This window comes from Pseudoclavibacter endophyticus, assembly GCF_008831085.1.
GTDB classification, from domain to species: domain Bacteria; phylum Actinomycetota; class Actinomycetes; order Actinomycetales; family Microbacteriaceae; genus Pseudoclavibacter; species Pseudoclavibacter endophyticus.
The window spans coordinates 517,205-632,547 of the sequence record NZ_WBJY01000001.1 but is presented as its reverse complement, the minus strand read 5'-3'; the positions used below and the strand labels follow the sequence as shown (position 1 = coordinate 632,547).

The following is a 115,343-nucleotide window of genomic DNA, read 5'->3' as shown; positions in this document are numbered from 1 at the left end:
AGTCGGTCGAACGTGCCGCTGCCGGACAACCCGGGGCGACCGCGCCGCAGGCCGCACCTGCGCAGAGCCCGGCCGCGCCCGCGGATGAGCCCGCGCCAGCCGACAGGTCCCCCGCATCGCAGCCTCCTGCCGCTGCCGCACCGCAGCAGCCGCCCGCCGACGCCGCTGCGGCCGTCACGGCACAGGCCGCTGACCGCGGCACCACCCAGCAGGCTGCCCACGCCCCCGCCTCGTCGGTGCACGCCCCCGTCACGGCGCCCCCGGTGCGCGCGTCGAGCTTGCCCATCGCGGCACCCTCGCTTCGGCCGGCGATGCCGCTCAGCGACAACCCGAACTTCGCCGGTCTCGGTCTCGCGCAGCCCGACCACACCCCGCCGCGGCTCCTCGAGCCCGAGGCGGCGCTGACCGATGACGCTCGCGACGAGCTCACCGCGATGCTGCTCGACATGTTCGGCCCGACCGGCCGCTACCGCCTCGAGTGGCGGGCCAATCGCGAGCCTGGCGACGACGCCATGTTCTCCGAGATCATGGTGGCCGATCTCGTGCGCCGCATCCAGAACTCGATCGCCGTTGCGAGCGACCTCGAGCTCCGCGCGGCTCCCCTCCGCCTCGCCATTGAGGCGATGCACCAGCGTCGCACGGGCGGTGACGACCCGAACGACTCCAAGGCCGACGCCGACGCCGACGCGTCGGATGACGCGGATGCCGAGGGTCATGAGAGCGCGGCGAACGGCGCCGACGCGGAACCGGCCGACGCGGACGTGGATCGCGTCGCCGCCGACTCGGACGCTTCCGACGACCGGCCGACCACGCACGGCGCGGCACCGGTCGAGCAGACCGCCGGCGAACAGGCCCGCGCGGCGGCGATCGCCGAGTTCGTGACTCCAGCGCCCTCGCTCCACGACCTCGCCGCAGCCGCCGAGCCGCCCCGGCCCCACCTCGGCATGCGCGACACGGCCGACCGCCGCATCGCCTGAGACAACGCAACGGCGGCTCGGCACACGAGCGCGACGCACGAACGGCACCGGATGCATCCGGTGCCGTTCGTCATTCGCTGCGTCGGTCGCTCAGATCAGCGAGAGCGCGATGACGTTCCACATGCCGGCGACCACAAACCCCGCGACGGCGAGGTACCAGATGATGACGACCGTCACGGCCCACGGGGCCAGCGCCCGGCCGGCGCGGACGGCTCCCGGCCCCAGGTTGCCCTGGGCGAGGTTGAAGATCGTCGTGAGGGCGACGAGCGGGATCGTCGCGGCCCAGATGATCATGCACCACAGGCAGAGCCGCGCGAGCTCGTAGCCGCTGTACCACTGCAGGAAGGTGATGAGCACGGCCCCGCCGATGAGGCCGACCTGGAATCCGACCCAGAACCAGCGGGCGAAGCGCGCCCGCGCGAACAGGCCCATCGCGATCGTGACCGTGACGCCGAAGGCGACGAGGCCGATGATGATGTTGGGGAATCCGAGGATGCTTCCAGCCCACGATGACATCGCCGGCCCGCACGTCATGAACACATTGATGTCGCACACAAGCGCGGCGGTGGGCTCCCGCAACCGGTGCAGGTACTCGATCGTGAGGAAGAAGCTCGCGAGGAGACCGACACCGCCGAAGACGAGCAGCGCCCAGGCGAGATTGCGCCCGTCCCGGATCAGCCACGGCAGCCCGTCGTCCGCGCCATCGCCGCTTTGCCCGGCCAGGTCGGCGTCGTCGTCGAGCTCGTCGACGCCGGCCACGCCGGGACGACCCGTGTCTGCCACAGATGCCGCCATCGCTACGCGGCGGGGGCGCCGTCGGACTCGGTTGCCGGCTCCCCACCCGTCGTCGGCGGAGTCACATCTCCGCCGTTCGCGTTGACGAGCGCGTAGATGTCCTCGCCGACGGGGATCTCGGCCTGAATGGTGCCGTTCACGCCGATCGACGGGGTGCCTTCGACACCGTCCGCGCGCGCATCGCGCGTGGAGTCGTTGACGATCCGCAAGTACGTGCCCTCGTTGATGTCGGCGAGTGCCTGCTCGTCGGTCACGCCGAGCGTGGGCGCGATCGAGGCGTAGTCGCCGGTGCCCCACGACTGCTGCTGCTCGGCGGGGACCGAGAACAGGGCGTCACTGATCGTGAAGTACAGCTCGGGCTGGTGCTGGACGGCGGCGAGCACCGCCGCGCCCGCCTGCGCGCCGTACGGCGCCACGTAGTTGATCGGAATGTACTCGACCTGCACCTGGCCGCTCGCGATGAGGTCCTGGTAGATGCCATTCGTCTGCGCGTGGTAGTCGATGCAGTGCGGGCACGAGTAGTCGTACCAGTACTGGATCGTCACGGGGGCGTCGGTCGCGCCGACGAGGATGCCGCGCTCGGTCGTCGAGATCGGCTGCTCGACCGCCTCACCGGCCGAGTCGGCCACCTCGACGGTTCCCGCCGCCTGGAAGTCCGGGCGCGGGTTGAACCACTGCGGCCCGAAGATGACGAGGCCGACGACGGCCACGATCACGACGAGTGCGCCGCCGATGATGCCGACCTGCGCCAGGATGCGGTTCCGGCGGCGCTTCGCCTGCTCCTGCTTGCGAATCGCGTTCGCTTCTTCCCGGAGCCGACGGATGTGATCGCGGTCTTTCTGAGCCATGCGTTGGGCAACTTTCGTCAAGTGGATCGAGGAGCCACAGCGAATTGTACGCGCGGGCCACAGGTAGGGAACCGCGCGGGCATCCGCACCATTCCAAATGCGAGTAGGTTGCAGGCGTGACGTCGATGTTCCGTTCCCTCGCAGAATGGAATTATCGGGTCTGGTTCGCTGGCTCCCTCGCGTCCAACATCGGCACGTGGATGCAGCGCACAGCGCAGTCGTGGATCGTCCTGACCGAACTCACCGATCACGACGCGACGGCGCTCGGCATCGTGACGGGGCTGCAGTTCGCGCCGCAACTGGTCTTCGCGCCGTTCGCGGGCGTGCTGGCCGACCGGATGCCGAAGCGCCGCCTCCTGGCGATGACCCAACTGACGATGGGGGCGCTCGCCCTCGCGCTCGGCCTCATCGTGACGCTCGGGCTCGCCGAGCTCTGGCACGTGATGGCGTTCGCCCTGCTGCTCGGGGTCGCCGCGTCGTTCGATGCCCCGGCCAGGCAGGCGTTTGTCTCGGAGCTCGTCGAGCCCGGCAACCTGTCGAATGCCGTCGCGCTCAACTCGACGTCATTCAACGGCGCGCGGCTCATCGGCCCGGCGCTCGCGGGCGTACTGACCGTCGTGATCGGTTCGGGGCCGGTTTTCCTGCTCAACGCCCTCACGTTCGCGGCGACGCTCTGGGCGCTCGCCGCGATGCGCGCCTCCGAGCTGCGATCGCCGCCGCTCGTGCCCCGCGGGCGCGGCCAGCTTCGCGCCGGACTGCGATATGTGGCCGGGCGTCCCGACATCGTCGCGGTCATGGTTGCCATCTTCCTACTGAGCACCTTCGGCATGAACTTCCCCGTGTTCACCGCGACGATGGCCACGATCGAGTTCGGGCAGGATGCCGACGGGTTCGGTCTGCTCAATTCGGTGATCGCCGTCGGCTCGCTCGGCGGCGCGCTCCTGGCGGCACGGCGCGACCGGCCGCGATTTCGCATCTTCATCGCGTCGCTCGCCTTCTTCGGCCTCGCCTGCGGGCTCGCGGCGGTCGCGCCGAGTTTCTGGCTCTTCGCCCTCGCGCTCATCCCCGTCGGCTTCACGGCCCTCTCGAGCATGACGACGGCGAACGCGCTCGTGCAGGGCAGCACCGACCCGTCGATGCGTGGGCGCGTCATGGCGCTGTACATGGCGATCCTGCTCGGCGGCACGCCCGTCGGCGCGCCGCTCATGGGGTGGCTCGTCGAGCTGATTGGGCCGCGGGGTGCGCTCGCCATCGGTGGCGCGAGCGGGGTCGTGGCGGCGTTCGTCGCGGTGTGGCTGCTCCGGAACGCCGGCGTGGTGCGCTGGCGCGACTTCCCGTGGCTGCGTCGGGACGACCCGCCGAGCGATCGCTGACCGAGCGCGGCTACTCCCCCAGGACGCGGCGGACGTAGGCGTTGCTGAACCGGTGATCGGGGTCGAGCCGATGCCTGGCGGAACGGAAATCGCCGAACCGCGGCATCACGTGGGCGAACTCGGCCGCGCGCACCGTGTGAAATGTGCCCCAGTGCGGCAATCCGCCGCCATCGAGGAACATGGCCTCGGCGGCGTGAAAGTAGGGGCGCGGGTCGATGCGCGTCGGCATCTCAAGCCACACCGTGGCGGTCGGCGCGTTGTACGAGGCCGAAAGGTACGCGTCGTCGCCCGGCGAGAACGTGAGCTGCACGGCCGAGGGCACGTTGAAGCGATTGCGGCGGATGAGCTCGTCGACCGCGGGCAGCAGTTCCGGGGTGCGGTCGAGCGGGAACGTGTACGCCATGCTCGCGCGCGGCAGCGGCGGGGTCGCGGCCATTGCGCCGGCGGGCCCGGTGACCTCGGACCGATCGTGCGCGAGTGAGGACTGCGCGCGATTCATGGCGGGCACGGCCTGCGGGAAGGACTTGGCGAGCCCGACGCGCAGCCCCGCGCAGGCGCGCCCGACTCCACGGACGAGCCTGCCCGGCCCCGGTTCGTCGTACCCGGCGCCGATCTCGCGCACAGCGGTGCGCACGGTGACACGACTCGTGTGCGGGAGCCAGCTGACCGAGAGCGTGTCGACCTGGTGCGCCATGCGCACGATGCTGTCGAGCGTGCTCGTCATCGACCCCGTGTACTCGTCGATCGAAACCCGATGCGACGGCGCCGTACGCACCGTGACCTCGCTCATGATGCCGAGCGCGCCGAGGCTCAGGCGCACGGCGGGCCACAGCTCGGCGTTCTTCCGCTCGCCGACGCGCAGGACCTCGCCCGTGCCCGAGACGAGCTCGACCTCGACGAGCTGGCTCGGGGCTGACGGCAGGCGAAGACTCGAACCCTGCGAGCCGGTTGCCGCCGAACCGGCGAGCGTCGCCCCGGAATTGCTCGTGGCGTTGCTGAGCGAGAGTCCCTCGGTCTCGAGGAGCGCCACCGCCTCGGCGGCGCTCGTGCCCGCTCCGAAGGTGGCGGTGCCGGCCTCGCGATCGATGCGGCGCAGGCCGCGCAAGCCCCGCGTGTCGATGAGGACCTCGGGAGCGGCGGCGATGCCGGACGTGCTCATGCCGCCGCCGACGGCGCGCACGCGCTCGCCAGAATCGACGGTCTTGCGCACGGCGGCGGCCAGGTCTGCAGAGGTGTCGGGCCGCTCGATGCGAGTGGGCGTCGCGCGCGCGGTGCGTGCCCAGTTGGTCCAGGTCGATGCCACAGGAATCTGCCTCCAGGTCGTACCGCGGCGGTCGCCGCTGCGCTTCTATTCTGTCGGCTCGCGCTGCAGGCCGCCTGCGGCGCCCAGCGAGTCGTCGCCCGAGAAGAGTTCCTCCACCAAGCGCGACCCCATGAGCTCGGTCGAGGGCTCTTCGCCGTCGGCAAGCGGCTCGAGGTTCGACTCGATCAGCGTCACGATCGCGTCGACGCCCAACCACACCGCCCGGTCATCATTCGTCTTGACCCAGGTGAACATGATGCCCTCGATCGTGACGAGCAGCATCGACGCCAGCACTTCGCTGTCGATCGTCAACCGTACGCGGGTGCGCACCTGGAGCAGATCGAGCAGGAACCGGATGAACAGCAGGTCTTCCGACCAGCGCGCGACGCCGAGCCCCGCGAGCTCGTGGGTCCGGGCGGCGTACGCGTGCACCTCGTAGGCCGCGAGCGTCATGTCTCGGTGCTCGCGGGCGTAGTGGAGGCGCTGGCCGAAGGCGGTGCGGATGCTCGACTCGACCGAGCTGAAGTCGATCGCGTCGAGATCGAGGCGCATGCGGAAGTCGGCGGCGATGTTGCGAACGGCGAGTTCTATCAGCTGCTCGCGCGACTCGAACACGTAGTGCAGGGTCGACAGCGGCATGTCCGCCTCCGCGGCGATGGCGCGGGTGCTTGACGCGGCAAGGCCCTCGCGCGCGATGAGGCGCACGGTCGCCGCGACGAGCGTGGTTCGGCGATCCGATGCCGATATACGTGCCATGCGAGCCTCCTTGCCGGCCTCCGCTCCCTCGGTGGCGCCCCGAAGTGCTGGATCGATGCGGCCGACCCCCTCGCGTTGGGACGGGCGCACGATGTAGACAATCATGCCGAGCGCCCGGCGCCGAGGAGTTGTGCACGGAAAGACCAACGATTCGGTCACGACTGCGCCCCGAGGCGATGACCTCGGGGCGTCAGCGTGCGACCGGGTGCTCGCTATGCAGTGCCGCGCGGAGCCGGCGTCTCGTACGCCTCGTGCGTCGAGTCCGAGCGATAGTCGGTGTACATGTACGGGTTGTCGAGTACGCGCGGCTCCGGGATGTCCGGATTCATGTCGGTGTCCCACGTCTCCTCGCCGAGTGTCGAGCGCAGGTGCTCGACGGTGTCCTCGATCGCGGTGCGCACCTTCGCGAGGTCGCCCGAGACCAGCTTGCCGTCGTACTTCTTGATCTCGCCACCGACCAGCACCGTGTGCACATCGCCGCGACCGGCCTGCATGGCGAGATGTCCGTAGGGATTGATGATCGGCGTCATGGTCGGCGAGGCGTCGTTCTTCACGAGCACGATGTCGGCGAGCTTGCCGACTTCGAGCGAGCCGAGGTCGTGTTCGCGGCCAATCGCCTTCGCGCCGCCCCGCGTGGCCCACTCGACGACGTGCTGCGCACGCAGGTACGAGTTCGTGATGGTGTCGCCCTTCTCATGAGCATTGAGGTGCTCCCAGGAGCGGTCTGCGCCGAGGGTCGTGCGCATGGCCGCGAAGAGGTCGGCGCTGAACCAGACGCTCGTGTCGACCGAGAGCGAGATCGGGATGTTGTGCTCGCGAAGGGCGTGCGAGGGCGGGTAGCCCTGACCGCAGCTCTGCTCGCTCTCGGTGGACAACGAGGCGATGCCACCGGTCGCGGCGATGCGCTGGTACGAGTCGTCGCTGAGGGTCGCGGCGTGAACGTAGACGGTGCCGGGCGTCATAAACCCGTGCTCGTGCATGAGACGGATGCTGTCATCGTTCGTCGCGCCCCAGACGCCCGCGTGCGTCGTGACGGTCACGCCGAGATCGCGGGCCACCTCGAAGGCGGCCTTCTCGGGGAATGTCGGATCGCCCGTGACATCGAAGGCCAGTTGCACGCCGGCGAGACGTGAGTCGTCGATCGACGACTCGAACAGGGCGCGGTAGGCCGGGTCCGCGGTCCACTCCCACGGCCCGGCGAAGATGTTGCCGAAGCCCATGACGTAGCGACCGGGCGAGGTCACAAGGGCGTCGATCGCGGCCTCGGCGTGCTCGACCGACTGGAGCCCGTGCGACCAGTCGACCGTTGTCGTGATGCCCGATTCGATGGCGTCGAGGGTCGAGAGCGCATTGCCCGCCCAGTAGTCCTCCGGGCGGAACGCCTTGCCGTGCTCGAGGTAGTACCACACGAAGTACTGCGTCAGCGTCCAGTCGGCGCCGTAGGCGCGCATGGCGGTCTGCCACATGTGCCGGTGCGAGTCGATCATGCCCGGCATGATGATGCCGCCGGAGGCGTCGATCTCGTACGTGCCCTCCGGCACCTCGAGCTGCGGCCCGACGCCGGCGATCTTTCCATCGATCACGAGCACGTCGGCGTCGCGCATCGCCGTCTTGGCGTCGTCCATCGTGAGCACGATGCCGCCGCGCAGCACGATCGGCTGTCCGGCCTTGGGAAGTTCAGGGGTGGTCATCATTGACTCCAAATCGCGGGGGTGAGGTGGGATGCGGGGTCGCGTCAGAGCGCAACGCTCGGGTACGGCCTGCCGATCCAGTGCGCGAGCTTCTCGCGGTATTCCTTCTGGAAGCTGAGCGGACCGACTCTCGCCACGTAGTCCTCCTCGTAGATGCCGATGAAGATCGTCAGCGTGAGGAAGTAGTGCGCGCCCATTTCGAACAGCGCCACGTAGTCGTGCTCGACGAGCGCTCGGCGCTCGTCGTCGGTGAGCTGCACGACCGTCGAGCGCTCGACGGTCTGGTTCCACGCGCCGAGGTACGGGGCGTAGTCGCGCTCCCACCGCGCGACCATGGCCTCCGGGTCGGCCTTGTAGGCGGCGAGCAGCCCCGGGTCGCGGTCGACCTGGAAGAGGAACTTGTTGACGGCGTACTTGCTCATGCCGGGGTCTCCCGTCGCAGATCGTGCTTACGCCCCGAGGCCGGTCGCGGGTCGCCGGCGGGGTACCAGGTCATGTACATCTCGCGCGTGTGGAACAGGTCAAGGTCGTCGATGTAGTCGGCCTTCTCTGGGCCCGCGATGCCGAGCATGAGCACGAGATCGAGGAAGCCGGGCGTCGCGTTGCCCGTGGTCGACATCGATTCCCACGTGACGTTCTCGAGGATCGCCTCGATGTCGCCGTGTGCGAGCCAGTCGATCGCCTGCACATCCCACTCCGGGTCGGGGCCGTGCTCCTCGAACATGCGCGGGCCGCCGAGCTCGAGCGAGAGATGGCCCGTGCCGATGGCGGCGATGCGCTTGTCGGAGGGGTACTCATCGATGACCTCGCGGATAGCGCGACCGAGGTCGTAAAAGCGCTTGGGACTCGGCAGCGGCGGCGCGAAGATGTTGGTGTAGATCGGCACGATCGGCAGGTCGGCCTGCGGCCGCGTCGTGATGATCGGGCAGATGATCGAGTGGTCGATCTTGAGCTCGTGCGACACCGAGAAGTCGAAGCCGCGATCCATGAGTCCCTGCAGCAGGTAGCCCGACAACTCTTCGTGCCCCTCGAGCTGGAACGTCGGGATGCTGAACTCGCGTTCCTCGTTGTAGAAGGTCGCGTCATAGCGGGGCTGCTTCCCGATGAGGAACGTCGGGTAGTTGTCGTAGAAGAACTGGTGGAAGTGGTCAGAGCCGACCATGACGAGCAGCTCGGGCTCGGCCGCCGTCAAGGTTTCGCGGTACGACTCGACCCGCTGCTTCCACTCGGGCGCATCGGGGATCTGCTCTTCTGGCGGCGTGAGCTCAGTTGCCTTGTAGAAGAACGGGTGGTGCGTGGTTGCGAGCACCGCTGAGAGGGTCGCCATGGTGTCGTTCGCTCCTTTGCGTGATGGCGTTGGCGTCCGGGCGAGCTATTGCTCGGGCGCGACGTAGGTGGCGTTGCGGTCGACCTCGGCGTAGATCGCGGGGCCGACGGGGTTCTGCTGCTCCTCGGCGAGGTGGCCGATGAGGCCGGCCGTGCGCGCGAGCAGCGCGAAGCCGCGCAGCAGGCCGAGCGGCAGCCCTGCGTCGGCGAGGGCGGCCCCCGCGACGCCCGCGCCGTTGAGCGGGAGGGTGCGGCCGAGCACTTCCGGGTGCACCCTCCCGATGGCTTCGAACAGCGCCAGGTGAGGCCCGAAGACCTCGGCTTCTCGCGCGATGCGGAACATGACCGGCGTGCGCGGATCGCCGTGCTTGTGCACGGGGTGACCGATGCCCGGCACCTTGCGGCCGTCGGACTTCGCTGCCGAGACGGCCTCGCGGGCAACGGCATCCCACCCGTCTTCGGTACTCGGAGGGTCGTCGCCGAGGCCCTGAACGATGCCGGCGAGGAACTGGCCCGTGTCTTCTGTGACGCCGAGGAAGCGGCTGCCGCCACCGAGGAGTCCGGATGCGATGGCGCCCTGGATCGAGTCGGGCGCGGAATAGTAGGTCATGCGCGCCGCGATGGCGGTCGGGGTGTAGCCGTGGTCGGCGAGCGAGACGAGCGCGGCCTCGAAGACGCGCAGCTGGCCGGGCGTCGGCCGGCGCTTCGTGGCGAGCCAGTAGGCGAGCTCGCCGAAGCTGACCTGGCCGAGCACGTCGTCGGCGAGGTCGAGGCCGAGCAGCTCGATGCGGTCGGTCGTCGAGGTGCCAATGCCGGTGGGGTACGAGCGGGCCTGGCCGGTCGATTCGGTGGTCATGCGTGTCCCTTCGCTGCGTGCGCCCCGCGGGCGGCAGTGGTCTCGCTGGTCTGCCCTCGAGCCGGCGCTGGCTCGCTGAGCCACGCGCGAAGTTCATCGGCGTGCTCCCCGAGAAGCGGCGGGGGCAGGCGGTACTGCGGCTGCGTCTTGGAGAAAGAGATGGCATTGCGGATCATCGGCACGGCCCGCTCGCCCTCGCCGACCGTGATGATCGGCTCGAGGCCGAGTCGCTCGGCGAGCTTCACGCCCCCGTCGATGGTCTGCACCGGCCCACAGGCGATACCCGCCTCGGTGAGTCGCTCGAACCACTCGTCGACCGTCGCGGTGCCGAGCGCCTCGACGAGCATCGGCCGCAGCTCGGCCCTGTTGACGTTGCGGCCGTCGGTGGTCGCGAATCGCTCGTCATCAAGGAGCTCCGGTCGACCGAGCGCCGTCACGAGCGCCTGGAACTGCCGATCGTTGGCGGCCACCACGAGGATCTCGCCGTCGGCTGCCGGCAGCGGCTCGTAGGGGAAGAGGCTCGGATGCGCGTTGCCCATGCGCATCGGCACCTCGCCGCCCGCAACGTAGGTCGACGAGTGGTTCGCCATGCCCGCGAGCGCGGTCGACAGCAGGTTGACCTCGACGTGCTGGCCGTCGCCCGTCGCGTCGCGGTGGCGGAGGGCGGCGAGGATGCCGATGACGCTCTGGAGCCCCGTCATGATGTCGAAGACCGAGACACCCGACCGGTAGGCGGGCCCGTCTGGGTCGCCGGTGAGACTCATGAGCCCCGACATGGCCTGCACGATGAGGTCGTAGCCCGGCAGGCTCGCACCGCCTGCGCTCCCGAAGCCGCTGATCGAGGCGTAGACGACGGACGGGTTGGATTCGGCGACCGAGTCGTAGTCGAGGCCGAACTTCGCAAGGCCGCCCGGCTTGAAGTTCTCGATGACGACGTCGGCTCGGCGCGCGAGCTCCTGCGCGAGCACGCGGTCGTCGTCGTCGCGGAAGTCGAGCACGATGTCGCGCTTGTTGCGGTTGATGCCGAGGTAGTACGTCGACGTGCCGTCGCGCTCGGGCGGCCGCCAGCCGCGCGTCTCGTCGCCGACGGGAGCCTCGACCTTAATCACCTCGGCGCCGAGATCGCCGAGGATCTGGGTCGCGAACGGCCCGGCGAGCACTCTCGAGAAGTCGGCGATCAGCAGGCCCGCCAACGGACCGGTTGGCGTGCTGACCGGGTCGGGCCCGGCCGGCGTCGTGTCGTCATCGACCACGCAAATCCCCCTTCGGACAATCATCCGCTGTGCGGACGCTGCCAAGAATATGCCGACGGCGGAGGCGCGTCAAACGAGAACGCGTCGGCGCCGTCCAGCGACTCGCAACCTGCGACTGTCGGTCAGACCCGAGGTTGCCTCGACCGGATTATCATGCCAATCTCGTCAATTGTCCGACAACTGTGGTTCGTCGGCCCCGTTCAAGGGACGAACGCCGTTCAAGGAGGAACGACCCGTGCACACCTTTCCCCGCCCCACCGCTGAGCGCCTCACGGTCACGCGCGACCCCGTCGAGGCGACCTGTGACGCCTGCGCGTCGACGAGCATCCGCGCCTATCGCGTGCTGAGCGAAGGTGGCTGGTGGTACGTGGTGAAGTGTCAGGACTGTCTGCACTCCCTGCGCCGCACGCCCTCCCCCGCGCTCGGCTCGTACGTGCCGCTCGGCACGACCGTCTGACACGACCCGGCGGCACCCTGCGTGCCGTCCCCGGCCCGCTGCGCGAGGCAGAAAGGAACACGCATGTTCGGAGTCGATGTCGGTGGCACCTTCACCGACGTGGTGTCGATCGAGAACGGCCGGATCCGGGTCACGAAGGTGCCCTCCGACCGCCATGACCCGTCGGGGTCGGTCGTCGAGGGTGCCCGACGCCTCGGCGTGCGCGACGCCCCGACCTTCAACCACGCGAGCACCATGGGGCTCAACGCCGTGCTCGAACGGCGCCTCCCCAAGATCGGGTTTCTCGCGACCGACGGGTTCCGAGACATCCTCGACCGCGGCACGGTGCAGCGCCCCCTCGCCGCGCAGACCGACCCGTCATGGCGCCGCTCGTTCGGCGACATGGGACGGCCCCTCGTGCCGCGCTATCTCCGCCGCGGCATCGTCGAGCGCATGCGCAGTGACGGCTCAGCCTTCATCGAGCTCGACGAGCGGCAGGCCAGGCACGAGCTCGAGGTGCTCGCTCGCTGCGGCGTGGAAGGTGTCGCGATCTGCCTCATCAACGCCTACATCAACCCGTCACACGAGGAGCGGCTGGCCGAGCTGACCCGCGAGGTGCTCGGGCCGGAGGTGCGCGTCTCGATCTCCTCCATGACCTCGCCGCTCGCCAAGGAGTACGAGCGCGCCTCGACGACGGTCATCGACGTCATCATGAAGCTGCTGTTCGACGACTACTCGTCGTCGCTCCACGACGGGCTCACGGGCCTCGGCTTCGGGGGCGAGCTGCGCTACGCCGACTGCGCCGCCAATCTACTGCCGTGGCGCGAGGCCCTCGCGCGCCCCTACCGCATCCTGTTCGCCGGCCCGGCCGCCGGCACGGTCTCGAGTCAGCACCTCGGCGCCGCGATCGGCCGTGCCGACCTCATCTGCGCCGACGTCGGCGGCACCTCGACCGACGTCTCGATGATCGTGGGCGGCAGACCGTTCGTGCAGAACACGTTCGAGATCGAGCACGACCTCGTCATCAACGCCCTCTCGACCGAGGTGTCGAGCGTCGGCGCCGGTGGCGGCAGCCTCGTGTCGGTGTCGGCGGGCGGCGGCATCGCCGTCGGCCCAGGCAGCGCGGGTGCCGACCCGGGGCCGGCCTGCTACGCCCGCGGCGGCACCCGGCCGACCGTGACCGACGCCGTACTGCTCATGGGCGTCATCGACCCGGCCGGGTTCGCCGGCGGCGAGTTCACCCTCGACCGCGGGGCGGCGGTCCGCGCCTTCGAGTCGCTCGACACGCCGCTGCCGGTCGACGAACGCATTCGCAGCACCTACCGCCTCGCGGTGTCGCACATGGCCGAGGAGATCCTCAACGTCGCGGTGCGGCACGGCGCCGACGTGCGCGACTTCTCGCTCATGGCCTACGGGGCGGCCGGCGGGATGCTCCTCCCGGCCGCGCTCGACGTGCTTCCACTCCGAGAGGTCATCGTGCCCCCGCACCCCGGGCTGTTCTCGGCGCTCGGCCTCGTGTCGGCCGATGAGGTGTACAGCGCGAGCGAGAGCGCCTACGTCGTGCTGGGCGAATCGAGCGCGGCCGAGATCGACGAGGTTTTCGCGCGCATGGAGCAGCGGCTTCGCGAGCAGATCGGCGAGGCCGCAAGCGTCGACGGCGTCACCGTGCGGCGAACGCTCGACGGGCGGCTCGTCGGCCAGGGCTGGGAGACCCCGTTCGTGCCCGTGCCGGATGGCACCATCAGCCCCGAGTCGATCGGTGCCCTCGTGACGGCGTTCCATGACGTGTACGAGGCCCGCAACGCACAGCGGTTCGAGCAGATCCCCGTCGAGGGAGTCACCTACCGGGTCGAGATCATCGTGCCGGCCGAGAAGGTCGCGTACGAGCCAGTCCCGGACCCGGCCCCCTACACGCCGGTGCCCTCGGGCACCGTTCGGCTCGAGCACGTGGCGACCGCCGCATCCCGTCCGGGTCGTGACGCCGGCGGCGACGGCGCGATCGACGCCGAGTGGTTCGCGCGCTCGGAACTGCGCCCGGGTGCCCGCATCACCGGACCGGCCGTGATCCGCGAAGACCTCTCGACCACGTACGTCGTCGCCGGCCAGCGCGCCGTCATCGGCGGCTGCGGAGAGATCATCATCACGAAGGACGACGCATGACCGCCACCGACCCGCGGCTCGCGCCCGCGCGCATCCGCGATCTCGACGAAGACGAGTTCCTGGGGCGCTACCACTGCGACCGGTACACCGCCACGGTGCTCGCCAACCGCTTCGACTACCTCGTCGAGCACATGAGCGTCCGCCTGCTCGAAGGGGCGTTCTCGCCCATCCTGCGCGACGTCTTCGACTTCGGGTCCACCATCTCCGGGCCATCGTCGCTCGACTTCTGCGTCCCCGCGGCATCCAACGGCATCGTGCTCATGGCGGGCACGACGATCGACGCCGTGCCGAATATGGTGCGGGAGTTCGGCGAGGCGCGGCTGCGGCCCGGCGACGTGCTCATCGCCAACGACCCGTACCGCACGGGCAACCACAACAACGACCTCGTGTTCGTTCGCCCCGTGTTCCGCGACGATGCGATCGCCGCCTACGTCACTCTCAACGCGCATCAACTCGACATGGGCGGCACCGTTCCCGGCGGCTTTAGCGCGACCAAGGCCAACGTCTACGAGAACGGGCTCGTGCTCTCGCCACGCCTGCTCATGAGCGAGGGCGAACCCGTTCCCGAGTCGTGGAACGTCATCTTCGACAACGTCCGCATGGCCGAGGTGCTCAAGCCCGACATGCTCACGATCTGCGCAGGGCTCGAGCTCGGTGAGCGCCTCGTGCACGAGTCGGTCGACCGCTACGGGCTCGCGGCGTTCCACGGGGCGATGCGCTACGTCTGCGACGTGTCGGCCGAGCAGATCGCGCTGGGGCTCGAGCAGTTGCCCGACGGCACGTGGGAGGCCGAGCTCGGTATTGACGTCGACGGGGTGGACGCCTCGGAGGAGTACCCCGTCCACGTCACGATCACGAAGCGCGGCCCCCGCATCGAGGTCGATTTCTCGGGCACGCACCGGCAGGCGCGCACCGCCGTCAACGCAACCGCGTGGGATGTGAAAACCGCCGTCGGCGTCGCACTCAAGTACAACCTCGACCCCCGCGGCCGCTTCAATTCGGGGCTCTTTCGCCACATCGATCTGCTGATCCCCGAGGGCAGCGTCGTGCACGCGCTGCCGCCGGACGGGGCCGTGTTCCTGTACTTCGAGCAGAGTCAGGTCGTGCTCGCGACCGTGCTGCAAGCTCTCGAGGGCCCGCTCGGCGAGGGGGCGATCGCAGGTGACCGCGCGGGCACGAACCTGCACACCGCCTTCGGCGTGCGCGACGGCCTGCCGTGGGTCTCGGCGATGCAGTGCGGCGGCGAGGTCGGGCCGTTCGGGGCGAACCGCCACGGCGACGCCGACTCGCAGGCGATGTCGTACCTCGCGAACGGTGTGGTCCCCGCCGTGGAGTCGATCGAGCGTGAGGTGCCGGTGATCATGCTGCGCCACGAGCCGGTGCCGGACACGGCGGGGCCGGGCGTCTTCCGCGGCGGCAATGCGGTGCTGCGCGACACGCTCTGGCTCGACGCGGCCGGGCACTCGCTCATCGAGCTCCGGCGCCGGGGCGAGACGGGCTTCGGCGTGAACGGCGGCGGAAGCGGCGTCAACGGCGGCGTGTGGATCTACCCGCCGGGCACCGACGGGGCGCCGCGCGATCCCGGCCGGGGACCCGGCTCGTTCGGGCACGCCGAGCCATGGGCCGGCGTCATCGACCCCGAGACGAACGCCCCGACGCCCGACGGCGAGTACCACTACCCGTTCGCGAGCGGCACGAACTCGGCGCCGCAGTCGGTGCTGCGGTACATCACCAACGGCGCCGGAGGCTGGGGCAACCCGCTCGAGCGGGACCCGCAGCTCGTGCGCCGCGACGTGCGCGACGAGTACGTCACCATCGAGGGCGCGGCGCGGTTCTACGGCGTCGTCGTCACGGGCGACGCGCGCGAGTACCCGGAAGACGTGGCCGTCGACGAGGCGGCGACCGCCGCGCTGCGGGAGCGGATCCGGGCGGAGCGGGCGCAGGCGGGCGGCTGAGCAAGCGACGGGCGGCATGCCCGCGACGCACCCGCCGCGCACCGGACGAACGATTGATGAAGCACGACGGGGTCGAGATTCGTCATTCCTGTCGAACACCCATGACTCCCGGCAGGCACGGACGTCGAGGCGCTGGCACCGCCACGGCGCACAGGACACTGATCTCGGACACACCCGCCGGGGGCACCCCGCGCGCGGCTACTCAGCGGGCCACGGTGAGGGGGGCGCTCGTCTTGGGCTTCAGATGGTCCAGGGCAGTGTGCGCAGCGGCGCGGATGTGCGCTGACGTGAGGTTGGCGGCCGATGCCGCGTCGCGACGGCGCACCGCCCCGACGATGGCCCGGAGCTCGCCGACCGTCGCGTGCGAACGACCAGCCGCGGAGAGGCTTCTGGCCCGCAGCACGTGCACGCGCAGCTGCAGGCGAGCAACGAGTTCCTTGAAGACGCTGCTGCCCGCCCCTTCGAGCAGCACCTCGTAGAACTCGTCCTTCGACGCGAGCACACCGACGACACCGTCGCCGGCATCGACACTCGCCGCGAACGTCTCGACCGCGGCCTCGAGCCGCGCCACCTGCTCGTCATCCGCCTTCTCGACGAACCGCGCGACGATCAGCGACTCGAGGGAGGCGCGCACCTCGTAGAGATCGCGCGCCTCGTCATACGTCGGCGACGCCACGACAGCGCCGCGCTGCGGCACGACGTCGACGAGCCCTTGCGTCGCGAGTTCGCGCAGCGCTTCGCGGACTGTCGTGCGCGAGACGCCGAGCGACTCGACGAGCTCGCGCTCGACCAGCCGCTGCCCCGCGCGCAGGCGGTTCTCGATGATCGCCTGGGTGAGCACGTCGATCACCTGTTCCCGGAGCGGTGCCGAGACGCGTGCCAGCGACGTCGAGTCGAGGGTGATCGTGGCTGCCCGAGGAGTGCTCATGAGCTGATAGTAGGCGGCGGACGACCCTTTGTCGTACAACTACCGCCATGTGACGGAAGGTCGCAGCGCACGGAGGCCTGGCCCTATTTTGCGCGCTTGACGCTTCCTCGGAAAGAGAAGTTGCGGGCCCGACGGCCCGCACGGCAGGTCCGTCTACATCGTGAGGGGCTGCCCGAGGGCAACCCGTGCTTGCGAGGCGAAGAGCATGTCGTACTGCGACCCGATGTGCGTGCGGTACATCGCGCAGTCTCGGTAGTACTTGCCGAGCCGAGCGCCGGCCTTCCCGGCCGACGACGTGCCAGCGGTGCTGAACGCGATGCTGACGGCCTGCTCAGCGAGTTTGCCGGCCTGGAGGACCTGCCCGCGCAGCCGCGCGTCATCCTCGACCGTCACCTCGGGTCCGCCCGCAGCCCATGCGGCGTATCGCTGCTCGAGGGATCGCACGCTCGCGAGGTGCAGTTCGGTCGCCGCCTCGGCCGCGGACATGATCTGCCCGTACCACATCTGGTACTCGGGGGATTCGACGCGCGGTACGCGGGGCGGGAAGCTCGAGTTGCGCTCAAGCAGCCGCTCGTACTCGTCGAGCGCCGCGAGCGCGGCGCCGGTCTGCGTGACCACGAGTCCCGCAATGAAGAACGTGAGCGTACGACCCAGATACATGGGGTTGCCATGCAGCCGGTATCCGGGCGTGCCGTCGGTGCCCCACTCGTAGTCCTTGAAGTTGTAGACGACGGCGTTGTACTCGGGCACGAACGCGTCGTGAATCTCGATCGAGTTCGAGCTCGACGCGCTCATGCCGATGGTCGCGTCTCCGCCCCAGTCGTCCTGGATCTCGAAGTCGGATCGCGGCACGATGAACATCAGTTCGGTGCGCGTGCCGTCCTCGTCGATGAAGGTGCCGGTCGGCATGAAGTGGGTCGACCACGTGCATCCAGATGCGTAGTCCCATCGCCCGCTCACACGCCAGCCGCCCTCGACCCGCTCGACCTCCGATTTGAGGGCGAACGTCCGCGAGGCCGAAACGAATGGTGCAGACCGGAACGCTTCCTCCTGCGCCCGCTCCGGGAAGAACGACGAGAACTGATACGCGTGGCTCGCACCGAGTTCGAACGACCACCCGACCCCCGGGTCGGCCCTGGCAATCTCGGTCACGACGCGGAAGAACGTCTCGAGGCCGAGTTCGAGACCTCCGTAGCGCTTTGGCCGCAGAATGTCATACAGGCGCAGCTTGGCGAAGGCCTCGTGGATTTCCTGCGAATACGTGCCGAGCGCAGTGTGGTGCTCCTGCAACTCGCGGAGTCGAGGACGGAGCGACCGCGCGCGGGCGATCATCTCTTCCGCGGTCGGTTCGGCCTCCGGCGATCCGGGGACGCCGTTGTCGCCCGTCTGGACCAGGTTCGGCGCTGAGGTGGTCATGGGGGACTCCCGTCGTCGGTGACGTTGCTCTACGAATTGTGTCTAGTACATATACGCACCTGTGGTCAAGCACTGGTCTGACAGCGGGCTATTGACACCCGACCCCCATGATGTCCTACTGTCATACAAGTTAGCGCTCAACGAGGAGGCTCATCATGCGAACGACAGTTCTCCAGGCGGCATCGTCCCGTGCCGCGTCGACGGCACTCGCGGCGGCCGGTGTGGCGCTGCTCACGCTCACCGGTTGCGGCAGCGGCGGCGGCACGACCGCCGACCTCGAGGCCGGCGACCCGCACGCGCCCGAGGTCACGGAGGTCTCGGTCGCCGGAATCATGGGGCCCGGGCCCGCCGCCGCGTGGGCGGCGCAGGAGAGCGGCATCGCAGCCGAGTACGGGCTCACGATCGAGCCCATGTGGGTCGACAGCAGCGCCATCTCGACGACCGCGGTCGTCTCGGGCGAGGCCGCGGCGTCGATCGCCTCGTACTTCGGCGTCATCGATGCCATCAATCAGAATCTGCCGCTCTCGATCGTTGCCGAGGCCTACGCGTCGAGCCCGGACGCGGCGATGCTGATCGCGCTGCCCGACTCCGGCATCGAATCGGTCGCCGACCTGCCGGGCAAGACCGTCAACGTGCTGTCGCTCAACAGCAGTCACGCGGTCAAGATCAAGGACCAGCTGATGGAGCTCGGCCTCGACCCCGAGTCGGTCAACTTCGTCGAGTTGCCGTACGGCGAGGTACCGGCCGCGCTCGAACAGGGCACCGTTGACGCCTCGAGCGCGGTTGGTACCGCCCTGCAGACCTCGGTCGACGAGCTCGGCGCCCACGTCGTGTTCGACTACGGCGACGAGCCGTACCTGGGCATGGCCGAATCGGGCTTCATCATGTCGAACGACTTCATCTCGCAGAACCCCAACACGACGGCCGCGCTGCAGTGCGCGCTCAGCCGAGCCACGCAGGAGCTCATCGACAACCGCGATCTCTACGAACAGTTCCTCTCGGAGGTGCTCGGCATGGGCCCCGAGGCGATCGCCGCGGACGTGCCGGTCGATTACGAGCCCACCCTTCGACTCGATGAGCTCCAGCGCAACGCCGACCTGTACTACGAGACGGGCTACCTCGACAGCGAGATGGATCTGACGCAGTACGCGCTCCCGATTCCCGACGACTGCTGATGGTCGAAGTCACGACGACCACCAAGGCCGCGGCGCTCGCGGCGACACGGGCATCGGCGCCCAGGCGAAAGACCCGCAGGCTCCTCCGGGGGCTCGTCGGTGTGCTCGGCCTCGCGGCGGTGATCGAGATCGTCTCGCGCCTCGGCATCGTCAACCCGGCGTTCCTGCCGCCGTTCTCCGAAGTGGTCGTCAACGCCGTCGGCCTGCTCGCGCGGCCCGCGTTCCTGATGCACGTGGGCGCCACGGTCGGCACCTACGCGCTCGGCCTCGCGATCGCCATCGTCATCGCGGTGCCGATCGGCACGATCTTCGGGCTCTCGCAGCCCGTCTATCGCTCATCGCGCACGCTGGTCGAGCTCATGCGCCCGGTGCCGCCGGTCGCGCTCATCCCCCTCGTCGTGCTCGCGGTCGGTTCCGGCATCGAGATGAAGCTCATCGTCGTGGTCTTCGCCGCCGTCTGGCCGATCCTGTTCAACACCATGTATGGCGTGCATGACGTCGATCCCGTCGCGAAGCACATGGCGCGATCGTTCGGACTCACGCGCGGGGCGGTGATCCGCCGCGTCGTGATCCCGAGCTCGGCACCGTTCATCGTCACCGGCATCCGCGTCGCCTCGTCGATCGCACTCATCGTCGTCGTCACGGTGGAACTCGTTGCCGGCGGCGCCGACGGCATCGGCGCGTTCATCTCGCGCGCACGAGCCGCGGGCGACGCGGTCCTCGACGTCTACGCGGGCACGCTCATGGCTGGCGTCATCGGGCTGCTCATCAACCTCGGCATCGGCTGGGCCGAGCGCCGCTACTTCGGATGGGCCGACCGTCAGGAGGCGGCAGCATGACCCAGTTGGAGACGCGGTCGCCCGCCACCGAGGCGCCGGGCGACCGCACGCGCCGCACCCTCGCATCCGTCGGCTACGTCGTCGTCCCGCTCGTGGTCGTCGTCGCGTTGTGGCAGGTGGCCACAATGGTGTTCCAGTCGACGTTCTTCCCCACACCGCTCGCGATCCTGCAGCGGCTCGGCACCCTGCTGACGTCGACGGGCCCGGCCAGCCCCGTCACGAGCGACCTGCTCCCGAGCGTCACCCGTATGCTGCTCGGCTTCGCCCTCGGCTCGCTCTGGGGCGTCGTCGTCGGCGTCTGGCTCGGCCTCAGCCGCGCGACGCGCGAGGTCGTCACCCCGGTCGTCGAGTTTCTGCGCTCGATCCCGGCAACGGCCGTCCTGCCGCTGTTCATCGTGCTGTTCGGCGGCGGTGACGACATGCGCGTGCTGTTCATCGCCTACGGATGCTCGTGGTTCGTGCTCATCAACACCGCATCAGGCGTCGCGAGCATCCACAAGACCACGCTCGACATGGGCCAGGTCTTCCGCGTCGCCCGATGGCGGCAGGTGCTCGGCATCGTGCTCCCGGCATCCATGCCGACGATCTTCGCCGGCCTGCGCATCGCGAGCACGGCCGCGCTGCTGCTCGCGATCGTGTCGGAGTTCATGGTCGCGACCAACGGCATCGGTTACCAGCTCATCCAAGCGCAGGGCCGCTTTCTGCTGCTGGACATGTGGGTATGGATGCTCGTGCTGGCGATCCTGGGACTCCTCATGAACGCGGCCCTCGAGGGCATCGAGGGGCGCGTGCTCCGCTGGCACCGACTGTCGCGTGAACGATGACGCACACGCGAACGCCCATGTCCGATCACGACGCCGCGAAAGGCACCACCATGACGACCACGACGACGGCCTTGCTCGAAGTCGAGCACGTCACGCACATCTACGGCCAGGGCGACACCGCGCACCGGGCGATCAGCGATCTTAATTTCTCGCTTGGCGAGCGCGAGCTCGGATCGATCGTCGGCCCCTCCGGCGCCGGCAAGACCACGCTCCTGCGCATCCTCTCCGGTCTCATGAAGCCCACGGAGGGCACCGTTCGCATCGGGGGCGCGGACGTCGACGGCGTGCCTGAGGGCATGGCGATGGTGTTCCAGGACTACGGTCGCTCGCTGTTGCCGTGGCTCACGGTCGAGCGCAACGTCGCGTTCCCCCTCAAGGGCGTCGTGAAGGAGCGCACCGAGCGCGATCGGCTCGTCGCAGAGTCGCTTGAGGCGGTCGGGCTCGCGACGGCGTCGACGCGCCACCCGTGGCAGTTGTCGGGAGGCATGCAGCAGCGCGTCGCCATCGCGCGCGCACTCGCCTCGCGCCCGCGCCTGCTCCTGATGGACGAGCCCTTCGCATCGCTCGACGCACAAACGCGCGCCGGCCTAGAAGACCTCGTGCTGCGCATCCGCGAGCAGTTCGGCATCACGGTGCTCGTCGTGACGCACGACATCGACGAGGCCGTGTACCTCGCCGACCGCGTGCTCGTGCTCTCGAAATCACCGGCGCATCTGCTCGATGACGTCCGCGTCACGCTGCCCGAGCCGCGCGATCAGATCTCGAGCCGGGAGCACGACGACTTCATCCACGTCCGCAGCCAGGTCGCCCACCTCATCCGGGGCGAGAACGGCGGCGCCTGATGCCGGTGCGCGCGATCGCGGCAGTGCTGGACGGCTTCGCGGCGCCGTTCGCCCACCTTCCGCTCACGTTCGACGACCCCGGCCCCGGCGAGGTGCTCGTGCGCGTCGCCGCTGCCCCGTTCTGCTCGACCGACTGGATGGGATGGCGAGCGATGCGCGGCAAGCGCCCGCCGGTCGTGCTCGGGCACACGCTCGTCGGCACGGTCGAACGCGCCGGCGATGGCGTCGATGCCGCTGCCGGCAAGCGCGTGCTCGTCGCGGGAACGCCCCAGTGCGACGACTGCTTCTACTGCGGCATCGGGCGGCCCGATCAGTGCTCGATCCTTCTCGACAGCGGCGACCCCACCGTCGCGCGCCTCGACGACGGGCGCGAGGTTCGCGCCGCGGGCGGAGTCGGCGCGTACGCGACCCACGCGCTGGTCTCGGCGTCGCAGGTGCACGCGCTCCCGGACGGTCTGCCGTTCGAGACGGCGGCACTGACCGGCTGCGGTGTGTCGACCGCGTACGGCGCCGTCGAGTACATCGCCGAGGTGCGGCCGGGCCAGTCCGTCGCCGTGTTCGGCCTCGGCCACCTCGGGCTCTTCGCGGTGCAGGCCGCGGCAAGCGCTGGCGCGGCGCGAGTCATCGGCATCGACGTGCACCCCGGCCGCCGCGCACGCGCGCTGACGATGGGGGCATCCCACGTCATCGACGCCGGTGACGACAACGCCGTCGAGGTGGTTCGCGATCTCACCGGGGGACGCGGGGCCGATGCCGTGATCGAGGCGGCGGGGCCCGAGTACGTGGCCAGGCAGGCCGTCGAGGCGGCCCGGCGGGCCGGCACGATCGTGCTCACGGGGGTGGCGCACTCGGCGCATGCCGTGCTGACGCTCCCCCAGCTCGCCATGACGGTCCACGGCAAGCGCGTGCTCGGCTGCCAGAACGGCCAGCTCACGCCGCGCCGCGACCTGCCGCGCTGGCTCGGGATGCTCGAACGCGGCGAGATCGACACCCAAGGCATCGTTTCGCACGCGTACTCGCTCGACGAGCTCGACCTCGCCGCGCGACGCTCGCTCGCGCTCGACGACATCACCGGGCTGGTCGTGCCCGAGGGGCCGGCCGGCGCCGCCGAGCTGTTGTCTGACAATACAGCGTGATCGCGGGGTGCCGGCGCGGACCGCGCCTAGCCTCGACCCGATCGACGTGCGTCGCGCCGCGCGACCGCACACACGGCGTCCGCGCCGTTCACCCGTCCGCCCCGGCGCGAACGCCAGCTCGCCGGGCCTCTCGAAGGAGCCGTCACCGATGACGCACACCACCCCCTCCACGCCCGCGGACCTGGGAGCCGCGGCCGGCTCGGTCGCCGATGTCATCGCGGCCGCCGGCAACCCGGTGACCGCACTGCGCGGCGCGCCGTTCCCGGCCATGTCGTTCCTGCAGTGGGAGCAGACGAACTGGCAGCACGAGCAGTATCTCTGGCGCGAGACGGCCGCATTCCTCGATCAGTCACACCACATGGTCGACCTGTTCGTGGAAGGGCCCGACGCGCTTCGGCTCTTCAGCGAACTCGGGGTCAACTCGTTTGCGAACTTCGGGCCGGGCAAGGCCAAGCAGTTCGTGGCGGCGGCGCCCGATGGCCACCTGATCGGCGATGCGATCCTCTTCCACCTCGAGAACGGCACCTTCGACCTCGTGGGCCTGCCCACCTGCCTCGCGTGGGTGCTCTACAACATCGAGACCGGTGACTACGACGTCACGCACACGTGGGACGACAACTCGTGGGTGCGCCGGGGGTCACCCCGCCTGTACCGCTACGAGGTGCAGGGGCCTGCGGCCGACGACATCGTCCGCTGCGCGATCGACGGCGAGCTGCCTGCGCTGCGGTTCTTCCAGATGGGCAGCGTCAGCATCGCCGGCCGTCGCGTCGGCACCCTCAAACACGGCATGGCGGGGGCGGCCGGCTTCGAGTTCTGGGGCCCATGGGCAGATGCCGAAGCCGTGCGCGACGCCCTCACCGAGGCCGGGGAGCCGTTCGGCATGGGGCGGGTCGGCTACCGGGCTTACACGACGCTCACGCTCGAGTCGGCGTGGATATCGCTCCCCGTGCCGGCCGTGTACGACCTGCCAGCGCTGCAGGGCTACCGCGAGTGGCTGCCGGCGGGGCACCTCGGCTCGCTCGCCGGGAGCTTCGAGTCGGACTCGATCAGCGACTACTACGTCACGCCGTACGACATCGGGTACGGCAAGGTCGTGCGGTTCGACCACGACTTTGTGGGTCGGGATGCGCTGGAGCGGATTGCCGAGCGCCCGGGACTGCGGAAGGTTACGTTCGCGTGGAACGGCGACGACGTCGCCGACATCTACCGCTCGCAGTTCACCGACGACGGTCGCCTGCCGGCGCGGTTCGTCGACGTGCCCAAGTCGCGCGCGGCCCGCTTCACCTACGACACCGTGACCGGCCCGGACGGGGCGCCGGCCGGGTTCTCGCTCGACACAGGCTTCCTCGGACCCGATCGCAGGGTGCTGTCGATCGGAATGGTCGACGAGGCGCACGCCGGCACCGGCACCCAGGTCACCATCACGTGGGGCGAGCCCGAGGGGTCGACGCGCCCGCACCTGCCGGCGCACCGGCAGACGACGGTTCGCGCGACGGTGCTACCAGCGCCGTACAGCGACTACGCGCGCACGCAGTACCGCGCCGTGTAGTCGCTCGCCGCGGCGTGCGCCCCCCACCCCCGAGGAGCCGACGCGACATCCCGCTCTTCGAGGAGCCGACGAATGAGGCGTCACGATGGGCGGCACCCGACACGCGACAGGCGACAGGCGACAGGCGACAGGCGACAGGCGACAGGCGACAGGCGACAGGCGACAGGCGACAGGCGACAGGCGACAATGGCATCCATCCCGACTCGACGCCGAGGAGGTCGGTCATGACCGACGCAGCCCGGCCCACGTTGTTCGTGAGCTTCACGGCGCAGCTTCGCATCGATCTCGAGGCGGGCAGGTTCCAGCCCGGCGAGCGTCTCGGCGAGAACTCGCTGGCCGATCAGTACGCCGTCTCGCGGCCGACCGTGCGCGCCACACTGCAGGAGCTGGCTCGGCTCGGGCTCGTGACCCGGTCGTCCGGCCGAGGGGCGACGGTCACGGCGATCGACCTCGACGAGGTCAAGATGCTGCTCACGCTGCGCTCACAGCTCGAGCCCATGCTCGTGCGCCGGTTCACCGAGCTCTCGACGAATGCGCAGATGGAGGCGTTCGCGGATGCCGTCGGCGCGTTCGAGCACACGATCGTGCACGCCGACAACCTCGCTGCGACGCGCCGGCACCTCGACGACTTCTACCGCGTGCTGCACGAGGGCGCCGGCAGCTGGGCGCTCGCGAGCGCCGTCGAGGTGCAGCACGCGATGCTCGCCATGTACCGGAGCCGCGACCTCGCCCCCGGGTTCCAGGCCGAGCGGTACCGAGTCGCCGCCCAGACGCACCGGCTCATCATGCCGATCATGCGGCAGCGCGACGGCCGCGCCGCGCACATCGTGTGCGCGCGGCACATGCACGAGGACGCGTCGGCCGTGCTTCGCGAGCTGCTCGCGCAGGAATAGGCACTGACCGCACACCCCCGAAGAACTGCCGTGCCGCGTTCCGGCGGAGTGGTGGGAGCACCTGTCGGGGTCTCACGTCGACCGAGCAGAAGTCGTGCGCGTCCCGACACGCCCGGTTGTCGTCGCAGCACTCGCCTGGTGGTCGATTGTGCCCGGATTGGCGTGCCAATCCGGGCACAACTGCCCACCCGCGGGCCGCCGGAGGGCGCCCGGGCGTGTCGCGGGCGCCAGCGCCCACCCGCGGAACGGGGAGACACGGATGCCGCAGCGGACCGGGCCCGGGGAACCGCCCGCCGCGCAACTCAGTGGGGAAACGCGATGATGCCGCAGATGTCGTCGTGCGAGGCGGCGGCGTCACGCGCCGCATCGATTTCGTCGACCGCGTACGTGCGCGTCATGATGCCCTCGGGCGTCAGCTTGCCGCGCTCAAGCAGACGCGTGAACCGCTCGAGGTCGCGGAACATGCGCACGTTGCCGTTCTGCGCCGAGCGGACCTGGCGACTCTGGAGCGTGAGGAACGTCTGCGGAAGCGTGACCTCGGAGTCGCCGCGCTCGAAACCCGTCACGACGATGCGGCCGCCGCGGCGCGAGGACAACAGGGCGTCGCGCTGCCCGCTCACCGAGTTCGTGGCCTCGAGCGCGACATCGACGCCGCGTCCATCGGTCAGCCGGCGCAGTACCTCAGTGTGGTCTTCGGCCGCCGGGTCGATGACCACGTCGGCACCGAGACGTTCCGCGGCGACCCGACGCGTGGCATCCGGCTCCACGACCGCGACGAACGCGGCGTCGCGCAGGCGAGCCCCCTGCAGCATCCACAGCCCCAGCTGACCCGCGCCGAAGATGGCGACGCTCTCGCCAGCCTGGAGTTGCGCGACGTTCACGACCGCGCCGACGCCGGTCGTGATGCCGCAGCCGAGCATCGACAGCACCTCGGACGGCAGGTCGGACTCGATGGGGAACGTCTGATTCTGTGACACATTCATGAGCTCGGCGTATCCACCCACGTTCCCGGCGCACGAGATCGGCGCACCGTCCTCGCCCTTGGCGATGTCGGGGTACACCCCGTTCAGGTCGAACAGCTCGCCGCACTGCCACGGCTCGCCGATCGCGCAGTAGTAGCAGGTGCCGCACTCGGGCGTTCCTGGCACGACCGCGCGCTGTCCGACGCGGACGCGCGTGACGCTCGGCCCGACCTCGACGACCTCGCCGATCGAAGCGTGGCCGAGGATTGTCGGGGGAATCTTCGCGAGGGCGCCCGACCAGTTGTGCACGTCGGTCACGCAGAACGGGCTCGCGTGCGTGCGCACGATGACGCGCCCGGGGGCCGGGTCGAACATTTCGACCGCTTCGATCGAGAAGGGCACGCCGGTCTCGCGCAGCACGGCGGCGGTCATCGTTCGCTCGGTCATGAGGCCTCCTTGCCGTCATTTTGTCTGTCAATCAGACGAAACCGATCGTACGGGCGCCCGTGAACGCCGTCAATCGGCGACGGGATGCCGTCAGTCCGCACGAAAGGCCGCGCGCCATTTCGCGAGCCCGTCGGACATCTCACCGAGCACCTTCGCGGCGACCGCAAGCTCCTCGTCACTCGCGGTCGATGCCTCGGCGAGCACGCCCGACCAGACGCCGCGGAACCCGTCGAGATTGTGATGGGCTTCCATCGTTGGGTACACCCGCACCTCCCGCCCATCACCGGGCTCGACGCGCTTCTCGACGAGCCCGCCCTCGACCAGGTTGGCGATACGGGTACTGGTGTTGCTGCGCTGCTGGCCGATGCTCCTGGCGATCTGCGTGACCGACGAACCCGGCTCAAGCAGCACCGCGCGCAGCACATCGGCCTCGGCCGGCGTCACGTGGGTCAGACCGGTGTGCGGCAGCGTCACCTCGCGCTGCAGCCTCGGAAACACGGAGATGATGTGCTCACCCAACGCACCCAGCAGCTCGTCTCGCGTCGAGTCCGTCACCCGCGTCACCTCCGACCTGGGGCCCGACGGGCCCGCACCAAGGGATTGTCAGACTACCGCTTGCCCTCGCGGGCCTGAAGGTGTTTATATGGCCTATACGTGAATCGTATGACACCTTCCGCCGACGCAAGGATCTCTATGAACGCGACGACCACCGTCGTGGCCGCTCCGGATCAGGCGCAGCTCGACGTCGAGCAGCAGCTGATCCAGGCAGCCCGCGACCTCCACGACGAGATCGTGGCACAAGCCCCAAGCATCGAAACGCGCACCTTCTATACGGAAGAACTCCACGCGAAGTTCGACGAGGCGGGGTTCTACCGCATGCTCATTCCGAGAGCGCACGGCGGCCTCGAGGTCTCACCCGCGACCTTCTACCGGGTCGTGGTCGAGCTCGCCCGGGCCGACATGTCCACGGCGTGGTGCTTCTGCCTCTCGGCGAACCACGCCCTCATGTTCGCCAACTGGTTCCCCGCCGAGATCCACGCCGAGGTTTACAACGGCGGCGACTTCCGGGCCGCGTCCATGTACGCGCCGACCGTGACGGCGACGCCGGTCGAGGGCGGCTGGCGCCTCGACGGCACCGTCAACTACTGCTCCGGCATCCCATACTCGACGTACTTCATCGGGCAGTGCATCCTGCCCGGCGAGCGACCGACGGGCGATCCCCGGGTCGGCGTCTACGTGGCGCCCCGCGACCTGTTCACCCGCCTCGACGACTGGGGCAACACACTCGGACTCAACGGCTCGGGCTCGCACAGCATCCGTTTCGACAGCGCCGTGCTGCCCGACCGATTCTTGGTCGAAGACGCCGACCTCGTCGAGTACGCGTTCGACGGCGACAGCCCCGGATCGGCGGCCTACGGCAATCCCATGTACTCGGGCCGCCACATGTCGTCGTTCGCCTTCGGCATCGCCGCCATCATGGTCGGGGCCGGCTACGGCGCGCTCGACGAATACGAGCGACTCATGCGCGAGCGCAAGACCACGCTGCCGCCGTTCGTCCTGCGCCTCGAGGACCCCGACTTCCAGCGCTGGTACGGCAGCGCACTCGTCAAACTCGAGGTCGCCAAGGGCGCGTTCTTCTCGGCGGTCGACCAATGGCTCGAGGCCACGCGCAAGAACGTTTCGGGCGAGGCCCCGTTCACGCCCGCCTACGACAACCTCCTCGGCGGCATCGGCCGCGAGGTGATCGTGCAGGTGTGGGAGGCCTTCGATCGTGAGCTGTACCGAACCGTGGGCTCCTCGGCCTCGAAGAAGGGCCAGCGGTTCGAGCAGATCTTTCGCGATCTCGCGCAGGGAATCGGCCACCGCAACCCGCAGCTCAAGGAGCCCTCGTACCGCATGATCGCGATGGGCGCCCTCGGCATCCCGCTCGGCCCCGCCTGACCGCGGCACGCGGACGGGCACGAGAGGAAACGCGTCGATGACGACCACCATGACTCCCCCGAGCGCCGAAGCCATCGCGGCGCTCGCCGAAACCGTGCACGGCGTCGTGTGCGCGCGCGACCACGCCGAGTACGCGACCGAGGTCGCCGGGTACAACAGCGCGGGCACGTACGCCCCCGAAATCGTCGTCGGCGCGGCCGACGAGCACGACGTGCAGGCGGCCGTGCGCTTCGCGGCCGAGCACGGCCTCACCGTGACGGTGCAGGCAACGGGGCACGGCAACTACGCGCCGGTGCGGGACGGACTGCTCATCACGACGACGCGCATGCAATCGATCGAGCTCGACCCGGATGCCCGCAGCGTCACCGTGGGTGCCGGCGTGCAGTGGCAGGCGATCACGCCCTACCTCGAGCCGCACGGGTTCGTCGCCGTGAGCGGCTCGAGCCCATCGGTCAGCGCGGTCGGGCTCGCCCTCGGCGGCGGCCTCGGCCCGCTCAGCCGAACGCTCGGCTGCACCGTCGACTACGTCGAGGCGTTCCGTCTCGTCGACGCGACCGGAGAGGTTCGCGTGGTCGACCACGCCACAGACGAGGAGCTCTTCTGGGCCCTCCGCGGCGGCAAAGTCGGTTTCGGTGTCGTGACCGAGATGCGGTTGCGCCTCGTCCACCTGCCGGTCCTCTACGCGGGCAGCCTGTACTGGGACGGCGAGTTCATCGAGCCCGTCTATCGCGCCTGGGTCGACTGGACGCGCTCGGTGCCCGATGCGGTCAATTCGTCGGTCAACATCATCCGTTTTCCCGACGCCGACGGCCCCCCGCCCGCGCTGCGTGGCCGCACGGTCATCCATCTGCGCTACGCCTACGCATCACCCGGGGCGACCGACGACTCGATCGAGGCAGAGGGCGAAGCTCACCTCGCCACCTTCCGCGCGATCGGCACGCCGCTCCTCGACACGATCGGCCGCCTTCCCGGCACTGAGACGAGCGGCATTCACTCGGACCCGCCCGGTCAACTTGACGTGTGGGAGCACGGGCTCTTCCTCGATGAGATCGACCAGGACTACGTCACGGCCCTGCTCGATGTGGTCGGCAACGGTAGGGATGCTCCCTTCATCGCCGTAGAGACGCGCCACTTCGGCGGTGCCGTGGCGACGAAGCACGACGAGTCGGCGATGGGCGGACGCGACGCCCGCTACTCGCTCTTTCTCATCGGCGCCCCCGTGCGCGAACTCTTCGCCGAGGTGCTGCCGGGCCTGGCCGCGCGCATCGTCGGGGCGATCGACCAATACCGCCACCACTACACCAACTACCACTGGTCGGGGCACCCCACCGGCGAGGCGTTCCGGCGCCTGTGGACGGCGAAGCAGCACGAGCGTCTCGACCGCGTCCGCGCCGCAATTGACCCTGGCGGCATGTTCGCGTTCGCGCAGACCCCGCCACCGGACCAGCCGCTCAACACCCTCACCGACGCAGCCGATGGAGCGCGAGCCTCATGACCGACATCAATGGCAAGATCGCGATCGTCACGGGCGGCGCATCCGGCATCGGCCGTGGCATCGCCGAACAACTCATCGCCGAGGGCGCGAGCGTCGTCATCGCCGACATCGAGCAAGCCGCGCTCGACGCGACCGCGGCCGAGATCGGCGCGACTGGCGTGCGGGTCGACGTGCGCGAGATCGCCGACATCGAGCGGCTGCGCGACGAGACGTTGGACCGCCACGGGCGCGTCGATATCGTCGTGAACAACGCCGGTGTCGGCCCGATCTCGCGGATACGCGACCTGACGCTCAACGACTGGCGCTGGATGATCGAGGTGAACCTCTTCGGCGTCATCAACGGCGTGCACACCTTCCTGCCTGTGCTCGAGGCCAACGCCGACGGGGGTCACATCGTCAACACGTCGTCGATGGCGTCGCTCGGCACGACGTCGGGCGTTGGGCCGTACACGGCCGCGAAGAGCGGGGTGACCGGCCTCAGCGAGGTGCTCGACCTCGAGCTCCGCGAGGACGATTCGAAGGTGCGTGTGACGGTTGTGATCCCCGGCACCGTGCGCACCAACATCGGAACGAGCCAACGCAACCGCGAGGGCGGCGAGCAGGGCGGCCTGCACGATGTCGACATTGCCGACGACATCGCCGCCGGCATGCGCTGGATGACGCCGATCGAGGTGGGCAGGGTGGTCACCCACTCGATCCGCACGAACGACCTGTACGCCGTCACGCACCCCGACTGGTGGTACATCGTCGAGGAACACCAGCGCGCGATCCGCGCTGCCTTCGACCGCTCCCCGGTCGAGGTGCCGACGGCCTGACCGCCGCACAGGCCACCTCACCGCCAACGACGACGGAACGCCCCAAGGAGCATCCATGACGGCCTACCAACTCCCCGATGCCCTCGGCGCGCGGGAACCCCGCACGACGCGCAGCGGCTTCTTCTGGATCAATGACGACCTCGTCACAACCGAGCACGGCCGCAACTACCGGGCCCCGCTCTATGTCGAGTGGGAGGCGCCCGTCGTGGTCACGAGGCCGCTGCCGCTCGTGCTGGTGCACGGCGGCGGCGGACAGATCACCGACTGGCGGGGAACGCCCGACGGCCGCGACGGCTGGATGCAGCGGTTCGTCGACGCGGGCTACGCGGTCTTCGCGGTCGACCGTCCGGCGCACGGGCGCTCGTGGAACCATCCGGACGTTGTCGGCGCCCCGGGGGCGCCGTTCACGGTCGAGGCCGCGAAGGGCCTGTTCACGCCCGGCATCGAAGGGCACACGCAGGCCGTGTGGGGCACCGAACCGGGTGACGCCGGTTTCGACCAGCTCGCGGCCGGCATGGGCTTCCTGCCGCACGACCTTGCTGAATCGCACCGCCTCGACCAGGTGCGCCTCGCAGCGCTGCTGGACCGAATCGGGCCCGCGGTGCTCGTCACGCACTCGGCAGGCGGGCCGGCCGGCTGGCTCGCCCTCGACGCCCGCCCCGACCTGGTGCGCGCCGTCGTCGCGATCGAGCCCATGGGGCCGCAGTTCTCGAAGCTCTTCGAGGGCGGCGACCTGGTCTGGGGCCTCACCGCGTCGCCCCTCGCCTATGACCCGCCCGTCGCCGATCCCGCGACGCTCGAGGCGACCATCGCCGATCACCGCCTGCCATCGCACGCGGGCAAGCCGGTGGTCGTGGTCGTCGGCGAGGCCTCGCCTTTCGCCGCCTTCGAGGGGGTCGTGGTCGAGCATCTGCAGGGCCTCGGCGCCGACGCAAGACTCATGAACCTCGGCGACCACGGCGTGCACGGCAACGGCCACGCCCCCATGCTCGAGCGCAACTCGGACGACGCCATCGAACCCATCCTCGCGTGGATCGACTCGACGGCAAACGCCGGCGCCGAATGAACCAATTGCAGCATCCCGACCGAAGCATCCCGACCGGGTACACGACCGGCCCGCGGCTCCCCAGCCGTACCGTCCCTCCCCACCCAACGAAGACGGACAGCGACGTCCGTAAGGAGACCCTGATGTCAACACTTCCCCGCCGGCGCCTCGTCGCCGGCATCGCTGCCGCCGCAGCGGCATCGCTGGCGCTCACCGGATGCTCGACCGGGCTCGATGAGGCCGACGCCGGCACGACCGAGGGCGCGGGCGACGACTCCGCGCTCGAGTCGGGATTCGGCGTCTGCAACGACGAGCCCGTCGACGGCATCGACCTCGAAGGCGCCCTCGAGCTCATCAACAGGTACCAGCAGCCCGCCGACGGGCTCCTCATCAGCGATCCCCTGACCGGGCCCGTCGATCCGACGACGACGTTCGCATTCGTCGACAACGGCACGACCGTGTCGGCGATCATGTGGGAGGCCTTCAGCGACGCGGCGGAGACCGCCGGCGTCTCGGCCGAGCGCGTCAACGCCGGCACCGACGCCCAGGGCATCAACTCGGCCTTCAACTCGATCGTCGAGCGACCGAGCGATGTCGTCGTCGCCCCGGCGATCGACCCGATCTTCTTCGCCGACCAAATCGCGACGCTCGAGGCCGCCGGCACGATCGTGATCTCGGCCGCCACGACGAACGCCGAGGAGTTCGGCCTCCGTGACAACTTCGGCGGCTACGGCGCCTCGATCGAGAACGGCGCCGTGCTCGCGGCCGCCGCGATCGCGATGACGTGCGGCCAGGACACCGAGTTCGTCTTCTACAACATCCCCGAGTTCGCGTTCTCGCAGGTGCAGTTGTCGGCGGCTGAAGAGGCGCTCGAGGGCTTCTGCGGTGGCGCCTGCAACCTGCGCGTCGTCGACATCCCAGTCGGGCAGATGGCGACGGGCGGGCCGGATGCCGTGCTGAGCGACCTGCAGGCCCACCCCGAGACCGCCGCGTTCATCACGCCGGTCGACGAGCTGCAGGTGGGGCTGCCCGCCAAGATGGACCTCGCCGGCATCAGCGTGCCCGGCCTCGGGCAGTCATCGACGCCGCCGAACGTCGAGCAGATCATGAACGGCACGCAGGCCGGCGGCTTCGCGGTCGACCTCACGATGTTCATGTGGCTCCTGCTCGACCAGGGCCTGCGGCTCGACCAGGACATGACCTATCCCGAGCTCGACTGGGCCGAGATCAACCCGAACCTCAGCACGATCCTCACGCGTGACAACGCCGAGGAAGCCCTCGACGGCTACATCTCGGTGCCCACCTACCGCGACGACTTCTCCGCACTCTGGGGGGTGTGACCAATGACCGAAGCGACCTATCTCATCACCGGCGTCAGCGGCTACGTGGGCAACCGCGTGGCAGAGCTCCTCGCCGAGCGCATCGGCCCGGCTCGGCTCATCGTCACGAGCCGCGACGACGCCACGCTGCAGGAGTGGCGCGACCGCGGCGCCAACGCCAGGCACGCCGACTACAGCGACCGCGACGGCCTCGAGCGCGCCTTCACGGGCGCGACGCGCATGCTCATGGTGTCGGCGATGCTCGTGGGTGAGCGCCGCCGCGCGCAACACGAGCACGCGGTCGCCGCCGCGGCCGCGGCCGGCGTGCAGCACATCGTGTACCTCTCGTATCTCGGGGCAGGCGACCCCGACTCGACGGCGCTCGTGTCGGAGGACCACCAATTCACCGAGCAGCGCATCCAAGCCAGCGGGCTCAGCTACAACTTCATGCGCAACAGCCAGTACGCCGATGCCGTGGCCGAGCAAGTCATGGGCATCGGCGTCGCGACGGGCGCCTGCGTGCACAACTCGGGTGATGGCCGACTCGCGGTCGTGTCGCGCGACGACGTCGCGGCCGTCGCGGCCGAGTTGCTCCTCGGAGCCGGCGATCCGAACACGGCCTACGACGTCACAGGACCGGAACTCCACACCTACGGCGACTTCTCCCGCCTCGTCGCCGAGGCGACAGGCCTCGAGATCGCCGAGTCGTCGCTCAGCGACGACGAGATGTACGCAATGTGGGACGCCATGGGCGTGCCGCGTCAGGCGAGCGACGACCCGGATGCTCCCGTGCCATGGTGCAGCGACGACATGGTCTCGTTCGGGCGAACCATCCGCGAGGGCGGCATGGACGTGCGCACCGACGTCGTCGAGCGCCTCACGGGCCGGCCGGCCGAGCCGCTGCGCGTCGTGATGGAGCGCTACGCCCACACGTGGCAGCGGCCGGCCACGCCGCAAGCATCCAACTGAGCGCGGAGGACAGGTTCGAGATGACGCGATTCGACGACCGCCCCTTTGAATTGCCGGGCGAGGTGGCGCAGCGGTTCTGCGACGCCATCGGTGCCGAGCACGTGCACACCGACGAGGCCGCGCGCGACGAGTACCGCGACCCGTACTGGCACCGAGACGACCGCACCTACGATTCGTCCGCGGTGCTGTACCCGGCCTCGACCGAGGAGGTGCAGGCGATCGTCCGTATCGCCGGTGAGCACGGCGTGCCCCTGTGGACGTCGTCGCAGGGCCGCAACAACGGCTACGGCGGCCCCAGTCCTCGCGTCCGCGGCACCGTCCTCGTGAGCCTGCGGCGCATGAACCGAGTGCTCGAGATCAATCACGAGCTCGCTTACGCGGTCGTCGAGCCCGGCGTCTCCTGGCTCGATCTGCACGCGGAGCTCGAGCGCACGGGCAACGGCGACCTCATGATCTCGGTGCCCGACCTTGGCTGGGGCAGCATCATCGGCAACACCCTCGACTCCGGCGTCACCTATTTGCCCTACGGCATGGACTACCAGGCGCCGACGGGCATGGAGGTCGTCCTCGCCGACGGGACACTGCTGCGCACCGGCATGGGGGCGATCCCGGACTCGCCATCGTGGCACGTCTACAAGCGCGGCCTCGGGCCCGTGCTCGACCCGCTCTTCGTGCAGGCGTCGTTCGGCATCGTCACGCGCATGGGCTACTGGCTCATGCGGCGGCCGAAGGCCTACGCGCCGCTCTTCCTGACCGTGCCGCGCGACGAGCAGCTCGCGCAGGCGATCGACATCCTGCGCGAGCTTCGACTCGCGGGCATCATTCGGGGCGTCCCCGTGATGCAGAACACCCTGACCCTGGCGAGCCACTTCCCCGAGGCGATGGGCAAGATGCAGGGCGCCGAGGCGACGCTGCCCGACGAGGTGATCCAGGAGATCGCCGACGAGACCGGCGTCGGCCGATGGGGCATGCGCACGGCCGTGTGGGGCGAGCCCGCGGTCGTCGAGGCGCACGTGCAGGCGATCACGGATGCGTGGGGCGCGATCGAGGGGTCCCGCGTCGACCACGCGCGCACCTACTCGAGCGATGATTGGCACGAGATCGACCACTTCGTCGACAAGGTGCAGGCCGGAATCCCCAACCTCGACATGCTCGAGTCGCTGCCGGACAACGTGGGCCACATCGGATTCTCGCCCGTCGTGCCGCTCGTCGGCTCGAAGATGCGCGAACTCGTCGACCTGCTCGAGGAGACCGTCGTCGAGGGCTCGGGCCTCAACTTCGTCGCCGGCATCTGCGTCATCAGCGAGCGCAGCGCCATGGTGGTCAGCGGCCTCGCCTTCGACACCTCCGACGCCGAGGTCAGCGCCAAGGCCTTCGCAACCGTCAGGACCATGGTCGAGCGGGCCGCCGAGCTCGGCTACGGCGAGTACCGCGCGCATCTCGATTTCATGGACCTCGCGGCCGAGCAGTACTCGTTCGGCGACCACGCCTACCGACGGTTCGTCGAGCGCATCAAGGACGCCGTCGACCCCGAGGGCATCTTCGCGCCCGGCCGCCACGGCATCTGGCCCGCGAATCGGCGCACCGACGGCTGACGCGGCCGCAGCATCCGTCCCTGAACCGGCACGACCCCGAGGAGGAACGTTGACCGACACCGAAACGCGCGAGTACGTCGCGCCACCACTCGCCCCCGACGTGCGAGACGCGCTCATCGCGGTCGTCGGCGCCGACAACGCCCTCGTGACCGACGATGAGCGCGACCAGTACCGTGACCCGTACTGGTACCAGGAAGACCGCACGTACGATTCGCAGCTCGTGCTGTTCCCCGCCGACACGGAAGAGGTGCAGTCGATCGTTCGGCTCGCCAATGAGCACCGGGTACCGCTCTGGACGTCGTCGCAGGGCCGCAACAACGGGTACGGCGGCCCCAGTCCCCGCGTGCGGGGCAGCGTGCTCGTGAGCCTGCGGCGCATGAACCGGGTGCTCGAGATCAACCGGGAGCTCGCCTACGCCGTCGTCGAGCCGGGTGTGCGATGGTTCGACCTCTACGACGAGCTGCAGGCGACCGGCAACGACGATCTCATGCTGTCGATCCCCGACCTCGGCTGGGGCAGCGTCATCGGCAACTCGCTCGACAACGGGATGACCTACCTGCCCCTCGGCGCCGACTACCAGGCGCCGTGCGGCATGGAGGTCGTGCTCGCCGACGGCTCGCTGCTGCGCACCGGCATGGGGGCCATGCCCGGCAACAAGGCGTGGCACTTGCACAAGAAGAGCCTCGGGCCCACGCTCGACCATTTCTTCACGCAGTCGAACTACGGAATCGTCACGCGCATGGGCATCTGGCTCATGCGGCGACCTGAGGCCTTCGCACCCCTCTATCTCTCGGTGCCGCGCGATGATCAGCTCGCGCAGGCGGTCGACATCCTGCGCGAACTCAAACTCGAGGGCGTCATCCGCGGCGTGCCAAACCTGCAGAACACGATCACGATGGCGCACCAGTTCCCCGACGAGCTCGGCACATTCGTGGGCATGGAGGGTCCCGCGAGCGAGGACGACCTGGATGCGCTCGCCGACCGCACCGGCATCGGGCGCTGGGGTGTGCGCACCGCCGTCTGGGGCGACCGTGTCGTGGTCGACCACTACGTGCAGCGCATCCGCGACGCGTGGAGCGAGATCGAGGGCTCGCGCGTCGACCTCACGCAGGTCTACACGAGCGAGAACTGGAACGAGATGACGACCTTCATCGAGCAGGTGCAGGCGGGCATCCCGTCACTCGATCTCATGGACGTGGTGCCCGAGAACCTCGGCCACATCGGTTTCTCACCGGTCGTGCCGCTCGTCGGCGCGGAGGTGCGGCACGTCGCCGACCGCATCAAGGAGCTCGTGACGACCCAGGCGGGGTCGAACTTCGTGTGCGCGATCTTCCCCATCAATGACCGGGCCTGCTTCGTCGTGTCGAGCGTGTCGTTCGACCGCACCGACCGCGAGCAGTGGGCGGCGTCGTTCGAGACCGTGAAACGGCTCGTCGTAGAGCTCGGTGCGGAGGGCTACGGCGAGTACCGCGCCCACGTCGACTTCATGGACCTCGCGACCGACCAGTACTCGTTCGGCGACCACGCCTACCGCCGCTTCACCCGCACGATCAAGGACGCCGTCGACCCCAACGGCATCCTCGCGCCCGGTCGCCACGGCGTCTGGCCGACCGCCTACCTCGGAGGAGCACGACCATGACCGTTGCATTCACGACCGACGTGCTCGTCGTCGGTTCCGGGCCGGCCGGCTCGTCGGCTGCCCTGTTCCTCGCCACCTACGGCGTCGACACGACCGTCATCACCAAGTACTCGCGGCTCAGCGATAGCCCGCGAGCGCACATCACGAATCAGCGCACGATGGAGGCGCTGCGCGATGTCGGCGTCGAAGACACGCTCGTGGCCGCCGCGACGCCGTGGGAGTGGATGGGCAACACGACGTTCTGCACGAGCCTCGCGGGCGAGGAACTCGGGCGCATCCCCTCGTGGGGCACCGACACCGCGCGCCGTGCCCGCTACGAGCTGCAGAGCCCCAGCCCCATGCTCGACGCCCCGCAAACCGTCACCGAACCGATCCTCATGCAGGCCGCGCAGACGCGCGGGGTGAAGGTTCGCTTCGACACCGAGTACCTCAGCCATGAGCAGGATGACGAGGGCGTCACCACGATGGTGAAGGATCGCCTCACGGGCGTGACTTACGGCATCCGGTCGACGTTCCTCGTCGGCGCCGACGGCGCCCGCAGCAAGGTGGCGGCCGACCTCGACCTGCCGTATGAGGGGCCGGGCGCCGTGGGCGGCTCCATGAGCATCGTGTTCGAGGCCGACCTCACGCGCTTCGTGGAGCACCGCCCCGCGGTGCTGTACTGGATGCTGCAGCCCGGCGCCGAGCGCGAGGGCGTCGGTCTCGGCGTGCTCCGCATGGTGAAGCCGTGGACCGAGTGGATGCTCATGTGGGGGTACGAGGTCGCGGCGGGCCCGCCGGACCTGTCAGACGAGTTCATCCGCGAGCTCGCGGTCATGCTCGTCGGCACGGACGACTTCGAGATGAAGGTCACGTCGGCGTCGCCGTGGACCGTCAACCACCACTACGCGACCCGGATTGCCCGCGGCCGCGTGTTCTGCGCGGGCGACGCCGTCCATCGCCACCCGCCGACGAACGGCCTCGGATCGAACACGTCGATCCAGGACTCGTACAATCTGGCGTGGAAGCTCGCGCACGTGCTTCGCGGCACGGCATCGCCGGCGCTGCTCGAGTCGTACGACGCCGAGCGGGCGCCCGTCGCGAGGCAGATCGTCGAGCGCGCGAACGCCTCGATCGCCGACACGGGGAAGATTCTCGAGGCACTCGAGCTGCAGGACACGAGCGATGTCGGGAGGCTGCGGGCCCAGCTCGCCCTGCGCACGGCGCCGGGGCCCGACGGCGAGCGAATCCGCGCGCAACTCCGCGAGGCCATCGCTTACAAGGAGTACGAGTTCGACGCGCACGGGGTGGAGCACAACCACCGGTACGCGTCGGGGGCCGTCGTGCCCGACGGCACGCCCGAGCCCGAGTTCACCCTCGACCGGGAGCTCTATGCGCAGCCGACGACGTGGCCGGGCGCGAAGTTGCCCCACGCGTGGGTCGAGGTCAATCGCGTGAAGACGTCGACGCTCGACCTGGCCGGCAAGGGCGAGTTCGCGATCGTGACGGGCATCGGCGGCGACGTGTGGGCGAATGCTGCGACGCGCGTCGCCGACGAGCTCGGCTTGGCCATCGGCGTGGTTTCGATCGGCCCCGGGCAGCCCGTCGAGGACCCGTACGGCACGTGGGCGCAGCTGCGCGAGATCGAGGATTCCGGCGTGCTGGTCGTACGGCCCGATCTGCACGTCGCGGCGCGCGCGAGCCGCGCACCGGCGGCGGCCGACGAGGCGGCCGAATGGCTGGGCGCGGCGCTCCGGGCCGTCCTCGGCCGCTGAGGCGGCTCGCGGTGACTCGGGCGCTCCGGCGTTTCGGCCTTCGAGTCGTCCAAGGATTGATGGGTTTCGGCGGTTATCGCGCAGCGTAGCCGCCGAAACTCATCAACCGACTGCGGAATACGCTCGGCCTATTCGCGGACTGCGCCATCCGGAGCATCCGGCCAGAATGATCGACCGGCGTGATGCGTTCTCGCGGGATCGGCTGCTGGAGGCCTACTCGGTCGATCGCGGCTCGCGCCCACCGCGGCCGAACGTCGTCGCCCGGCGGATTGCCCCCGTGCGGCGAGCGGTGCGCTCCATTCGCGAGAGGCCGACCGCGAGCAGCAGCGCGACGCCGTTGAAGAGGTCATTGATCCATCCGGGCGCGCCCATGAGCTGCAGTCCCTTCACACCCACGGCCAGCACGTAGACCGCGATGACCGTTCCCCACACGTTGAAGCGCCCGCCGCGAAACTGCGTCGACCCGAGAAACACCGCCGACAGCGCGGGCAGCAGCATGCTCGGACCGAGCGTCGGGTCTCCCGCGTTGATTCGCGAGGACAGCAGGATGCCCGCGAGCGCCGCGACCACACCTCCGGCCACGAGCGCGCCGATCTGCAGCCGCGCGACGTCGATGCCGGCAAGGCGCGCGGCATCCTTGTTGAACCCGCTCGCGTACATTCGTCGGCCGAGCGGCGTGCGCTCCGTGACGTACCAGATCGCGAACGCGACGACCAGCATGATGATGACGGGAGTCGTGATTCCCGCAACGTTCGAGAGTGAGACGATGCGGAACTCCGTCGGCAGCCCCAGGATCTGCTGACCGCCGGAAAACCAGGCAATGGCCGCCGTGAGGATCGACGAGATACCGAGCGTCGCGATGAACGAGTCGATCTTTCCCTTCGTGATGATGAGGCCCGAAATCGCGCCGACGAGGGCGCCGGCCGCGAGCGTGAGCAGCATCGCGACGGGCACCGGTAGCCCGAGGCTCGACATGAACATCGCCACGAGGATGCCCGCGAGCCCGACCTCTGCCCCGATGGCGAGGTTGAAAGCGCCAGTGATGAGCGGCAGCAGCACGGCACAGGCCGTGAGTACCGTGATGGCCTGCGCGTCGAGCAGCGTGCGCCATACGCCCGGCTGAAGGAACGTGTCTGGCGTCAGGATGGCGAAGATGATGAACAGCGCGATGAAGATGTAGATTGCGCTGATGTTGCGGAACGACAGGGCCCGCAGCACACGATTCGTGGGCGTCACCGCCACGCGGGGCACCGCCGCACCCTTTTGGGGGGCGGCTCCACCGGAGTCGGCCGGCGCCTCGCGGTTCGGGTCGATGGTGGTCATGCGTGCTCCGTCTCGAGGGGGTCGGGCGTCGTCGCCCGAGTGGTGGGTGCTGTGGTCGTCTCGTGCAACGCCCATTCGGTGAGGCCATAGCCCTCTGCGATGATCCGTGCCTCGCTGAGCTCATCGCGCGGCAGCTCGGCCGCGACGTGGCCGTCGCGCAGCACGACGACTCGGTCGCAGATCTTCGACAGCTCCTTCGCGTCGGACGAGCACACGACGACGGCCGTGCCCTCGGCCGCCGCGCGCCGCACCGTCGCGTAGATCGATTGCTTGGCGCCCATATCGACGCCCTGCGTCGGTTCCTCCATGATGAGTAGCCGGGGCCGATCGCGCAGCCACTTTGCGAAGACGATCTTCTGCTGGTTGCCGCCGCTGAACTGGCCGAAGAGCTGCTCGGCGTTGCTTGGCCGCACATCGAAGTCGGCGACGAGCCGCTCGGCCTCGTGGCGCTCGCGCCCCTCGTGCACCGTGCCGTGCCGCGTGCGCAGCGAGCGGAGCTCGGGCAGCGTCATGTTCTCGCGCGCTGTGAACAACGGGATCGCGCCGAACTTGGCTCGGTCGGCGGGGACGTAGGCGACGCCGCGCGCGAGGCTCTTCGCGGGCGACGGCGAAACTGAGGGCTCGCCGTGCACGCGGAATACCTCCGCCTCCGACGGTAGCGAGCCGAACAGCAGCGGTGCGACGTGCTCGCGGCCGGAGCCGAGTACGCCCGCGACGCCGACGACCTCGCCCGGCACGACCCGCAGTGAGAGCTCGCCGACCGCGCCGCCATGGAGTCCTTTGACCTCGAGCACGGGTGCCGCGCCGAGCCGCGCTGCGCCCGTGTGCTCGCCGACCTCGGTGGACGCCCCGGTGACGAGGGTGAGGAGGCGATCGTGCTCCAGTTCGGCGGCGGGAGTGTCGGCGACGAGCTTGCCCTCACGCAGCACCACGACGCGATCGGCGAGGTCGAGCACCTCGTCGAGACGGTGCGAGATGAAGACGATGCCGGCGCCGGATGCCGCGACGCTGCGGACGGCTGTGAAGAGCGTTGCGACCTCGCTCGCGTGCAGCGACTCGGTCGGCTCGTCGAGCACGAGGATGTTGCGATCGTGGCGCCAGCCGTCCAGCGCCCGCGCGATGGCGACGATCGCGCGCTGGGCCGGGGTGGCGGTCGAGAGTGGGGCATCCACGTCGAGGTCGACGGCGAAGCGGCCGAGGAGTTCGCGTGCGCGTGCCCGGTCGGCCCGCGACCGGAACGGGGCCAGGCCGTGGCGCCCGGCTTGCGGCCGCAGCCAGAGGTTCTCGACCGCGCTGAGCTCGTGGATGAGGCCGAGGTCCTGGTGGATGAAGTGCAGCTCGACCTCGTCGTCTGCGGTCGTGATGTCGCCGCTGTCGGCGGTGTAGACGCCGGCGAGGATCTTCACGAGCGTCGACTTGCCCGAGCCGTTGTGTCCGACAAGCGCGATGATCTCGCCCTCGTGCACCTCGAATCCGACGTCATCGAGGGCACGGTTCGCCCCGAAGCGTTTGCTCACTCCAGACGCGCGCAGCAGCGTGGGGGCATGAAGGCCCGGCTTCCGCGCGACGACAGGGATGTGCGGGGCCCTTCCGCTGCTTTCACGAGTCATGTGCGAACCACTCGGTGTGGCATGTTGACCTCCAAGAACGCCATTGTCCGGAGCCGGCCCTACGGCCAGTCACTTATATAGACTATACATATACGTAGGACAACCCGGAAGTCCCCGCCAGCCGGCACCCCGAATCCTCGGCCAGCATCGGTGAGGGCGAGCGGAACCGAGGCCCCACCTTCGTGCGTCAGACAATCCGAGCCGACACATGAGACGCGCGACAACATCGTTGACCTTTTGTCAGACAATCAATACGCTCGGCGAGAGCACGACCGGCCGATGACGACCGACGAGGAGACCAGGCGATGACGCAGACGAACCGCGTGAGCATCGTGCGCTACGGCACCCGCCAGGGGCGCAAGTCCGAGGTCTACCTGAACTGGAGCATCTACGGGCGCCCCGACGACCCGATCGACATGGACTACTTCGTGTGGCTCATTGAGACGGGCGATCGGACCATCGTCGTCGACACTGGCTTCTCGAGCGAGGGCGGCGCCAACCGCAACCGCACCTTCCTCGTGCACCCGGCCGACGCGTTCGCGGCACTCGGCGTCGACCCCGCATCGGGCCCCGAGGTGCTCGTCACGCACGCGCACTACGACCACATCGGCAATCTCGATCTCTTCCGCGGCTCACGCGTGACGATCGCGGCCGCCGAGTACGCCTTCTGGACGAGCGGCATGGAGCGGCGCGCCCAGTTCCACCATTCGGTCGAAGACGCCGAGCTCGCCGAACTACGCCGCGTGCACGACGAGGGGCGGATGCGCACCTTCGGCGATGAGCTCGAGATCGCGCCCGGCGTGCGCATAGTCCGCGTCGGCGGCCACACGCCCGGCCAGTCGGTCGTGCTCGTCGACACCGCGGCCGGTCGCGTCGCCCTCGCCTCCGACGCCGTGCACTACTACGAGGAGTACGAGGACGACGTGCCGTTCGCGTTCGTCGCCGACCTGCCCGCCATGTATGCGGGATTCGACCTGCTCCACGCGTGGGAGGCCGACGGCACCGTGCAGCACGTGGTGTCGGGCCACGACCCCGGCACGCTGAGCCGGTTCGGCGTCATCGACGATGGCCCGCTCCCCGGCCTTCTCGCCAGGATCGGCTGACCCCGCCCGCCACCAGTCCGCGAAACCAGACCACCAGAAAGGCGCCATGAACAATCGATTCGAAGGGCTCGTCACGCTCGTCACGGGGGCCGCGAGTGGCCTCGGGCGAGCGTCGGCCGAGCGTCTCGCCGCCGAGGGAGCGAAGGTCGTCGCCGTCGACCTCAGCGACGCCGTGCACGAGGTCGCCGCGTCACTCCCCGAGGCGATCGGCGTTGTCGGCGACGTATCGTCGGAGAACGACGTCGATGCGTCGATGCGCGCCGCGATCGACGCGTTCGGCCAAGTCGACCGATTCCACCTGAACGCCGGCATCTTCGGCTCGTTCGAGTTCCTGCCAGACATCGAGCTCGCCGACTTCGAGCGGGTCATGCGCGTCAACGTCGTCGGGCAGTTCCTCGGACTGCGCGCGGCGTTCCGCCACTACCGCGACCGCCGGGCGAGCGGCGCCATCGCTGTCACCGCCTCGATCGCGAGCCGCCGTGCCGGGCATGATCTCCTCGCCTACCACACGTCGAAGCACGCGGTCACCGGCCTCGTCAAGGGCGCCGCGACGTACGGCGGTCCGATCGGGGTGCGCGTCAACGCGGTTGCGCCCGGCATCGTGCCCACCGGGCTGTTCCGGGCCGCGGCCTCGCAGACGGGCGGCGGCGACGACATGGTGCGGCGCGCGAGCACGACGCCGATGCGCCGCGCCGGCGACCCCGCCGAGATCGCCGGGGTCGTCGCGTTCCTGCTGTCCGACGACGCCGCCTACACGACGGGTGAGATCGTCGGCGCCGATGGCGGAGCATCCATCATCAACCCCGTGCGGCCCGCGGGCGGCGCCGGGGCCTGGGACACCGACGCGGTCGACACGGCCGCTTACGGCGCCGACGAGCTGCGCGCCGCGAGGGAGCGTCGGAATGGCTGACGCGGCGAACAGCGCGGATGCTCGGAGCACGGATGCTTCGGGCGAGGGCGAACTGCGGGTCGGTTTCATCGGCCTCGGCAACATGGGCGGCCGGATGGCGAAACGCCTCACGGAGGCGGGGGTTTCCGTGCTCGGGCACGATCGGCGCGACGGCGCGGCGCGCGAAGCCGGCGCGACCGCCGCGGCCAGCGCGGCGCAGGTGGCCGGCGAGAGCGACCTCGTGCTGCTCTCGCTCCCCGACAGCAAGGTCGTCGAGGCCGTGATCTACGGCTCGGGACCCGCCGGCGACGGCGGCGTGCTCGCGGCCGCCCGCGAGGGCCAGATCATCATCGACCTCTCGACCGCCAATCCCGACTCGACGCGTCGCATCGCCGCCTTGCTCGCCGAGCGCGGGGCCACGTACCTCGACGCGGGCATCTCGGGCGGCGCCGCGGCGGCCGACAAGGGCACGCTCACGCTCATGGTCGGCGGCGACGAGGCCGCCCTCGAACGCGCGCGCGGCGTGCTCGAGCACTTCGCCACCAAGGTCGTCCGCTGCGGCGAAGTGGGGGCGGGGCACACGGTCAAGCTGCTCAACAACTTCCTCAACGCCATCGCGCTCTCGGCCACGGCCGAGGTCATGGTGGCAGGCAAGAAGGCGGGGCTCGATCTCGAGCGCCTGCTCGACGTGCTCAACGCCTCGAGCGGCGTGAACTTCGCCACGATCAACCGATTCCCGCACATCATCAAGGGCGACTACCTCGAGGGCGGGCTGACCAACACGCTCATGCTGAAAGACGTGTCGCTCTACCTCGAACTCGTCGCGTCGCTCGGCGTCACGAGCCTCCACGGATCCGGCCCGACCGCGGCGTTCGGCCTCGCACGGCAGCTCGGCTACGCCGACCGCATCAGCAACACGGTGGTGGATGCGATCGGCGACGTGAGCGGGGGCGTGCGCCTTCACGAGGTAACCGACAACGACGACGAGACCGGGGAGCAGTCATGATCATCAAGCATCCGACCACCTACGACGGCACGGCGGGCAAGCCCGGTTCGCAGTTCACGGGGGACGTCTACCCGTACGTGACGATGGCGCAGACCGACGGCGTCACGATCAACACGGTCGACTTCACGCCGGGCGCCCGCACCCACTGGCACCACCACGAGCACGGCCAGATCCTGCAGGTGCTCGCGGGCCGCGGCCTCGTGTGCGCGAACGGCGAGGTGCGCGTGATCCGCGCGGGTGACACCGTGTGGTGCCCGCCTGGCGAACGGCACTGGCACGGGGCCGCCCCCGACTCGTTCATGGTGCACACCGCGATCTCACTCGGCACCACCGTGTGGGACTCGGCCGTGAGCGACGACGACTACGCGCAGACGCCCGCTGAGGAGGCATAGCCATGTTCACCCCTGGAACCCACGCCGAGACGTTCGACGAAGGCCTCTCGATCCGCAAGGAGGTGCTCGGCGCCGCCCATGTGGAGCGGTCGATGGCGAACGTCAGCGCCTTCTCGAAACCGGTGCAGGACTACGTCACCGAGTTCTGCTGGGGCGGCATCTGGAGCCGTCCAGGTCTCGAACGCGCCGAGCGCAGCCTCGTGAACCTCGGCGTGCTCACGGCCCTCGGCCGCTCGCACGAGCTGAGCGTGCACGTGCGCGGCGCGCTGCGCAACGGTGTCACGGTCGAGCAGATCCAGGAAGTGCTGCTGCAGTGCGCCATGTACGTCGGCGCACCTGCGGCGCTCGAGTCGTTCCGCATCGCCGAACAGGTCATCCGCCAGGAGCTCGGCGACGCCGCCGTCGACGACGCACCGCCTGCCGATGCGGCCGAGGATGCCGTTGGGAGCGACGATGCCGCTGCCGCCGCCGGCGGCGCCTCGACCGGGGCACCGGCCTCGTGAGCCGGGTCGCGTTCATCGGCCTCGGCAACATGGGGTCGCCCATGTCACAGCGGCTCATCGACGCGGGGCACGACGTCATCGGCTCGGACCCCGCCGCCCCCGCCCGCGAGCGCCTCGCCGCCGCCGGCGGCACACCGGTCGGCAGCGCCCCGGAGGCGGCGGCGGCGGCCGATGCCGTCATCCTCATGCTGCCGAACAGCGACGTAGTGGAGGCCGTCGCCGGCGAGCTGTTGGCGTCGGGCGCGCTGCGCGATGGCGCGCTCGTCATCGACATGTCGTCGTCAGAGCCGCTGCGCACGCGGGCGCTGCACGCGTCACTCGCAGAGGCCGGCGTGCGCTTCGCCGATGCGCCCGTCTCGGGCGGGGTCGGCGGTGCCGAACGCGGCGCGCTCACGATCATGCTCGGCGCCGATGACGGCGACCGAGCCGAGGCTCACGAGCTGCTCGCGCCGCTCGGCACCGTGCGCGACTGCGGGCAGGTCGGGTCGGGGCATGCGGTCAAGGCGCTCAACAACTTCATGTCGGCGACCCACCTCTGGGCCACGAGCGAGGCAATGGTCGTCGGCGAGCGCTTCGGCCTTGACCCCGAGGTGATGCTCGAGGTCATCAACGGCTCGAGCGGCCGCAGCGGCTCGACGCAGAACAAGTGGCCGAACTTCATTCTCCCCGGCACGTACGACTCGGGCTTCGGCCTGCGCCTGATGCTGAAGGACATGCGCATCGCGGCCGCCCTCGCTGGCGAGCTCGGGCGCGCCCTCCCCCTGGGCGACCGGGCCATCGCACTGTGGACCGAGGCTGCCGGCGACCTGCCGGCCGATGCCGATCACACCCGCGTAGCCGAATGGATCCTGGAACACGCACACGCACACGCACACGCACCGGCACCAGAGCATCCGACCACCAACGCGACCGAAGGAACGACACCGTGACGCTCACGCCCCGTCAGCAGCAGGCCAAGGACGACTTCATCGAACATCGCGGCACCTGGGGGCCGATGTGGGAGAGCATCGCGAGGCTCGACCCCGAGTTCCTCGACGCCTACCGGGAACTGTCGATGGTGCCGTGGCGCACGAAGCACCTCGACGCGAAGACGAAAGAGCTCATCTACATCGCCGTCGACGCGAACGCGACGCACATGTACCTGCCAGGCGTCCGCCAGCACGTGAAGGCGGCGCTCGCCGCGGGCGCGACGCCGCAGGAGATCATGGAGGTGCTCGAGCTGTCGTCGACCCTCGGCATCCACGCCATGAACATCGGCGTGCCGCTGCTTGTCGAGGTGCTCGAGGAGAAGGGGCTCCGCGACGGGCCCGCGCCGCTCGACGAGCGGCAGGAGCGGTTGAAGGCCGAGTTCACGGCGAACCGCGGCTACTGGCATGCGTTCTGGGACGAGATCCTCGAGCTCGACCCCGACATGTTTGAGGCGTACACGAACTTCTCGAGCGTGCCGTGGAAGACGGGCACGCTCGAGCCAAAGATTCGCGAGCTCGTCTACTGCGCCTTCGACGCGTCGGCGACGCACCTGTACGTGAAGGGGCTCAAGCTGCACTACGAGAATGCGCTCGAGTTGGGCGCGACGGTCGGCGAGATCCTCGAGGTGCTCGAGATCGCGAGCGTCATCGGCGTGCACGCGGCGACGAGCTCCGTGCCGATCCTCGTCGAGGAGGCGGAGGCGGCCGGCATCCCCCTCGCGCGAGAGGACTGACGCGCCGCCCCAGCACCGCGGGTGCCTGATCGTTGCTGGGGCCGGTGCCTGGTCTGCCCACGCACGTTCGGAACCGATCGGGTGAAGTCGTGTGATCAGTCTCGCCAGTCAATTGAGAGCGTTTGCCCGATCAACTCTCCTGTTGCGTCCGGCCCCCTGTCGATCTCAGAGCGAGCATCATCTCCCTCAGTGCTCCGGCGCCAACAGGTGGTCGGTCGAGGCCGAGGCTGGCGCGCAGAACAGCTAGTTCACGAATCCGCTGCTGCTGAGCGCCATCCCGACCATCGGCACGGCGCTCAGCAGCGCCGTGCCGGCCGACTCGACGTCGAACGTGTTGAGGGACAGCAGCGTGAGCACGAGCGCCGAATCGGCCTTCTCGGTGCCGGGCACGACGGCGGAGACGGCATAGCGCACCGACGAGGGATTCGTGGCGACCGCGTACCCGCGCCGCCGAGCCTCCGCCACCTCCGGCCACTCGTCGTCGCTCGGTGGGCGCGAGGCATACAGCGCGACCCGCGATGCGAGGCGGCCGTCCGGGTGCCGGTAGCCGGGCGGCGTGAACACGTGCTCCGCAACCGTGCTCGGAGTGATCGACATCACGGTCGTCAACGTGTCGGTGCGGTCGGCCGAGACGAGCGACGCCGTGAGCCCGGTATCGTCCGCGAGCTGATGCAGCAGGGTCTCGACGCCCCGCCCGAACTGCGCCGAGAACGCATGCGAGAGCTCGAGCGTGCCGACGCCCAACAGGTAACGCTTGCGATCGTCGCGGCGCACGAGCTGATATCGCTGCAGGGCCTCGAGGATGCGGTAGAGCGGAGCGCGCTGTGTTCCGAGCTCGCGCGTGAGGGCGGCAACCCCAAGACCGTCGGGATGCTGCGCAAGCAACTTCAGCAGAGCACCTGCGCGGTCAACCGTCGTCGACACCGCCTTCGGTTTCGGTTCCGTCACGCCTGTGTTCCCTCCACGTACTGACAATAGACGGGCGACGCCCTGTGGCCCGTCACGAATCGCGACGGGCCACAGGGCCGCACCATCACCCGCCGTAGAGGGCCTGGATCTGCTGGACGTAGTCCGCGTAGCCCGTGATCGCCTCCTCGTCGTCGAGCTGCAGCAACAGGTTCGCCTCGTCGGTGCCGGGAAGCCCCTCTGGGCCGGGCATGCCGGGCATCGCCGGGTAGGCACCGCTCGCCGCGAACGCGGTCTGCCCCTCCTCGCTCATGACCCAGTTGATCCACAGCTGCGCCGCGTTGGGGTTCGGGGCGTCGGCGATGACGCACTGCTTGCCGACGGAGTACGGCGTTCCGTCGTCGATCAGCAGGAACTCAACGGGAGCATCCGGCGTCGACTGCAGGGTTTCGAAGTAGTACGGGTAGTACGCGAGCACGCCGATCGGATACGTGCCATCCACGACCGATGAGATGGTCTGCGCGTCTTTCGCCACGACCGCCACGTTGTCCTTCAGGCCCTGGACGATGTCCATGCCCCACGTCTCGGCATTCTCCTCGGGAGTCAGCAGCATGGCGTTGACGAATGCCCCGGCACCACCCGCGGCAGGGCTCACCATGACCTGCTGGCCCTTCCACTTGGGATCGACGAGGTCATCCCACGTTCGCGGCGCCTCTTCCGGGTCGATCAGGTCGGTGTTGACGAGAATGCCGAAGACCGTGTTGAAGGTCGTCACCGTCTGTCCGTCGACCGCGATGAGGTCTTCAGGCACGTCGACAATCGGCTCGAACGGCTGGCACCAGTCGTCGAGGGCCATGCTCGTGATCGGGGTGCGGCCATCGGAGGCGACGTCGCCGACCCGGTTTCCGCTCGCGGCCTCGGCCTGCAGGCGCGTCACCCGGTCTTGGCTCTGCAGCTGCTCGTAGACGACCTCTATGTCGCCGAAGCGTGCGTGGAACGCGTCGAGCACCGACTGCGCCGGCGGCGGTCCGTAGACGGTCACCTGGAACTCACCGTTGTCGATGGCCTCGTTGTAGAGCTCTTCGAATGCCGCCTCTTGCTCGGGGCTGCCGAGCGAGCCGGCCTCCGGGCCGTCCTCGGCGAGCCCGGCTTCCCCTCCCCCGCCGGCGCAGCCGGTGAGGAGGGCGAGGGGCACTGCGAACGCGAGCGAAACACGCCACCGTTGCCGTGTTTTAGGCATATACAACACTTCCTTCTTCGATCAACGCTCGTTCGATCCGGATTGCGCGGGCCCGCTTGAGCAGACGGACCACACCGGACATGAGCAGCCACGCGAGGGCGCCAACGACGACGATGGCGACCATGAGCACCAGGAAGAGCGCGGCCGCTTCAGCGGTATTTCCCTGGTTGTAGAGGTCGTAGGCGGTCACGGCTGCCGTTCGCATCGAGGGCGACGACAGCAGCACGGGGAGGGCCAGGTTGCCGGCGATGCCGATCGACGCGATGAACCAGCCCGCGAAGAAGCTCGGCATCACGAGTGGAAGCACGACGGTGAGGAACGTCATCGACCTGCTCGCGCCGGCCATGCGTCCCGATTCCTCGAGCTCACCGCTGATCTGCACGACACCGCCCTCGACGGCTCGGGTCGCGATGGGGGTCGCGACCACGATGAACCCGATCACGAGCATGAACGGGGTGCCGATGAGGCGCTGCAGCCCCGGCACCGGCATGTAGGCCGTCAGCAGCGCGAGGCCGACCAGCACGCCCGGGATCGCGATGGGCGCCCAGCTGATCACGACCGCGAGGGCGCGGACGACGCGGCCGCTGCGCTGCGTCGACCAGCTCAGCATCAGGGCGACGCACGCCGCGAGGAATCCCGCGAGCGCCGCGACCCACAGCGAGGTCACGATGACCTGGAATGTCCGGCGGCTCGTGAGCACCGCCTCGAAGTTGGCGGTCGTGAAACCGAGCGAGAACACGCCGGCGACGTTCTGGAAGGCGCTGAAGACCATCTGCAGCACGGGAATGATGCCGGCCAGCAGCACGACCAGGGCGAAGATCGCGAGAAAGACCCACTGGATGCGCCCGTAGCTCCGAGGCTCCGGCCGAAAGCCCTTGCCCGAGATGGTCGAGTAGCGGCGTCCCCGCAGCAGGATCTCCCTGGCGATCACGAGTACTACGACCAGCAGCACCAGGATGAGACCGATCGAACTGGCGCCGGCATAGTTCGCCCACCCCTCAGGTACGACCGTCTCCTGATAGGTGTTGAGCACCTTGGTTGAGAAGACCAGGATGCTGGGCGACGCGGGAACGCCGAACAGCAGCGGCAACTCGAACGCCGTCATGCCGTAGGAGGTCATGAGCGCCATGACGCCGAAGATGGTGGGGCGCAGCAACGGCAGGGTGACGGTGAAGAACGATGAGGTCCGGCCAGCGCCGTTCATCCTCGCCGCGTCGTCGAGCGCGCTGTCCATGCGCGACATGGGTCCGACCATGAAGAGGTAGCCGACGGGCACGACATGGAAGGCGACGACGAAGATCAGCGTCGGCCACCCGGAGCCGAGCGGGGAGCCGGAGAGCCCGAAGACCTCCTGCAGGAACATGTTCACGGGCGCGCCGCTGCCGTTGAGCGTCACGTACCAGCCGAGCCCGTAGAAAAGTGACGGCACGACGAGGATCGCCGCCATGATCGGCGTCATCCAGCGCCGTAGCGGGGTCGTCGTGCGCACGGCGACCCACGCGAAGAAGGTGCCGAACGCGAGCGCGATGACCGCCACCGCGACCGACAGCACGATCGAGTTGAAAGTGACCACCCACGTGGCCGGGTTCGTCATGACCTCGATGAACGGCGCGGCCGTCCACTCGCCCTGGCCAGCGATGGGGCCGCGGCGGAACGCGGCCATGATCATGAGCAGCGGCGGGTAGATGAACAGCAGCACGAGTATCGCCATGGTGAGGGCCATGAGGAGCTTGCCCCCGAGGCGCGAGCCCCGCCAGGCCGCCGAGATCCTGCTCGGCGGCGGCTCGTTCGCGATCGCGCGCGTGGTCGGCCCGGTTGGGCGCGTCGGCGGCGTGATCGTGCCGGTCACGACGGCGTCCCCGCAAGCGCCGGCTCGGGGGTGCTCCGTGCGGACCCCTTCGACCGTGCCGGGATGACCGTCACGAATTCAGCGTCGACGTCGACCCAGGCCGTTGCCCCCTGTTCGCGACGCATCGCCTGCTGCCGGTACTCCCGCTCGGACTCGGCGACGCGGAGGGTCGCCGTGCCGCTCGAAATGCGGTACTCGTTTCTGGAGCCGAGGAAATCGACGCGTTCGATCGTGCCGGGGAAGGTCAGCCGCCCCGTCGATCCGTCGGGCGCCTGGCCGTGCACAAGGGCGTTTGCCGAGCGAAATGCCACGTTCACGTCGTTGCCGACTGCGACCGGACCCGAGGCAGATGTCACCGGAAGCGCCGCACGAGCGCCCGTCGCTGGCAGCTCGAGTTCGATCTCGCCACCGCGAACGGCCGTGACCTTGGCCTCGAGGAGGTTCTCGAACCCCACGAACTTCGCGACGAACTCGTTCGTCGGCTTCGAGAAGATCTCGGCCGGTGTGCCCGTCTGCTCGAGGAGCCCCGCCTGCATCACGATGATGCGGTCCGACAGGTGCATCGCCTCTTCCAGGTCGTGGGTGACGTAGACGGAGGTGGCGCCGTTCATGGTGTGCAGGCGCAGGATCTCATCGCGCACCTGACGGCGCAGCGACGGGTCGAGGTTCGAGAGCGGCTCGTCGTAGAGCATGAGTTGCGGGCGGCTCACGAGGGCGCGGGCAAGTGCGACGCGCTGCTGCTGCCCACCGGAGAGCGAGGTCGCCGGCCGCGTCGCGTACGGTTCGAGACCGACGATCTCGAGCATCTCCCGTGCCCGCCGGATCGCCTCCTTTCCCTTCACCCGTCGCCGTCGCAGCGGGTAGAGCACCGTCTCGATGACCGTCAGGTGCGGCCACAGCGCATAGCTTTGGAAGACCATGCCGGCTTCGCGCTTCTCGGGCTGGATCTCGATGCGCCGATCGTGGTCGAACACGGTTCGATCGCCGATCTGGATCAGCCCCGAAGTCGGGGTCTCCAGACCCGCGATGCACCGCAGGGTCGTCGTCTTGCCGCATCCGCTCTCGCCGAGGAGGGTGACGAATTCACCCTCCGCAACCGAGACGTCGGCGCCTTTGATGGCGTGGAACGCACCGAAGTGCTTGTGCAATGCCTGAACTGTCAGTGAGGACAAGGAAAACTCCATCGTTCGCCTGGCCTGACCACCCGGCAAATAGGTATCACTATCTGACGCGCAGTACAGAATATGTTCGCTTGAGCAACGTAGAGAAGCGGGCTTCTCCCGTCAAGACCCGCTGGCGCGCCGAAGGTTCGCGGCCGCCTCCTCGGGCGTGTGGGTGGATGCCTCGCGCACCCATTCCTGCCACGGGGCGTTGCGATCGTGCTGCGGATGCGGCCCCGGGATGAAGCTGATGCCGCCGATCTCGATCTCCGGCCCACCCGGCAGGTCCTTCGACATGAGGTACTGGCCGATGCGGTCGAACGCGGCCTCCGCCATGAGCGCGTGGTTCGCGGCGGTCAGGAGGTCGCGGTGGATGCGCTCGAGACGGCGCCCGCGGAACACGGCTGGCGCGCCCGCCTGCTGGAACATCATGTCGACGGCCTGGCGCGAGACATGCACCGCGTTCAGGAGGGCGGCCTGCTGCCGCACGCGGATGTCGTAGTCGACCGGCCACTGCTTGACGGCGTCGTCATAGGCCTCTGCGGTGACCTGCCACAGGTACGACCGCGCGGCGCGCACCATCGTGTCGGCCTTCCCCAGCACGAACTGGTGCATGGCGTCCTTGCCGAGGCGCGCCTGTCGGTACGAACCGCGCTTCGCGCCTTGGTGCACGAGCCCGATGAACTCCTCGATCGCCGCCTTCGCTAGGCCCAGGGCGTGCGCGCCGTGCGCCATGACGTTGAACCAGTGCCGGTACAGCGCGCGGTCGTAGGGGCGCTTCCAGATACCCGCCTCGTTCACCATCTCGCGGGGCACGAAGAGATCGTTGATCTCGAAGTCTCCCGAACCCGTGCCGCGGAGACCGTGGCCGTCCCACGTGTCGATGAGCGTGGCATCCTTCGCCGGCCACAGCCCGACGATGAACCAGGGCAGCCCGTCGCGGGGGTTGATGACCGGCTCGTCGTTCTCGTCATAGAGCACGGAGCGGCCCGACAGCCAGTTGGCCTCCGGCGACCCGCTCGTGAACGACCATCGCCCACTGATGCGATATCCGCCAGGCACGCGGACGGCCTTGCCGGCGGCGCGACCCACGTTCGAGGCCATGATCCACCGGTCCTGTTCGAGCAGCCGCTCCATGACCTCCTTGCGGAGGAAGGTCTGCCCCGAGTGCAGCATGCACAGCCAGCCCACCGAGCCGTTGACGCGCGAGATCTCCTCGACGGCGTCGAGCCATTCGAGTGGATGCACCTCCAGGCCCCCGAGTTCCCGCGGGAGGAACGCACGGTAGATGCCGTTGGCGTAGAGACGGTCGGTGATCTCGTCGGGAATCGTTCGCTCGTTCTCGATGACGTCCTCGGCGTCGAGCAGTTGCTGCTCCATGGCCTTGGCCTCCTCGAGCAGGGTGGCGCGCCCCTGGACATCGGGGTAGGTGGCCGGATACGGCGCCATCGGCGCCTGCCGAGTCGACGTTTCGGCGGTGATGCTCATCTGATTCGAATCCTCTCTGACTCAATCAGGCGTACTCTATTGGTACCCCTAGCACTCTTTCTATACATATAGTGCTGCCCGGACAGGGGGCTGTCAAGAACTCGCGGGCAGCACGACGCATCCCCGCTCGAGCGCGGCACGGACGCCCGCCCGCTTCGCTGCGCCTCAAAGCGCGCCGAAGGAGCGGGCGGCGGACCCGTAGGCGCAGTCCGGTGAGGCGCTCGTCGGCGAACCGTCGGCGGGGCGCGCCTCCTCACGGGGTGCAGCTACGCCTCGACGCCCTCCAGGGGAACGCGAGCGCGGAGGGCGTGGTCGGCACTGAGGTCTGCGGCAGTGCCCAACAGGTGGGGCAGGTAGACGTCGGTGAGCCGCTCGAGCGATGTCTCGGCCGCGTGCGCGTTGACGTTGACGGCGGCGAGCACACGCCCATCGGCGCTACGCACGGGGGCGGCGATCGACCGGATCGCCGGCGCGAGCTGTTGGTCCGAGATCGCCCATCCCTGCTCACGCACCTCGGTGAGCACGGCGTCGAGCTCGGCGCGGCCGGGCTGCCAGGGCGGCGTCACGCCCGAACGGGACGGCTGCGACAGCACCGCATCGAGCTCGTCGCGTGAGAGCCCCGCGAGCAGCACTTTGCCGAGTGACGTCTGGGCGGCAGGGAACCGTGTGCCGACACTCACGGCCAACGTCACGAGCTTCGGTACGGCCACCCTGGCGACATAGACGACGTCGGATCCGTCGAGCTGCGCGATCGACGACGATTCGTGCGTGTGTCCGACGAGCTCGCGGAGCCGCGGCATGGCGAGCGCCCAGAAGTCGCTGCCCGAGAAGTAGGCGACCCCGAGCTCGAGCACGCGCGGCGTGAGCTCGAACCGGCCGCCCTCAGCGTGCACGTAGCCGAGCTCCTGCAGGGTGATGAGGATGCGGCGCACCGTCGGGCGCGCCAGACCCGTGCGCTGGGCGGCCTCGCTCAGGCTCAGGGACGGCGAGTCCGTGAAGGCCCTGATCACGTCGAGCCCGCGTGCGATCGCCTCGACGAAATCGGGGTTCGAGGATGCTCGCATGGGGCTCCGGTCGATTGGCGCGGCGGACAGCTGCGGACAGCTGCGGACGAGTGTCCGCTCTGCGGTCATCTTATGCCGGGCCGTGCAACAATGTCGACGCCCCTGCCGGTCAGCCCCCGCGAGAGCTCCCCGTGAACAGGCACGGAGACGACGAGGGCCCGGGATCCCCGGGCCCTGACGAGTCGTACGCCCCCTCGGACTTGAACCGAGAACCCGCTGATTAAGAGTCAGCTGCTCTGCCAATTGAGCTAGAGGCGCATATTGCCGCGCGCATGCGACCGAACAACCCTAGCAGCCGCCTCGTGGCTTCGCCAATCCCAGGTCATGCACGACGATGGTGGCATGACCGCGTCACCCACGAACTCCGCCGCGCCCGCATCCGACGCCACCGCCACGGCACCCGACGGCACGCCTCTGCCCCGCACGATGCAGCCCGGCGAACGGGCACCCGACTTCGAGCTCCCCACGAGCGACGGTCAGAAGATCGGCCTGGCCGGCCTGCGTGGCAGGCGCGTGATTCTCTTCACCTACCCGGAGGCGTTCACGCCCGGATGCACGGGCGAGGCGTGCGACTTCCGCGACGCGTACGCCGACCTGCGCGACGCCGGCTACACGCTGCTCGGCATTTCGAGCGACTCCCCCGAGCGCAACGCCGCTTTCGCGGCGGAGCACGGCCTCACGTTCCCCATCCTGAGCGACGTCGACCATGCCGTGCAGTCCACGTACGGCGCCTACGGCATGCGCAACAAGTACGGCAACTGGAAAGTCGGGCCGATTCGCTCGACCTTCGTCATCGATGCGCAGGGCACGCTCGAGCACGTGTTCCCGAACGTCGTCGCCAAGGGCCACGTGGGCCGCGTGCGGAAGGCGCTCGGCCTGGCGTAGCGGCCAGCGGCGGAGCAGCTCATCGCCGCACCCGCCAGCGTGGCCTTCGCTACCCGGCCGGACAACGGCTTCCGAATATCCAGAAGCAGGTGACCGAGTCGGTAGCCCGGCGGGTCAGCGAGGACGCAGCGCCGAGCGGGTCGCGGGGTGGATCGCCGAGACGAAGCCAACGAGCGACAGCGCCGAGAGCACCCAGCCCACGACGGGCGCGAGATCGCCCTGCACGATCGTCCACGCGGCGGCGAACTGCAGTACCTGCCACGTGATGGCGGCGCCCCTCACCCACTGCGCGCGACGCACGGCGCCCACGCCGATGGCCACGATGAGCGCGAGCGCGATGACCGCCATCACCAGCAGCGCGAGCGAGCTGGTCCGCGACGCCGGGGTCTCGGTGAACTGCTCGAACACCAGCAGCGCGACCGTGCCCGCCGCGACGAGCACCTCGATACCGAGCACGATGGTCAGCGTCGACAGCATCCGCGCCCCGAGACGACTCGGCGTGTTCGCGGTGTGAGAATCCTGAGAGGGCATGCGCAAAAATCTCTTGTCTAACTGGCGGCCCTGTGGCAAAGTTTTACTTCAGGTAGAGAGAACTGCCGGCGTGCGCCGCGACGCGAGTGTCTTGTCACTATAGCGCGCATCCACCGCCGAGTTGTTCAACGCGATGCTCCCACCCTTGGGGGCTTTTTCTATGACTGCTGTCGATGACCGCACGTCGCCGCGCCTGCCGAAAGACCTTGTGACCGCAACCCGAAGGAGTTCCGATGGACTGGCGAGACAGTGCCGCCTGCCTGAATGCCGACCCCGAGCTGTTCTTCCCCGTGGGGAACACGGGGCCGGCGATCGAGCAGATCGAGGCCGCGAAGGCCGTGTGCGCCACGTGCCGCGTCACCGAGACGTGCCTGCAGTACGCGCTCGACACCGGGCAAGACTCTGGCGTCTGGGGCGGGCTCAGCGAAGACGAGCGCCGCGCGCTGCGCCGCCGCGCGGCTCGCGCGCGTCGCGCTTCCTGACCGACGCGCACATCCGGCATAGCCCCTCGGCCCGCACCTCAGGTGTGACGGCCGAGGGGCGCCGACGTTTCTGGGCATGCTAGCCGGCCGACGTGCCGACCCGCCGGCTCACTCCGGGGCTCGCCGCGGCCGCGGACGCCGGCAGAGTCCACCGGCCCGGGATGTGCACGCGCACGAGCGTGCCGCCCTCGGCCCCGACGCCCCACGAGATCGACCCGCCGAGCTCGCCCTCGACGAGGGTGCGCACGATCTGCGTGCCGAGCCCCGAGCCGATGCGCTCGGGCTTGACCCCTTCGCCCGTGTCGCTGACGGTCACGAGCAGCCCCGTGCTGTCGCGGCTCGCGGTGACGACCACCTCGCCCTCGCGATTGGCGAGGCCGTGTTCGACCGCGTTCGTCACGAGTTCCGTCAGCGCCAGCGCGAGCGGCGTCGCGTACTCGCTCGGCAGCGAGCCGAAGCTGCCCTCGAGCCGCGGCCACACCGGGTTCTCCTGCGATGACACCTCGGTGATGAGCTTCATGACGCGGGTGAACACCTGGTCGAAGTCGACCTCCTCGCTGAAGCCGCCCGCGAGGGTGTCGTGCACGACGGCGATCGACGAGACCCGGCGCATCGCCTGCGTCAGCGAATCGCGGGCCTCTTCAGTACGGGAGCGGCGTGCCTGAATACGCAGCAGCGCGGCCACGGTCTGCAGGTTGTTCTTGACGCGGTGGTGGATCTCGCGGATCGTCGCATCCTTCGTGATGAGCTCCTGCTGCTGATGCCGCAGTTCGGTCGTGTCGCGCAGGATGATGATCGCGCCGATCCGCTCGCCATCGCGCTTGACGGGAATCGATCGCATCGTCACGTTGACGTCGCGCGCTTCGACGTCGGTCATCCATGGCGCCCGCCCCGTCACGACGAGCGGCAGTGCCTCGTCGACCGTCACGCGGCCGCGCGACTCCACGAGCTCGCTCGTGACTTCCGCGAGCTCCTCCCCCTCGAGCTCGCCGCCGAACCCGAGCTTGTTCATGGCGCTCAGCGCGTTGGCGCTCGCGAACGTCACGATGCCGTCCGTGTTGATCTTGATGAGTCCGTCCGATGCCCGGGGCGCCCCCCTGCGCGGGAAGGCTGGCGCGTGCGGATCCGGGAAGTCGCCGCGCTCGATCATCGCGAAGAGGTCTTGGCCGCATTCGCGGAACGTGCGCTCCTGTCGCGAAACGGCCCGCATGTCGCTGAGGTTCGTGTGCGACGTGATGACGGCGATGGGCTTCGCGCCCTCGTGGCGGCCCGACCGGAACGCGGGCGTGGCGGTGAGCTGCGTCGGAATCTCGTCGAACCAGTCGGGCTCGGTCGATCGCACGGTGATGCCCTCATCGAACGCCCGGTGCACGTACGGCGCCCACTGATCGCGCACGCGCTGCCCAATGAGGTCGCGGTAGAACAGGGTGACGGCCGAGCTCGGCCGGGTCTGGGCGATCGCGACGAAGCCGTCGTCGGTCGTGCGCACCCACATGACGACGTCGGCCTGGACGAGGTCGGCGAGCAGCGAGAACTCTCGCCCGAGTTCGACGATGGTCGCGCGATCTTCCGCGGGCAGATTCGCGAAACGCTGGAGCAGCTTCGTGAGGCTCGACATTCGAACAGCCTACGGCTAACGCGCCGCACGATCACACGCACCGTCACCGAGCCGCCCGGGCTGTGGGATGGAGGACGAGGCGGTCAGGCAGGTTCTTGAAAGGAGTGGCCGGTCGCCTCCTCCCTCCGCTGCGCCGGGTTCCGTGCACAGGGTCGGCGCCGCGACGCTCGGCGATTCGGCGACGCCTGCGACAATCGGGCCGTGACTGACGAGCGAGACGTGCCGCGCGGCGACAGCGACGCCGACGAGAGGGACCCCGACGGGATGCCGGACCGGCCACCCGGGCCGGGCGAAGGCCCCCGGTTCATGACCATCGAGGAGGTCGCCGAGGTGCTGCGCGTGGATGGCGCAGCCGTGCTGCGCCTCGTCGCGTCGACCGAGCTGCTTGCGATCCGTGTGGGCGATGGGGGGCCGTGGCGCGTCGAGCGCGAGCAGGTCGAACAGTTCATCGACGACCGGTACGACGCGCAGCAGCGGCTCGCACGCTTCCGCGAGGCCGCGAGCGTCGACCTGCCCGAGCTCTTCGGCCCCGCGATCCCCGAGGACTCCTGAGCGATGCCGCCGGCGCGTGGGCCGTCGCATCGGCCGCCCCATCGCCGCGTTACCAGCTCGCCGCCTCGCCCTCCGTGACGCGGATCACGTCGACGCCCACGTTGAGGCTCGACGACGTCGCCTCGCCGTAGACGATGCCCCGTAGCGGTGAAACGTCGGTGAAGTCCCGCCCCCACGCCGACACGATGTAGCGGCTGTCGGCGAACTGATTGTTGGTCGGGTCGATGTCGACCCAGTTGCCGTCCGGCGCGAGCACGCTCGTCCACGCGTGCGACGCATCCGACCCCTCGAGCTTCTCCTGGCCGGGCGGCGACTGGGTCTCGATGTACCCCGACACGTACCGGGCGGGCAGGCCGACGTGACGAAGGCAGCCGATCGCCAGCTGCGCGAAGTCCTGGCACACCCCCGCGCCGAGCTCCAGCAGCTCGGTGAGCGTCGTACGCACGTTGGTCACGCCGTTCTTGTACGTGAAATCGGCGAAGATGCCTTGCGTGAGCGCGAAGATCGCGTCACCGAACGGCGTTTCCGGCCGCAGGTACGTGGCCGCATAGGCCCGGACGGGGTCGGTGATCTCGACGAGCGGCGAGGGCAGTGCGAACTCGACGGCCTCGACGGCGTCGACGGGCGGACACGCCTCGCGGAGCATCCGGGCAGCTTCCGCGACGGTCCACTGATTCAGGCGGTCGAGGTCCGGCTTCGGCCACGCGACGTCGACCACCGAACGTTTGGTGATGCGCAGCACCGTGTGGGGCGAGCGCACCTCGATGTAGTAGGACGGGTTGCCATAGACATCGCGGGTCTCCGAGATGACGTCGGGTTCCGGCTCGACGATGGTCTCGGTCGTGCGCACCTCCTGCGACGGGCTGTCGCGCGGCGTCATGCGCCCGCGCTCGTAGGCCGAGTCGCGCGCCAGGTCGTACTCGTAGGTGGTCACGTGCCGCACCTTGTACGTGCGCGGCGTGAAGTTGTCGCTCACCGGGCCAACCACCTCTCTGACATCGACCATCGCTGCGGCTGCACGGCGTGAAGCGGCAGTTGTCGACGGAAGTGCCGCTGCGTGAGCCGGTCGTTGAGCTCGCGCAACTCGGCGAGTACGGCGCCGAACTCGTCGAAGAGCGCGTCGCGATCGTCGGCGAGGCGCGACAGATCGAGCCACGAGACGCGCGCGGCGAGCTGCTGAGCGGCCTCGGAGAGCTCGACGTCGCCGACGGTTTCGAGGTCGGTGGCCAGGTGCTCGAGCTGGAACTCGACCGATCGCGGGTTGCCCCGGTCGGTTACGAGCAGGTCGAGCGTCGACTCGAGGTGGGTCGAGGGACCGATCGCCGATGCGACCCGGCGGCGGTGCGAGATCGTCGAGTCGCCGACCGCGAGCACGGCCTCGGAGATGTGGAACTCGGTGATGGGCGAGCCGCCAGGCACGAACACGTTCCGCAGCACCGTGAGCACGAACTGCGCGCGCTCCATGCGCGTGCCCGCGTCGATGAATGCCCAGGTCGTGTCGCGGTACATGCTGTTGTCGGTGATGCCCTGCAGCGCGAGGATCGGGCCGAGCAGCGCGTCGAAGTGCGGCTGCAGCTCATCTGCGTCGTCGGGGATCTCGGCGACCGCGCGCTCGAGCGAAGCCAGCACCGCCCACGTGTCGCCCGACACGAGGTCGCGCACACCCTGCGCCGCACGCACCACGCGGTCGACCGACGCGGCGACGGTGCCGTGGGGCGCCGGCCCCGCCACGAGATGGCGCAGGAAGTCGGCGACCGATTCGCCCTCGGCCATCGGCCGCGTGCGGTACAGCTGCGGGATGGCGGACAGCACGGCTTCGAGCGCCGCGGCCCCCGGCGTTCCCGGGTGCATCGAGTGGTCGCCGGCGAGGTCGTTCGTGACGGCCAGCAGACGGGTCGTGCCATCGGTGCGCTCGGTGTAGCGCCCCAACCAGTACAGGTTGTCGGCGCCGCGCGGCGTGGTCTCGAACAGGTTGGCCCGCCGCTGCGGTCCCGCCCGTTCGCCCCGCGCGGACGGCAGCGGGTAGCCGGCGCCCGGTTCGTTGCCGAGCACCCACACGTCCTTCGCGAGCGCGCCGCGCTCGCTCGACACCGTCGAGGCACCCGCCGTCGCGCTCACGCGTCCGAGGCCGCCGCGCATGACCACGTGGTCGTCGCCGAGGCGCACGCCGAAGGTGCGCAGCACGAAGTTGCGCTGCTCGAGCCCCTGCTCCGTCACGATCGAGGTCGTGCTCAGGGGCAGCGGCTCCTGACCGATCCACGCCCACGGCTCTGCCTGCACACGCGACCGAAGCGCATCGCGCTCCGAGTTGGTGAGCATCCACCCCTCGATGAGGCGCGAGCCCTCTGCTCGCGCGGCCGGCTTGATCACGAGGCGCTCGAGGTTCGCGAGCACGTGCTGCAGGCCTTTCGCGTCGCCGCACCACCAGGTCGGCGGCGAGGGCAGGATCGGATCCTCGCCGAGCAGCTCGCGCGTGATGCGGTCGAACGACGCGATGATCACCCCGTTCTCGAGCACGCCCGAGCCGATGGGGTTGAGCACGGTCGTGTTTCCGAGGCGAGTCGACTCGACGAGGCCGGGCACGCCGAGCTTGGAGTCGCCGCGGAGGTCGAGTGGGTCACTGTACGTCTCATCGACGCGCCGCACGACCACGTCGACGGGCACCAGCCCGTGACTGCCGCGAAGCCACACCTTCGCGTCGCGCACGACCAGGTCGTCGGCCTCAACGAGCGGCACGCCGAGCAGGGATGCCGTGAACGCCTGATCGAACGCGGTCTCGCTGAGCGGCCCCGGCGAAAGCAACACGACCCGGGGTGGCGCGTCGCTCGTCGGCGCCGTGTCGCGAATCGCGGCGGCCATCGTGTGGAAGTAGCCGAGCAGGGTCGACATCTCGGTCGACCGATGCAGTCGCGGAAGGATGCGCGAAACGATGCGGCGCGTCGCCATGGCGTAGCCGGCGCCCGACGGCGCCTGCGTGCGGTCGTAGAGCACGTTCCAGTTGCCGTCGGCGTCACGCCCGAGGTCGGTCGCCCCCATCGCGAGGGGCCGCCGTTCCGGTGAAATGCCGAAGGCGGGGCGCACGTAGCCGGGATGCCCGAGTACCGAGGCGGCGGGCAGGATACCGTCGTGCAACAGTCGCTGCCGCGATGAGAGGTCGTCGAAGACAAGCCCGAGGACGTGCGCGCGCTGGTGGAGGCCGCGTTCGAGGCGCTGCCATTCCTGCGCGTCGAGGACGACGGGCAACGGGTCGATGCGCCAGGCCCTGCCGCCCTCGCCCTCGGCGTGCGCGCCGTAGGTGATGCCGTCATCCTGCACGAACCGGCGCACGTCGGCGAGCGCGCTGCGGAAGGTGCGGCGGTCGAGTCGCAGTAGCTCGTTCACGAGGCGCTCGTCGTCGACCTTCGCGCCGGTGAGCCGACCGTGCGCGACCTCGGCTCCGAGCGCATCGTCGATGCCGTCGCGTCCCGCGACGCGCTCCTGGAACGGCGCGGTCGCCTCGTCAGCCCCGGTTGCCGGCTCGCCGATCGACGTCACTCCAGCACCGTACAGGTTCACGGCGCCGGGTGCGGACGCCGTTCGCGCTCAGCCGAGGCGCAGCTCCTGCCGATCGCTGGTCTCGCCGGCCTGATCTGTCGCCGAACCAAAGACGCCGCCCGCCTCGTCGCTCGGTCCGGCATCCGAGCCGGCGGGCGGATTGCCCGGCAGGTGCTTACGCAGATCGAGCGTGAGGGGGAACTCATCGTCGTGGGCGAGCATGCCTGTGCCCTCCGGCACGGCGCCCTCGAGCCGCCCGCCGGTCATGCCGGTGCGAGTGAAGCGGTTCGAGCGCCGCGCCTCGGCCTCGGCCGCGTTGACGGGCGGCCGCTCGTAGCTGCGCCCTCCCGGGTGCACCACGTGGTAGGTGAACCCACCGAGCGAGCGACCGTTCCACGTGTCCACGAGGTCGAACACGAGGGGCGAGTGGACGCCCATCGTCGGGTGCAGCGACGACGGCGGCGCCCACGCGCGGTAGCGCACGCCGCCGATCGCGGTGCCCGGGCCCAGCTCCCGCATCGGCACGGGAACGCCGTTGCACAGGATGCGGTGGCGGCCGTCGACGAGGCCGGTCGCCTTCACCTGCACGCGCTCGACCGAGCTGTCGACGTAGCGCGACGTGCCGGAGCGCGTCGCTTCCTCACCGAGCACGTGCCACGGTTCGACGCCGGAACGGAGCTCCAGCGCGACCCCCGCGATCGTGGCCTCGCCGAGGCGCGGGAAGCGGAACTCGAGGAACGCGTCGAACCAGGCGGGCTCGAACCGCAGCTCGGTGGCGGTTGTCGCGAGGTAGTCGTTCACGTGGTCGAGCACGTCCCGAAGGTCGTCCGCGACCGCGTCCGGCAGCAGGAAGCGGTCGTGCAGGCCCGTGCGCCAGCGCACGAGGTCGTGGCGATAGGGCTTCGCCCAGAACATCGCGACGAGCGCCCGGATGAGCAGGGCCTGCACGAGCGCCATCCGGGCATGCGGCGGCATTTCGAAGGCGCGCAGCTCGAGCAAGCCGAGGCGGCCCCGCGCCGGTCCGGGGGCATAGAGCTTGTCGATGCAGAACTCGGCCCGGTGCGTATTGCCCGTCACGTCGGTGAGCAGGTTGCGCAGCAGTCGGTCGACCTGCGTGAAGCTGGCGGGCTCGACGCGATCGAGCTCGGCGAACGCGATCTCGAGTTCGTACAGGGTCTCCGGGCGGCCTTCATCGACGCGCGGCGCCTGCGAGGTCGGGCCGATGAAGCGGCCGGAGAAGAGATAGGAGAGCGCCGGGTGGTGCTGCCAGTAGGTGATGAGCGAGCGCAACAGGTCGGGGCGGCGAAGCAGGGGCGAGTCTGCCGGCTTCCACGATCCCAGCGTGAAGTGATTTCCGCCGCCCGTGCCCGTGTGCGTGCCGTCGAGGTCGAACTTCTCCGTCACGAGCCGCGACCGCCGAGCGTCGTCGTACAGGCCGAAGGTCACGTCGCACAGCTCGGGCCAGCTGCCGGTGGGCGGGGTGTTGACTTCGATCACGCCGGGGTCGGGCGTCACCGACATCGTGGTCACGCGGTCGTCACCTGGCAGGCGATACCCCTCGATCACGACAGCGCGGCCGATCGCGGCGGCCGCGAGTTCGACGGCGTGCACGAGCTGCAAGCCGTGCTCGAGCTCACCGATCGGCGGGAGGAACACAAAGAGGTGGCCGTCGCGCTCCTCGGCCACGAGGGCGTGGCGGGGCGCGTCCTCGATCTCGAGTTCGGCCGCGGGCGGCAGCGCATCGGCGATCAGGGGGATGCTCCCCATCCCGTCCGTGATCTCGCGCTCGCCGACTTCGGGCCCCTCGGTCCAGGCGATGCTCGTGAGCGGCAGGCGGTAGCCGGCCGGCGACTCGCCCGGTGTGAGGAAGAGCGCGCGCCTGCGCGGACGCCAGCGCGCCGTCCCCCAGCCGGTGCCGGCCGGCTCATCGCGTTCCTCGTCGTCCGGCATTCGGAAGATCGGCAGCACCCAAGCGGCGGGCATGCCTCGATCGCGCCGGTCGATCTCGGTGACGACCGCGGCGCGCCGTTCTGGGAAGTTGTCCTCGGGGCCGAGGTCGTCGCGGGGCCGCTCGCCCCTCGGCAGCATGGCCTCGGCGCGCGCGTCGTAGAGGGCGTCCTCGTACGCGGGATGCACGAAGCTCGAGTCGATCCCCATGGCACGCCCGATCGCGATGGCGAGCTGCTTGACCGCGCGATGCGCGTCGTCCGAATCGGGCTCAACAGCCGGATCGCTCCAGGGCGATGCGAGCAGCGACGGGTCCTGCCAGATCGGCTCGCCGTCGCGGCGCCACATGAGCTCGATCTGCCACCGCGGCAGCGGCTCGCCCGGATACCACTTGCCCTGACCGTGATGAACGAGCCCGCCATCGGCGAAGCGGCGGCGAAGGCGGTCGGCGAGGTCGCGCGCGAGTGTCCGTTTCTCCGGCCCGTCCGCAGCACTGTTCCACTGCGGCGTCGTCGCGTCGTCGAGCGACACGAACGTGGGCTCGCCGCCCATCGTGAGGCGCACGTCACCCGCCTCGAGCAGGCCGTCGATGTGACGCCCGAGGGCGTCGACGCGCCGCCACGCCTCATCCGAGTATGGCTTGGTGACGCGCGGGTCTTCATGGATGCGCACGACGTCGTTGCTGAAGTCGAACTCGACCGAGACGGGCGCGGTCGCGCCCGAGATGGGCGCGGCGGCCGACGGCCGCGGCGTGCAGCTCAGGGGGATGTGCCCTTCGCCGGCGAAGAGGCCGCTCGTGGCGTCGAGGCCGACCCATCCGGCACCGGGCAGGAACACCTCGGCCCACGCGTGCAGGTCGGTGAAGTCGCCCGCCGGCCCGGACGGGCCGTCGAGCGACTCGACATCGCTCGCGAGCTGCACGAGGTAGCCCGAGACGAAGCGCGCCGCGAGCCCGAGCCGCCGCAGCACGGCGACGAGCAGCCACGCCGAGTCACGGCACGAGCCGATGGCGCGCGAGATCGTCTCGTCGGGCGACTGCACGCCCGGCTCCATGCGCACGGTGTACTCGACGTCGGCTCGAACGCTGCGGTTGAGCGAGACGAGGAAGTCGATGATGCCGACTCCCTCGGCCGGAACGGGGACGTTCTTGCCGATCCACTCGTCAACCAGCTCCGATTCGACCCCGGCGAAGTACGGAGCGAGGCTTTCGCGCAGGTCGTCGGCATAGGCGAACGGGTACCGCTCCGCGTCGTCCTCGACGAAGAAGTCGAAGGGATTGATGACGGTCATGTCGGCGACGAGGTCGACAGTGATCTCGAGCTCCTTCACCGGACCCGGGAAGACAAGCCTCGCCATCCAGTTCCCGAACGGGTCTTGTTGCCAGTTCACGAAATGGTCGTGGGGCGAGACCGTCAGCGAATAGGACTCGACCGGGGTGCGCGAGTGGGCCGCTGGGCGCAGGCGGACCGTGTGCGGAAAGACCTTGACCGGTTCGGCGAAGGTGTAGGTGGTTCGATGCTGCAGCGCTACCCGAATGGTCACGCGCGTCAGTCTAGGAGGACGGCGTGTCGGCGAGATGCACGCGGGGTCGCGGCTGGCAACGCGGGCGTTCGGCTTCCCGGAGCTCGACGGCACGGCCCGCGGAGTTGTCCACAGCCCGGGTCACGCCCCTGGCGTGGCGACGCGGCGGCCGCCTAACATGGGGCCGCGCTCGGGAGGGGGAGCCCGGCGCACCGTGGCCGAGGGACGGGGGAATCCATGGCGGCTACAGCACCGATGGTGGTGAATGCGGCGCCGGCGCGCGGAGACGTGGCCGCCGCCGGCACTGGGGCGCAGTCCGAGGCCGAGCGACGACGCAGGCTTGAGGCGCTCGCCACCAACGTGGCTCGATGCGCGCTCGAGGCGATCGCCGGCACGCGTGATCTCGATCAGCTCGCACGCTGGGTGACGCCTGGCGTCTACCGCGCGCTGCTCACCCGCGTCCAGCACGCGGAGCGTGCGCGGCGGGCGCGGCGCAGGGCGGTCTCGCGGGCGCACGTACGCGTCCGCGCGGTCACTGCCCAGCACGACGTCGGCGCGACAGAGGCCACGGTCGTCGTCGAACTCGGCCCGCGAGTCCGCGCGGTGTGCGTGCGGCTCGAGCCCGAGGCGTCGCGCTGGCGCGCCTCATCCGTGAGCGTGCTGTAACCGAGCGCGTCACTCACCGAGCGTGAGGGCGCCGACAACGAGTCGCTGATCGGTGACGGTCAGCGGCACGCGCAGCTCCGCGCCCGCGGGAGCATCCGCCGTGCCGTCACCGATCTCTTGGAACGCGACGCGCGCCGTCTCGCCCGTGATCGCGATCGCCTGGCCGACGACCGGGCCGAGGCCGCGCAGGGGGGCGAGGTCGATCACGCCGATGGGCTCGAGCCCCGCATCCCAGACGACCACGCGGTCGCTCGAGGCGGTGCCGTCGTACACGCACGTGAACACGGCCGCGGCGCCGATCGCCCCGTCATTTCGTTCGGCGACCGCGATGATCGGCTCGTCCGTCGCCGGGTCATGGGCGACGCGCAGGCCGGTCGCCATCGGCTCGCCCGCACCGTCGCCCAGTGCGACGGCGCTCGGGTCGATCTGCAGCACGCCGTCGTCGAGGTCCCCGCCCGGCACGCCGCACATGGACGGGACGCTCGCGGAAAGCACTTCTTCGCGAGCGGGGCCCGAGGGTGGAGGCGCCGCCTCGGTCGTCGAGTTTCCCCACCCCGGCGGCGTCACCATCGTGATGACCCCGGCGCTGCAGCCCGCCAGCAACGATGCGGTGGCCAGGGCGGTGACACCGACCACGACAGCACGACGCGACTTCATGCGCCCATTCTGCGCGCCCCGACACCGCATCGGTGCCGCACACGCCATGGTTGGCGGCAAGTCGCGGACGAAGGCTCCTTCGCTACTTGCTCTTGCGGTCTGCCGAGCGACGCTGGCGACGGTTCGGCGCCGCCTGCCCGCCCTTGCCCGCATCCTGCGCAGGCGTCGCCGCCTGCCCGAAGGTGCCGCGCGACGGCGACTCCGTCTGCTCGGCCGCGGCCCGAGCCGGGTTTCCGGAGCGCCGCCCGCCCTTGGGGTTCGGCTTCGCCGCACCCGGCTTCGCCGCGGCGGACTTCCCCGCGCCCACGTTTCCAGCGGCGGGCCTTCCGGCCGAACCCGATCGCGCGGCCGCGGCGTTCGCCGCGCCGGGCGCTGCGCCCGAACCCGACGGCGCAGCACCACCGGCACCGCCCGCGGGAGCGGTCGTTTCGTCGGCCGCCGGGCCCGTACGGGCCTGCTCGAGCGCGGACGTCGTGCCGAGATTCTGTTCGCGGACCCGGGCCTTCGCCGTGGCCTGCCGATTGACCTGACCGCGCTCGTTGCGCACCTCGACCTCGCCGTCGGCGGACGGCGCCGAGTACGTGAGTCCCTTGGCCTGGTTGGCCTCGAGGCCCTTGGCGACGACCTGCACACCGGCCTCGTCGTCGACCTGCTCATCCTTCTTGACGGTCACCTCGAGATTGAAGAGGAACCCGACCGACTCTTCGCGAATGGCGCCGAGCATCTGCTGGAACATGGCGAAACCCTCGCGGGTGTACTCCACGAGCGGGTCGCGCTGCGCCATGGCGCGCAACCCGATACCGTCCTTCAGATTGTCCATCTCGTAGAGGTGCTCGCGCCACTTGCGGTCGATGACGCTCAGCACGACCCTGCGCTCGAGCTCGCGCATGGCCTCCTCGCCGATCTCCTGCTCGCGTTGCTCGTACGCGATGCGGGCGTCCGCGAGCATTTCCTCCTCCAGGTGTGCACGCGTCACGGGCTGGCCGTCGAGGTCTTCCTCGAGCTCCTCGAACGTGAGGCCGACCGGGTACAGCTGCTTGAGGTCGGTCCAGAGCGCGTCGATGTCCCAATCGTCGACGGTCCCCTCGGCCGTGTGCTCGGCGAGGATGTCGCTCACCGAGTCCCTGATGAAGTTCTGCACCTTCTCGGCGATGTCGTCGCCCTCGAGGATCTGCCGACGGTCGTGGTAGATCGCGGTGCGCTGCTCGTTGAGCACGTTGTCGTACTTGAGCACGTTTTTGCGGATCTCCGCGTTGCGCGACTCGACCTGCGCCTGCGCCGAGGCGATGGCCCGCGACACCATGCGCGACTCGAGCGCGAGGTCGTCGGGCGTCGAGTCGTTGGCCATGAGCGCTCGCGTCGCGCCCGTGTTGAACAGACGCATCAGGTCGTCGGTCATGGAGAGGTAGAAGCGACTCTCGCCCGGGTCGCCCTGACGGCCCGCGCGGCCTCGCAGCTGGTTGTCGATGCGGCGCGACTCGTGGCGCTCGGTTCCGAGCACGTAGAGCCCGCCGAGCTCGGCGACCTCTTCGGCCTCCTCCTTGACCCGTGCCTTGACCTCGGCGAGCACGTCGCCCCATGCGTCCTCGTACTCGTCGGGGGTCTCTTGCGGATCGAGCCCCCTGGCCGCCAGCTCGGCGACCGCAAGAAACTCCGCGTTGCCGCCGAGCATGATGTCCGTACCGCGACCGGCCATATTGGTCGCGACCGTCACCGCACCCTTGCGGCCGGCCTGCGCGATGATCGCCGCTTCGCGAGCGTGGTTCTTCGCGTTGAGCACCTCGTGCTTGACGCCGCGCTTGGCGAGCAGCTTCGACAGATATTCGCTCTTCTCGACCGAGGTCGTGCCGACGAGCACGGGCTGCCCGTCGTCGTGCCGCTCGACGATGTCTTCGACGACCTGGTCGAATTTCGACTTCTCGTTCTTGTACACGAGATCGGCCTGATCCACGCGCTGCATGGGACGGTTGGTGCGGATGGGCACCACGCCGAGCTTGTACGTCGAGAGGAACTCGGCCGCCTCCGTGGTGGCCGTTCCGGTCATGCCCGAGAGCTTGTCGTACATGAGGAAGTAGTTCTGCAGCGTGACCGTCGCCATCGTCTGGTTCTCGGCCTTGATCTGCACGCCCTCCTTCGCCTCGATGGCCTGGTGCAGGCCCTCGTTGTAGCGGCGGCCTTTGAGGATGCGGCCCGTGTGCTCGTCGACGATCGACACTTCGCCGTTCTGCACGACGTATTCCTTGTCGCGCCGGAACAGGGACTTCGCCTTGATCGCGTTGTTGAGGAAGGAGATCAGCGGCGTGTTGGCCGACTCGTACAGGTTGTCGATGCCGAGCGCATCCTCGACGCGATCGATACCGGGTTCGAGCACGCCGATCGTGCGCTTCTTCTCGTCGACCTCGTAGTCGCGGCCCTCCTTGAGCCGGCGCGCGATCTGCGCGAACTCGCCGTACCAGCGGTTCGCGTCGCCCTGCGCCGGGCCCGAGATGATGAGCGGGGTGCGCGCCTCGTCGATGAGGATCGAGTCGACCTCGTCGACGATCGCGAAGGAGTGCCCGCGCTGCACGGTGTCTTCCTTGCGCCACGCCATGTTGTCGCGCAGATAGTCGAAACCGAACTCGTTGTTCGTGCCGTAGGTGATGTCGGCGGCGTACTGCTCGCGGCGCTCGGCCGGGGTGAGCCCGCTGACGATCGTCCCGGTCGTCATGCCGAGGGCTCGGAAGACCCGGCCCATGAGCTCCGACTGGTATGACGCCAGGAAGTCGTTGACCGTGACGATGTGCACGCCCTTGCCCGCGATCGCGTTGAGGTACGCCGGCAGCGTCGCCACGAGGGTCTTGCCCTCACCGGTCTTCATCTCGGCGATGTTGCCGAGGTGCAGGGCCGCGCCGCCCATGATCTGCACGTCGTAGTGGCGCTGCCCCAGAATCCGGTCGGCGGCTTCGCGCACTGCGCCGAAGGCCTCCGGCAGCAGGTCGTCGAGCGCCTCGCCGTCCTCGTAGCGCTCGCGCAGCTCGTCGGTGACCCCGCGGAGGTCGTCATCCGAGAAGTCGCGGTAACCGTCTTCAAGACGATTCACCTGTTTGGCGATCCGCTCGAGCTTGCGCACGGTGCGGCCCTCGCCCATCCGGAGGATCTTCTCGAGAACTGATGCCACGGGGGTGCTCCTGATCGCTTGGCGTGCAGGCGCGGCCGACGGCGTCACCGCGCGCATCCACCTATCGTACGACCGTCATCGCTCCACGTCCGCACAGCGGGCGCAACCGGTCCCCGGGGGACGGCGCGGGGTGGCCGACGCCCGGGGAGCGGAGGGGTGCGTCACTTCACGGCGGTGCGGCCTCCAGCGGCGGCGGTCTCGCGGGCGGTCGCGAGCTCGGTCTCCGGCACGCGAACGCCGAGGCCGATGACGCCGTAGTCCCAGCCGGTGCGTCGGTACACGACACTCGGGCGGCCCGACTCCGCCTCGATGAAGAGGAAGAAGTCGTGCCCGAGCAGCTCCATGTGGTCGACCGCCTCGTCCTTGGACAGGCACTTGGCATCGAAGACCTTCTCGCGGATCACGACGGGCGAGTAGTCCTCCGCGGGATACTGCTCGTCATCACCGGCCAGCGGCTCGGGCTCGCCGACCGCGTCACCGTGCAGCTCCTGGATGCGTTCCGGCGGCGCCGGCACGACACCGACGCCGGCGAAGTTCTCGTTCGCGGCCTCCCGCAGCGCCGTCGGGCGGTGATTGCCCCGGTGCACCTTGTGACGGTCCTTGTTGCGACGCAGGCGCTCGACGAGCTTGTCGAGCGCGAGGTCGTAGGCGGCGTACTTGTCGCCGGCCTCGGCCTCCGCGCGAATCACCGGGCCGGGGCCGATGAGCGTGATCTCGACCTTCCCCTTGTCGAGGATGTTCCCCTGCCGGTCGGTACGACGCGTCAGTTTGATCTCGGCGAACTGCGCTCGTCCGTCGTACTGCGACACTTTCGCGAGCGTCTTCTCTTCGGCGTAGGAGCGGAACCGGTCGGGGATTTCGGTGTTGCGGCCGGTGATGGTGATGTCCATGCCACTCTCCTCTATCAGGGGCGCCGGGCCCACTGTGAAGCCGCGGCGCTTCGTCAGGTCCCCCATAGTAGGCACTCCGTCACTCCGTGTTCCGAGAGTCTTCCTCAGATAGACGACAACCGTTCACGCACGTCGTCGAGGGGCGGGGAGCTGCTCGGCCGCGCCCGCCCAGCTCCCGTCGCCGCCTGAACGACGGATCGCCCGGGCGATCACGACCACCGCGACGACCTCCGCCCCGGCCGCCTCGAGCGCCCGCGCCGCCTCGGCGATGGTCGCGCCGGTCGTGATGACATCGTCGACGAGCACGATGCGGCGGCCCGCGGCGGCCGGTGACGCGCGCATTGCCCCGTCGAGGTTGGCCGCCCGCTCGGCACGTCCGAGACCGGCCTGGTCGCGCGTCGCCGCCCGCATCGCGAGCCACGGCGCGATGGCGCCGCGCGGAAACGCGACCTCGCACACCCGCGCGATCGGCACGAAGCCGCGTCGCCTCGTCGAGGCCGACCGGGAGGTGGACGGCACGATGACGAGGGGCGGATGCGCGTGTGCGGAACGCGATGCGGCCGGATGGCCCGCGAAACGCTCGAGCGCCGCCGACGCGACGGCCACCCGCACAAGTCGCGCCAACGGGCCGACGGCGTCCATGCGCCCTCGCTCTTTCAGCGCCGCGAGCAGGCGCTTCAGCACCCCGTCGTACGGCGCGGCCGAGGCGATCGGCACGACGCCGGATCCGATCGCGTAGCCGCCGCGCCGGGGAGCGATCTCGCCCCGGAGCTCGTGACGGCACGCCTGGCACAGCCCGATGGCCGCCACCGCGCAGGCCGGGCAGTCGACGGGCGCGATCGTCGCAAGCGCGTCGCGTGCGGCGTCGAACGCCGGCGCGAGCCGCCCATGCAGCATTGTTCCCCGCACCTGATCAGGATGCCCGCGACGGGCCCCCGCCTGCCAGCGCCGGCCGCGCCATGTGGATCTCCGGCTCTCCACGGCGCGCCGTCCGGGCTGTGACGACGAACGGTGCCGTTACGGCCGGGCCTATGCCTGCGTGACGAGGAAGTCGATGCGCGTGCCCTGTGCCATCCACCGGGAATTGCGCGGCACGAAGAGGTTGCCGGCCGCGTCGACGAGGCGGAGGCCCGCGAGGCTGTTGCTGCCCGCGATCTGCGCGCCGTTCTCGACCGCGCCGTACCCTTCGGCGTCGCCGCCGATCTGCTGCACGCGCACCCCGCTCGATCCCTGTCCGTCCGACGAGAGAATCGCGATCGACGTCTCGTCGACCCAGGTCACCTCGATCGGGCCCCCCTCGCCGAGCGGAATCGACACGGGGGTGCCGATGCCGGTCGGCTCGCCACCACCGGGCGTGCGCTCGATGGCCGCCACCACGAGGCGGGTGCGGTCATCGTCCCGCACGAGCGCCACGACGCGCGCTCCGTCGCGGCTCACCTGCAGCGAGCTGATGCCGTCGCGCCCGAACTCCCCGAGGTCGAGCGCCTCGTCGTACTGGCGAGAGATGTCGGAGACGTGGATATCGGGCGAGTCCGACGCGACCGTCCAGACGAAGCCGAACGGGTCGATGCTCGGCATCGCGACCGACTCGCGGGCATCGATGGCCACTGGCTGCCCGGTCAGGAACGGGATCGCCATCACACCACGAGGCGTGAGGAAGGCCCCGATGCCCTGGTCGACCGAGACGGTGCCGCGCGTGGCGCCGAGATTCGGCAGCATCGTGGCGAGGCGCTCCGACTCGGCCGGCGGCGTGATGGTCTCGCCCGAGAGGAACCCGAACTCGCCGTCGCGGTACACGAGCGGCGTCGCATTGACCTGCGCGTGCGAATGCACCTCGTCGTCGGGGGGAGGATCGACGTCGATGGTCGCGCCGTTGGCGCTCATCATGACCGTGCCGATGCCGGTGACCCCGCTGAGGCTCTCGGTGACCTGAAGCAGCATGAGCGGGAAGAGGTCGCTCGCGGCCGACGAGATCGCGGCCGAGAAGTCGGCGAGAGCCGTGCCGTCCTCGGTGGTCACGGGTCCCCGTAGCACCGTCTCGGGCGGGAACGCGCTGCGCACGGAGCCTTCGGCGAGCCACGACGAGGGACCGTCGAGAATGGCCTGCACGATTCGCGTCGGCGCGGTCGTGTAGCCGGGGAACCACCGCACATCAGGCACGAGGTACCGGAACGTCGAGTCGTAGAAGTACACCGTGTACGGCTCGAACACCTGCATGAACCACTCGGACATGAGCACGAGGCCCTGCTCGGCCGCGCTCACTCGCCACTCGCCCTCGACGCGCTGCACGTCGTACTCGAGCGAATACGGCTGCGGCGTTCCGTAGCTCGTATACACGCCGTTCGCGTCGACCTGCGCGACCACGTTCAGGTCAACGCGCACCGTCAGCTCATCGACGAGGGTGTACATGACCGACGACCCGTCGTGCACCAGCACGCGTTCGGTCGGGTCCCACGATCCCGACAGCCCGTCGACGAGGTAGCTGCGGGCGGTCGCGTAGTTGCTCTGCGTTCCGGTGCCGGCCTCGAGGAATCCCTGCACGACCTCGGCCTGCGATGCGCCCGGTACCGGCGAATTGGGCAGGAACTGCACCCCCTGGGAGTCGGGCGCCTGCATATCCTGCCCCTCCATGACCGTGCCACTCAGGGGGATCCTGGCACATGCCGCGAGCACCGCGACGGCGAGCAGCGCGCACAGCGCGCGAGCCATCCTGCCGGTATTCATCGCTCGCCTCCCTGCTCCCGCGTCGGGTCGGTGTCGGCGACGCCTGGCTCGGGGCGTCGCGCCGGCGCATCGACCTCACGAGTCTCGCCGGTTTCACTGCCGTCACCCTGAGGGCCGTCGCCCGCGCGCGTACCGCCACCGTCGGCGTCGGCGTCGGCGTCGGCGTCGGCGTCGGCGTCGGCGTCACCGTGGTTCTCGACCACCACGACCTCGACCTCGCCGTGCTCCGCCCACGGCGCCGGATGCTCGTGGGGCGGTTCGTCGCCGCTGACGGTCGGCAGGTCGGCGTCGTTCATGGCCGACAGATCGATCGATGCCGTCGTCAGTTCGCGGTTCTCGGGCAGTGGCAGCGCGAGCGGTTGCGTGTCGACGTCTTCCGAGGCGAACGCCTCGTCGGCCGACACCGGCTGCGCCTCGAGGGTTGGCTCGGTCGCGCCCGCGTCGGAAGGCTCGAGCTGAAGGGGGGACATGACGATCTCTTCGCCGACGTGCCTCGGCAGGGTGAGACGGAAGTTCGCCCCCTTGCCGAGCTCACTCCACACGTCGAGGCGGCCGTCGTGGAGCAGCGCGTCCTCGATGGAGATCGCGAGGCCGAGGCCCGAGCCCCCCATGGTCCGTTTGCGCGAAGGATCGGCTCGCCAGAAGCGGTCGAAGGCGCGCTCGAGCTGCTTCGGCGACATGCCGACGCCATAGTCGCGGACCGAGAGGGCGACGGCGGTCTCGTTCGAGTCGACCCTGATGACGATGGGTTTGCCCTCGCCGTGCTCGATGGCGTTGCCAATGAGGTTGCGAATGACGCGCGCAATGCGGCGCCGGTCGAACTCGCTCTCGCCGTGCCCGCCCGGCGCTACGAGCACGAGCGGAGTGCCGTGATCGAGCGCAACCTGGGTCATCGACCCGATGACCTCGTCGGCGAGGGTCGCGAGGCTGTTGCGCTCGCGCAGCAGTTCGACGGCGCCGGCGTCGAAGCGCGAGATCTCGAGCAGGTCGCTGAGCAGGAGCTCGAACCGCTGGATCTGATTGTGCAGCAGTTCGACCGAGCGGGTGGCGAGCGGATCGAACTCGTCGCGGCGGTCGAAGAGCATCTGGCCGGCGAGCCGAATGGTGGTCAGCGGCGTGCGCAGCTCGTGGCTGACGTCCGACACGAAGCGCTGCTGCACCTGCGACAGGTGGCCGAGGCGCTCGATCTGCTCTTGCAGGCTGTCGGCCATGTCATTGAACGAGCGCGCGAGCGTGGCGATGTCGTCTTCACCCGACTCGGGGATGCGCTCCTCCAGGTGCCCGGCGGCGAGCTTGCGGCTCGTCTGTGCGGCGAGGCGGATCGGCTGCACGACGGCGCGCATGACGAAGCCGGTGATGGCCCCGACGAGGAGCACGAGCACGAGCATCGACACGAAGAGGGTGCGCTGGATGAAGTCGAGCGTGCGCTGAGCCTCGGCGAGCGAGTACACGTAGTAGAGCTCGTAGTCGCCGGGCGAGTTCACGGTCACGAGCGAGCCGACTACGAGAGCCGGCACCGGCTCGCCGGTCGCGTCCGCAATCGACACGGACTGGTAGAACTGCGTGCCCTGCTGCGACTGCACCTGCGAGCGCAGATCGTCCGAGACGATCGACGGGTCGATCCCGACGGAGGCCACGTCCTGCAGCAGGCTGCTCGGGTCGGTCGGGTTCACCTGGAAGAGCAGGTAGCCGTCGGCGTTCGGCGCGGCGGTCGCTCCCGCCTCGAGCGCCTGCGCCCGCAACGTCTCGAGCGCGACGGCGTCGGTCTCGACGCCCGATGCGAACGTCGCCTGCGCCTGCGTGGCCGCCCGGTCGCTTTCCGCGAGAACCTCGTTGAGCCGCGAGGTGAAGAGGTCGTTGGCGATCGAGTTCGACATGATGAGACCGACGGCGAGCACCGTCGCGCTCGTCAGCGCGACCGAGATCGTGATGGTGCGGAACGGCAGCGAGGTGCGCCAGAAGAACACGAGATTCGCGAGAAAGCCGTTCACCCTCGTCCACGACGCCTGCGCCTCGTAGGGCCGTTCGGCGTCGGGGTCCGAGCGCTCGTCGCCCGGCGCCGCGGCGACGGCGCCCGGCGCGCGCGGCGGGCGCGGGCGGTCGGACGCCGCCACGTGGGTGTTGGTGCCACCGGGCTCGAAACTGTCATCGTGCGGGTCGTGCAGCGAGCGGTCGTCGAGGTCGTCGGCGCCTGACGGGGAGCCGCCGCCCGACCGACCGCCGTTCGGGTCGTCGACCCCGCGTATGCCGCTCGCGCCGGCCGTTCCTGCCATGGCGGATGCGCCGCTCGGAACGGCACCCCTGTTCGGGCCGTCGGTCACGTCAGCCCGTCGTGTGCGACGAGCCCGCGCGATACCCGACGCCGCGCACCGTGGTGACGATCTTCGGATTGTCGGGGTCGTGCTCGATCTTGGCCCTGAGGCGCTGTACGTGAACGTTCACGAGCCTCGTGTCGGCCTTGTACTGGTAGCCCCATACCTGCTCGAGCAGCTCCTCGCGTGAGAAGACCTTCTGCGGCTTCGACGCGAGGGTGTGCAGCAGGTCGAACTCGAGCGGCGTGAGGTTGATGATCTCGTCGCCGCGCGTCACCTCGTGGGCGGCAACGTTCATAGAGATATCGCAGACGCGGATGAGGTCGGTCGACTCGCTCGTCGTCGTACGCAGGCGCGTCTTGATGCGCGCGACGAGCTCCTTGGGGTTGAAGGGCTTGACCATGTAGTCGTCGGCCCCTGCCTCGAGGCCGCTCACGACGTCAGTCGTGTCGGACTTGGCGGTGAGCATGATGATGGGCGTTCCCGACTCGGCCCGGATGAGGTGGCAGATCTGGATGCCGTCGAGGCCGGGGAGCATGACGTCGAGCAGCACGAGATCGGGACGGGTGCGCCGGAACACGTCGAGCGCCTCGGCGCCGTCGCCGCAGAACTCGAGGTCGTACCCTTCCGACTGCAGGACGATTCCGATCATCTCGGACAGCGCCGTGTCGTCGTCGACCACGAGAATGCACTCAGCCATCGTTCCTCCGTATAACTCCCCCGACACCTTCAGGGCCGACACCAGGTCCCAGGGTAACCGTGGCGCGGCGACCCCAGTGAGCACCACTGCGACGGAGGGATGAAATTCCTCACACCGAGCTCAGCTCCCCGGCGGCGGGCGGGTCCCCTGTGACACGATGGACGGGTGACTTACCCGGGCATGCATCACGGAACCGGCGGTGCCGCTTCGTGGCTCGACCACCCTCGCGAGCAGGCCCCCGCCGGGGCTCCGGGCATCGGCGGCGGGGCCCGACCCGACGGCGGCGAGGGAACTCCGGCGGGCGCCGGCACAGCATCCCGGCACGCGTGGTCGGCGCCGCTGAAGCCGGGCCTATTCCCGCTTCGCCCGCTCCAGTTCGGCGACATCTTCGCCGCAACCTTCCGCCTGCTGCGCACGAGCCCCGGCGTCACGGTCGGCAGCTCCATGATCATCCTCAGCCTGATCTCCATCGTCACGGGCGTCGCGACGGGGCTCGTCGCCTACGCCATGTTCGAGCGCGCCGCGTCGGCGAGCGCAGAGGATCGGCCGGCGCTCGAGACGACGGCCATCACGGTGACGTTCCTCACCGCATTCGCCTCGGTGATCCTCTCCCTGCTCGGCTCCGCCCTGCTGCAGGGCATCCTCGCGCACGTCGTCGCGCGGGCGGCACTCGGCGAGAAGATCACGTTCGGGGGCTCGTGGCGCGTCGCGTTCCGCCGCCTATGGCCATTGCTCGGGTTCACGGCCATCATCACCGGCGGCACGATCGTGGTCCTCGGGCTCATGGCGGTGGTCGTCGCCGCTCCCGCCATGATCGCCGGGTTCGAAGACATCGGCATCGTGTTCTCGGTGCTCCTCGCGCTGCTGTGCTACGCGCTCGTGTTCGCCGGCTCCCTGGCGCTCACCACGAAGCTCCTCTTCGCGCCGGCCGCGATCGTCCTCGAGCGGCGCGGCCCGATCCAGGCGATCGTGCGAAGCTGGAAGCTCACGCGCCGGCATTTCTGGCGCGTCCTCGGCATCACCCTGCTGGTACAGGTCGTCGCGGGCTTCGCGGCGGGCGCCGTCTCCGGGGTGCTGCAGGTGCTGCTGAGCCTCATCACGGCCGTGCTCGCGCCGCTCGGCGCCGTCGGCGAGGGGCAGGAGTGGATGATCCTCGCCGTCGTGATCGTGGTCGCCCTCGTCGCCCTGGCGCTGCAGCTCGTGGTCTCCGCCCTGACGCTCGTCCTCTCGGCCGGAAACGCCGTGATCCTCTACGTCGACGTGCGCATGCGGAAGGAAGGGCTGAATGTGCACCTGCAGCGGGCGCGCGAGGATGCCGCGGCGGGCCTGAGCGTGGACGACCCGTACCTGACGCCGCCCGTCGAGCTGGAGCAGGAGCTCGCTCCACCCCAGCCGGCGACCGCGCAGGCCGCCTACCCGGCGCCGGGCGGTTACGCGCCCGGCTACGCGCCCGCCGGCTACGCGCCCGGCTACAGCCCCGCCGGATACGCGCCCTCCGGCTACGCGCCGTCCGGATACGCACCCGCCGGCCCCGCACCCGCCGGATACGCACCCGCCGGCCCCGCACCCGCCGGATACCCGCCCACCGGGTACGAGCCCTCCGGATACGCGCCCTCCGGATACGCGCCCTCCGGATACGCGCCCTCCGGATACGCGCCCTCCGGCCCCGCACCCGCCGGATACGCACCCTCCGATCCTGCACCCACGCCATCGCCGCACTCCCAGCCGGCACCCCCCGCGGCCGAGCCCGACGCGTCCACCCGGCCGGCGCCTGACGACCCAGACACGACCCGATGAATCCCCTCGTCCTCGCCGCGCAGGTTCCGCTCGATCCCGAGGCGGACGAGGCGAGCGAGTGGCTCAGGCAGGAGCTCGCGAAACAGGAGTACCTCTCGGCACAGCCGTCGCTGTGGGACCGCGCGATCGCGGCTTTCTGGGAGTGGGTCAACTCGCTCTTCGGCAACGTCCCGGGAGCACCGATCGACCCGACCGGCATCCTCGTGGCGCTCGTGGTCGTGGTGCTCGGCATCGTGCTGGCCATCCTGGTCGGGCGCCCGGTCCTCGCGCGCCGCAGCGCGGCGACGAGCGACCGCCATGTGTTCCTCGACGACGACGCGCGCTCGGCCGCCGAGCTCCGCGCGGCGTCGGAGGCCGCCGCCGAGCGCGGCGACTGGGCCCTCGCCGTGACGGAGCGGTACCGGGCCCTCGCGCGCGAGCTGGGCGACCGCACACTTATCGCGGTCCGCCCCGGCTCGACGGCTCACGACGTGGCCCGCCGGGCGGCCGTTCCGTTCCCGGACGAAGCCGACGCCCTTGCGAGCGCAGCACGCGATTTCGACGATGTTCGATACCTCGACCGCGCCGGCACCGAGGCCGCCTGGCACCGCACCCGCGAGCTCGACACCCGCCTCGCCACCGCTCGGCCGGCCGCGATCGGCGACCTCGATCGGATGCACGCGTGAGCGGCGTCGCCCCCGCCCCGCCCGCCGAGACAGCCAGGTCGACCACGGCGCGCGCGCGTACCGCCGCCGAGGAGCGCGAGGTCGCCGACTCGCTCACACCGACCCTTGGGCAGCGGCTGCGGTCGGGGCGCCTATGGATCATGATCGGCGTCATCGCCGTGCTGGTGACGGGCGTGACGGCGCTGCTGCAGGGCATGGCCAACAGCGGCAGCGACGCGCCGCTCGACCCGTCGAGCCCCCGACCCAACGGCGCCAAGGCGGTCGTCGAGGTCATGGGATCGCACGGCGTCGACGTAGAGCTCGCGTCCTCGCTCGATGACGTTGCCTCGGCGACCGAGTCGGCCGGCGCGGCGAACACCACGATCGTGTTGCGGCAGCGCGCGGTGACCTTGACGCAGGAGCAACTGGCGGAGCTGCTCGGCCTCGGCGCGGCGAAGCTCGTGCTCATCACGCCCGGCCCTCCCATGCTTGAGGCGCTCGGCACCTCGATCATGCCCGGCGGAAACCTCGCCGGCGACGGCACGCAGACGGTCGGGGCCGGAGCCGCGTGCGACGACCCCATCGCGACGAACGCCCCCGAAATCACCCAGCTCGGCGGGTCCGCGTACTCGGTGCCCGAGTCGCCAGGGCTCTCGAGCTGCTATCTGAACGACGACCGTGCACTCGTCGCGATCGACGCGAGCGGCACCACCGAGATCGTGGCGCTCGGCGCGACCGCCAATCTCACGAACGAGTGGGCCGCCTACGACGGCAACGCAGCCATGGGCATCGGGATCATGGGCGACACTGACCAGCTGATCTGGTACGAACCGGGCAGCGGCGACCTGGCGACCGACGGCACACTGCCCCCGCTCAGCAGCCTCGTACCGGCGTGGCTCACGCCCGCGATGGTGCTCCTGCTCGCAACCGGCATCGCCACCATGGTGTGGCGCGGGCGACGGTACGGGCCGCTCGTCGCCGAACGCCTCCCCGTGGTCGTGCCGGCGAGTGAGACGATGGACGGCAGGGCCCGCCTGTACGGCAGAACGGGCTCGCGACTGCGGGCCCTCGACAATCTGCGCATCGGCACGATCGGCCGCCTCGCAAGGTCGCTCGCGCTTCCCGCCACGCTCCCCGCGCACGAGGTCGCCGTGGCCGTGGCGCAGACCGTGCGCCGCCCGCGCGACGAGGTCTTCTCGATCCTCATCGAAGCGGTGCCCGCGAACGACGGCGAGCTCGTGGAGCTCAGCGACCACCTGCTGCGGCTCGAACGAGCCTGTCTCGACGCGCTCGCCGTCCCGACCACCGCATCCCGCGGCGCGACCCCGCCGCCGCCGCAACCACGCCAACCGCACGAGGGAGACGCATGACCGACGAGATCCGCCAGCAGCTCTACGCAGTCCGGGCCGAGGTCGGGAAGGCCATCGTCGGCCAGACCGATGCCGTCGATGGCATGCTCATCGGCCTGCTCGCCCGCGGGCACGTGCTGCTCGAGGGCGTGCCGGGCGTCGCCAAGACCCTGCTCGTACGCACCTTGAGCCGCGCGCTCGAACTCGATACGAAACGCGTGCAGTTCACGCCGGACCTCATGCCGGGCGACGTGACCGGCTCGCTCGTGTACGACACCAAGGCCGGCGAGTTCGAGTTCCGCGAGGGTCCGGTGTTCACCAACATCATGCTCGCCGACGAGATCAACCGGACGCCGCCAAAGACGCAGTCGTCGCTGCTGGAAGCGATGGAGGAGCGGCAGGTGTCGGCCGACGGTGTCACGCGCCCGCTGCCAGACCCGTTCATGGTTGCGGCGACGATGAACCCCATCGAGTACGAGGGCACCTACATGCTCCCGGAAGCGCAGCTCGACCGGTTCCTCATGAAGCTCGTGCTCGACCTGCCGCCGCGCGAGGCCGAGATCGAGGTGCTGCGGCGGCACGCGAGCGGCTTCAACCCGCGCGACCTCGGTGGAGCCGACGTGCGCCCGGTCATGGGCGCAACCGGCCTGCTGCGCGCGCAGGCGGAGTCGGCGCGCGTATCAGTGAAGCCCGAGGTCCTCGCGTACATCGTCGATCTCGCTAGGGCCACGCGCATGTCCCCCTCGGTGAAGATGGGCGTCTCACCCCGTGGCGCGACCGCCCTGCTCGGCGCGAGCAAGGCGTGGGCGTATCTGACCGGCTTCGAGGCGGTCACGCCTGATCACGTGCAGCACGTGGCGCTGCCGGTGCTGCGACACCGCATCCAGCTGCGCCCGGAGGCCGAGCTCGAGGGCGTCGCGGCCGACGCGATTCTGCGTTCCGTCATGCAACAGGTGCAGGTGCCGATCTAGTGCGCACGACCGTCCGTCCGCCCGCCCGCGCCCGGGCGACCACAACTGCTCGCGCCGCCGCGGCGCGGCCCGCCGGTCGGTGGTCGTCGTGCCGGTGAGCGGTCGCTTCGTCGCCCTGCTCGCGGCCGGGCTCGTGCCGCTCGTCCTCTTCGGGACGACGTCGAGCGCGGCGCTGTGGATCCTCGGCGGCTGGCTCGCGCTCGCGCTCCTGATGGGTGTGATCGACACGGTGCTCGCCGCGTCGCCCCGGCGTGTCCGCATCGAACGGGACGTTCCCCGGCAGGTGCGGCTCGGCGAGCAGGCGACCTCGGTCCTCGCCGTCACGAACGCCGGCACGCGCACGCTCCGCGCGACCGTCCGGGATGCGTGGGATCCGTCGGCCGGGGCGCCCCGCATGCGTGAGCGCATCAGCATCCCCCCGTCCGAACGGCGCGCGCTCCGCTCGACGCTCTCGCCGACGCGACGCGGCGAGCGGCGGGCGCACCACGTGACCATCCGCTCGTGGGGGCCGATGGGGCTGTGGGCGAGGCAGGCGACGCTCGCCGCGCCGGGACGTTTGCTCGTGCTGCCGCCGTTCAACTCGCGCAAGCACCTGCCGTCTCGGCTCGCGAAGCTGCGCGAGCTCGACGGCCAGACGCAGCTGATGGTGCGCGGTCACGGCACTGAGTTCGACTCGCTGCGCGAGTACGTGCGCGGCGACGACGTGCGCTCGATCGATTGGCGCGCGACCGCGAGGCGCCAGGACCTCGTCGTGCGCACGTGGCGGCCCGAGCGCGACCGCCGCGTCGTGATCCTGGTCGACGCGGGCCGCCTCTCGGCCGCCCGCGTCGACGACGAGGTGCGGCTCGACACGGCGATCGAGTCGTCGCTGCTGCTGGCCGCGCTCGCAACGCGGGCGGGCGACCGCGTCGACCTGCTCGCCTTCGACCGCCGCGTGCGCGGGCGAGTCCAGGGAGCATCCGGCCCGACCCTCACCAACCGGATCGTCGAGACCCTCGCCGACGTGGAGCCCGAGCTGATCGAGACCGACTGGACGCTCGCACCGGGGCTCGTGCGCGGCGTGACGACGCACCGCTCGCTCGTGCTCATCGTGACCACGCCAGACGCGGCCGGCTCAGCGACCTCGCTGCTCGACGTGCTGCCGCAGCTCACCCGCAAGCACGTCGTGCTCGTGGCCTCGGTCGTCGATCCCGAGGTGTGGCAGGCGACGCGCGACCGCAGCGACCGCGAGGCCGTCTACCGTGCCGCATCCGCCGAACGGGTCATGCTCGACCGCGCCCGCCTCCACCAGGCGATGCGGCGGTTCGGCGCCGACGTGATCGAGGCTCGGCCAGCCGACCTGCCTCCGGCCGTCGCCGATCGCTACCTCGAGTACAAGCGCGCCGGGAAGCTGTAGTCGGGCCCCGCGGGTCAGGGCTCGGTGACGCGGCCCGACTTCTGCGGAGAGTTGTACGAAGCGACGCTTGGGCGCCCAGTCGAGCAGCGATATTTCAGATGCTCCTGGAGCTCCGAAGCTACCGGGGGCGTTGGGGTCCTCAGGGATGACGCATTGGGTCAGAGGGGTGAGTGCGGGGACGACGGCGAAATCAGCCTTGTGTCGCGGATGACGGCAAGCCACGTGCTGCGTAGTCGGCCAGGACTTGTTCCCACGGGAGGACGCTGTTGGCTTCCGCCCACCGTTGCCATGCCTGCTCCAGGTCGTCGGCAAGCTGCGGGTGATCGTCGATGAGGTCGGTCGTCTCGCCGCGGTCGACGTCAATGTCGTAGAGCTCCCAAGGCTGCGAAGCTTCTCGCACGAGCTTCCACCGACCGCGGCGGATCGCTGCATTACCGATGTGCTCCCAGCACAATTCGCGTTCCTCGGAGTCTGCGGCGGGGTTCCCGGATCGCCAGGAGTCCAAGAGGCTGCGCCCTATCGAAGCGTTATCGGCTCCGGTGGCTTGCATCACTGTCGGGAAGATGTCGATGAGGTGTGCGGGTGTCTTGACCACTTCACCCGAGGACACTCCACCAGCGGGCCAGGAAGCGATCAGGGGGGACGAGATTCCCCCTTCGTGAACCCACCGCTTGTACAGCCGGAATGGAGTGTTAGACAAGTGCGCCCATGAACGCCCGTAGCTGAGGTATGTGTCCTCCGGTCCGGGCACGGTGTGAGGGTTGTTGCCGATACGGACCGGATCCCCGGAGCGAGTGAAGGGCGGGCAGATGTCGGCACCGAAGAACGCCCCCATCTCTTCCCGAAGGTCCTCGGCACAGGCGCCGTTGTCGGAGGAGAACACCACGAGGGTGTTGTCGAGGCCACCCTGCCGCTCGAGCTCATCCAGTACTCGCCCGATACCCCGATCCATGATTTCCACCTGGGCGGCGTAGACAGCCATCCGTTCCACCTCCCAGGCTGTGTCCGGCGCATCCACCCATGCGGGGACTTCCCCGTCAACTGCGGAGATCGTCGTAGCAGCAGACAGCCCGAGTTGTCGCTGTCGTTCGCGTCGCTCAGCGCGCAGTTCGTCCCAGCCTTGGCGGTACCGTTCGCGATACTTTGCAATGACTGTTTCGGGGGCATGCAGTGGCCAGTGCGGGGCTGTGTACGCCACGTAAAGGAAGAAGGGACGGCGCTGTTCTGCGGCGGTGCGGACAGTGGCGACGGCTGTGGCGGTGATGTCATCGGTGAAGTAGAAGTCACCGGCCACCGACGAGGGAGGGAGCCGCTCGTCGCCTTCATAGAGTTCGGGTTGGTAATAACTGCTGCAGCCGGGCAGAATTCCGTGGAATCTCTCGAATCCGCGTTGGGTAGGCCATGTGGGGTTAGGGGTGGTGGTGTCGGACGACAAGTGCCACTTGCCCGCGAGGGCGGTGAGGTATCCCTTGTCCCGAAGTACCTCCGCGATCGTCGGCGCGTCGGTCGAGAGAGAGCCCGCGTAACCGGTTGGGCTGTCGTCCCGGGTAAGAATGCCGATGCCGACGGAGTGTGGCTGACGCCCGGTCAGCAACGCCGCCCGTGACGGGCTGCAGCGCGGCGTCACGTAGAAGGACTCCATGCGAACCCCGCGAGCGGCGAGCCGGTCGAGGTGAGGGGTGTCGATCTCACCACCAAAGGATCCGATGTCGGAATATCCGAGATCGTCGGCGAGGATCACGAGGACGTTGGGAGAAGTCATTGAGTCCTTCTGGAAAACAGGGCTTCGAGGAGGGGCAGAGATCGGGGACCGTCAGCCGCGCATGTACGGCCGGAGCAGCTCCACGAATTGGCGCACGACCTGATGCCGGTTGAGGGCGTCCGGATTGTAGAGCCACTGCAGGCGGAGCCCGTCTGAGAGCCCCACAAGCCATTGCGCTGCGGTGCGGGCCGTCATCCCCGCCGGCATCTTCGTCTCGTCGAGTAGCGCTTCAAGTTCGCGAGTGGTATCCGCGACGATCTCCTCGTACCGCGCCGTGAACCAGTCGTGACCCGGGTGGTCGGCAGTGATGCTTTCTGCCGAGAGCAGAGTGGACAGCTGCACGAGCGCAGGCTTCTTCTCGTTTGTTGCGAGGAGGTCGAGGAATGTGGTCAGAAAGTCCATCCCGCTCGCACGTCGTTCTCTGTCTTCGGCAGCGTTGCGGTCGTCGCGCTCTTGAAGGGCGGCCAAGAGCAGCGCGGCTTTGGTGGGGAAATGATGGAGCAGCCCAGCTTGAGTGATCCCAACCTCCGCGGCAATGTCGGCGAGACTGACAGAGCTGAACCCGCGCTCGGCGTAGAGGCGAAGTGTTACATCGAGAATTTCGCGACGACGGGCGTCACCGCGCGGACGGGTCGATCGCTTTCGAGGGGCCTCCATCGTGTTCTCCTCCTCCTGAACGGGGGTGATCTCCTCCGGATCCTTCATGCGGCTTCACCGCCTACGAGAGACGGCGTCGAGGCCAGCAGCTTCTTGGTGTATGGGTGCTGAGGTGCGTCGAAGATCTCCTCGGTCGTGCCTTGCTCGACGATCTTTCCCTTGAGCATGACCGCCACTCGGTGGCTGATACCTCGCACGACGGACAGATCATGAGAGATGAAGAGGTACCCGACTCCGAGTTCCTCCTGAAGCTTCACCAGAAGGTCGAGGATCTGGGCTTGGATGGAGACGTCAAGAGCAGAGACGGGCTCGTCGAGGATGAGGAGTTGCGGGTTCGATGCCAGGGCGCGAGCGATTCCGACTCGCTGGCGCTGGCCTCCTGAGAACGCGTACGGGTACCGGTCCAGGTGCGTCTCCAGCAACCCGACTCGCTCAAGAAGCCGGACCGACTCGGAACGCCACTGCGACTTCGGTACGCCCGCAACCTGGAGCGCTTCCTCCAACGATTGGCCGATGGTACGCCGCGGGTTCAACGACGCGAACGGGTCTTGAAATACGTACTGAATCGACGCAGCCACGTGCGCGCGATCGTCCGCTCTCATCGCCGTCACGTCGCGCCCCGCCACTTCGATCGATCCCGACGAGACCGGCGCAATGCCGACGATGGTGCGCGACAGCGTGGACTTACCGCAGCCCGACTCACCGACGAGTCCGAGCGTCTCACCTGGGGAGAGCTGAAGCGAGACACCATCCACCGCGAAGAACGGTTTCGGCTTCCGCAGGAGTCCGCCGGGCTTTCCCAGATCGGTGCGAAGATCCGTGATCTTCAGCGCTGGAGTGACGGTGGCCTGAGTCGGACGCAGCGGTTCGTCCATCGATGGCACGGCGTCCATGAGCCCGATCGTGTAGGGATGCTGCGGGTTGTGCAGCACGTGCTCGACGGGTCCGCGTTCGACGGCCTTTCCGCGGAGCATGACGATGACCTCGTCACACATTTCGGCGACCACTCCCATGTCATGTGTGATGAAGACGATCGCGATTCCCAGGTCGCGACGAAGATCTCGGAGGAGATCGAGGATCTGCGCCTGGATTGTGACGTCGAGAGCCGTTGTGGGCTCGTCGGCGATCAGCAAGGAAGGGCGGTTGGCGAGTGCGATGGCGATGACGACGCGTTGCCGCATACCTCCCGAGAACTCGTGCGGGTACTTCTCTGCGGCCTCCGTAGGGTCGGTGATTCCAACCTGGGTGAGCAGCTCGATCGCGCGATCGCGAGCTGAAGTCTGGCTTCCCCCGTGGATCCGAACGGCTTCCTCGATCTGGTCACCGATGCGCATCACCGGGTTGAGCGTCGCCTGTGGATCCTGGAAGATCATCGCGATATCGCGCCCGCGAATCTGCCGCATCTCCGACTCCGAGAGAGACGTCAGATCCCTGCCGTCGTACTGGATTCTTCCCTCAGTGATGCGACCGGGCGAGCGAACCATCCGCATGATCGCGCGGGAGGTGACCGACTTCCCCGAACCGGACTCGCCCACGATGCCCACGACCTGACCGGGGAACACCTCGAAGGAAAGATCGTCGACAGCGCGTAGCGGACCGTCCGGTGTGTCGAAATCGACCGATAGGCCGGAGACGGCGAGAAGAGGAGAGTCACTCATTTGCGGGTCGCCGTTTCGTTCAGCGCATCCGCCAACAGGCTGAACGCGAGGGCGAGGAGGAGAAGAAGGACCGTCGGGCCGAGCACGTAGTTCGGAGCCTGGTTGATATAGCGGATACCGACGTTCAGCAGCGCACCCAATGAAGGCTCCGGCGGTTGGATGCCCAGACCAACGATCGACAAAGCCGCCTCGATGAAGATTGCTCCCACTACGAATACGGCTCCCTGCACCAGGATCGGGTCGATCGCGTTCGGGAGGATGTGACGAAGCAAGATCGTTCCGCGTCTCACCCCCAGCGTGCGTGCTGCGGTGACATATTCACGTTCGCTTTGCTCGATCATTCCAGCGCGCGCCAGTCGGCCGAAGGCGGGAAGACCTGCGATGGCAATGGCGATCACCAGGGCGGTCCAACCGGGCCCGACGACCAAGACGATGCAGATTCCGAGGACCAGGCCGGGAAAGCCGAGGATGATGTCGAGAATCCGCTGCACGATCGTGCCGGCGATCCGCGACAGTGCGCCCAGCAGCCCCAGGGCAGTTCCCACGATCAGGCTGATAGGTACCGCTACGAAGATGAGGGTGAAATCGGTGCGCAAGCTGTACACGGACCGTACGAAGATGTCGCGACCCAGCTCATCAGTTCCGAAGAGATGCTGGCCCGACGGGGGAAGCAGGGAATCGCGGGTTTGCTCGTCGTAGCCGCCGGGGAAGAGAACGGGTGCGAGGAACGCCACTCCCCCAAGAATCAGGATAAGGGCGACCGCGATGATGCCTCGCGGTGACCGGAAAGCAGCGAGATATCTCGTCAGTGTCGGGTTCCCGCGGCGCCGCTTGGGTTCGAGAATCAGGGTTGTCGTTGTGGCCACGGTCATGCCTCCAGTCGGATGCGAGGATCGAGAGCGGCAAGAATGATCTCGGTGAAGAGCTGGATGGCCACCGCAATTACCACCGCTCCGAGGATGAGGGCTTGAACGACGAAGTAGTCGCGGTCCTGGACGCTCGCGACCGCGAGCTGGCCGAGCCCGTTACGCGCGAAGATCGCTTCGATCACGATCGCCCCGCCGAGGAGTTCGCCGATGCGCAGACCGATGACCACGACCGTTGCTCCGAGGCTGTTGCGGAGGACGTGGCGGTACGTGATCCGCCGAGGCGAGGCGCCCTTTGCTCGGGCGAGATCGACGAAGTCCTCGCCGCGGACGTTGAGCATTGAGGTCTGTAATAGCCGGGCAACGACAGCTGCCTGAGGCAGTGCGAGGGCGATCGCGGGGAGGATCAGGTACTGGATGCCCGCGTTCGGGTCCTCGATGAGCCCCACCTCGCCGCTCACCGGGAGGAGTCTCCAGTAGATGCCGAAGACCAGGATGAGCAGGAGCCCGGTGAGAAACGGCGGGGTGGCGAGCATCACCGTGTTGATGACGTCGAGGATGCTGCGCGAGACGCGAGAGCGCGGTGATCCGCTGAGCGTTCCGAGCAGAAGTCCGATCGCGATCATGATGATCGCGGCCAGCGCCGCCAGCTCCAGGGTGCTTTCCAGGCGAGAGAGGATGAGTTCGCCTACCGATGTGTTGAACAGGTAGGACTGCCCCAGGTCCCCCCTGAAGACTCCCCCGATCCAGTCGAAGTACTGAACCACGAGGGGCTGGTCCAAGCCCGTCGCTTGTCGTATCGCCTCGATCTGTTCGGGTGTTGCGTCCGCTCCCGCCAGCGCGGTGGCGGGGTCCCCGGGCGCGAGCCGAGGGAGCAGGAACGCAATGATCGACGTCGCCGCGATAACGATCAAGACGGCGGGGAGTTTCTTCAGGAGGAACCGGAGCAACGTCTTCTCCTACTTCGTCAGCGAGGCGTCCGCGAAGAGCATCGCGCCGCGCTTGGATATCTGCAGGCCCTGCACGGAGTCAGACACAACGAACTTTCCCGGAGCCTGCACGATCGGCACTGCGAAGGCCTGCTCGAGGAGGTAATCGGTCAAGGCAGAAAGCGCCTGACCACTCTGGTCGGTGTCAGCCGTGAGGAAGTCACCGCGAAGCTCCTGATATTCGGGCGAGTCGAAGTGCGAGGGGTTGTCGGCCCGCAACGACGGCAGCGAGTTGAGCATCGTCGTCTCCCCGAATCCGACTTGACCGTGCAACAGCAGGAACGCCGGTCCCAGGTCTCCCTGGTTCTGCAGCGAGTTGAAGGTGGTTTCGTCCACCGGGACCGCCGAGGGCACGAGCCCGATCTCCGACAAGTTGTTGGCGATGATCTCATACTCGCTCTGCGTCGCAGGCAGCGAGACCACTGTGATCGGCACCGAGGCACCTGTCGCCCCCGCCTCTTCGATCAGCTCACGTGCCTTGTCTGGGTCATAGGCGTAGTGGTTCGCTTGCTCCTCTGTCGTCCCTTCAGCTCCGGGAGCCCAGAAGAGGTTGGTCACCGTCGCTTCGCCAGCGAACACCTGTTCGTTGATGCGGTCGCGGTCGATTCCGTACTGAATCGCCTGTCGCACCCGCACATCGTCGAAGGGGGCCTGGTTGACATCGACCCCGAGCACGTAGATGATGCCGCCACCGTCGAGTACCTCGAACTGCGGGTCACTAGCGAAGCCCTGTGCGTCGACCAACGAGAGTCCATAGCCGATCTGGCTCCGGCCACTTCGCAACGCGGACAGCTGTGCAGTGCTGTCTCCTACGCGGTTGAAGACCATAGAGTCGAGGTACTGGCCCTCACCCCACCAGTCATCGTTTCGCTCGACCGTGAGCGAGACGCCGGCGCTGTAATCCGACACGGCATAAGGGCCGGTCCCGATGATCTGCGAGCCGTCGGCGAGACCGTCGAACGTTTCGGAATCGACGATGTAGGTCTGCTCCAGGAAGTCAAAGATGGAGGCCGGCGCCATCTTCTCCGAGAAAGTCACCGTCAGACTGGTAGGGCTCGTCACCTCGATGTCCGAGAACTTCGCCGCGATGAAACCAACCTGAGAAGCCGAGGCGGGGTCCTTCGTCTTCTCGAACGTCCACTTGACGTCCTCCGCCGTCATCTGGCGCCCGCTGTGGAAAGTGACGTCGTCACGGAGCGTGAATGTGGCCGACATGCCGTCTTCGGGGAAGGACCATTCCGTAGCGAGCACGGGCTGAGGTTCGTTGTCGACGTCGAACTCGGTGAGCGGTTCGAACACGCTGCGAACCCACGCGAAGTTGCCGTTTCGCGTCGCCAGGACTTGGCCCGGCTGGAAGTCCCCGGCCTGGGCGACCTCGAGCGTGCCCCCTGCGGTCGGGGTCGCGCTGGCGGAACCCCCGCCGTCGTCAGAAACAACCGGGGTGCATCCGGCCATCAGGATGGCCGCGACAGCCACCCCCGCCAGCGATGAGATTCTTTTTCTTTGGGCTGTGAACGTCATTGTTTCGCTTCCCTCGTCCTTAAGGATGGGCCTCAGCTGGCCACGGCTCACCATACCCAACTAACCGAGTACACGGTAGGTTAGAAGTGAACTGCAGTCGGTTCGCTATCAATGAGGAGGCAACGTGACCAGTGAACAAGGCGGCGTGAGCGCCGTGGCCCTGGAGGATCGGCGGCTGCGCGACCTCCTCGGGAAACTCACTCTGGAGGAGAAGGCGCTGCTGCTTACTGGCCGAAACTTCTGGACAACGTGGCCGATCGAGCGGATCGGCTTGCGGGCGATCGTCGTATCGGACGGGCCCAGTGGAGTGCGGGGCGAGCTATGGGATGAGCGCTCCCCGTCACTCAATCTGCCGTCGGCGACGGCACTCTCCTCCTCTTGGGACCTCACCGTGGCGGAGCGCTACGGAGAGGCCTGCGCCGTGGAGGCCCGGCGCAAGGGCGTCGACGTGGTGCTCGGTCCGACCATCAACTTGCACCGCTCCCCGCTAGGAGGACGACACTTCGAATCATTCAGCGAGGACCCTTTGCTCACGTCTGAGCTCGCGGCCGCGTTCGTCAGGGGTGTGCAACGCAACGGTGTGGGGGCGACACCGAAGCACTATGTCGCGAATGATTCCGAGACCGATCGGTTCACTGTTGACGTTGTGGTGAGTGAACGCACTTTGCGTGAGCTGTATCTGCTCGCGTTCGAGAAGAGCATCACCGAGGCGCGCGCCTGGGTGGTCATGAGTGCGTACAACTCCGTCAACGGTGCTCGCGCAACCGAGAACGTGTTGCTCGAGACTCCACTGAACTCCGAATGGGGGTTCGACGGTGTCGTTGTCAGCGATTGGGGGGCCGTTCGCTCGCTGGACAGCGCACGGTACGCACAGGACTTGACGATGCCCGGACCCGGTGGTCCGTGGGGCCAAGCCCTGATAGATGCTGTGCGAGCCGGCGAGGTGTCCGAGGAGGACGTTGACCGCAAAGTCTTGCGGATACTTCTCCTCGCGGCGCGCGTAGGCGCTCTGGACGGTTTCGACCACGTACCCCCGCCGCCCCCGCCGACCGGCGCCGCCGAAGCCTTCGCCCGCGAAGCCGCGGTAGAAGGGTCAGTACTGCTGCGCAACACAGACCTCCTACCGATCGACGTTTCCAAGACGCATAAGATCGCCGTCATCGGCCATAACGCGCAGGACGCCCGCACGCAGGGAGGCGGGAGCGCCACCGTCGTCCCCGAGTATGTCGTCTCGCCACTGGAGGGGATCCGGGACGCGTTCCCGGATGCCGACGTGACCTACAGTCTTGGTGCGATCGTTCAGGAAGGAGTCGCCCCTCTACGGCTGTCGTCGATGCGCAACCCCGTCACCGGTGCCGAAGGCGCTCGGGTGCGGTTCCTGGACTGGCAGGGCAACGAGCTCTACACCGAAGACCGTCAAGCCAGCTCCCTGTTCTACTTCGGCGATGACACGGCACCACTTAGCACTGCCGCCCGCCTCGAGTTCACCACGCTGTACACACCCGAAGAAACTGACACTGTGCTGCTCGGTTTCGCGTCCGTCGGTCGCGGCCGCATATACGTGAACGAAGTTCTGATCTTGGAAGAGACCTCGCTTCCCATTGGAGATGACCTCGGCGCTGCGCTGCTTTCTCCTCCGTCCGCGACCGCGCCGGTCGCACTCCAGGGTGGGGTGAGTGTGAGCATTCGTGTCGAGTTCGAACCCAGCAGGCTCAGCGGCTCGATGAGTATCACGGTCGGCGTCCAGCCCGTGCAGACCGATCCGGAGGAACTCATCGCCGAAGCAGCGCGTGCTGCGGCCGAGGCCGATATCGCAGTGGTGGTGGTCGGCACGAACGCGGCCGTCGAGTCCGAAGGCTACGACCGCACATCCCTCGCCCTCCCAGGCAACCAGGACGCGCTCGTTGACGCGGTTCGTCGAGCAAACGCGAACACCGTCGTTATCGTGAACGCCGGCGCGCCTGTCGAGATGCCATGGCGCGAGGACGTCGGTGCGGTGCTCCTGACATACTTCGGGGGTCAGGAGTACGGCAACGCCGTCGCAGACGTACTCGCCGGTGTAGCGGAACCCGGCGGACGACTTCCGACCACATGGCCTGCCCGCCAATCCGATGTACCGGTCATTAACGTCGAACCCCAGGATGGCGTTCTCCGATACGAGGAGGACATCCACATCGGCTATCGGGCCTGGCTCAAGTCGGATGCGGTGCCGGCGTACCCGTTCGGACACGGCCTCAGCTACACCGAGTGGCTGACCGCGAGTCCCCAAGTACAACCCGATCCCGCCGGGGACGGCTGGACAGTCACGGTTACCACCACAAACGCCGGGCACAGGGCCGGCAAGAACGTCATCCAAATCTACGCAGAGAAACCCGATTCCGTCGTCGAGCGACCAGCGCGTTGGCTCGTAGGCTTCGCGACGCTCCGGGCAGACCCCGGCGAGACTCGGACAACCCAGGTGAGAGTCCCGGCCCGCGCTGTCGCGCACTGGAATTCCGGCTGGAGTTACGAGTCGGGCGATTACACCCTCCGAATCGGAACCTCGAGCACCGACCTCCCCTTCACGACCACGGTGACGTTGTGAAACACATACTCCCGGCGGGACACCCAGCATCGCTCATCGACCAGAAGTGCCCAACGAGAGGAGGCGTTCCACGATGAGCACACCGCGTCACCGCTTCCCCACAAGCGTGTTCGGCGAAGGAAACGAGCCCGAAGTGCGCTTCACGCTCGCCAACGAAAGACCGTCCTAGCCTGGACCCGACCTTTTCGATCCGGGGCTGCAGCCGGAGCGCACCAATCTTGCTGGCTTGCGTCTTGGTCTGAGAGAGTGCCGCAGTCCGTCGTGAGGGCGATGCATCCAATGCATCGGGATCCAATCGTCGAGCAGTTCCTGCACCTGTATGAACGTGGGCGCCGAGTCTGGCGCCTCGTCCTTCCAGCGATCTTCGCAGCACGCCTCCCACGATCGATGGCGCCGCGGCGAGTCGAGGCTGACGACCGCGATGGGCCGGCCAGCGATCAGTCGGCCGTGACCGTCGTCGCGCCCGCCTCGAATCGCACGAGGTCGCCGGTCTCCCCCGCCTTCGCGGCCCGGCCCCCGAGCCAAAGGGCGTACACGAGGTACAGGCCGAGCGCGAGCGCGCCGATGCCGATCTTGATCGCCCACGGCCAGTCCTGGCGCGTCACGAACCCTTCGATGACGCCCGAGATGAAGAGGAAGATCGTGGTACCGATCGCCACGACGAAGAGGCGACGACCCTCCTCCGCGATCGCCCGGCCGCGCGTACGTGCACCCGGAACGACCCAGGTCCAGAACAATTTGAACCCGGCTCCCGCGGCCACGAACACCATTGTGAGCTCGAGCAGGCCGTGCGGCGCGATCCAGAGGAAGAACACGTCGAGCTGGTCGTACGACGTGAAGATCGCCGCCGATTGGCCGAGGCCGATCGCGTTCTGCAGCAGGACGTACGGCACCCACAGCCCCGTGATGCCGAACGCGATGCACTGGGCGGCGATCCAGGCGTTGTTGGTGAACACCCTCGCGGCGAACGCCGTCTCGGAGTATTCGGAGTAGTAGTTGACGAAGTCTTCGTTCACGTACTGGTCGAGCTGGGACTCGCTGCCCAGGTACGCGAGCACGGTCGGGTTCGAGAGCACCCAGACCGCCGTGAGCATCCCCGCCAGGATCGTGAAGACGGCTGCCGCCAGCGTCCACCACCGCACCCGGTACAGGGCCGCCGGCAGTTGCAGCGTGAAGTACCGCACGAGCACGTCGACGATGTTGGCCGCGGCCCCCGTGAACCGCAGCCGTGCCCGGCTGAGCCCCACAGACAGGTAGTCAGCCTCGGGCGTCTCGCCGTACATCGTGCGCAGCGCACTGAGATCGGTCGCGCCCGACTGGTACCGCGCGATCAGCTCGTCCGCTTCTGCGCCGGACAGCCCACCACGCCGCGCGAGGTCGCGCAGGCGGTCCCATTCACCGCGCTTCGCGGTCGTGAAAGCATCGAGATCCATCTGTTTCAATGGTGGCATGACTCAGGCGGGGGCGTCTGTCATCCAATCGGATGGCATGACGGCAGACGGCATCGGCCGGAACGGTGCACCGCGCGCCGGCGGGGTCGCCGGCACGGCGCTCGACGTGAGCGACGAGCAGGTGGTGGTCGGCGAGGGCGTCGCGCTCGATGTCCGCCCCGCTGGATTCCTGCTCCGCGCGGTCTCGAGTCTCATCGACGCTGTCGTGACCATCGTCATCGCGATCGCCGTGCTCTGGGTCGTGCTGTGGGCGATCGCCAACGCGGTCGACAACGGCGCCCGCATCGAGAACGCGGCCCTCATTGCGATCGTCCTCGCCACGCAAATCGCCGTGCTCGTCTTCGTGCCGTGCCTCATCGAGACGATCACGCGCGGCAAATCGGTCGGCCGGTACATCATGCGGCTGCGCATCGTGCGCGACGACGGCGGGGCGGCCGGCTTCCGACACGCCCTCATCCGCGCGCTCGTCGGTTTCTTCGAGTTCTGGTCGACCTCTGGCGGCATCGCCATGATCACCGGCCTCGTCAACGCGCGCTCCAAGCGGCTCGGCGACATCATCGCCGGCACCTACGCGCAGAACGAGGCCGCGCCGCGCCTGTCCCCCAACCTCGGCCCGCTGCCGCCCGGTCTCGAGCGGTGGGCGACGATCGCCGACGTCGCGCGCATGCCGGATCGCTCGGCGAGGCGAATGCGCGACTACCTCATCCAGGCGCCTCGCCTCGAGCCGGGGGCACGGCTGCACGCGGCCGGAACGATCGCCCGCGAGATCAAAGACTCCGTGCATCCCATCCCCGATGTCGACGCCGACACGTTCCTGCGCGCGGTCGCCGCCGTGCGCCGCGACCGCGAGTGGGCGGCGATCGAGCTGCGCCGGGCGCGGCTCGCCCGCGTCGAGCCGATTCTCGAGCAGCTTCCCCACGGCTTCCCCCAGCGCGGATAACGCCGAGCGTCGGCCGCGTCGGGGCGGCGAGTAGGTTGGGGGCATGACGACGACGCCGCCCCCACCGACGCTCACCCACTTCGCGACGGCCGAGGTCGCCGTCGGCGAGGCCATCGATCTCGGCGAGACGATCGACGGCCGCCGCAGGGTCATCCCGATTCGCGGCGGCGTCGTGACGGGGAACGGATGGTCGGGGCGCGTTCTCGACGCGGGCGCCGACTACCAGCAGTACCCCACCGACGAGACCGCTTACCTGACGGCGATGTACGTCATGGAGGCCGACGACGGCACGCGCCTGTTCGTCGACAACCGGGCGCTGCGCACGGGCAGCAAGGAGGACCTCGCGAAGCTCGTGTCGGGCGAGCGGGTCGATCCGGCTCGCATCTACTTCCGGTTCACGCCGCGCATCACGTCGGCCGTCGACGGCCCGTTCGCGTGGGTGAACACGACGCTATTCATCGGTACCGGCGTGCGTCTGCCGAACGCCGTGCAGCTGGCGTTCTTCGCGGTCGACTGAGCCGGGACCGCCCACCCGGGCCGCCTGGGCCCGTCTGGACCCGCCTGGGCCCGCGCCGGCCTGCCGCCTGGGCCGCGCCCCTGGCATTCTGAGTGCATCAAACGCGCGACACGCCGCGCGAAACTCCGCCCCAAGTCACGAGCCGCACTCTGTTCGCCATTCGCCTCGGCCCGGACCCGGCCTTGGCACGGGCCCCAACCTCGGCACAGACCCCGGCCCTGGCCCGACACGGACCCTGCCCCTGCCCCTGCTCCTGCCCGGCTCAGGCGAGCGCCCCGGCCGCGGCCCCGTGCCGGCTCCGCGGCCTCAGTACCGGTAGTGCCCCACCTTGTAGGGGCCATCGACCGGCACGCCGATGTACGAGGCCTGCTCCGGGGTGAGCGTTGTGAGTTTCACGCCCAGCGCGTCGAGGTGCAGCCTGGCGACCTCCTCGTCGAGCTGCTTCGGGAGCGTGTACACGCCGATCGGGTACTCGTCGATGTTGGTCCACAGCTCGAGCTGCGCGAGCACCTGGTTGGTGAACGATGCACTCATCACGAACGAGGGATGGCCCGTGGCGTTGCCGAGGTTGAGCAGGCGCCCCTCGCTCAGCACGAGGATGCTCCGACCCGACGGCAGGCGCCACTCGTGCACCTGCGGCTTGATCTCGACGCGCTCGACGCCCGGCGTCGCCGCCAGGTCGGCCATGGCGATCTCGTTGTCGAAGTGCCCCACGTTGCCGACGATCGCGAGGTGCTTCATGCCGAGCATGTGCTCGGCCGTGATCACGTCGCGGTTACCCGTCGTCGTCACCCAGATGTCGACCTCGTCGAGGTGGTCGTCGACCCGTCCGACCTGGAACCCGTCCATGACCGCCTGCAGCGCGTTGATGGGATCGATCTCGCTTACGATCACGCGGGCGCCCTGGCCGCGTAGCGCCTCGGCGGCCCCCTTTCCGACGTCGCCGTAGCCCACGACGAAGCAAACCTTGCCGCCGATGAGCACGTCGGTGGCACGGTTGATGCCGTCTGGCAGCGAGTGCCGGATGCCATAGCGGTTGTCGAACTTCGACTTCGTGACCGAGTCGTTCACGTTGATCGCGGCGAAGCGCAGCTCCCCGCGCTCCGCGAGCTCGTACAGACGGTGCACACCGGTGGTGGTCTCTTCCGTCACGCCGCGCACGAGCTCCGCGATGGTCGTGAAGCGCCGCGGCGCGCGGGCAATGGATGCTCGGAGCGTTTCCAGCACGACACGCTGCTCGTCGGAGTCGGCCGTCTCCGGCCCCGGCACGGCGCCGGCTGCCTCGAACTGCGCGCCGAGGTGCACGAGCATGGTGGCGTCGCCGCCGTCGTCGAGGATCAGGTTCGGGCCGTCGAACCCCTCATCGCTCCAGTCGAAGATGCGGTCGGTGCAGGCCCAGTACTCCTCGAGCGTCTCGCCCTTCCACGCGAAGACGGGAACGCCGCCCGGCGCATCCGGCGTGCCGTTCGGCCCGACCGCGACCGCGGCGGCCGCCTCGTCCTGCGTCGAGAAGATGTTGCAGCTCGCCCATCGCACGCGCGCACCCAGGTCGACGAGCGTCTCGATCAGCACGGCCGTCTGCACGGTCATGTGCAGCGACCCGGCGATGCGGGCGCCCTCGAGCGGGCGCTGGCCCGCGTAACGGTCGCGCAGGGCCATGAGCCCCGGCATCTCGTGCTCGGCGAGGCGGATCTGGTGGCGCCCGGCCTCGGCCAGCGTCACGTCGCGCACCTGGAATTCGGGCTCGGCCAGCGGCGCAACGGGGGTTCCTGTCGCCTCGGTCTTGGGGTCGGTATGCGTCACCACGCGTCCTCTCGAATCACGGCGAGCACGGCGTCGCGAATGGTCTCCATGCGCGAGCGCGTTGCTGCTTCGGCGTTGAGCCGCAGGAGCGGCTCGGTGTTGCTCGGTCGTACGTTGAACCACCAGAACGGCTCGTCGCCGCTCGTGAAGCCCGTGAACGTGAGGCCATCGAACTCGTCGTAGGAGGCGATGTGCTCGAACTCGTCGATGAGGCGGGCGTAGGCGGCTGGCACGTCATCGACGGTGGAGTTGATCTCCCCCGAAATGGCGTACGGCGTGTGGCGGTGGCTGAGCCGCGACATCGACACGCCCTGCGTGAGCACCTCGGCGAGCACGTGCATGGACGCGAGCATGCCGTTGTCCGCGCCCCAGAAGTCGCGGAAGTAGTAGTGCGCCGAATGCTCGCCGCCGAACACGGCGCCGGTGCGGGCCATCTCGGCTTTGATGAGCGAGTGACCGACGTGCGTTCGCACGGCAGTGGCATCCGCCCGCTCGATCGTCTCCGGCACGTGCCGCGAGACGATGAGGTTGTGCAGCACGGTGATCTCCGCTTCACCGGCAGCGCGAACGCGGGCGACCTCGCGCTCGGCGACGATCGCGGTCACGGCGCTCGGCGACACGGGCTCGCCGAGCTCATCGACCACGAAGCAGCGGTCGGCATCGCCGTCGAAGGCGAGGCCAAGGTCGGCGCCGTGCTCGACCACGGCACGCTGCAGGTCGACGAGGTTGGCGGGGTCGAGGGGGTTCGCCTCGTGGTTCGGGAACGTTCCGTCGAGCTCGAAGTAGAGCGGCACGATCTCGAGCGGCAGCGGCTCGAGGCCCGCTCCCGCGCCCAGCACGGCGGGCACGGTCAGCCCGGCCATTCCGTTCCCGGCGTCGACGACGATCTTGAGGCGCCGTGTGGGCGACGCGGATGCCACGGGCGCGTCCGCCTGCGTGCCGGTGAGGTCGACGAGCCGGCGAAGGTGGGCGGCGTAGTCGGCGAGCACGTCGAGTCGCGTCTGCTCGCCCGCCCCGTGCGGAGCGGCGGGGATGCCGTCGCGGAGGAACGCCTCGGCGCGGTCCCGGATCGCGGCAAGGCCCGTGTCGAGGCTGAGGGCCTGCGCGCCGGGCCGAGAGAGCTTGATGCCGTTGTAGGCGGCCGGATTGTGGCTCGCGGTGAACATTGCGGCGGCGATGCCGCGCGAGCCCGAGACGAAGTAGGTGACGTCGGTCGAGCACAGGCCGATCGTGACCGGCCGCCCGCCGCGCTGCGCGACGCCGCGCGCGAACGCCTGGGCGAACCCGGGCGACGACGCGCGCATGTCGTGGCCGATCGCGACGTCCTGCCCCGCGAGGCCGAGCTCGTCGACGAACGCGGCGCCGAGCGCGGCGACGACGGGCTCTGTGAGCTGGCGGCCGACGAGGCCGCGAATGTCATAGCGCTTGACGACTGCCGCGAGGTCGCCCCGCTCGCCCGTTTCGGTTGCAGGGATCGCGGGTGCCAAACTCATGCGTTCAACGCTACCGGAGGGGCGCCGCGCGCTTCGACGCCGGGGTCAGGCCGGCAGGCTGGCAGCCTGGCGGGTGTGGCAAGCAGGCAGGCCTGCTAATCGAAGCCGAGCGGCGTCGGGCGCAGCACGGTCCAGCCCTCGGGCACATTGAGGCGCTCCGCGTGACGCGCGCAGAGGTCGTACGAGTGCGGCTCGATCTCGAACGCGAGCGGACCGATCGCCGCGAGCCGATCGCCGTAGTCGAAGGTCAGCGTGAACTGGGCGTGCCTCGAGCAGGCCACGCGAGAACACGGTCGGTTCGACATCACCCGGCAAGTTTAGGAGCCGACGGCCCCTGCGCCACCGAGGCACGCGCGAAATCGACCCACACGCATCCGCACCGACGTGCGCGGGAGCAACCGCAGCGGCACCGCCGGCCAGGCGGGAGCATCCGGATGTTGTGCCGCATCACGACCCACGCTCACCCGGCGTCACGGTTGCGGTCGTAGCGTCGCCCGCATGAACGAACTCTTGAACCGCGCCGACGCGAGCGCGGGCGCACCCGACTGGCGACTCCTCGGAGAGGAACTGCACCTCGCGGTCAATGCGGGCGATTTCGTCTCGGCGATCGATTTCGTGCGGGCCGTCGCCGACATCGCCGAGTCGCAGCAGCACCACCCCGACATCGACATCCGTTATCACCGCGTGTTCCTCGCGGTGAAGAGCCACGACGTCGGTGGACTCACCGAGCGCGATCTGCGCTTCGCGACGGCAGTCGCCAACGAGGCGCGTGCGCGCGGGCACTCCATGTCGCCGAATTCGCTGACGGCGGTCGACGTCGGCATCGACTGCGCCGATCCGGAGAACATCGCACCGTTCTGGGCCGCGATCCTGGGCGCGAAGGTCACCGACGACCACGAGATCGTGAACCCTCACGGTCGCGCCATGCGGGTGTGGTTCCAGGTCACCGATTCGCCGTCTCGGGACCGCGGCCGCACCCACCTCGACGTCATGGTGCCGCACGATCGCGCCGAGGCGCGCATCCAGGCCGCGCTCGACGCGGGAGGCCGAGTGGTCGACGACTCGGCCGCTCCCGCGTTCGTCGTGCTCGCCGACTCGGACGGCAACGTGGCGTGCGTGTGCACGTGGCAGGGTCGCGACGAGCACGAGGCCGCCGAACGGCCCGACTGAGGACTACCCTGAGCACATGGCACGCCGTCGCGATTCCCGCCGTATCACCCAACCGCGCCCTGCTCGAGGGCTCGCGAGGGGCCGCCACGGCCGCGGTGTGCGCTCGAGCGTCGCCGGGCCGTACCTGCCGATGCTGACCGGGCGTATCCCGCGCTTCGAGCAGACGGTTGCCGAGACCATGGATTTCCTGCGCGCGCAGGCGCCCGAGAAGCTCGAGGGCATCCGCCTTGAAGTGGCGGGCATGCCGCCCGACGAGCAGCAGCCCGACGCAGGCATCGAGCGCTGGCGGGTCGTGCGCCCGTCGACGATCGTGCTCTTCCGCGTGCCCATCGACCGACTCGCCAAGCTGCACTGCCCCGACCCGGTGCACTACCGGATGCACATCGAGCGCGTGATGCTCGAGGCGATCGGCGACCTGCTCGGCAAAGACCCGTGGGACATCCTGCCCGACCGATACGACGCCGAGTAGCCGGGGCACGCCGGCTAGCGGTACACCGTCACGTCGGCCGCGAGCGGGCTGCCGCCGACGACCGGCACGCCCGACATCTGCCCGGGACCGTCGTAGGTGACCTGCGCGACGGTCTGCAGCATCCCGTCGATGCGGTAGGCGCCGGCCGCGACGTCGAGCTCCGTGGTCTGCCGGGGCTGCAGGGTGACGCGCTCGGGAGTGCCATCGGGATGCACGAGGGTCACGGTGACCGGGATCGTGCCGACCGTCGAGAGCTGCAGCCGGGGCTGCGGGCCGGGCGCCACAGCGATGGCGGTCGCGCCATCGAGCGGCGGCGAGGGCTGGTACCAGCCGAAGTCGAACGGCTCGGCGACAAGCGACGTGCGCAGCGACGCGACCACCGGCGAGTCGCCGTCGACCGTCACGGTGTAGCGCCCCGCGGGGGCCTCGCCGAGGGGTACATCGCTCACGACGCCTGGAGCGAGCGTGAGGGAGATGGGCTCGAGGGCCTCGCCGGATCCGTCGCGCAGCGTGATGGTGACGGCGGCCGCGCCGTCGCCGGGCGCGAAGAGGCGCAGCACAGCGCCGCGGGTGCCGAACATCGCCTCGTCCGGATCGGCGGCCGTCGTCGGGAACGGCACGCCGACGAAGTCGAGGCGGGACGACGGCGAGGGCGATGACGAGATGACCTCCGCCCCCTGGGGCTGGAGCCCCTCGAGCCCGACCTCGTGCAGGGCGGCGCCGATGACGCTGCCCCGAGTCGTGAGGTGGGCGACGAACGCCGCCTGCTCGGGGGCGACGCCCTCGAGGCTCACGGCGACCTGCGTGCCGGCGGGCACCTCGATGCCGTCGAGTCCGGGCGCGGGGAGCCCGCCCTCGAGGCCGTACAGGCTCACCCGCACCGTGGCGGTCGCCTCGGTCGGGTTCGCGAGCGTGAGCACGGTGCTGGCGCCGCCGGCGGTCGAGCCGCCCACGAGCCACTGGTCGGCGGATGCGGGGGTACAGGCCGTCGCCGAGAATCCGGCCGCCCCCGGCTCGGTCGCGGCGGACGACTGCGAGATCGCGAGAATGGTCGCGCGGTCGCCGACGACCCCGGGCGCCTGGTAGTACGCGGGCACGCCGATGGCGTCTTCGGTGGGCTCGGGTGCGCTGGCCGGCGCCTCGACGGCGGGGGCGATACCCGAGATGTCGAGGTCGTCGGTGTTGCCCGCCGTCACGATCTCGGCGTAACCCTTGTACCCGACCGCGGTCGGGTTGGCCGATGACTGCCCGAGCAGGGTGAGGGGCCCCGGGCACACGCGCTGCTGGTCGCCCGGGGCGGGGCTCAGCACGAGGGCCGACGGCGAGATCGCGTAGTGGGGCAGCGGCGCCGTCTCGACGGCCCACACGGTGGCCCCGGCGAGGGCGATGCCGACGAGACCGATGCCGATGCGCGCCCACAGGCCGCGACCGCCAAGCTGGTTCCCGCCGCCGCGCCCGCCAACGTACGGCTCGCCGTTCCGCGCACCCCTGCCGACGCTGTCGTGCAACGGCGCATCGGCACCGCCGGCGCCCGAGCGAGCGAGTGCTTCCGCCTCGTCGAGCGGCGAGGCGTGCGGCGAGGCCTGCTCGGTCGATGCGCCCTCGGCGCGAGGTTCAGACGATGCCATTGCGGTCCTCCTCGTCGTCGCGGTCGGGCCCGTGGTCGTAGCCGGGTGCTGGCTCGTCTTCGACGTTGGTGCTGCCGAACCGGCGGGCGCGACGCGGTTCCGGCGGGTCGATCGTGAAGCGTCGCCGCCTCGCGGCGGCGGCTTCGACCTCCACCTGCTCCCTGGTCGGCGGCGCTCCCGTTGGCAGCGCGAGCATGACCGTCGCGGCGAGGATCAGGGCGAGCGCGACCAGGATGCCGCGGCCGGCCCACGTGTCGACGTTGCTGACCGCGAGCGGGTCGGCGACGTCATGGTCCGCTGGTGCGACGGTCGCGCTGACGATGCGCCAGACCGTGCCGCTGTGGGTCTCACCCGCAGCCTGGAACGAGGCGTTGCCGTCGAGTGACGACGTGATCCGGGTCGCGATGGGCCCGGCGCCGGGCTCGGGTGCCTCCACGAGGACGAAGGCGATGCCGAGTGCGTGCAGCTCGCCCGTCGGGGTGCTCGTCGAGCTCGAGAGGAACTCGACCGCAAGTTCGGCGAGCCGCCTGTCGACATCGGAGAACTCGGGCGCAGTCATGCGCAACGTCGACTGCTCGTCGAGCGTCTCGCCGTCTCCGCGATCGAGGCGTACGCGCATCGAGCCGTCGGCGAGCGGCGTAATGATGAGCGTTGCGATCGTCTCGTCAGTTTGGGCCTGCGCCTCCACGATGGCCGGCAGCGCGTATCCGGCGCCGTCTTCCACGCGCGCCGTTCCGTTCAAGTGCGAGACCGCGGCGGGCCCGCTGAGCGCGGCGATACCCGCGAGGGCGACGAGCGACCACGCCACCGTGACGCGCGAGGCGACCGATAGGCCAGCGGTAGCGGCGCCGAGCATCCCGAGCATCACGAGTGTTTGCGCCGGGCCCGTCGAGAGCGCAACCGAGTCGGGCCCGACGGTCGCGAGTGAGACGCTGCCGCTGACGGCCGCGAGTGCGAGGCCGGCGATCGCGAAGAACACCGACCAGGCGGCGACCCGCCATGCGGGCAGCACGAGGCCGAGGGCCGCGAGCATCGCGAGCGGCAGGAGAGCGCCCGCGAGGAGCAGCGCGGGGTCGAGGCCCGGTTCCTGGCCGGCGAGGATGCTGGTCCAGCCGCCGAGCGACGTGTCGGGCAGGCCGAGTGCGAGCGCCGCACCCGTGAGGGGGTCGGTCGCGAGCGGCAGGCCGGGGTCGGCGAACACGGCGAGGGGGCGGCCGCGGTTCCACTGCGCGACGGCGAGGGGTGCGAACAGCGCGAGGGCGGGCACGATGAGGAATAGCTGGCGGTACCAGCGGCGCCCGCCCGCGAGCAGGGCGACGAGCCACAGCAGCAGCATGACGGGCCACAGCGACGGTGCGCACGCGAGGATCGCCGCTGCGACGAGCGCGGCCTGCGCCACGCCGGACCACGTGCGGGTGCCGCGCAGGGCGCAGAAGACGAGCAGCGGCAGCAGCACGTGCACGATGACGGTCTGGATGCGGCCGTCAGCCAAGGCGGCGAGCAGCGTCGGAGAGACGGCCCACGCGAGCGCTGCGAAGGCCCGCAGCCACGGGCGGAGCGTGAGCCGCGCGGCCAGGTACCAGGCGGTGAGTGCCGCAAGTGGCATCGCGAGCACCCAGAGCACGACGACGCTCGTGCTCGGATGCCAGAAGGTGAGCGTGCCGAGCAGGGCGAGCAGCAGCGCGAAAGGGTCGGCGACGCCGAACGCACCGCTCGCGATGTCGCGGACGCCGTAGCCGACGTTGCTCCACAGCTCGACGAAGGAGCCGCTCAGCGGCAGGAGCCCGCCGCCGGCGAGCGCATCACGGCCGAGCATCGGCAGCATGAGCGCGACCGACGCGACGGCCGCCGCGAGCAGCACCCAGGCGCCGCCCGAGCCGACCAGCGCGTAGCGATCGCGCTCGTCACGGCCGGCGATGCGGCGCTCGTCGCGAGCGATCTCGCGCTCTTGACGCAGCGTCTCCCTCGAGAGCTGCAGGCGCTCGACGACGCGGGGCGGCTGGGTCGACGTCGCGGCGAAGCGACGGCGCGAGTCGGACACGCCGGTGCGGCCGAACGCCACCGCGAACGCGGCCGCCAGGTCGGCCCAGATTCGTCCGGGTCGCTTGCGCACGAGGTTCCATACGATGCCGACGAGCGCGGCCGGGATCAGGAGCGCACGCCGCACGGCTGCCTCTGCCGCGCCGACCGAGGCGACGAGCCGGTGCAGGCGCGCCGTGCGAACGGCGTGCAACGGCGGATCGGGGCGGTCGGGGAGGCTGAGGCGGGCCTGCGGGGTCACCGTCACTCGGCCGTCGGCGAGCCACGTGCGCACGGAGAAGTCGAGGGCGTCGTCGACCACCGGCAGGCCGGGGTCGAAGCCCTTGAGGTCGAGCCAGTTCGAGGCGCGAACGAGCATGCCGCTGCGGCCCACGGCCAGCACGTCGCTCTCGTCGTCGAACTGGCCCTGGTCGAGTTCGCCGCGATGCAGGTGCACGGTCTCGCCCTGGCGATCGGTCGTCTGGCCGAGTTCGGCGATGACCGTTTCGTCGCCCGCCCGCAGGAGCTTCGGGCCCGTAATGGCGAGGGAGGGGTTGCGCTCGATGGCGCCGCGCAGCAAGCCGAGTGCGTCGTGATCGGGGGCGTCGCCCGCCTCGAAGAGCCAGAGCCACCCCTGAAGGGCGGCGGCGTCGCGATCGCCGAGTTCGCCGACCGCCGCGTCGACGGCCTCGCCGAACGACGTCTGCTCCCCGATCGCCACGATGAGGTCGGGCTCGGACTCCCGTGCGACTGACCGCAGCGACGCATCGCGGGAGGCGAGCACGATGACGGTGCGCTCGACGTCGCGGTCTTGCGCCGCGATCGCGCGCATGGTGCGGGACAGATCGGGCGCCGACGCGCGGGCGACGACGATCGCAGTCACTCGGGAGGACATCGGGCCGATGCTAGACGCTGCCGTCACGGGAGTCGGCATTGACTCCGGCAAGCCGGTCATCAGACGTCGCGCGATGCGTGGGGCGCGCTGACTCGATTCGGCTCGGGAAGACCCGATCCCGGTGGCGACACGGACGGCCGGCTATGCCAGACGGCGCAGCTTGCGACGCTCACGCTCGGAGAGGCCACCCCAGATGCCGAAACGCTCGTCGTTCTCGAGCGCGTACTCGAGGCACTCGGCGCGCACCTCGCAGGAGGTGCAGACGCGCTTCGCGTCGCGGGTCGAGCCGCCTTTCTCGGGGAAGAACGACTCGGGGTCGGTCTGCGCGCAGAGGGCGTCGGCCTGCCAGGCGAGAGCGTTGTCGTCGCCGAGGCCCTGACGGACCCCCGGAACGCCCAGGGTGATCGGGTCGACGTACCAGTCTTCCGGCACCTGTCGGTGCAGCGGGTTCGAACGCTGCGATTCGTTTGACATATCACGGTCTCCCACGCTTCGTGCGGATCGAATCGCCCGCACACATCAATTACACCTGTGTAATTACAGGTGCGTCAAGTGGGAGATCGTAAGGGTAGAGCCTCGCGCGCCGAAATCGAGGCGCCTCGCCACGAGCGCTTGCGGCGTGTCGCAAGATTGCGACACGAGACCCGCGGGCACCTCGCGCGCCGGTACGGTTTCCGTCCGCCGCGTCGGAGAAAACGCGGGTCAGCCGGTGATCACACCGGCGGGGCGCCGACCGTCGCGATCAGCGCATCGCACTCGCCCTCGATCTCGAGGCGGCCCTCGTCCGGCGTGGCGTAGACCGCGGCGCCGGCGCGCAGCCGGACCGCGCCGGCGTTCCCCCGCACCCGAGCCTCACCGGAAAGACCCAGGATGATGGCCGGCCCGGGCGCGTCGATCGCCGAGGGGCCATCGCGGTCGGCGCGCGTCACCCGCAAGAGCCGGAAATCGGCTACGTCGGGCCGGAAATCGAACACGCCGTCCCCCAGGTCGACGGACTCGAGCAGCGGTTGCGACACCTCGCTCGCGTCGAGGATGCGCAGCAGTTCTGGTACGTCGACGTGCTTCGGGGTGAGCCCGCCGCGCAGCACGTTGTCACTCGACGCCATGATCTCGACGCCGACACCGCGCAGGTACGCGTGCATCGATCCGGCGCCCACGAACAGCGCCTCGCCGCGCCGCAGGGTGATGCGATTGAGCAGCAACGCGATGACGACCCCGGGGTCGCCGGGGTAGCGATCGGCGAGCAGCGTCACGGTCTCGGTCACGCGCTCGAGCTCGGTGGGCGCGGGCGTCACGCCGGCCGTGGCCGCGGCGACCACCGTGCGCGACGCCTCGACGACGGCCTCCGTCACGCCGACGGCGTCTGCGCCGCGCGCCAGGAGCCAGGCGACGACCTCGCGCCGCCCCGGCTCGTCGGACACCTTCGCCAGGCGGGCGCGAAACGCGGCGAGCGCATCCGCGCCGGCGGCCACCGGAGTAGCAGCTTGAGCGTCACGTGCCGCGATGAGGGCGTCGAGCACGGCGATGACCTCGGAGTTGCGGCGGAAACCGGCGACGGCCTCCATCGTGTCGCTGAGCGCGAGCAGCAGCTCGGGCTTGTGCCACGGGTCGCGATAGTTGCGCAGCGGAGCGTCGATCGGGATGCCGAGGGCGTTCTCGCGCGCGAACCCGTCGCGTGCGTGCTCGAGGGAGGGGTGCGCCTGGAGCGAGAGCGGCGCCCCCGCCGCCAGCACCTTCAGGAGGAACGGCAGGCGCGCGCGCTCGCCCTCGCGCAGCGTGCCCGCGAGGGGACCGAGGGTCGTGGCGGGATCGGCCTCGATCCACTCCCGCAGGTCCACGGCGCCTCCAACCAGCTCGCGGTCGACGATGCGGCTCGGCGCGCCCTGGTGGGCACCGAGCCATAGCTCGGCCTCCGGCCCGCCGTCGGTGCGGGGTTCGCAGGCCGAATCTCCACCGTCGCCGAGTAGGCGGGTGATCTCCCCGTCGGTGCCCCATGCGTAGTCGAGCGGCGTATTGCGGATGCGAACGAACATCACGACGGAGCGTACCGAACGCGGGCGTCTCCGCCGTGGCGCCGCAGCGCGGATCGGCGCGGCCGACGCTGCCCCGCCCCGATCGGCGCGCACAAAGGAACGCGCGCGGGCACGCCCGGCGGTTGTCGCGCATCCACGACGACTGCGCCCGCCGCCGCGACGCTTCCTAGGCTGGGGGAATCTCGGCGTCGGCGTCGTCCTGCGATGCGCCGGCGCAGCATCCACGAAGGAGGCTCCACATGCCGTTCACCCCGGTCCCCAGCGACTTCTACGATTACGCGCTCGCGCTCACGGACCGCGAGCGCGAGTTCCTCGGCGAGCTGCGCTCGACGCTCGATCGCGAGGTGGCTCCAATCGTCGACGACCACTGGGACCGCGCCGAATTCCCGGCCGCCGTGCCCGGGATCATCGCCCGCGCCGGCGTGGTCGGCCTCGGCTACCCTGAGACGCGTCCGTTCGAGAACTCGGCCACGTTCCGCGGCTGGACGGCGTTCGAGCTCGCCCGAGTGGATGCGTCGACCGCAACGTACGTCGGCGTGCAGAACGGCCTCGTCGCCGGCTCGATCGGCGTATGCGGCAGCGAGGCGCAGCGCGCCGAATGGTTGCCGAAGCTCGCGAGTGGTGAGGTGGTCGGCGCATTCGGCCTCACGGAGCCGCTGAGCGGCAGCGACTCGGCCAAGGGACTCCGCACGACCGCCCGGCGCGACGGTGACGAATGGGTGCTCAACGGCTCGAAGCGGTGGATCGGCAACGCGACGTTCAGCGACATGACCATCATCTGGGCCAAGGACGAGGTCGACGGGCAGGTGAAGGGCTTCATCGTGCCGACGTCGACACCGGGCTACACCGCTACGAAGATCGAGCACAAGATGGCGCTGCGCATGGTGCAGAACGCCGACATCACCCTCGAGGATGTGCGCGTTCCCGCGAGCAGCAAGCTCGAGCACGCGAACTCGTTCAAAGACACGTCGAGCGTGCTGCGGCAGACGCGGGCGGAGGTCGCGTGGCTTGCGGCCGGCGTCGCGGCGGGCGCGTACGAGGCGGCCCTGCGGTACACGACCGAGCGCATCCAGTTCGGACGCCCCATCGCTGCGACCCAGCTCGTGCAGCACCATCTCGCCACCTGCCTCGGCAACATCACGGCCTCGATCGGCATGTGTGTGCGCGTGAGCGAGATGCTCGACGCGGGCGAGCAGCGCGACGAGCACTCGGCTCTCGCGAAGGCGTTCGTGACGAGCCGAATGCGCGAGACCGTGGCGCTCGCGCGAGAGATGTGCGGGGGAAACGGCATCGTGACCGACTACGGGCCGGGCCGGTTCTTCGCCGACGCCGAGGCGATCTATTCCTACGAGGGCACGCGTGAGATGAATCACCTCATCGTGGGCCGGGCGGTCACGGGTCACGCCGCGTTTGTGTAACGCTGCGGTAACGACGTGGCCTGGCAGGCCATGGGGCTGGACCGCGGGTTGCGGTGTTCGGCCGGTTGTACTCCATTATTGAGTGAGTGACTGCTTCCGAAACCGCCAGTTCCCGCCGCGGCCTCCGCGAGTGGCTCCGGGGCGGTCTTGGCGACCCGAAGCTCGGGGACAACCCCTGGCTCCTCGCGTTCGCGGCGTTCGCGATCTTCACGGGCTTCGCGGGCGACTTCTGGCGCAATCTCACGAGTTGGTACGGCTTCGGTGCCGTCTCGCTCGCGGTGCTCGTCGGCGCCGTCGTCATCCTCATCAACAAGCGACCACTGCCCAGGCTGCATCACCTGCCGTTTCCGCTGCTGCTGTTCATGGCCTGGTGCCTCGCGTCGACGATCTGGTCGGCGTACTGGCCGGAGACCCTGCTCGCGTCGCTCGTGCAGCTGGTCACAGTGGTCGTCGGCCTTGCGATCGCCGTCACGCTCACACGGCCCATGCTCCTGCGGGCGCTGAGCCTCGCCATGCGCACGATCGTCGGCATGTCACTCGTCTTCGAGGTCATCGTCGAGGCGTTCTTCCCCAACGGCGTCTTCCCCCTCTACATGCTCGCGCCCGGTGTCCTCGAATCCCTCACGGGCGACCCCGGTGCGACGTTCGAGACTGCCCCGCCCGGGTTCAAGTGGAGCCACGGCCACATCTTCTCGGGCGCGGCGATCCAGGGCATCGTCGGCAACCGCAACCTGCTCGCCATGATCGCCCTCCTCGCAGCGATCGCCGTCACCGTGCAGCTCCTCTCGAAGCAGCTGGGCCGGTGGAATGCGCTCATATGGCTCGTCCTTTCACTTGCCACCGTGCTGCTGAGCCGGTCAATGACCGTGATCGTCGCCTGCGGTGTCGTCGCGTTCGCGGCGCTGCTCATCTGGATCGCTCGCCCGCTGCGCACGCGACATCGGTGGATGCTGTACGGCGCCGTGGCCGTGGCCATGGTCGTGTGCGGAGCAATCGTGGCGCGGTTCCACGCTGACCTGTTCGCGCTCATCAATCGCTCGAGCGACATGTCGGGCCGCGGCGACATCTGGTGGGCGGTCACCCAGCTCGCCTGGGAGCACTGGCTCGCGGGCCTCGGCTGGATCAGTTACTGGGCGCCGTGGGTCGAACCGTTCAAAGGCATGCTCGTCGTCGATGGCGTGCAGTACCTGCAGGCCCACAACGCGTATATCGATGTGTGGATGCAGACCGGCCTCATCGGCGTGGTGCCGTTCGTGCTGCTCGTGATCACGACGCTCATCCGCACGTGGTGGCTGGCGATCGACGGTGAGCAGTATCGCGACAACCGCATCCCGCACTCGGCGATGCTCGCGTTCCTCGTCATGGTCGCGCTCACGGTGCAGTCCCTGACCGAGTCACGGCTGCTCGTCGAGGGCAACTGGCTGCTGCTGAGCTCGCTCGCCATCTCGTCGAAGCTGCGCGTGCAGGACCTCCCAGCCCTCCCCCGCCGCACGTTGCCGGCGATGACGGGGCCCATCACCGTCATCGACGCCTCGACGCTCGAGCCTCGTCCGATCCCGCCGACCGAGGATCTGCTCCTTCCGGATTCGGCTCAGTGCCACACGGGAGGCGACGTCGACGGCCCCGGCGGGGGACGACCGGATACTCCGCGGCGGTCCTCCACCGACGGCACGTAGATCCCGCCGGCGGTGTGCCGCGCGCGGGCCACGCTCGCGAGCAGCGCATTGCTACGCTGAGCGCCGTGGTCACGCCAATTGCCTCGACGCTCGTCGTCATGCCCGCCTTCAATGAGGAGGCGGCCGTGGGCGATGTGGTGCGCGAGGTGCATGCCAAGGTGCCGGAGGTAGACGTCGTCGTCGTCAACGACGGGTCGCGCGACCGCACGGCGCGTGCCGCCCGCGAGGCGGGTGCTCGCGTCCTCGACCTGCCGTTCAACCTGGGCGTCGGCGGGGCCATGCGCGCCGGGTTCCGGTACGCGCAGCGCGAGGGCTACGACTACGTCGTCCAGGTGGATGCCGACGGCCAGCACGACCCGGTGGGCGTGCGTTCCATCGTCGCGCAGCTGCAGCACTCCGACGTCGTGATCGGCAGCCGATTCGAGGGAGCCGGCGAGTACGCCGTGCACGGCGTCCGCCGGTTCGTCATGCGCGTGCTCTCATGGTGCATCTCGCGCATCGCCCGGACGACGCTCACTGACACGACGAGCGGGTTTCGCGGCTCCGGTCCGCGCGCCATCGCGTACTTCGCCGACCACTACCCGGCCGAGTACCTGGGCGACACGATCGAGTCGCTGGTCATGGCGGCGAAGGCCGGCCTCACGATCACGCAACTGCCCGTGGCGATGCGGCCCCGGGCGGGTGGCGTGCCGTCGCACAACCCGCTGAAGGCCGGCATCTTTCTCGCGCGGGCCATGCTCGCGCTCCTGGTCGCGCTCGCGCGGCCCCGGGCAGCGGCCCCGATCGAGGACGCCACGGCATGAACCTCGGTGTGCAGATCTTCGCGATCGCGGCCGCGGTCGCGGCGCTCGTGCTCGTGTTCGTCATGCTGCAGCGCAAGAGCTTCCACGAGCGCCACGCGGTCTGGTACCTCGTCGCGGCGTTCGGAGCCGTCGTGCTCTCGGTGTTCCCCGGTCTCTTGACGTGGGCCGCTGCCCTCATCGGCGTCGCGGAACCGGTCAACCTCGTGTTCTTCGTGTCGGTCCTGCTGCTCTTCCTCATCGCCGTGCAGCTCTCGACCGAGCTGACGTCTGTCGAGGCGCGCATTCGGCGCCTGGCGGAGGAGACGGCGATGCGCGACCTGGAGGTACGCGAGCTGCGGGCCGAGCTCGGCGACCTGCGGCGGAAGCTCGGGGAGCGCGACGACGACGCGGCGACCTGAGCCGGTTAGAGCACCGCGCATGGCGAGTTCCTGGGGGGGCTATGGGCATCGCCTCGAGGACGAGCACTCCGAGTGTCCCTGCAATTGGGCTCGCGACACCGCACCCGCCCGTTGCGCCATGGCCTGCCACGCCGACGAGGCCATGTCGGCGACGTTCCGCGTCGCCTCCCACCCCAGTTCCCGGCGAATACGTCGCACATCGGCCACGAGCTGCGGCGGGTCTCCGGGACGGCGATGCTCGATGACGGGAGTGAGATCTCGGCCGCTGGCTGTACGCACCGCGTCGATGATCTCGAGCACCGAGGTGCCGAGTCCCGTGCCCACGTTGTAGACAGGGCTGAGGGACTCGCCCGTGGCCAGGTGGTCGAGCGCAAGGAGATGCGCTTCGGCGAGGTCGACCACGTGCACGTAGTCGCGAATGCAGGTGCCGTCCGGGGTCGGGTAGTCGGCACCGAACACTCGCGGTGCGTCGTCGCGCAGCAGCCGCTCGATGACCATCGGCACGAGGTTGAGCGCCAGCTTGTCGGCCAACCGCACCTCGCCGCAGCCTGCGACGTTGAAGTAGCGCAACGAGGTCGCCCGGAGCCTGCCGGCACGAGCCTGAGCTGCGATGAGCCACTCCCCCGCGAGCTTCGACTCCCCATAGGGATTGATCGGCCGGGTCGGAGCATCCTCAGAGATCAGGCCCGTGTCGTCCGAGAGGCCGTAGACGGCTGCCGAGGACGAGAACACCAGCTGTTCGACCCCGGTTGCCTCCATCGCCTCGAGAAGGTGCACGAGCCCGCCCACGTTCTGCTGCACGTACCAAACGGGCCGTTCGACCGACTCGCCCACCTGCTTCCGTGCCGCGAAGTGGATGACGCGATCGACGCCGTGATCCCGAATGACGCGCTCGACCACCCCGCGCGCATCCGCCGACGCGAGATCGGTGCGGACGAGGGGCACCTCGCCGATGCGAGCGGCGTCACCGGTGATGACGTCGTCAACCACGACGACATCGTCGCCTCGGGCGATCAGTTGGGAGACGACGTGGGCCCCGATGTAGCCCGTGCCGCCCGTCACGAGCGTGGTCACGGTGTGACCGTATCGGCGTGCGCGTGGGACGGGCCCGTGTCGAGCGCGCTGTCATCGATGGTCTTCATCTCGACCTCCCGCTCCCGGTCACCGGCCTGCACGAGCAATGCCGCGCCGATTGCCCACAGCGCGGCGACGATCCACACGCCGAGGACCGGCACGAGCATCGGTAGCCCGAACGGGGTCCATGCGGGCGAGAACAGTAGCGTGGAGTACTCGCTCTCGATACCCGAGCCGTATCGATGCAGCAGGATTTGCAGCCCGGTCGCATGGGCGAGTGCCACGATGCCGATCGTGACCGCCAGAAGTCGGTCCTGCATCACCCGCCGCAGCCGCTCGAACACCGGTCGAGCGACGAACGCGGTGACGTAGACGAATACGGTGACGAGCGCCAACCCGTAGCGGCCCTGCCAGATGTAGCCCGAGTTGGTGACCGAGCCGCCTTGGACGATCGCGGGCAGGATGGGCACCGCAGCCAACGCGAGCAGCACTGCGATGCGCCCTCGCGGGCTCTCGGTTCCGAGAATCGCCGTGGCCGCGAGCGCCAGCACGAGCACGAGGTACGCAACGACCGCGAAATCAGGAATGCTCGCATCGTTCCAGCCAAACGCGCCGACCATGGGCGGCACCTGTTCGAAGAACGTGAAGAGGGTGACCCGCAGACCGACGTCCCAGCGCGTCCCCTGCCCTTCGTAGTCGCCGAGCTGTGCGAGCGTGCCGCTGCTCAGTGTGCTCGCGAGCGCCGCGATGCCGGCCGTGGCCACGAGCACGATGGCCGCGATCGTCTGCCGCCGTCGCAGCAGCTCCCAGCAGGCTCGCCAGCCGGCGATGACGGAGATCAGCACCACGGCGACGAAGAACCAGAGCGGCGAGAGGCTTCGCACCTGGAGCCCCAGCATTCCGGCGATGGCCATGAGCCCACACAGCCACCACAGGAGGCGACCGCGCGCACGGACCGTGAGTGCCACGTAGAGCGCCGCGGAGAAGGCGGCGACGGTCGACACTTCGAGCGCGTTGGGGTTCACCATGCCGCCGAGGAATGCGACGGTCGGCGTCATGATGCCGAGGGCGGCGAGGATGAGGATGCGCGATCGCGGCAGGAGTGAGAGGCACGCTATCGCCGCGGCGACGAAGATCGCATTGAGCAGCGCCCCCAGCAGCCGCATGCCGTAGACGGCGGCGTCGCCATCACCCAACAGTGCCGGCCATCCGACGAGCACATAGAAGACGGGGTTGTACAAACCGGCCGTCGAGTTCACAGTGATCATCCCGTCCGGACCACCGGTCGTCACGGTGTCACAGACAGCGGGGGCATTCGATCGCAGCGCGGTGCACTCGACTTTGTCGACCGCGGCGCGGATGCCGGTGGGGATCGTGAACGCCCGGCGTTGCGTGCCGTCGACGTATTCGCCATAGCCTTGGCCGTGCGCCACGCCCGCCGCTTTGACGATATGGGCCGTCTCGTCGGGGCTACCGCCGAGAGGGGTCAGGAGGGCCCACGTGGCGTGCATGCCGAACACCACGGCGAGCGCGATCAGGAACACCTGCCACGGTCGTCTCGAGCGCGCCCACGACGAGCATCGCGCGGCGACGCCTCGGCGAGGGGCATGTGGAGGCGCTTCTTGAGGCTGCACGGTCG

General features: G+C 69.3%; 95 protein-coding genes and 1 tRNA gene (1 of these 96 cut by a window edge). 46 read left to right on the top strand and 50 right to left on the bottom strand.

Annotated elements, in window-relative coordinates:
* Positions 1-977, top strand: partial view of a hypothetical protein gene (locus F8O04_RS14725; protein ID WP_188726308.1) — the 3' portion only. 64 nt of this gene lie to the left of the window's left edge; 977 of the gene's 1,041 nt are visible here — the last part of the coding sequence; its start codon lies off the left edge, out of view; its stop codon occupies positions 975-977.
* Between the two features lie 90 nt (positions 978-1,067).
* Here the strand turns inward: F8O04_RS14725 and F8O04_RS02685 are convergent, their stop codons facing one another.
* A complete protein-coding gene (locus tag F8O04_RS02685; protein WP_188726309.1) occupies positions 1,068-1,760 on the bottom strand; it encodes a vitamin K epoxide reductase family protein in 693 nt (230 codons plus the stop codon).
* A gap of 14 nt (positions 1,761-1,774) precedes the next feature.
* Positions 1,775-2,620, bottom strand: a complete 846-nt coding sequence (locus tag F8O04_RS02680; RefSeq protein ID WP_158027795.1) for a DsbA family protein — start codon at positions 2,618-2,620, stop codon at positions 1,775-1,777.
* A 125-nt stretch (positions 2,621-2,745) separates the two neighbouring features.
* Between F8O04_RS02680 and F8O04_RS02675 the strand changes: the two genes are divergently transcribed.
* Positions 2,746-3,993: an MFS transporter gene (locus tag F8O04_RS02675; RefSeq protein ID WP_188726459.1), complete on the top strand. Its 1,248-nt coding sequence runs from the start codon at positions 2,746-2,748 to the stop codon at positions 3,991-3,993.
* A gap of 10 nt (positions 3,994-4,003) precedes the next feature.
* Here F8O04_RS02675 and F8O04_RS02670 read toward each other — a convergent pair whose 3' ends face one another.
* The 7 genes from F8O04_RS02670 to F8O04_RS02640 all read right to left on the bottom strand — a co-directional run bounded on the left by F8O04_RS02670 (position 4,004) and on the right by F8O04_RS02640 (position 11,178).
* Positions 4,004-5,296 (bottom strand): D-arabinono-1,4-lactone oxidase, encoded by a 1,293-nt coding sequence (locus F8O04_RS02670; protein ID WP_158027793.1) that lies wholly within the window; start codon positions 5,294-5,296, stop codon positions 4,004-4,006.
* Between the two features lie 45 nt (positions 5,297-5,341).
* Complete coding sequence (locus F8O04_RS02665) at positions 5,342-6,052, bottom strand: TetR/AcrR family transcriptional regulator (RefSeq protein WP_188726310.1); 711 nt, start codon at positions 6,050-6,052, stop codon at positions 5,342-5,344.
* Between the two features lie 212 nt (positions 6,053-6,264).
* Entirely contained in the window at positions 6,265-7,743 is a 1,479-nt protein-coding gene (locus F8O04_RS02660; RefSeq protein WP_158027791.1) for an amidohydrolase family protein, read from the bottom strand.
* Positions 7,744-7,787: 44 nt separating this feature from the next.
* Complete coding sequence (locus F8O04_RS02655) at positions 7,788-8,165, bottom strand: hypothetical protein (RefSeq protein ID WP_158027790.1); 378 nt, start codon at positions 8,163-8,165, stop codon at positions 7,788-7,790.
* Complete coding sequence (locus F8O04_RS02650; protein WP_158027789.1) at positions 8,162-9,070, bottom strand: DODA-type extradiol aromatic ring-opening family dioxygenase; 909 nt, start codon at positions 9,068-9,070, stop codon at positions 8,162-8,164. The genes F8O04_RS02655 and F8O04_RS02650 overlap by 4 nt, the downstream gene beginning before the upstream one ends.
* Before the next feature lie 45 nt (positions 9,071-9,115).
* Positions 9,116-9,925: a citryl-CoA lyase gene (locus F8O04_RS02645; protein WP_158027788.1), complete on the bottom strand. Its 810-nt coding sequence runs from the start codon at positions 9,923-9,925 to the stop codon at positions 9,116-9,118.
* Positions 9,922-11,178 carry a CaiB/BaiF CoA transferase family protein gene (locus tag F8O04_RS02640; protein ID WP_225734833.1) on the bottom strand — a complete coding sequence of 419 codons (1,257 nt, stop codon included), beginning with the start codon at positions 11,176-11,178 and terminating at the stop codon, positions 9,922-9,924. The genes F8O04_RS02645 and F8O04_RS02640 overlap by 4 nt, the downstream gene beginning before the upstream one ends.
* A gap of 235 nt (positions 11,179-11,413) precedes the next feature.
* Between F8O04_RS02640 and F8O04_RS02635 the strand changes: the two genes are divergently transcribed.
* The 3 genes from F8O04_RS02635 (at position 11,414) to F8O04_RS02625 (ending at position 15,729) form a co-directional block, all read left to right on the top strand.
* Positions 11,414-11,635: a hypothetical protein gene (locus F8O04_RS02635; RefSeq protein ID WP_158027786.1), complete on the top strand. Its 222-nt coding sequence runs from the start codon at positions 11,414-11,416 to the stop codon at positions 11,633-11,635.
* A gap of 63 nt (positions 11,636-11,698) precedes the next feature.
* Complete coding sequence (locus F8O04_RS02630) at positions 11,699-13,774, top strand: hydantoinase/oxoprolinase family protein (RefSeq protein WP_158027785.1); 2,076 nt, start codon at positions 11,699-11,701, stop codon at positions 13,772-13,774.
* Complete coding sequence (locus F8O04_RS02625; RefSeq protein WP_158027784.1) at positions 13,771-15,729, top strand: hydantoinase B/oxoprolinase family protein; 1,959 nt, start codon at positions 13,771-13,773, stop codon at positions 15,727-15,729. The genes F8O04_RS02630 and F8O04_RS02625 overlap by 4 nt, the downstream gene beginning before the upstream one ends.
* Before the next feature lie 202 nt (positions 15,730-15,931).
* Here the strand turns inward: F8O04_RS02625 and F8O04_RS02620 are convergent, their stop codons facing one another.
* Entirely contained in the window at positions 15,932-16,657 is a 726-nt protein-coding gene (locus F8O04_RS02620; RefSeq protein ID WP_158027783.1) for a GntR family transcriptional regulator, read from the bottom strand.
* Positions 16,658-16,810: 153 nt separating this feature from the next.
* The gene (locus tag F8O04_RS02615; protein WP_225734832.1) at positions 16,811-18,073 is read right to left on the bottom strand and encodes an acyl-CoA dehydrogenase family protein; all 1,263 of its coding nucleotides are present in this window, start codon (positions 18,071-18,073) and stop codon (positions 16,811-16,813) included.
* Positions 18,074-18,228: 155 nt separating this feature from the next.
* Between F8O04_RS02615 and F8O04_RS02610 the strand changes: the two genes are divergently transcribed.
* From F8O04_RS02610 to F8O04_RS02580, 7 genes are all read left to right on the top strand, one after another.
* Positions 18,229-19,248, top strand: coding sequence for an ABC transporter substrate-binding protein (locus F8O04_RS02610; protein ID WP_158027782.1), 1,020 nt, complete (start codon positions 18,229-18,231; stop codon positions 19,246-19,248).
* Positions 19,248-20,087 carry an ABC transporter permease gene (locus tag F8O04_RS02605; RefSeq protein ID WP_158027781.1) on the top strand — a complete coding sequence of 280 codons (840 nt, stop codon included), beginning with the start codon at positions 19,248-19,250 and terminating at the stop codon, positions 20,085-20,087. Before F8O04_RS02610 ends, F8O04_RS02605 begins: the two co-directional genes overlap by 1 nt.
* Entirely contained in the window at positions 20,084-20,911 is an 828-nt protein-coding gene (locus F8O04_RS02600) for an ABC transporter permease (protein WP_188726311.1), read from the top strand. Before F8O04_RS02605 ends, F8O04_RS02600 begins: the two co-directional genes overlap by 4 nt.
* A 50-nt stretch (positions 20,912-20,961) precedes the next feature.
* Positions 20,962-21,753: an ABC transporter ATP-binding protein gene (locus tag F8O04_RS02595; protein WP_158027779.1), complete on the top strand. Its 792-nt coding sequence runs from the start codon at positions 20,962-20,964 to the stop codon at positions 21,751-21,753.
* Positions 21,753-22,889 (top strand): zinc-binding dehydrogenase, encoded by a 1,137-nt coding sequence (locus F8O04_RS02590; protein ID WP_158027778.1) that lies wholly within the window; start codon positions 21,753-21,755, stop codon positions 22,887-22,889. The genes F8O04_RS02595 and F8O04_RS02590 overlap by 1 nt, the downstream gene beginning before the upstream one ends.
* 148 nt (positions 22,890-23,037) lie before the next feature.
* Positions 23,038-24,438, top strand: coding sequence for an aminomethyltransferase family protein (locus F8O04_RS02585; protein WP_158027777.1), 1,401 nt, complete (start codon positions 23,038-23,040; stop codon positions 24,436-24,438).
* 224 nt (positions 24,439-24,662) lie between these two features.
* On the top strand, positions 24,663-25,331 hold the full coding sequence (locus tag F8O04_RS02580) for a GntR family transcriptional regulator (protein ID WP_158027776.1): 669 nt from the start codon (positions 24,663-24,665) through the stop codon (positions 25,329-25,331).
* Positions 25,332-25,633: 302 nt separating this feature from the next.
* Here F8O04_RS02580 and F8O04_RS02575 read toward each other — a convergent pair whose 3' ends face one another.
* Both F8O04_RS02575 and F8O04_RS02570 read right to left on the bottom strand, forming a co-directional pair.
* Complete coding sequence (locus F8O04_RS02575) at positions 25,634-26,740, bottom strand: alcohol dehydrogenase catalytic domain-containing protein (RefSeq protein ID WP_225734830.1); 1,107 nt, start codon at positions 26,738-26,740, stop codon at positions 25,634-25,636.
* Positions 26,741-26,830: 90 nt separating this feature from the next.
* Positions 26,831-27,295, bottom strand: a complete 465-nt coding sequence (locus tag F8O04_RS02570; RefSeq protein WP_188726312.1) for a MarR family winged helix-turn-helix transcriptional regulator — start codon at positions 27,293-27,295, stop codon at positions 26,831-26,833.
* Between the two features lie 138 nt (positions 27,296-27,433).
* On the opposite strand from F8O04_RS02570, the gene F8O04_RS02565 reads away from it, so the two are divergent.
* The 9 genes from F8O04_RS02565 (at position 27,434) to F8O04_RS02525 (ending at position 39,312) form a co-directional block, all read left to right on the top strand.
* Positions 27,434-28,681, top strand: coding sequence for an acyl-CoA dehydrogenase family protein (locus tag F8O04_RS02565; RefSeq protein ID WP_188726313.1), 1,248 nt, complete (start codon positions 27,434-27,436; stop codon positions 28,679-28,681).
* Between the two features lie 37 nt (positions 28,682-28,718).
* Complete coding sequence (locus tag F8O04_RS02560; RefSeq protein ID WP_158027773.1) at positions 28,719-30,176, top strand: FAD-binding oxidoreductase; 1,458 nt, start codon at positions 28,719-28,721, stop codon at positions 30,174-30,176.
* Complete coding sequence (locus F8O04_RS02555) at positions 30,173-30,991, top strand: SDR family oxidoreductase (RefSeq protein ID WP_158027772.1); 819 nt, start codon at positions 30,173-30,175, stop codon at positions 30,989-30,991. The genes F8O04_RS02560 and F8O04_RS02555 overlap by 4 nt, the downstream gene beginning before the upstream one ends.
* Before the next feature lie 55 nt (positions 30,992-31,046).
* The gene (locus F8O04_RS02550; RefSeq protein ID WP_158027771.1) at positions 31,047-32,057 is read left to right on the top strand and encodes an alpha/beta fold hydrolase; all 1,011 of its coding nucleotides are present in this window, start codon (positions 31,047-31,049) and stop codon (positions 32,055-32,057) included.
* A gap of 122 nt (positions 32,058-32,179) precedes the next feature.
* A complete protein-coding gene (locus tag F8O04_RS02545; protein WP_188726314.1) occupies positions 32,180-33,376 on the top strand; it encodes a substrate-binding domain-containing protein in 1,197 nt (398 codons plus the stop codon).
* A gap of 3 nt (positions 33,377-33,379) precedes the next feature.
* The gene (locus F8O04_RS02540; protein WP_158027769.1) at positions 33,380-34,324 is read left to right on the top strand and encodes an NAD(P)H-binding protein; all 945 of its coding nucleotides are present in this window, start codon (positions 33,380-33,382) and stop codon (positions 34,322-34,324) included.
* Between the two features lie 20 nt (positions 34,325-34,344).
* A complete protein-coding gene (locus tag F8O04_RS02535) occupies positions 34,345-35,919 on the top strand; it encodes an FAD-binding oxidoreductase (RefSeq protein WP_188726315.1) in 1,575 nt (524 codons plus the stop codon).
* A 49-nt stretch (positions 35,920-35,968) separates the two neighbouring features.
* Positions 35,969-37,558 (top strand): FAD-binding oxidoreductase, encoded by a 1,590-nt coding sequence (locus F8O04_RS02530; protein WP_188726316.1) that lies wholly within the window; start codon positions 35,969-35,971, stop codon positions 37,556-37,558.
* Entirely contained in the window at positions 37,555-39,312 is a 1,758-nt protein-coding gene (locus F8O04_RS02525; protein WP_158027766.1) for an FAD-dependent oxidoreductase, read from the top strand. The genes F8O04_RS02530 and F8O04_RS02525 overlap by 4 nt, the downstream gene beginning before the upstream one ends.
* 213 nt (positions 39,313-39,525) lie before the next feature.
* Here the strand turns inward: F8O04_RS02525 and F8O04_RS02520 are convergent, their stop codons facing one another.
* Entirely contained in the window at positions 39,526-40,635 is a 1,110-nt protein-coding gene (locus F8O04_RS02520) for an ABC transporter permease (RefSeq protein WP_188726317.1), read from the bottom strand.
* A complete protein-coding gene (locus tag F8O04_RS02515) occupies positions 40,632-42,245 on the bottom strand; it encodes a sugar ABC transporter ATP-binding protein (protein ID WP_158027764.1) in 1,614 nt (537 codons plus the stop codon). Before F8O04_RS02515 ends, F8O04_RS02520 begins: the two co-directional genes overlap by 4 nt.
* 305 nt (positions 42,246-42,550) lie before the next feature.
* Here F8O04_RS02515 and F8O04_RS02510 point away from each other — a divergent pair, with 305 nt between their 5' ends.
* The 7 genes from F8O04_RS02510 to F8O04_RS02480 are packed head-to-tail and all read left to right on the top strand — an operon-like array spanning position 42,551 to position 47,840.
* A complete protein-coding gene (locus F8O04_RS02510) occupies positions 42,551-43,348 on the top strand; it encodes an N-acyl homoserine lactonase family protein (protein WP_158027763.1) in 798 nt (265 codons plus the stop codon).
* A gap of 46 nt (positions 43,349-43,394) precedes the next feature.
* Entirely contained in the window at positions 43,395-44,258 is an 864-nt protein-coding gene (locus F8O04_RS02505; RefSeq protein WP_158027762.1) for an SDR family NAD(P)-dependent oxidoreductase, read from the top strand.
* Positions 44,251-45,243, top strand: a complete 993-nt coding sequence (locus tag F8O04_RS02500; protein ID WP_158027761.1) for an NAD(P)-dependent oxidoreductase — start codon at positions 44,251-44,253, stop codon at positions 45,241-45,243. Before F8O04_RS02505 ends, F8O04_RS02500 begins: the two co-directional genes overlap by 8 nt.
* Complete coding sequence (locus tag F8O04_RS02495; protein WP_158027760.1) at positions 45,240-45,635, top strand: cupin domain-containing protein; 396 nt, start codon at positions 45,240-45,242, stop codon at positions 45,633-45,635. The genes F8O04_RS02500 and F8O04_RS02495 overlap by 4 nt, the downstream gene beginning before the upstream one ends.
* Positions 45,636-45,637: 2 nt before the next feature.
* A complete protein-coding gene (locus F8O04_RS02490; protein ID WP_158027759.1) occupies positions 45,638-46,138 on the top strand; it encodes a carboxymuconolactone decarboxylase family protein in 501 nt (166 codons plus the stop codon).
* On the top strand, positions 46,135-47,067 hold the full coding sequence (locus tag F8O04_RS02485; RefSeq protein WP_225734828.1) for an NAD(P)-dependent oxidoreductase: 933 nt from the start codon (positions 46,135-46,137) through the stop codon (positions 47,065-47,067). The genes F8O04_RS02490 and F8O04_RS02485 overlap by 4 nt, the downstream gene beginning before the upstream one ends.
* The gene (locus tag F8O04_RS02480; RefSeq protein WP_225734827.1) at positions 47,064-47,840 is read left to right on the top strand and encodes a carboxymuconolactone decarboxylase family protein; all 777 of its coding nucleotides are present in this window, start codon (positions 47,064-47,066) and stop codon (positions 47,838-47,840) included. The genes F8O04_RS02485 and F8O04_RS02480 overlap by 4 nt, the downstream gene beginning before the upstream one ends.
* Before the next feature lie 243 nt (positions 47,841-48,083).
* Here the strand turns inward: F8O04_RS02480 and F8O04_RS02475 are convergent, their stop codons facing one another.
* From F8O04_RS02475 to F8O04_RS02445, 7 genes are all read right to left on the bottom strand, one after another.
* Positions 48,084-48,788: a helix-turn-helix domain-containing protein gene (locus F8O04_RS02475; protein WP_188726318.1), complete on the bottom strand. Its 705-nt coding sequence runs from the start codon at positions 48,786-48,788 to the stop codon at positions 48,084-48,086.
* An 85-nt stretch (positions 48,789-48,873) separates the two neighbouring features.
* Positions 48,874-49,986: an ABC transporter substrate-binding protein gene (locus F8O04_RS02470; RefSeq protein ID WP_158027756.1), complete on the bottom strand. Its 1,113-nt coding sequence runs from the start codon at positions 49,984-49,986 to the stop codon at positions 48,874-48,876.
* Entirely contained in the window at positions 49,979-51,835 is a 1,857-nt protein-coding gene (locus F8O04_RS02465; protein WP_158027755.1) for an ABC transporter permease, read from the bottom strand. The genes F8O04_RS02470 and F8O04_RS02465 overlap by 8 nt, the downstream gene beginning before the upstream one ends.
* Entirely contained in the window at positions 51,832-53,007 is a 1,176-nt protein-coding gene (locus F8O04_RS02460; RefSeq protein ID WP_188726319.1) for an ABC transporter ATP-binding protein, read from the bottom strand. The genes F8O04_RS02465 and F8O04_RS02460 overlap by 4 nt, the downstream gene beginning before the upstream one ends.
* A gap of 111 nt (positions 53,008-53,118) precedes the next feature.
* Entirely contained in the window at positions 53,119-54,483 is a 1,365-nt protein-coding gene (locus F8O04_RS02455) for an acyl-CoA dehydrogenase family protein (RefSeq protein ID WP_158027753.1), read from the bottom strand.
* Positions 54,484-54,749: 266 nt separating this feature from the next.
* Positions 54,750-55,547 (bottom strand): IclR family transcriptional regulator domain-containing protein, encoded by a 798-nt coding sequence (locus F8O04_RS02450; RefSeq protein ID WP_188726320.1) that lies wholly within the window; start codon positions 55,545-55,547, stop codon positions 54,750-54,752.
* A gap of 185 nt (positions 55,548-55,732) precedes the next feature.
* A tRNA-Lys gene (locus tag F8O04_RS02445) sits at positions 55,733-55,805 on the bottom strand.
* Between the two features lie 84 nt (positions 55,806-55,889).
* On the opposite strand from F8O04_RS02445, the gene F8O04_RS02440 reads away from it, so the two are divergent.
* Entirely contained in the window at positions 55,890-56,432 is a 543-nt protein-coding gene (locus tag F8O04_RS02440; protein WP_225734826.1) for a peroxiredoxin, read from the top strand.
* 114 nt (positions 56,433-56,546) lie between these two features.
* Here F8O04_RS02440 and F8O04_RS02435 read toward each other — a convergent pair whose 3' ends face one another.
* Entirely contained in the window at positions 56,547-56,963 is a 417-nt protein-coding gene (locus F8O04_RS02435; protein WP_158027751.1) for a hypothetical protein, read from the bottom strand.
* Positions 56,964-57,196: 233 nt separating this feature from the next.
* On the opposite strand from F8O04_RS02435, the gene F8O04_RS02430 reads away from it, so the two are divergent.
* Positions 57,197-57,445, top strand: a complete 249-nt coding sequence (locus F8O04_RS02430; protein WP_158027750.1) for a WhiB family transcriptional regulator — start codon at positions 57,197-57,199, stop codon at positions 57,443-57,445.
* A 79-nt stretch (positions 57,446-57,524) separates the two neighbouring features.
* On the opposite strand, the gene F8O04_RS02425 is transcribed toward F8O04_RS02430, so the two are convergent.
* Positions 57,525-59,063 carry a sensor histidine kinase gene (locus tag F8O04_RS02425; protein WP_158027749.1) on the bottom strand — a complete coding sequence of 513 codons (1,539 nt, stop codon included), beginning with the start codon at positions 59,061-59,063 and terminating at the stop codon, positions 57,525-57,527.
* Between the two features lie 201 nt (positions 59,064-59,264).
* On the opposite strand from F8O04_RS02425, the gene F8O04_RS02420 reads away from it, so the two are divergent.
* Positions 59,265-59,615 (top strand): helix-turn-helix domain-containing protein, encoded by a 351-nt coding sequence (locus F8O04_RS02420; RefSeq protein WP_225734825.1) that lies wholly within the window; start codon positions 59,265-59,267, stop codon positions 59,613-59,615.
* A 49-nt stretch (positions 59,616-59,664) separates the two neighbouring features.
* Here the strand turns inward: F8O04_RS02420 and F8O04_RS02415 are convergent, their stop codons facing one another.
* The 3 genes from F8O04_RS02415 to F8O04_RS02405 are packed head-to-tail and all read right to left on the bottom strand — an operon-like array spanning position 59,665 to position 66,638.
* Positions 59,665-60,591 (bottom strand): transglutaminase family protein, encoded by a 927-nt coding sequence (locus F8O04_RS02415; RefSeq protein WP_188726321.1) that lies wholly within the window; start codon positions 60,589-60,591, stop codon positions 59,665-59,667.
* Positions 60,588-63,149 carry a circularly permuted type 2 ATP-grasp protein gene (locus F8O04_RS02410; RefSeq protein ID WP_188726322.1) on the bottom strand — a complete coding sequence of 854 codons (2,562 nt, stop codon included), beginning with the start codon at positions 63,147-63,149 and terminating at the stop codon, positions 60,588-60,590. The genes F8O04_RS02415 and F8O04_RS02410 overlap by 4 nt, the downstream gene beginning before the upstream one ends.
* Positions 63,150-63,197: 48 nt before the next feature.
* Complete coding sequence (locus F8O04_RS02405; protein ID WP_158027746.1) at positions 63,198-66,638, bottom strand: transglutaminase family protein; 3,441 nt, start codon at positions 66,636-66,638, stop codon at positions 63,198-63,200.
* Between the two features lie 216 nt (positions 66,639-66,854).
* Between F8O04_RS02405 and F8O04_RS02400 the strand changes: the two genes are divergently transcribed.
* Positions 66,855-67,283 (top strand): Rv3235 family protein, encoded by a 429-nt coding sequence (locus F8O04_RS02400; protein WP_158027745.1) that lies wholly within the window; start codon positions 66,855-66,857, stop codon positions 67,281-67,283.
* Positions 67,284-67,292: 9 nt separating this feature from the next.
* Here F8O04_RS02400 and F8O04_RS02395 read toward each other — a convergent pair whose 3' ends face one another.
* The 7 genes from F8O04_RS02395 to mtrA form a co-directional block, all read right to left on the bottom strand.
* Complete coding sequence (locus F8O04_RS02395; protein ID WP_158027744.1) at positions 67,293-67,940, bottom strand: hypothetical protein; 648 nt, start codon at positions 67,938-67,940, stop codon at positions 67,293-67,295.
* A gap of 82 nt (positions 67,941-68,022) precedes the next feature.
* Positions 68,023-71,097: a preprotein translocase subunit SecA gene (gene secA / locus F8O04_RS02390; protein ID WP_158027743.1), complete on the bottom strand. Its 3,075-nt coding sequence runs from the start codon at positions 71,095-71,097 to the stop codon at positions 68,023-68,025.
* 161 nt (positions 71,098-71,258) lie between these two features.
* Positions 71,259-71,987 (bottom strand): ribosome hibernation-promoting factor, HPF/YfiA family, encoded by a 729-nt coding sequence (gene hpf, locus F8O04_RS02385; RefSeq protein ID WP_158027742.1) that lies wholly within the window; start codon positions 71,985-71,987, stop codon positions 71,259-71,261.
* Positions 71,988-72,110: 123 nt separating this feature from the next.
* Positions 72,111-72,896: a ComF family protein gene (locus F8O04_RS02380; RefSeq protein WP_158027741.1), complete on the bottom strand. Its 786-nt coding sequence runs from the start codon at positions 72,894-72,896 to the stop codon at positions 72,111-72,113.
* A 120-nt stretch (positions 72,897-73,016) separates the two neighbouring features.
* A complete protein-coding gene (locus F8O04_RS02375) occupies positions 73,017-74,711 on the bottom strand; it encodes an LpqB family beta-propeller domain-containing protein (protein ID WP_158027740.1) in 1,695 nt (564 codons plus the stop codon).
* Entirely contained in the window at positions 74,708-77,032 is a 2,325-nt protein-coding gene (gene mtrB, locus F8O04_RS02370; RefSeq protein ID WP_158027739.1) for an MtrAB system histidine kinase MtrB, read from the bottom strand. The genes F8O04_RS02375 and mtrB overlap by 4 nt, the downstream gene beginning before the upstream one ends.
* A gap of 1 nt (position 77,033) precedes the next feature.
* Positions 77,034-77,723 (bottom strand): MtrAB system response regulator MtrA, encoded by a 690-nt coding sequence (gene mtrA, locus F8O04_RS02365; RefSeq protein WP_158027738.1) that lies wholly within the window; start codon positions 77,721-77,723, stop codon positions 77,034-77,036.
* A gap of 165 nt (positions 77,724-77,888) precedes the next feature.
* Here mtrA and F8O04_RS02360 point away from each other — a divergent pair, with 165 nt between their 5' ends.
* The 5 genes from F8O04_RS02360 to F8O04_RS02340 all read left to right on the top strand — a co-directional run bounded on the left by F8O04_RS02360 (position 77,889) and on the right by F8O04_RS02340 (position 83,880).
* Positions 77,889-79,520 (top strand): hypothetical protein, encoded by a 1,632-nt coding sequence (locus F8O04_RS02360; protein ID WP_158027737.1) that lies wholly within the window; start codon positions 77,889-77,891, stop codon positions 79,518-79,520.
* Positions 79,517-80,185, top strand: coding sequence for a DUF4129 domain-containing protein (locus F8O04_RS02355; protein ID WP_158027736.1), 669 nt, complete (start codon positions 79,517-79,519; stop codon positions 80,183-80,185). Before F8O04_RS02360 ends, F8O04_RS02355 begins: the two co-directional genes overlap by 4 nt.
* Positions 80,182-81,534 carry a DUF4350 domain-containing protein gene (locus F8O04_RS02350; RefSeq protein WP_158027735.1) on the top strand — a complete coding sequence of 451 codons (1,353 nt, stop codon included), beginning with the start codon at positions 80,182-80,184 and terminating at the stop codon, positions 81,532-81,534. Before F8O04_RS02355 ends, F8O04_RS02350 begins: the two co-directional genes overlap by 4 nt.
* Positions 81,531-82,484, top strand: coding sequence for an AAA family ATPase (locus tag F8O04_RS02345; RefSeq protein WP_158027734.1), 954 nt, complete (start codon positions 81,531-81,533; stop codon positions 82,482-82,484). Before F8O04_RS02350 ends, F8O04_RS02345 begins: the two co-directional genes overlap by 4 nt.
* An 88-nt stretch (positions 82,485-82,572) precedes the next feature.
* Positions 82,573-83,880: a DUF58 domain-containing protein gene (locus F8O04_RS02340; RefSeq protein ID WP_158027733.1), complete on the top strand. Its 1,308-nt coding sequence runs from the start codon at positions 82,573-82,575 to the stop codon at positions 83,878-83,880.
* A gap of 190 nt (positions 83,881-84,070) precedes the next feature.
* Here the strand turns inward: F8O04_RS02340 and F8O04_RS02335 are convergent, their stop codons facing one another.
* Genes F8O04_RS02335 through F8O04_RS02310 form a run of 6 tightly spaced genes read right to left on the bottom strand, consistent with a single transcriptional unit; the run spans position 84,071 to position 91,384 of the window.
* Positions 84,071-85,642: an arylsulfatase gene (locus F8O04_RS02335; protein WP_158027732.1), complete on the bottom strand. Its 1,572-nt coding sequence runs from the start codon at positions 85,640-85,642 to the stop codon at positions 84,071-84,073.
* A 51-nt stretch (positions 85,643-85,693) separates the two neighbouring features.
* Positions 85,694-86,347 (bottom strand): TetR/AcrR family transcriptional regulator, encoded by a 654-nt coding sequence (locus F8O04_RS02330; protein WP_158027731.1) that lies wholly within the window; start codon positions 86,345-86,347, stop codon positions 85,694-85,696.
* Positions 86,344-87,957 (bottom strand): ABC transporter ATP-binding protein, encoded by a 1,614-nt coding sequence (locus F8O04_RS02325; RefSeq protein ID WP_158027730.1) that lies wholly within the window; start codon positions 87,955-87,957, stop codon positions 86,344-86,346. Before F8O04_RS02325 ends, F8O04_RS02330 begins: the two co-directional genes overlap by 4 nt.
* Entirely contained in the window at positions 87,954-88,829 is an 876-nt protein-coding gene (locus tag F8O04_RS02320) for an ABC transporter permease (protein ID WP_158027729.1), read from the bottom strand. Before F8O04_RS02320 ends, F8O04_RS02325 begins: the two co-directional genes overlap by 4 nt.
* Positions 88,826-89,773, bottom strand: coding sequence for an ABC transporter permease (locus F8O04_RS02315; RefSeq protein WP_158027728.1), 948 nt, complete (start codon positions 89,771-89,773; stop codon positions 88,826-88,828). Before F8O04_RS02315 ends, F8O04_RS02320 begins: the two co-directional genes overlap by 4 nt.
* Before the next feature lie 9 nt (positions 89,774-89,782).
* Entirely contained in the window at positions 89,783-91,384 is a 1,602-nt protein-coding gene (locus tag F8O04_RS02310) for an ABC transporter substrate-binding protein (protein WP_188726323.1), read from the bottom strand.
* Positions 91,385-91,457: 73 nt separating this feature from the next.
* On the opposite strand from F8O04_RS02310, the gene F8O04_RS02305 reads away from it, so the two are divergent.
* Positions 91,458-93,917, top strand: coding sequence for a glycoside hydrolase family 3 C-terminal domain-containing protein (locus tag F8O04_RS02305; protein WP_225734823.1), 2,460 nt, complete (start codon positions 91,458-91,460; stop codon positions 93,915-93,917).
* 437 nt (positions 93,918-94,354) lie between these two features.
* Here F8O04_RS02305 and F8O04_RS02300 read toward each other — a convergent pair whose 3' ends face one another.
* Positions 94,355-95,350 (bottom strand): stage II sporulation protein M, encoded by a 996-nt coding sequence (locus tag F8O04_RS02300; RefSeq protein ID WP_158027726.1) that lies wholly within the window; start codon positions 95,348-95,350, stop codon positions 94,355-94,357.
* Positions 95,351-95,366: 16 nt separating this feature from the next.
* Here F8O04_RS02300 and F8O04_RS02295 point away from each other — a divergent pair, with 16 nt between their 5' ends.
* Both F8O04_RS02295 and F8O04_RS02290 read left to right on the top strand, forming a co-directional pair.
* The gene (locus tag F8O04_RS02295; protein WP_158027725.1) at positions 95,367-96,308 is read left to right on the top strand and encodes an RDD family protein; all 942 of its coding nucleotides are present in this window, start codon (positions 95,367-95,369) and stop codon (positions 96,306-96,308) included.
* Positions 96,309-96,351: 43 nt separating this feature from the next.
* Complete coding sequence (locus F8O04_RS02290; protein WP_158027724.1) at positions 96,352-96,825, top strand: DUF3237 family protein; 474 nt, start codon at positions 96,352-96,354, stop codon at positions 96,823-96,825.
* A gap of 306 nt (positions 96,826-97,131) precedes the next feature.
* On the opposite strand, the gene ahcY is transcribed toward F8O04_RS02290, so the two are convergent.
* The 3 genes from ahcY to F8O04_RS02275 all read right to left on the bottom strand — a co-directional run bounded on the left by ahcY (position 97,132) and on the right by F8O04_RS02275 (position 100,426).
* Positions 97,132-98,577 (bottom strand): adenosylhomocysteinase, encoded by a 1,446-nt coding sequence (gene ahcY / locus F8O04_RS02285; RefSeq protein WP_158029058.1) that lies wholly within the window; start codon positions 98,575-98,577, stop codon positions 97,132-97,134.
* Between the two features lie 47 nt (positions 98,578-98,624).
* Positions 98,625-100,121 (bottom strand): phosphomannomutase/phosphoglucomutase, encoded by a 1,497-nt coding sequence (locus tag F8O04_RS02280; RefSeq protein WP_158027723.1) that lies wholly within the window; start codon positions 100,119-100,121, stop codon positions 98,625-98,627.
* A gap of 95 nt (positions 100,122-100,216) precedes the next feature.
* Positions 100,217-100,426: a DUF3499 family protein gene (locus F8O04_RS02275; RefSeq protein WP_158027722.1), complete on the bottom strand. Its 210-nt coding sequence runs from the start codon at positions 100,424-100,426 to the stop codon at positions 100,217-100,219.
* Between the two features lie 193 nt (positions 100,427-100,619).
* Between F8O04_RS02275 and F8O04_RS02270 the strand changes: the two genes are divergently transcribed.
* Together F8O04_RS02270 and F8O04_RS02265 are read left to right on the top strand one after the other, a co-directional pair.
* On the top strand, positions 100,620-101,291 hold the full coding sequence (locus F8O04_RS02270; protein ID WP_158027721.1) for a 4a-hydroxytetrahydrobiopterin dehydratase: 672 nt from the start codon (positions 100,620-100,622) through the stop codon (positions 101,289-101,291).
* A 16-nt stretch (positions 101,292-101,307) separates the two neighbouring features.
* Positions 101,308-101,760: a hypothetical protein gene (locus F8O04_RS02265; RefSeq protein ID WP_158027720.1), complete on the top strand. Its 453-nt coding sequence runs from the start codon at positions 101,308-101,310 to the stop codon at positions 101,758-101,760.
* A 14-nt stretch (positions 101,761-101,774) separates the two neighbouring features.
* Here the strand turns inward: F8O04_RS02265 and F8O04_RS02260 are convergent, their stop codons facing one another.
* From F8O04_RS02260 to manA, 4 genes are all read right to left on the bottom strand, one after another.
* Positions 101,775-103,388 carry a DUF5719 family protein gene (locus F8O04_RS02260; protein WP_158027719.1) on the bottom strand — a complete coding sequence of 538 codons (1,614 nt, stop codon included), beginning with the start codon at positions 103,386-103,388 and terminating at the stop codon, positions 101,775-101,777.
* Complete coding sequence (locus F8O04_RS02255) at positions 103,375-106,302, bottom strand: glycosyltransferase family 2 protein (protein WP_188726324.1); 2,928 nt, start codon at positions 106,300-106,302, stop codon at positions 103,375-103,377. Before F8O04_RS02255 ends, F8O04_RS02260 begins: the two co-directional genes overlap by 14 nt.
* A gap of 141 nt (positions 106,303-106,443) precedes the next feature.
* A complete protein-coding gene (locus F8O04_RS02250; protein WP_158027717.1) occupies positions 106,444-106,776 on the bottom strand; it encodes a WhiB family transcriptional regulator in 333 nt (110 codons plus the stop codon).
* A 239-nt stretch (positions 106,777-107,015) separates the two neighbouring features.
* Entirely contained in the window at positions 107,016-108,335 is a 1,320-nt protein-coding gene (gene manA / locus F8O04_RS02245) for a mannose-6-phosphate isomerase, class I (protein WP_158027716.1), read from the bottom strand.
* A gap of 239 nt (positions 108,336-108,574) precedes the next feature.
* On the opposite strand from manA, the gene F8O04_RS02240 reads away from it, so the two are divergent.
* The 4 genes from F8O04_RS02240 (at position 108,575) to F8O04_RS02225 (ending at position 112,630) form a co-directional block, all read left to right on the top strand.
* Positions 108,575-109,753, top strand: coding sequence for an acyl-CoA dehydrogenase family protein (locus F8O04_RS02240; RefSeq protein WP_158027715.1), 1,179 nt, complete (start codon positions 108,575-108,577; stop codon positions 109,751-109,753).
* Between the two features lie 86 nt (positions 109,754-109,839).
* On the top strand, positions 109,840-111,429 hold the full coding sequence (locus F8O04_RS02235) for an O-antigen ligase family protein (RefSeq protein WP_158027714.1): 1,590 nt from the start codon (positions 109,840-109,842) through the stop codon (positions 111,427-111,429).
* A gap of 65 nt (positions 111,430-111,494) precedes the next feature.
* The gene (locus F8O04_RS02230; protein WP_158027713.1) at positions 111,495-112,232 is read left to right on the top strand and encodes a glycosyltransferase family 2 protein; all 738 of its coding nucleotides are present in this window, start codon (positions 111,495-111,497) and stop codon (positions 112,230-112,232) included.
* Positions 112,229-112,630, top strand: a complete 402-nt coding sequence (locus tag F8O04_RS02225; RefSeq protein WP_158027712.1) for a DUF2304 domain-containing protein — start codon at positions 112,229-112,231, stop codon at positions 112,628-112,630. Before F8O04_RS02230 ends, F8O04_RS02225 begins: the two co-directional genes overlap by 4 nt.
* 39 nt (positions 112,631-112,669) lie before the next feature.
* Here the strand turns inward: F8O04_RS02225 and galE are convergent, their stop codons facing one another.
* On the bottom strand, positions 112,670-113,704 hold the full coding sequence (galE, locus tag F8O04_RS02220) for a UDP-glucose 4-epimerase GalE (protein ID WP_158027711.1): 1,035 nt from the start codon (positions 113,702-113,704) through the stop codon (positions 112,670-112,672).
* Complete coding sequence (locus F8O04_RS02215) at positions 113,701-115,248, bottom strand: DUF2142 domain-containing protein (protein WP_158027710.1); 1,548 nt, start codon at positions 115,246-115,248, stop codon at positions 113,701-113,703. Before F8O04_RS02215 ends, galE begins: the two co-directional genes overlap by 4 nt.
* Between the last annotated feature and the right edge of the window lie 95 nt (positions 115,249-115,343).

Coding starts and splice junctions, on each gene's coding strand:
- F8O04_RS02680 (WP_158027795.1), bottom strand. CDS start 2,620: ATGGCTCAGAAAGACCGCGATCACATCCGTCGGCTCCGGGAAGAAGCG.
- F8O04_RS02675 (WP_188726459.1), top strand. CDS start 2,746: ATGTTCCGTTCCCTCGCAGAATGGAATTATCGGGTCTGGTTCGCTGGC.
- F8O04_RS02665 (WP_188726310.1), bottom strand. CDS start 6,052: ATGGCACGTATATCGGCATCGGATCGCCGAACCACGCTCGTCGCGGCG.
- F8O04_RS02660 (WP_158027791.1), bottom strand. CDS start 7,743: ATGACCACCCCTGAACTTCCCAAGGCCGGACAGCCGATCGTGCTGCGC.
- F8O04_RS02655 (WP_158027790.1), bottom strand. CDS start 8,165: ATGAGCAAGTACGCCGTCAACAAGTTCCTCTTCCAGGTCGACCGCGAC.
- F8O04_RS02650 (WP_158027789.1), bottom strand. CDS start 9,070: ATGGCGACCCTCTCAGCGGTGCTCGCAACCACGCACCACCCGTTCTTC.
- F8O04_RS02645 (WP_158027788.1), bottom strand. CDS start 9,925: ATGACCACCGAATCGACCGGCCAGGCCCGCTCGTACCCCACCGGCATT.
- F8O04_RS02630 (WP_158027785.1), top strand. CDS start 11,699: ATGTTCGGAGTCGATGTCGGTGGCACCTTCACCGACGTGGTGTCGATC.
- F8O04_RS02625 (WP_158027784.1), top strand. CDS start 13,771: ATGACCGCCACCGACCCGCGGCTCGCGCCCGCGCGCATCCGCGATCTC.
- F8O04_RS02620 (WP_158027783.1), bottom strand. CDS start 16,657: ATGAGCACTCCTCGGGCAGCCACGATCACCCTCGACTCGACGTCGCTG.
- F8O04_RS02615 (WP_225734832.1), bottom strand. CDS start 18,073: ATGACCACCTCAGCGCCGAACCTGGTCCAGACGGGCGACAACGGCGTC.
- F8O04_RS02610 (WP_158027782.1), top strand. CDS start 18,229: ATGCGAACGACAGTTCTCCAGGCGGCATCGTCCCGTGCCGCGTCGACG.
- F8O04_RS02605 (WP_158027781.1), top strand. CDS start 19,248: ATGGTCGAAGTCACGACGACCACCAAGGCCGCGGCGCTCGCGGCGACA.
- F8O04_RS02600 (WP_188726311.1), top strand. CDS start 20,084: ATGACCCAGTTGGAGACGCGGTCGCCCGCCACCGAGGCGCCGGGCGAC.
- F8O04_RS02595 (WP_158027779.1), top strand. CDS start 20,962: ATGACGACCACGACGACGGCCTTGCTCGAAGTCGAGCACGTCACGCAC.
- F8O04_RS02590 (WP_158027778.1), top strand. CDS start 21,753: ATGCCGGTGCGCGCGATCGCGGCAGTGCTGGACGGCTTCGCGGCGCCG.
- F8O04_RS02585 (WP_158027777.1), top strand. CDS start 23,038: ATGACGCACACCACCCCCTCCACGCCCGCGGACCTGGGAGCCGCGGCC.
- F8O04_RS02580 (WP_158027776.1), top strand. CDS start 24,663: ATGACCGACGCAGCCCGGCCCACGTTGTTCGTGAGCTTCACGGCGCAG.
- F8O04_RS02575 (WP_225734830.1), bottom strand. CDS start 26,740: ATGACCGAGCGAACGATGACCGCCGCCGTGCTGCGCGAGACCGGCGTG.
- F8O04_RS02565 (WP_188726313.1), top strand. CDS start 27,434: ATGAACGCGACGACCACCGTCGTGGCCGCTCCGGATCAGGCGCAGCTC.
- F8O04_RS02560 (WP_158027773.1), top strand. CDS start 28,719: ATGACGACCACCATGACTCCCCCGAGCGCCGAAGCCATCGCGGCGCTC.
- F8O04_RS02555 (WP_158027772.1), top strand. CDS start 30,173: ATGACCGACATCAATGGCAAGATCGCGATCGTCACGGGCGGCGCATCC.
- F8O04_RS02550 (WP_158027771.1), top strand. CDS start 31,047: ATGACGGCCTACCAACTCCCCGATGCCCTCGGCGCGCGGGAACCCCGC.
- F8O04_RS02545 (WP_188726314.1), top strand. CDS start 32,180: ATGTCAACACTTCCCCGCCGGCGCCTCGTCGCCGGCATCGCTGCCGCC.
- F8O04_RS02540 (WP_158027769.1), top strand. CDS start 33,380: ATGACCGAAGCGACCTATCTCATCACCGGCGTCAGCGGCTACGTGGGC.
- F8O04_RS02535 (WP_188726315.1), top strand. CDS start 34,345: ATGACGCGATTCGACGACCGCCCCTTTGAATTGCCGGGCGAGGTGGCG.
- F8O04_RS02525 (WP_158027766.1), top strand. CDS start 37,555: ATGACCGTTGCATTCACGACCGACGTGCTCGTCGTCGGTTCCGGGCCG.
- F8O04_RS02520 (WP_188726317.1), bottom strand. CDS start 40,635: ATGACCACCATCGACCCGAACCGCGAGGCGCCGGCCGACTCCGGTGGA.
- F8O04_RS02515 (WP_158027764.1), bottom strand. CDS start 42,245: ATGACTCGTGAAAGCAGCGGAAGGGCCCCGCACATCCCTGTCGTCGCG.
- F8O04_RS02510 (WP_158027763.1), top strand. CDS start 42,551: ATGACGCAGACGAACCGCGTGAGCATCGTGCGCTACGGCACCCGCCAG.
- F8O04_RS02505 (WP_158027762.1), top strand. CDS start 43,395: ATGAACAATCGATTCGAAGGGCTCGTCACGCTCGTCACGGGGGCCGCG.
- F8O04_RS02500 (WP_158027761.1), top strand. CDS start 44,251: ATGGCTGACGCGGCGAACAGCGCGGATGCTCGGAGCACGGATGCTTCG.
- F8O04_RS02495 (WP_158027760.1), top strand. CDS start 45,240: ATGATCATCAAGCATCCGACCACCTACGACGGCACGGCGGGCAAGCCC.
- F8O04_RS02490 (WP_158027759.1), top strand. CDS start 45,638: ATGTTCACCCCTGGAACCCACGCCGAGACGTTCGACGAAGGCCTCTCG.
- F8O04_RS02470 (WP_158027756.1), bottom strand. CDS start 49,986: ATGCCTAAAACACGGCAACGGTGGCGTGTTTCGCTCGCGTTCGCAGTG.
- F8O04_RS02455 (WP_158027753.1), bottom strand. CDS start 54,483: ATGAGCATCACCGCCGAAACGTCGACTCGGCAGGCGCCGATGGCGCCG.
- F8O04_RS02450 (WP_188726320.1), bottom strand. CDS start 55,547: ATGCGAGCATCCTCGAACCCCGATTTCGTCGAGGCGATCGCACGCGGG.
- F8O04_RS02440 (WP_225734826.1), top strand. CDS start 55,890: ATGACCGCGTCACCCACGAACTCCGCCGCGCCCGCATCCGACGCCACC.
- F8O04_RS02435 (WP_158027751.1), bottom strand. CDS start 56,963: ATGCCCTCTCAGGATTCTCACACCGCGAACACGCCGAGTCGTCTCGGG.
- F8O04_RS02430 (WP_158027750.1), top strand. CDS start 57,197: ATGGACTGGCGAGACAGTGCCGCCTGCCTGAATGCCGACCCCGAGCTG.
- F8O04_RS02425 (WP_158027749.1), bottom strand. CDS start 59,063: ATGTCGAGCCTCACGAAGCTGCTCCAGCGTTTCGCGAATCTGCCCGCG.
- F8O04_RS02400 (WP_158027745.1), top strand. CDS start 66,855: ATGGCGGCTACAGCACCGATGGTGGTGAATGCGGCGCCGGCGCGCGGA.
- F8O04_RS02395 (WP_158027744.1), bottom strand. CDS start 67,940: ATGAAGTCGCGTCGTGCTGTCGTGGTCGGTGTCACCGCCCTGGCCACC.
- hpf (WP_158027742.1), bottom strand. CDS start 71,987: ATGGACATCACCATCACCGGCCGCAACACCGAAATCCCCGACCGGTTC.
- F8O04_RS02375 (WP_158027740.1), bottom strand. CDS start 74,711: ATGAATACCGGCAGGATGGCTCGCGCGCTGTGCGCGCTGCTCGCCGTC.
- mtrA (WP_158027738.1), bottom strand. CDS start 77,723: ATGGCTGAGTGCATTCTCGTGGTCGACGACGACACGGCGCTGTCCGAG.
- F8O04_RS02355 (WP_158027736.1), top strand. CDS start 79,517: ATGAATCCCCTCGTCCTCGCCGCGCAGGTTCCGCTCGATCCCGAGGCG.
- F8O04_RS02345 (WP_158027734.1), top strand. CDS start 81,531: ATGACCGACGAGATCCGCCAGCAGCTCTACGCAGTCCGGGCCGAGGTC.
- F8O04_RS02335 (WP_158027732.1), bottom strand. CDS start 85,642: ATGACTTCTCCCAACGTCCTCGTGATCCTCGCCGACGATCTCGGATAT.
- F8O04_RS02330 (WP_158027731.1), bottom strand. CDS start 86,347: ATGAAGGATCCGGAGGAGATCACCCCCGTTCAGGAGGAGGAGAACACG.
- F8O04_RS02325 (WP_158027730.1), bottom strand. CDS start 87,957: ATGAGTGACTCTCCTCTTCTCGCCGTCTCCGGCCTATCGGTCGATTTC.
- F8O04_RS02320 (WP_158027729.1), bottom strand. CDS start 88,829: ATGACCGTGGCCACAACGACAACCCTGATTCTCGAACCCAAGCGGCGC.
- F8O04_RS02300 (WP_158027726.1), bottom strand. CDS start 95,350: ATGGATCTCGATGCTTTCACGACCGCGAAGCGCGGTGAATGGGACCGC.
- F8O04_RS02295 (WP_158027725.1), top strand. CDS start 95,367: ATGACTCAGGCGGGGGCGTCTGTCATCCAATCGGATGGCATGACGGCA.
- F8O04_RS02290 (WP_158027724.1), top strand. CDS start 96,352: ATGACGACGACGCCGCCCCCACCGACGCTCACCCACTTCGCGACGGCC.
- F8O04_RS02280 (WP_158027723.1), bottom strand. CDS start 100,121: ATGAGTTTGGCACCCGCGATCCCTGCAACCGAAACGGGCGAGCGGGGC.
- F8O04_RS02275 (WP_158027722.1), bottom strand. CDS start 100,426: ATGTCGAACCGACCGTGTTCTCGCGTGGCCTGCTCGAGGCACGCCCAG.
- F8O04_RS02270 (WP_158027721.1), top strand. CDS start 100,620: ATGAACGAACTCTTGAACCGCGCCGACGCGAGCGCGGGCGCACCCGAC.
- F8O04_RS02265 (WP_158027720.1), top strand. CDS start 101,308: ATGGCACGCCGTCGCGATTCCCGCCGTATCACCCAACCGCGCCCTGCT.
- F8O04_RS02260 (WP_158027719.1), bottom strand. CDS start 103,388: ATGGCATCGTCTGAACCTCGCGCCGAGGGCGCATCGACCGAGCAGGCC.
- F8O04_RS02255 (WP_188726324.1), bottom strand. CDS start 106,302: ATGTCCTCCCGAGTGACTGCGATCGTCGTCGCCCGCGCGTCGGCGCCC.
- F8O04_RS02250 (WP_158027717.1), bottom strand. CDS start 106,776: ATGTCAAACGAATCGCAGCGTTCGAACCCGCTGCACCGACAGGTGCCG.
- manA (WP_158027716.1), bottom strand. CDS start 108,335: ATGTTCGTTCGCATCCGCAATACGCCGCTCGACTACGCATGGGGCACC.
- F8O04_RS02240 (WP_158027715.1), top strand. CDS start 108,575: ATGCCGTTCACCCCGGTCCCCAGCGACTTCTACGATTACGCGCTCGCG.
- F8O04_RS02225 (WP_158027712.1), top strand. CDS start 112,229: ATGAACCTCGGTGTGCAGATCTTCGCGATCGCGGCCGCGGTCGCGGCG.